Here is a 115343-nt window from a genome sequence, read left to right as displayed (position 1 = left end):
AGATTGCAGCTACAGAAGTTGGTCCTCCAACGATGTTTGAAATCTCGACTGCACTGGCGATTCTTTACTTTGGGAAAGTGGCTTATCCTGATTATGTAGTATGGGAAACCGGACTCGGGGGAAGGCTGGATAGCACGAATATCGTGAATCCAATTGTTACCGTGATTACGAATGTGGGTCACGATCACATGGATATCCTGGGGGATACACTGGAGCTCGTAGCAGCTGAAAAAGCGGGGATTATTAAAGCAGGTGTTCCCGTCATAACAGCCGTCGAGCCTGAGGCGATTTGGAGCGTTATCGAACAAACGGCGAAGGCGAAGAAAGCTACACTATATTCCCTTGGCGATCAATTTCATTTGACCGAAGTGAACAGTGAACTAGATCGTCAAAGCTTCCAGTTTAACGGACCTTTTCGACCGATCCCGGATCTGGCTATCACATTAAACGGTGAGCATCAGTTGAAGAACGCGGCAGCAGCGGTCATGACACTTGAGGTGCTTCGTCAATATTACGCCACGATCGTGGAAGACGTCGATTTGCAGAAGGGGCTTGCAGGTACGAAATGGCCGGGCAGGCTGGAAATGGTTTCACAGGAGCCACGTATCCTTATCGATGGAGCTCATAACCCTGAAGGGGCTGCAACATTGGCTGCAGCGCTTCAAAACGTGTATAGTTATAAGAAGCTTCATATGATGATTGGAATGCTAGCTACGAAGAATCATACAGGCTACTTAAGGCATATACTACCATTGGTGGATACGCTCATTATTACAGAAGCAAATTTTCATAAAAAAGGGGATGCTTTCCTTCTCGCCGAAATTGCTAGTGGTCTGCTTCGAGAGATGAATCGTGAGGTAGACATTGTAGTAGAACGCGATTGGAAGCAAGCTCTAACTTTATTAACAAATAGAACTGAGCAGGATGATCTGGCGGTCGTATCCGGCACGCTGTATTTAATCTCTGATGTTCGTTCTTGGATAACCTATCAAACCGATTCTGAAAAAGGATGGTGAGAACGGCGTGAGTCAAGCAGAACACGTACATTTTATAGGAATCGGCGGATACGGCATGAGTGCCATTGCCAAAGTCATGCTCGAAATGGGATACCGCATTTCGGGATCAGATCTAGCACAGCAAGAGCTTACAGATAAACTGAAAGCCAAAGGTGCTCAAGTTTTTATTGGTCATGAGGCAACTAACGTATCAGGAGCCGATTTGGTCGTATATTCAACGGCGTTAGCCAAAGATAATGTGGAAATGCAAGCAGCCGAGCAAATGAATATTCCGATTATTCATCGTTCACAAATGCTGGGAAGGCTGATGAACGAACGCAAAGGGATTGCCGTAGCAGGCGCTCACGGTAAGACAACAACGTCCTCCATGATTGCTCTGGTGATGGAGATTTGCGGTATTGATCCAACGTATATCATCGGTGGAGAAATCATGAATGTAGGCAGCAATGCCAAAGCTGGCAAAGGAGATTATGTGGTTGCGGAAGCCGATGAAAGCGATGGAACCTTCCTCCAATACCACCCAACTCTGGCGTTAGTGAACAATATCGAAGCCGACCATTTGGAAAATTATAATGGCGATTTCGAAAACTTGAAAAAAGCATACAAACAATTCTTAAGCCAAGTAAGACCTGGCGGAAAAGCGATTGTATCTCAGGATGATGAATTCCTGCGTGAAATGATACCAGAAATTCAAAGCCAAGTGATTACGTATGGGATTGAGACGGAAGCGGATTATATCGCAAGTGACATTTCGCTTGGTGATCGCAAGGTAACCTTTACGGTAGCGTTCAAAGGAACGTCCTTAGGTCAAATAAGCTTATCAGTACCAGGTAAACATAATGTTTACAATGCGCTAGCTACTTTGATAACTTGCCTAGAAGCAGGTCTTCCATTCGAGCAAATAGCGGAAGCTATTCAGGAGTTTCGGGGAGCAAAGCGTAGATTCCAAGTGCTTGGTGAAGTTGAAAACATCTTGGTCATCGATGACTATGCACATCACCCAACGGAAATTCAAGCAACGATTTCCGCTGCAAAAGCTACGAGAAAGCGTATTATCGCTGTATTTCAGCCGCAACGGTATACAAGAACTTACTACCTGTTCGAGCAGTTTAGCCGTTCCTTCTTGGAAGCGGATGAAGTGATCATAACAGATATTTATTCACCAGCAGGTGAACAACGGATTGAAGGCGTTGACTCTGTAAAGCTAGTTGAGCTGATACGCAGCAACAGCAACCCTAACGTTCAGCATATCGCGACACGTGAAGAAGTGCTGACGTATTTGGTTGACCACGTTCAACCAGGTGACCTCGTCCTCACGATGGGCGCTGGAGACATCTGGAAAGCAGCGGATGGATTAGCTAAATCGCTGCGCAAGAAATACGAATCACATACGTAGAGAAAAGATCGCTGGAGCCACTGGGCTGGAGGCGGTCTTTTTTTCTTGAAAGAATCATAATAAAGTTCTCTCTCTCATACTCTAGTAACAGAAGATTGGGACAAGATGATACGGCATTGTGCCCGTTTCCAACATACATTTGATGAGGAGTGTGGGAAGAGAATGAAAAAAGCTAGAATTACATATCGCTTCGACCCCAAGGAAGGGGCAGAATCAACACGTAGAGCATCAAGGGTTCATGAACAAGAGGAGAAAGTAATTCCACTCTATCAAGAAGAGTACCAAGTGATAGAGGCGAAGATAGATCGCAGTTCGAAGGACGTAACGCCATATGAGCAAGCAGAACGAGAGCAAGTGGAGTCCATTTTTGAACCACATGCACTGAATACGTTTACTACGGATTTCGGAAACTGGCAAAGTCAGATCGAATCAGAGGGAGAACGGGTAGAACGTATCATTCGTGAAACTCAAATATCTCGCGAGCAGCAGAATTCTCCGATACCCCCTGTAGTCCGAACAGATCGAGAGTCTGAACCTGTGCATCCTCGGGATGAATGGTCGAGTTGGACAGCCAAAGAGCCATACCTGGATCCGGGGCCTAAAACTCGATATGCGAAATCGTCCAGCACACCATGGTTTCGAATTGCGACATCTGTTGCTGGTGCAGTTGTTACTGGCATCGCGTTCGGTTTCTTCGTGCTTTCCATGTTCTCTTCGGACCGAGATACGAATACGAGTATAGCGACATCGAATCCTACCAAAATAACTGTACCTTCACCTAATTCACAGGTCGCCACGAATACCACCAAAACGCAAAATGGCGAAGGGAATGCTGCTTTACCTGCAACAACAGCAGCTGTCACGCCTGTGCAAATTCCTGCAAAATCCTATACTTTCTTGCAAAACGGGGTGTTTAGCTCACTGCAGGGCGCCCAAGCTGTTCAGGACTCACTTAGTAAGAAAGGTCTTGCATCTGCGATGGATAGCTCGGATAAGCTTACGGTGTTCGTTGGTTTTGCTAAAACGAGAGATGATGCCATAGCTTTGAGACAAGGTGTGCAGGCGGCAGATAAAACGATTGAGGTTTTTATGAAAAATGTGGATTTCCCAGCGGTAACGGGTATTCGGTGGTCTGGCGCGAAGGCAGAATCACTGCCTAATTACATTGCAGAGGGCGATAAACTCGTGAATACGATGAGCGGGTTGACACTCATCCATTTGGCTGAGACGAAGCCAACGGCACTTACGGATGCTTCTTTACAGACGATTCGTACTTCGCATCAGGCCCTCATCACGCTTGGTACAGGACTGACTGACGGAGCGGGTGATGATGTGAAGCAATCGTTGGCTAAGATGACAACAGCGATCAATCGTGCTGTTCAATCGATGGAGGAGTACAAGAAAACACCATCCCAAGCTTTGATGTGGCAAGCGCAATCCGCCTTGATGCAGTACATTATTGCACAGAAAGAACTGCTTAAGACAATTAGCGTAGCTTAACAGAAAAGCCGTGTACCCTGAACTCATTTCTGAGTTGGGTTACACGGCTTTTTGTTATTTGGTGATATAGCGATCAAGCAGGGCGGCAATCTCCGCTCTTGTCATCGTTTGATCTGGCTTAAAGGAAGTGTCCGATATGCCGTTGATAATGCCCTTATCCTTCAATGTAATAATGGCAGCTGCACTCCACAGTGACTTGGGTACATCATCGAATGCTGCTGTATACGTTGATTGTGTCGTAGGTGAAGTCATTTGCAGAAGCTGATTAAATAAGAAAGCAACTTCCCCGCGTGTAATCGCCTGATTAGGACGTATCGTCCCATCGGCATAGCCTTGCAGCAAGTTTAATTTCGCGGCCTTGGCAAAAACAGCACTCGCCCAATGTGAAGCAGATAAATCCGAATAGCTTTTTGTTTGTCCAGTGCCGCAGCCATAAACATTGGAAGTCACACTTCCGTTCGTGCTACAGACAGCCGGCAGCTTGCTGAATGTAAATACGCGGTCCATCAGCGTGAGGAACTCTGCCCGTGTCAGCGCGCGGTCTGGTTCATAGTTGTTTCCCATGCCTTCGACAATGCCTTTATTCTTCATGCGAAGAACGGCGGCTCTAGACCAGTGGACAAGCACATCGGTAAATAAGGGCGGTTCATAGCTACTAATCCCATTGGCGATACCGATCGCCATCTTGGATCGCATGGCGTCGCTAGCTAGCAAGGCTGCATCGCTTTTGTTCGTGACAAAGGCCGTCTCTACGAGAATGCTCGGAATCGTTCCCATGCGGGCTACATAGACAGCACTTGGTGTTAGTCCTAAGTCTTTGGTGCCAGATTGCGCAAGTAAAGCATCCTGCACACGCTGCGCTAAATCTTTACTGTAGGGCGTTAATTGCGTCATCGTGCTGCTTGCAGGGTAATCTTCTTGAGGGTACGCGTTGTCATAATAGAGCACCATGGTTCCGTTAGCTTTGCTGCTTGAATGTGCATTGGCATGAATGGATACGAATAAGTCAGCCTGCTGTTCGTTCGTGAAGGCAACCCGCTGTGGGAGCGACAGGAAGGTGTCGTTGGTGCGTGTTAAGACGACCTCGTAACCGCGATCAAGCAGCGCTTGCCGTACCTTTAATGTGATGTCCAGATTGACATCTGTTTCACGGAGACCACCAACGCCAATGGCGCCAGGATCACTTCCACCATGCCCAGGATCAAGCACGACCTTGTAAGCGAATGCATGATAGGGGAACGCGATTGTAAGTAATAAAGTGAACAAAATAAGTCTTTTAAGTAGAGTCATAGTTGATTTTACCTCCGGTAACTATCTTACTAGGATTGGTCTAAGCTGTAAGCAGGTAAGAATCACCATTGATGATTTTCCGCGTCAGCTGTTTATTTTACATGGAAAAAAGAGGTGAATCCTCGTATAATAGGCTTGTACATACTTAGAGAGGATGACAGGAATGAAAAAAAATACATTTACATTAATCATTTTTCTAATCGTCGGGTTAATAACTGGGATAATTATCGGCCAGCTGCTGGCGCCCGTTCCTGCTCTCGCATTTCTAACCAAATCAGTTCAAATTTCTTGGGAACCCAAAGCAGATTTACAAGTAGTGAAATATGAATTCAACCTTTTGGTGAAGCTAAACCTATGCAGTATTATTGGATTAGTAGGAGCATATCTCCTTTATCGGAAATTGTAGTGAGTTTTTGAACTTTAACGCGTAGGACTATTATTTTAGGAGTTGTTGATGATCGTGCAATCGAAAGAATATCAAAGACTTATTCTTGCTTCTTCGTCACCTCGGAGGCAGGAGCTTATCCAATCGTTCGGACTACCTTATATAATTCGCGTGAGTGACGCGGATGAGACCGTCGAACAAAAAATAACACCATCTGAGCTCGTAGAGCTGCTTTCTGTGCGCAAAGCCTCCACAGTCAGAGATATGCTGGAAGTCCAAGATCAGTATGGAGTTATCATCGGATCTGACACGGTTGTTGTGTACAACGAGGAAGTTCTCGGCAAGCCGGTTAATGAACAAGATGCTTTCCGCATGCTGAAAGAACTTCAAGGAAATACGCACCAGGTATATAGTGGTGTTGCCTGCGTGGACGCAGCTACAGGTCGACAAGTTGTCTCACATAGTGTGACTAACGTAAGGATGAAGCCGATGTCTGACGAACAAATCTTGCGCTATATCGCTACCGGAGAGCCCAAAGACAAAGCAGGCTCATACGCGATTCAAGGCATTGGGGCAACGATCATCAGTGGGATTGAAGGGGATTATTTCACGGTTGTAGGACTACCGCTTTCTTTGCTAAGTGATTTATTGCTGACGTTTGATATCCAAGTACTTTAGTCTCATTTCCAAGCATATCCATTCTAGTCCAAAATAGGGTAATTAGATTGACTGACCAATCTGTAACGGTTACAATGACAGTAAGCGACATGACTTCGCATTCTTCTGGGAGGTATCTGCCATGAACAGCGAATTTACAATTGCCGTCCACAGTCTCGTTCTGTTAGCTCATTTACCAGATCATATGGCAACTAGCGAAGAAATTGCAGCTAATGTGTCTACACATTCTGCCCGTATTCGTAAAGTTATGGGCTTTCTTCGAAAAGCCGGGTATGTGTCAACGAAGGAAGGCATCGGTGGCGGTTTTATATTAAGCTGTAAACCTGAGGAAGTCACACTCGGGGAGATTTACCGATTGACCTGCCAAGGTACTTTGAAGCCTAGTTGGTGCTCGGGTGATGAGTCGAAGCCTTGTATGATTTCATCTAAAATGGATAAATTGATGGGTAAAGTTTTCAACGATGCTGAGAAGCAAATGGAAAATTACTTTGAAGGCCATACAATTGGCAGTATGCTTGAACAAATTAGGGCATTTGAATGTCCGAAATCGAATACAGAATCTCTATCCTAGAAGCCCTCGGATCTCATAATCCGGGGGTTTTATGTTGTCTTTAGGGGCTTATACCTGCATGCATGGGATCGCAATAAGTAACATAACCTACACTACGGAAGAGGGGAAAACATGGAAAGCTCTAGCTTGATGCTGCGAGAAGTTCCGATCGAAGAAAGACCGCGGGAGCGAATGCTCCAATTGGGTGCAGGGGCGTTAAGTCACGCCGAGCTGCTTGCTATTTTATTAAGGACAGGTACAGTAGCGGAATCTGCCATCCATTTGGCAAGCCGGATCCTAAGTGAAAGCGGCGGGCTGCGCAGCCTTGTGGATATGAGCAAGGATCAGCTTAAGCAAATCAAAGGTATTGGCGATGCGAAGGCACTTCAAATTCTTGCAGGTATTGAGTTAGGTCGCAGGCTGGCCAAAAGCTCATATGAGGAGCGGATTACGATTCGTTCTCCCAAAGATATCGCCAATCTAATGAGTGAGGAGCTGCGCTATTTACAGAAGGAGCATTTCGTCTGTTTGTTTCTGAATACCAAAAATCATGTCCTTGCACAAGAGACATTATCGATGGGCAGCTTGAATGCTTCTATTGTTCATCCGAGGGAAGTGTTTCGTGCGGCCATTAAACGGAGCAGTGCCTCAATTATTTGTGTACATAACCATCCAAGTGGAGATCCTACACCAAGTCCGGAAGATATTAGTTTGACAGGTCGATTAGTAGAAGCTGGAGCAATAATTGGTATTGAAGTGTTGGATCATGTTATCATTGGAGATCAGAGATTTATAAGTTTGAAGGAACAAGGCTTTATGTAATATAATAGAACACGCAACAGGAAAGGAGCCGTTTGTATGTTTGGTGGTTTTACGAAAGATCTTGGGATTGATTTGGGTACCGCGAATACACTGGTTTATGTGAAAGGCAGAGGAATTATCGTTAGGGAGCCTTCGGTGGTCGCCCTTCGTACCGATACAAAAACAATTGAAGCAGTAGGTGAATCGGCCAAAAAGATGATTGGTCGTACACCTGGGAATATCCGCGCAGTTCGTCCGATGAAAGATGGCGTAATTGCCGATTTCGACACGACCGCAACGATGATTCGCTACTTTATTCGACAAGCGCAGAAGCAGCGATGGTTATTCCCGCGTCATCCGAATGTTATGGTGTGTGTGCCATCTGGGATTACAGCTGTTGAAAAGCGTGCCGTTGAAGATGCGACCAAGCAAGCGGGAGCAAGAGAGGCCTATACGATCGAGGAGCCCTTTGCTGCTGCGATTGGTGCAGATCTTCCTGTATGGGAGCCAACTGGAAGTATGGTTGTTGATATTGGCGGAGGCACAACGGAAGTTGCTGTTATTTCGCTTGGCGGTATTGTCACTAGCCGATCTATTCGTATCGCCGGTGACGAGATGGATGAAGCTATTATTCAATATATTAAACGTACGTACAATCTCATGATCGGGGAACGTACCGCAGAAACGCTGAAGATCGAAATTGGTTCAGCGCTAAACACGGATAAGGCGGAATCGCTGGAAATTCGTGGTCGTGATCTTGTTAGTGGTTTACCAAAAACCATGAGTGTAACATCTGTCGAGATAACTGAATCGTTGTCTGATACGGTAAGTGCGATTGTGGATGCGGTGAAGGTCACACTGGAGAAATGTCCGCCTGAGCTATCTGCGGATATTATGGATCGTGGTATTGTGTTGACTGGTGGCGGCGGATTACTTCGTAATCTGGACCGACTTCTGGCTAAAGAAACAGGGATGCCCGTCATGGTTGCCGAAAATCCGTTGGATTGCGTAGCGATTGGAACTGGACGTGCATTAGAGAATATTCATTTATTCAAAAACAAATCAGGATCTGGTTCGAGGTATAAGGGTTAATATTCGTTAGAAGGTGCTAATTTGTTTAAATTCATGGGAAATAAACGACTCATTTTTCTTATGTCCGGTTTAGTCTGTTTCTTTATACTAATGGGACTAACGCTAGGAAATCGAGGGCCGATGACTTGGCCCGAGAAATTTGTCAAAGACTCCGTATCATGGACGCAAGGACTCTTGTACAAGCCCGCTGCGCAGGTAGCGGGCTTCTTCGAAGATATCAGACAGCTGCGAGTCATTTATGAAGAAAACAAAACATTAAAGCTGACGCTCACGCAATATGCGCGAGATACACAGCGATTGAATGAGCTTGAATCGCAAAACAAACGACTTATGGAAGCGCTTGGCTTCACAGAACGCCAGCGAGAAGCCAACAATTATACATATCGTATCGCAGAGGTCGTCACCATTGATCCAGACCCGTACAACAGCACCGTAACGATTAATTTGGGTGATAAAGATGGGATTAAGGAGAATATGGCGGTCATGACGGTTGATGGTTTAGTAGGAAGAGTGAGTAAAGTATTTGGATTCCACTCCAATGTGCAGCTGCTGTCAGAGACGAATGATACCGATAACAACTCAAAAGCAATCGCCGTTACGGTCAAAGGGAATGAATCACAGCCATTTGGGATGATTGAATCGTATGATCCCAAAGTAGGGGAACTAGTGATGAATAAGGTTGAACATGCGGATGACATGAAGGTTGGCGATACGATTATTACTTCTGGCTTGGGGCAGGTGTTTCCTAAGGGAATCGAAGTAGGAACAATCTCATCGATTGGACCCGGGGAGTTCGGCATTACTTACAAAGTAATGGTGAAGCCAAGAGCATCCTTTAACCGAATCCGTGAAGTGTTCGTTGTAGAAGTTCCGGAAGTGAAATGAGGTGAGCCAACAAATGAATAGACAAGTGTTATGGCTCATCCTGTTCGCTCTATTTATCCTTCAAGGTAGTTTAGTTGTATGGCTGCTGCCGGCCTCGTGGCAATCGATTGTCTTTGTAACTCCGCACTTAACCTTGGTATTCATCATGTTTATTGGACTTTTTCATCATCGTCATGCGGCTTTAGTTTACGGATTGCTGTTTGGACTATTACACGATTTTACCTACTATGGTGCGATGTTAGGCGTTTATTCGTTCAGCATGGGGCTCGTAGGCTATTTGGCAGGGCTTGCACAGCGTAAGCAGCCTAATCTGATTTTTTACAACTTGCTAATCACGAGCTTAGGATTGTTAATATTTGAGTTTCTCAACTATGGGATCAACCGCTTATTCAAACTGATAGCCATTGATTTGAATTTTGCTCTCACCCATTACATGCTCCCAAGTGTTCTATTTAATTTACTTGTGGCCTTGATTTGCTACGTTCCCATTCGCAAACTGCTTGAAGGCAAGCGACTTGCAGCTTCAGCGAAGGAAGATTAATTTTCCAGGCGATAAGCAGGAGAATTTAGAACAGGGGCCGAAATGTATAGGTTGGGAGGTCGTCATGCCATTATGTCTGTAGCGAAGCACCATGTGATGATAAAAGGGGTCAAAGATGGCCTTGTATTTTTACTAAATGACGCATGCGATTGGCAAGAGCTGTTGCACGAGCTGCAACATAAGCTCGAGAAAACGCATCAACAAATATTAACGGGTCCTATTATTCATGTGAATGTCAAATTGGGCAACCGAGAGGCCACGGATGAGCAGAAAGAAGAGATTCGAGCTGTCATTAAGCAGAAAGGAAATCTCTTGATTCAATCGATCGAAAGTGAACCGCCTAAGGTAGAGGCTCCGCCCGAGCCCAAGGTCTCAATGACAACGCTAAGAGGGATGATTCGTTCTGGACAAACCCTTCACAACGAAGGTGATTTGCTTTATTTAGGTGATGTTAACCCTGGTGGAATTATTACCTCCACAGGGAACATTTACATAATGGGTTCGCTTCGCGGTATGGCTCACGCGGGGTCAGATGGGGATGAGAAGGCAATCATTGCTGCATCTCATATGCGTCCTACACAATTACGTATTGCCGGAGTCATTAGCCGTTCACCAGATGAGTGGGGAATCGAAGAGGCTTTTATGGAATTTGCTTATGTCAAAGATGGTAAAATGGAAATAGATAAGCTGCATCAGCTGCATCGGATTTGGCCGGATGCTCCTGTCAAATAACGATTTCAACATGTAGAAAAAAACTGTGTCTGGGGTGAGGAATATGGGAGAGGCTATCGTTGTCACCTCTGGTAAAGGTGGCGTTGGTAAAACGACGACTTCCGCTAATCTGGGAACTGCACTTGCACTTCTTGGGAAGAAAGTATGCATGGTAGATACGGATATTGGTTTGCGTAATCTGGATGTTGTGATGGGATTGGAAAATCGAATTATCTACGATCTTGTGGACGTTGCGGAAGGACGTTGCCGATTACCGCAGGCGTTAATTAAAGATAAGCGATTTGACGAGCTGTATTTATTGCCAGCTGCTCAAACGAAAGACAAGCATGCCGTATCTCCGGAACAGGTACGGACCATTATATTAGAGCTCAAAAACGATTTCGAATATGTCATCATTGACTGTCCAGCAGGGATTGAGCAGGGCTTTAAGAATGCGGTTGCTGGCGCAGATAAGGCAATTGTTGTAACGACACCTGAAAATGCTGCTGTTCGGGATGCTGATCGCATTATAGGCCTATTGGAGAATGAGAAAATATCTTCACCGAAGCTTGTCATTAATCGTATACGTCCTCAAATGGTGAAAAAAGGCGAAATGCTGGATATTGATGAAATTTGCTCTGTGCTTGCTATAGATTTGTTAGGGATTGTACCGGATGATGAGCATGTCATTAAGGCAGCTAATTTAGGCGAGCCAACGGTGATGAATCCTTCATCACGCGCAGCCATCGCCTATCGGAATATTGCTAGGCGTATTGTTGGCGATACAGTGCCGCTTATGCAGCTAGAGGACAAAACCGGTTGGGTAAAACGAATGAAAAAGTTTATTGGAATAGGATGATTGTTCTGTGTTTGCCAAGCTGAAAAACATTGATATTCCAATAGTTGTCATTCTGTTTGCTTTTATGGTGATAAGTACGATGATGGTCTACAGTTCATCGGTCGATCATCCAACCATTAACATCAGCATTACGAAAATTTTGGTCTTGTACGCGGTAGGCTTAGTCGCTTTTCTAGCATGTAGTTTATTCGATTACCGAGTTCTTATACGAATCGCCCCGTACTTGTATGGGATTGGGATTGTTTCCTTGATTGCCGTTTATTTCTTCGGTAAAAAAATCCACGGTGCGCGCGGCTGGTTTGAGCTGCCAGGTGGTTTGACTTTCCAACCAGCAGAGCTCGTTAAGCTGATCTTGATTATTTGCATTACAGCGCTTCTTGCCAAGCGCGGCGGTGACCTGCTTCTTGTTAAGAATGATATTATCCCAGTAGGGTTAGCAGTTCTACTGCCATTCGTTCTTGTACTCATTCAGCCAGATCTAGGAAATGCGATTATTTTTATTATTATTTTGCTCGGGATGCTATGGATAGGGAATATCAAATATTCGCAGGTCTTGATAAGTATCCTAGTGGTGGTCGGTGTAGGATTCCTGACGTTAACGCTATATAAACATTTCCATGATACCTTGTTTGAGATGCTCAAGGGCTACGGCTTCAGCCACTGGATGGATCGGATTGATACGTTCCTTTATCCGCAAGATGTGTCGGATGATGATAACTATCAGGTCCGTAACGCGGTTAGAGCTATTGGTTCTGGTGGTTTGGAAGGTGAAGGCTTCTTGAAGGGGACTTCGGTGCATAGTAACTTTATTCCCTTCGCCTATTCGGATTCGATCTTCGTAGTTGTAGGAGAAGAGTTCGGTTTCCGCGGATCAGCGGTACTTTTGCTTATTTATTTCTTGCTAATCTACCGTATGATTCTGATCTCTATCCAAAGTTCTCAACTAGGTGGAGCCTATATTGTTGTTGGCGTAGTGTCCATGTTCGTATTTCAAATATTTGAAAACGTCGGTATGATGATTGGTATTATGCCGTTGACTGGTATTACACTTCCTTTTGTTAGTTACGGAGGAACTTCGCTCCTTATCAACATGCTCTCATTGGGCCTTGTCATGAGTGTGAAGTTGCATCAAGAGCGTGCACCCGAATTGTTTTAAAAGTTTATATGGCTGTAAGCTTGCTAAGTCCGTGACCCTATTGGGGCCGCGGGCTTTTTTCTTATCACATAATCTTGTCCATCTGCTCATAGGCTGTACTAATGAAAGTCTATAAGGAGGGGATTCTATGGTTATAAAAGATAAAGTAAAGCAGCGCCGACTAGAACGACTTCGCCATTTGCGAGAATCGTCAGAAGGAACAAGTGGGAATGGCAGTTCACTAAGATCCTCTCCGTCGGCTGACTTCCTGTTGCCTTCACATCAGAGAGACGATGTACTGGATTATGTGGATTCGGACTGGAGACGGCGGATGGAGGATCCAGAATTTGCGTGGAGACAGAAGCTTATGATGGATAGAAATCATGATGATCCAGAAACAGGATTGTTCACGCCGCCGTCTGCTCGGAAGATTGCAGTAAAACTGCTTATCAGCGGTGTGATATTTGTTTCTGTTTACGGTATGTTTCAAATAGACAAGCCATGGGCTATCCGAGGAAAGCTATATGTAACGGCAGCACTTACGCAGTCTTATGACTTTACAGCTTTTTCCGCATGGTATGCCGATAAGTTCGGAGGAACGCCTTCTTTTATTCCGAGTTTTAACCGAGCAGGTAATGAAGCTGTTATCGTAAGCACCTCGAAACGCACCTTGTTTGCACCAGCCAAAGGTACCGTGTTGATTAGATACGATGGGACCATCCATAAAGGAGTCAATTTAAACACAGCTGAGTTTGCACCGGTGTATGCGATGGACACGGGACAGGTCATTTTCGCAGGTAATACTACGGATACGGGGCTGACAATCATGATTCGTCATCCAGGGGGACTGGAGTCATTATACGGTGGACTTAGTGAGTCTACAGTAGCTGTAGGCGATTGGATGAAGGTTGGAGAGCCGATAGGCAAGGCATCTGCCAAAGATCCAGCGAAGGGGACGCTGTATTTTTCAGTCATGAAAGAGGGCGGGACGATTAATCCGGCGGAGTTGATCACCTTTGATTAAATGGGCGGGGACGAAATATCGATTTCATCCATTATTTACGTTAATTATGATTGGCTGTGCGATCACAGGATATTTTCTAGAAGCAATCACCTTATTCGGCATCGTCCTCATCCATGAGCTAGGGCATTTAACCGCGGCGAAAGGGTTCGGTTGGAGGGTCCAAGAAGTGCAACTTCTTCCCTTTGGTGGTGTCTTGATCGTTGATGAACTAGGAAGTACGTCAACCCGCGAGGAATTAATCGTAGCTTTAGCTGGCCCCCTACAGCACGTGTGGATGATTTTGGTAGCTTTACTGATGAAGTCATTTGATATTGGAAGTGGTAATTGGTGGGACTACTTCATTGAAGCGAACCTCATGATCGGTTTGTTCAATCTGATACCTGTGATGCCACTCGATGGCGGGAAAGTAATGCAAAGCTTGTTAGGCTACATCATGTCGTACCATAACACAATAGTTTATTCTGTTTGGATCAGTATGATTATTAGCTTTTCGATCATTGTTATGGCCATTATTCAGCTCATACAAGGCCAGTTACCGATTAATATTCTAGTAATTGGCTTGTTTCTTCTCGTGTCAAATTGGTACGCTTACCGCCAAATACCGTATCATTTTCTCCGCTTTCTCATGGGGCGCGGACTCCGAGTAGGACAGTTGCTGAGCCGTGGTACAAGAGCGCAGCCTATTGTGATTACGAAGCAGCTTACGATGGCAGAGACGTTGAAGCTTTTTATGCGAGAACGATATCACTTAATTTATGTAATGAACGAAGCGGGGCGCATCCAAGCTGTGTTGCCCGAGCAGCAAATCGTCGGCGGTTATTTAGATGGGAAAAAACCGGGGAGTGCAGTTTCCGATCTTTTCATGTAAAATAACTGGTGAGGTGAACGTGTATGAAGCAACTGATAATTCACTGCGCACCCGAGCTTACACAAGCGGCATTGCTAGAGGATGGACGTCTTGTGGAGTATGATACGCAGTATCCGCTTGAAACTCAACGGGCAGGCAGCATCTACATGGGCCGCATCGTTAACGTACTTCCTGGTATGCAAGCGGCATTCGTCGATATTGGACTTGCGAAGAATGCCTTTCTTTATATAGACGATCTCCTCCCCGTGCATTTGGACAAGCAGCCTAAGATTAAGCCATCCATTACGGATATTGCTGAAGTTGGGCAAATGCTAATGGTCCAAGTGAGCAAGGATCCGCAAGGCACCAAAGGGGCAAGAGTGACTACGCACGTTTCCATTCCGGGTCGTTGGATTGTTTATATGCCAGATGCTGATTATATAGCGATTTCACGTAAAATTGACATTGAAGCCGAGCGACAGCGTCTGAAGCAGCTTGCTGAGGGTAATCTCATGCCTGGTGAAGGTGTTATTATTCGTACAGGTGCGATTGGTCAAAGTGAAGAAGCCATTCGAGACGATCTACAAAACTTACGAGATGTTTGGAGTACCATTCTAGCGAAGCGAGAAGAGACGCATGTCCCTGCTCAGCTTTATCAGGATTTGGATCTCCTGCCCAAATTGGCGCGAGATGTGATTTCCGATGAGGTTCAAGAAGTATGGATGAGCAATAACAAGATCTTTGAAGAGATGAGAAGCTTACTGCGCAAGCAGCAACCGAGCTGGCGAGGCCGCGTTGCTTTCTATGATCGTAGAACACCGATGTTTGATCATTTCGGGGTTACGGAAGAGTTGAATCAGAGCTTCCGTCGTAAAATTTGGCTGCCTAGCGGCGGGTATTTAATTATAGATCAAACAGAGGCACTAACGGTCATTGATGTCAACACGGGACGATACACGGGTTCTATTGATTTAGAGCAAACTGTGACCGATATTAATCGGGAAGCAGCTGTTGAAATTCCTAGACTTTTGCGGCTTCGTAATTTAAGAGGCATCATTATTGTTGATTTTATTGATATGCATGCGGAAGACAACCGTGCAAAGGTCATGGCCAACATGGCGGAAGCGGTGCGAAAGGACCGTTCTAAGACGACAATTGTGGGTTGGACCAAATTAGGATTGCTCGAGATGACCCGGAAACGCAAATAAAAGGTTTGCATATGAAATTATAACTGTGATATAATATTCGAAGTGTGTTGTTTAGGCATGCTGTAACCGCACGAAACAGGTCGAAGTACGCGATTGGTTTACTCCATTCCGTCACCTGAACAAGGCGAGTCTGAGACATGAGGAGGTAATGAAAATGTACGCAATTATTGAAACAGGTGGTAAACAGTACAAAGTTCAAGAGGGCGATGTTCTTTACATCGAAAAATTGAACGCTGCTGAGGGTGAGGTTGTTTCTTTTGATCGTGTGTTCTTGGTTTCCAAAGAGGATGGCCTAGTAGTAGGTGCTCCATTGGTTGCAGGTGCTTCAGTTTCCGCGAAAGTGGAGAAACACGGCAAAGGCGCAAAAGTCATCGTTTATAAGTACAAGCCGAAAAAGAACTATCACAAAAAGCAAGGTCATCGTCAACCGTACACAAGAGTAGTAGTTGAGAAAATCCAAGCGTAAGAGACAAGCCTATGATCTACGTGACCATAGAACGTCTTTCACCAGATTCATCTCACATTCTTTCTTTTGTAGTGGAAGGCCATGCTGAATATGACGTGCCAGGCAAAGACTTGGTCTGCGCCGCGGTATCAGCGATTTCCGTTGGTACATGTAACTCGATAGAATCCTTAACCGGCGTGATTCCAATTCACGAAATGGAGCCTGGACTGCTGGATGTAACCATCCCGGATAGTGCGCGCGACGTGCCTGAAATTTGGAGTCAAGTGCAGTTAATTATAGAATCGATGGTCGTTATGTTACAAACGATTGAACAAACTTACGGTGATTATATAACGATTGAAACAATCTATCACAAAGGAGGATAACACCATGTTTTTGAAATTGGATCTCCAATTATTCGCTTCCAAAAAAGGGGTAGGTTCCACAAAGAACGGTCGTGACTCGCACTCTAAGCGCCTTGGCGCTAAACGTGCTGACGGTCAAACTGTTACTGCTGGAAGCATTCTTTACCGTCAACGCGGTACGAAAATTCACCCAGGAACGAACGTAGGCATCGGTTCGGATGATACACTTTTCGCTTTGGTACAAGGCGTAGTGAAATTCGAGCGTTTGGGCCGCGATCGCAAAAAAGTGAGCGTATACCCAGTTGATGTAGCTCCAGTAGCTGCAGCTCTAGAAGCGTAATTAGAATCCCTGGTGAGCGAGAGTTCATCCAGGGATTTTTTCTCAATATGCATGAAAAAACCTCTAACCGTGATCACTCATTTCGGATGGTCGAGGGCGGGGGTTTTCTCGTTTGTTTGGTGAAGTTTTCCAGCCAGCATGATATACTGGATGAACGGTTACAAAGCAGGGAGAACGGGGCGGACGGATAATGAAGCAATTGGGCAGCGCACAGGTCTATTTATTAGCACTTGTGCTCATAGGATTGACTGGCATGTTGGTTACAGAACCCTGGATCATCAGAGTGGCATTTCTACTAATCATTCTCGTAAGTGGTTACACCGCATGGAGACTTGAAGCGAGCAGAATGGAAGAAAAGTGGCGTTTGGCGCATAGGCAGCAAGAACAAGATGATCATCTGAAGCTGATTGGCGTCGTAAATCGCTTGCGGCATGATTGGATGAATGATACCCAGATTTTATTTGGTTACATTCAAATGAAGAAGTTTGATAATTTGCGGCCTTATATGGAAAAAATAAAAATGACTATGCAGCAGGAAAGCAATCTCTCCAAGCTCGGGATCCCATCTTTCATTGCTTACTTGCTTCAATTCCGCGTGCAGTCGAAGACATTAGAGCTGAAAGTGGAAGTCGAACAAGAAATTAATCTTGGACAACTCCCGATTCAGCACGGACTGATTGAACGATTGGTTCGGCAAATGGTGGCGTGTATCCAAGAGCATACGGCATTCGAAGATGGGGAAAGTGGCACACTCAGCTTGGAGTTTGATGTTCAAGAAGATTGCCTACTGCTTGATTTTGTATATCAAGGCCCCTATAATCGGGAGCAACTTGAGCAATCGGTTTTAGCACGTTTTTCATCGAAGGGTTCCCAGTATTCGTTTGAGAATGATGATTGGCATGAAGAAGAAGCAGGTGTCACACTACGATTGCCGTTTCATATATAAAGTTGAGGTGTAGGAAATGTTTGTTGATAAGGCGAAGGTTTTTGTAAAAGGCGGCGACGGTGGTGATGGATTAGTTGCTTTCCGTCGTGAGAAGTATGTGCCAGAAGGCGGTCCTGCCGGTGGTGACGGTGGCAACGGCGGTGATGTTGTTTTCCGCGTAGATGAAGGCTTACGGACATTGATGGATTTCCGTTATCAGAAGCACTTTAAAGCGGAACGCGGCGAGAAGGGTCGCAACAAATCGATGCATGGCGCCAACTCAGAGGATATGATTGTTCGTATTCCGCCTGGGACAACCATTATTGATGATGATACCCAAGAAGTAATTGCTGACTTAACCCGTCATGGGCAAGAAGTAGTCGTTGCCAAGGGTGGTCGAGGCGGAAGAGGAAATACTCGCTTCGCAACTGCACGTGTGACGGCTCCTGAGATTGCGGAGAACGGTGAAGAAGGCGTAGAGCGTTGGGTTATCTTAGAAATGAAAGTGATGGCTGACGTAGGGCTTGTCGGTTTCCCGAGTGTGGGTAAATCCACGTTATTGTCTGTCGTTTCTGCCGCGAAGCCTAAGATTGCTGCTTACCATTTCACGACGTTAACCCCGAACTTAGGTGTAGTTGATGTTGGGGATGGCAGAAGCTTCGTTATGGCAGATTTGCCAGGCTTGATCGAAGGTGCTCATGAAGGTGTAGGTCTGGGTCACGAGTTCCTGCGTCACGTAGAACGTACACGTGTTATTGTGCATGTCGTGGATATGTCGGCTGCGGACGGACGCGATCCTTATGAGGATTTCATCAAAATCAATGAAGAAATTAAACTATATAACGCGAAGCTAGAGCAACGTCCACAAATCGTTGTAGCTAACAAAATGGATATGCCGGAGTCCGAAGATAACTTGGCATTATTCAAAGAGCAGTTAGCGGCTGACGGTAAAGAATTTGAGGTTTATCCGATTTCAGCATTAACACGTGGTGGCGTTCAAGAGTTGCTATACAAGATTTCTGACATCGTGGAAAGCATCCCGAATGCTCCTGAGGTAGAGGGCGTTGCTGAGGCGGAAGAGCGTAAAGTATATCGCTTTGAGAAACGCGAAGAAAATGACTTCACCATCCGTCGTGATAATGATGTCTTCGTAATTGAGAGCCCATCGATCGAGAAATTGATCAAACGGACGAATTTTACGACCCAAGATGGGATCGCGCGATTTGCTCGTATTTTGCGTAACATGGGCATTGATGATGAGTTGCGTAAACGCGGCGCTGTTCATGGACAGACGATTCAAATTGGTGATTTTGATTTCGAGTTCGACGAGAACAATTTATAATACAAGGCACTTATCCTAACAAGATAGGTGCTTTTTTTTGTCACGCCTCAATTAATGTTACAATACTTGACATGTAGTTTTAAAAGCATTACCATTTTAGATATATCACTTAATTAATGTTAGTAAATATAACACGAAAAAAATGCCGATAAGCGAGAAAGGAGGGCAACGATGAAGAGATGGATTCAAGCGATGGGTTCAGATCAAACGCGTATGCGAAATTTAACCTATGATGAAGCGCTGGAAGCTGCCAATGAAATGGCAAAGGGAGATTCAACCGACGCGCAGTGCGCAGCATTCCTAATGGCGTTATGTATGAAAGGGGAAGCAGATGACGAGTTGATGGCCTTTATTGATGTATATCGCGGCTACGCCTTGAATTACCATGCTCAGCCTAACTCGCTTAATTCAATAGGACCTACAGAGGGGAGAAAACGATTCCCTATTACGCTGCCTGTCAGCCTCCTGCTTGCCTCAGTTGGCTTCACGCAGGTGCTGCAAGGTGGTGACGCACTTCCTTCGAGGCAAGGGACGGCACTGAAGGAAATCGTAGAAAGCTTTGGTGTAGCTTTGCAACTTTCTATGAAGGATTGGCAATCCATGTTACTTCATTTGCATATCGGATTTCTCCCTACCGAGCAACTGTGTCCGCCAATTGGGCGACTGAAGCAGGTCAGGGAACAACTAGGCATACGAACGGTCATAGATACGATAGAAAGAGTATTGAATCCTGTACTTTCAACGAATTTAATTATTGGTGTGCAGCAGCGTAAAGCGATGGAGTCCCTGATTCCCATTTCGATGCGATCCGGATTTCAACAAGCTTATATTATCAGTGGGATTGATGGCTCTGAGGATTTACCCCTCTATGAGAACAGCATGATCCGCATTGTGACACCCTGGGGAGATGAGTCCCGCAGTGTCGAGCCACAGAAGTTTGGCTTCACTAGTACACCTTTACCATTGCTTGCGAAAGAAGATCAGATCACCATGGTGAAACGAATTATTACAGGTGAGGATGGGACGGAAGTTAAACGTGAACGCGATCACGTTATTTTCAATACGGGGCTGCGATTGAAATGGTTTGATAGAGTGGATAGTTACGAAGAGGGCTTTCAGCTAGCTGAAGCTTTACTACAGCGGAAAGAAGCCCAAAAAATCATGCAGCGCTGGATCGATCAGAGTCAGTATTTGAAGCTGCAGGATCTAGGGGATAGCGACGATTCCTCATCGAAAATAGGTTGAAGACCTTACCATGAAGCTGGCTCTTAGACAGCGAATGAGGGGGTCTTTTTTTATGGGGGTCGGCGAATTGGTAGATGTTACAGCTAAAACTTAATCAATGGATATGTTACCATTTACTAGTGTCATTGTCATTCGTAAGTACAAATCGCTAGGAGGCCTACAACATGAAGAAACAATTACTTGCTTTTGCACTTATCCCATCTCTTATATTTGGGGCTGTTACAGTCCCATTACCTAAAGCAGCATCTGCTGCAACCACTGGTGAAGTTGTTAGTAGTGTGAGCTTCCGCCAAAGTCCTAATGAGAATTCACCTCGTATTCGCTATTTAAAAGCAGGTGAGCCTGTCTCGATTATTGAAAAAGTGAATGCCTATTGGTATAGAGTTCAAGTTACGAACGGTCAAATCGGTTATGTCTCAACAAGTTCGAAGTACATAAAAGCAAACGGTCAAACCACAACACCAGCATCTGGAACAGGGCGCATCGTCGCGAGCGTGAGCTTCCGTACCGCTGCCAATCAGAATGCAACTCGCATTCGTTATCTGAAGGCGGGAGAGACGGTGCAGATCTTGCAGAAAGTGAATGCATACTGGTATAAAGTTAAAGCTTCAGATGGTCGTGAAGGATACATAAGCACAAGCCCTACATACATTACAACTTCTGGTGTTGTAACATCCCCTGGGAACAGCGGTGGAGGAACAACCAGTGAAAAGGTTCAAAAGGTGATTGCCGCAGGAAAGAAATACATGGGAACGCCTTATGAATATGGTTCCAGTCGTGATAACACGTCAACGTTCGATTGTTCAGACTTTGTACATCAGGCTTTCCTAGATGGAATTGGACTGAAACTACCGACGGACTCTAGAGGTCAAGGCGCGTTTGTGAAGTCACTCGGACACAATGTCACGGATTGGCATAACCTCAAGGTTGGCGACCTCATGTTCTTTATGTCTTATAAAGGGACAGCGCAGTCCAATTATTCAGGAATCAATAAGGCAACACAAACGATTACGCATGTTGCTATCTATCTAGGCAATGGTCAGATCCTTTCGACCTATTCCAAAGAAAGTGGCGGGGTGCGAATTGATTCCATCGCCAATCGACACTGGGAATATCGCTTTCTATTCGGAGGCAGCGCGCTATAAGCACGACAAACAAAGAGCAGATAACGAGAAATCGTTGTCTGCTCTTTGCGCAATCCTTAGATTTGCATCGGATCCAACAAAGGGTTCCAATGAATAGTTGGTGTATCGGTCTCGGAATGAATCCCTGCTGAGCCTATCCACGGATGAGAAGTTGGACCTACGCTGAAATAATGTTCGAGCAAACAGCGGAAAATATAAGGCATCGGACGGTCTAGGACAGATGCTTTAGGAATCCAATGCAGATCACCTTCAGACGTTACGATCCGTGGATCCACATCCGTCTTGCCCACATAGAAGAACTGTTGGCGTATTTCTTGGCCATTAAGCCGAATTAAGACATACTGCAGTCGTAAGTCTTGAATTTCGTCCTGCTCAATGCCCGTTTCTTCCCATACTTCACGAAAGCAGGCCGTTCTAGGTTGGCTAATTTCATTCGGTTCGAGATGACCGCCAATTGCGGCCCATAAGCCAGGGGAGAGTGTGCGCGTTAATGCGCGCTTCATCATAAGGAGCTCGTCATGCTTATTCCATAAAAGTGCGGTAGACATCATGCGTAATGTAATCATGGAGAGGTCCCCTCCCGTCTTTGGTTCCATTTCAGCTTATCATAGAAAGGGAAGGGGCTGCAAAGGCGAATGCTTGGATGCATTTTGCCTATTGCTTCACAAGGCATGTTTCGATATAATGTCCTCTATAGGGAAACATTAGTCTTTTTGGAGAGGACGGTAGTTAGGTGCCGGAGAGCAAAGAGTTTCTTCCAACCATGAAGCACATCGGACCTGAGAGGTACTACTTAGTCCGCGAGGACATTCTTCCAGAAGGTGTTCTGAAGACAGCGCAGGCCAAAGAGTTACTTGCAAGAGGTGAAGTGAAGACGATTCACGACGCCGTAGAGCAAGTTGGGCTGAGCAGAAGCGCCTTCTATAAGTATAAAGATGGCATTCATCCACTTAGCAAGCTAGAACGCGAGCGAATTATTACGATTTCAATGGATTTAGAGCATAAGGCCGGGATATTATCCCGCGTACTCGCACTTATCGCAAATTTGGATGGCAATGTATTAACCATTCACCAAACGATTCCATTACAAGGCATGGCGAACGTCGTTATATCACTAGAAATTTCATCCATGGGTGAAGAGATCCGAGAAATTGTGGATCGCCTAGGAGCGCAAGATGGAGTTAAGCGTGCCATGGTCATCGGTCAAGGCAGTTAAGATAGCATACAATTCAGGAGGTAATGAAATGAAACCCATCAAGGTTGGTTTACTAGGATTAGGTACTGTAGGTACAGGTGTAGTACGTATTGTTGAAGGACATCAAGAGGATTTGCAGCGTCAAACAGGTTCATCGATTGAAATCGCGAAAATTCTTGTACAAGATAAATCCAAGCTTCGTAACATCTCTGTGGATGCAGATAAGCTAACGGAGAATGTGTGGGATGTAATTGGCGATAGTGAAATCGATATCGTCGTAGAAGTTATGGGTGGCGTTGAAGCAACGAAGGCACATATTCTCACAGCACTTGGAAATGGGAAGCACATCATTACGGCTAATAAGGATCTTATGGCGATGCATGGTGCTGAGATTTTGGCGAAAGCAGCTGAGAATAATTGCGATGTCTTTTATGAAGCGAGCGTTGCAGGCGGAATTCCAATTATTCGTGCGCTTGTAGAAGGTTTCTCTTCGGATCGCATCACAAAAATCATGGGCATTGTGAACGGGACAACGAACTACATTTTGACTAAAATGAGTCAAGAAGGCGCGGCCTATGCGGATGTGCTGAAAGAAGCACAGGAATTGGGCTATGCGGAAGCGGACCCGACTTCGGACGTTGAAGGCTTAGATGCTGCTCGTAAAATGACGATCTTATCGACGCTTGGTTTTCATGCGAATGTTGCATTGAGTGATGTTGAGGCGAAGGGAATTTCCAAGGTAACGAAGGAAGATATCCAATACGGGAAGAAATTAGGCTACGAAGTGAAGCTGCTGGGTATCGCTGAAAATCATGATGGCCATATCTCTGTCAGCGTTCAACCGACAATGGTTAAAAATACACATCCACTAGCATCTGTTAACGGCGTATTCAATGCTGTATACGTAACTGGTGAAGCGGTTGGTGAAACGATGTTCTATGGTGCAGGTGCCGGTGAGCTTCCAACAGCAACATCCGTTGTAGCTGACTTAGTAGCCGTAGTACGTAATCTGAAATTAGGTATCAATGGACGTACTGTACAAGCTCCTTACAAAGAGAAGAAGCTTAAAACAGACGAACAAATCGCGTCCAAAAACTTCATCTTACTTCATGTTGAGGATAAAGCAGGCGTGCTCGCTCAAATTACACAAATTTTCGCAGAGCATGAAGTTAGCTTGGAATCCGTCTTCCAGCACCCGAATAAATCCAATCCGAAGGCTGAAATCATCATTATTACACATGATGCGAATCAAGCTAGCATGAAGAATGTATTGAATCAATTCGGATCCATGGACGTTATTCATGCGATTAAGAGCGTGTACCGCGTAGAAGGCTAGGAATTGGGCTGTAAACAGCGTAGTTACGGATAATTCAAATTATCCAATTGATATGTTTCAAATATAACTTGGCTAAATTTCTGGATACGCTCACGTCCTGAAAGGACGGCGTATCCGTTTATTTTGACTGAAGAGAGGCGCAATTTCGAAATGAGCTACAAGATAGAACAAAAGGTAAGGGTGAAAGTACCGGCAAGCACGGCGAATCTAGGTCCCGGCTTTGACTCTCTGGGGATGGCCTTGAACTTATATGCTTGGATTGATATGGCGATCTCTGATCAGACAAGAATACAATTGATTGGCGATCAGATGAGTGGCATTCCTACGGATAAATCGAATTTAATCTATAAGGTCGCTCAAATGGTTTTTGATAAAGCAGGTGTTTCACATCCTGAGCTTGAGATTACCATGTATAGTGAGATTCCACTCACGCGTGGTTTAGGAAGCAGTGCTTCGGCGATTGTAGGGGCACTTGCAGGAGCGAATGCGCTTATTGGGAATCGATTCTCAACCTATGAGCTGTTTCAAATCGCTTCTCGTCTGGAGAAGCACCCTGATAACGTGGGCGCAAGCATATACGGCGGGATTGTTGTTGCGTTCTGGGACGAGGTGAAGGCTGAATCGATCCGGATTGAGCCTGATCCCAATTTGGAGGTGCTGGTGGCGATACCGGCCTTCCAGCTTTCAACTGAAAAGGCGAGAGGTGTGATGCCGCAGCATGTAACGATGAAAGATGCGGTGTTCAATCTTAGCCACTCCTCATTGCTCGTTGCTGCGCTAAGCACAGGAAATCTCGGCATGATTCGCTATGCGATGAAAGATCGCTTGCATCAGCCCTACCGCGCGGCACTCATTCCTGGTATGAGAACATTATTGGATCAATGTGAACATCATGGCGCCCTTGGTGTTGCTTTAAGCGGAGCGGGACCAACGATGTTAGCGCTGGTTGATGCACGCAGTGAGAAGAAAACGGAACTAGAGGCGTTCCTTCAAGGCACGTTGGCTAAGGAAGGCATTGAAGCGCAGCTTCTATGGCTGAAGCCTAGCCAAGAGGGTGTGACTACAACAGAACTTCAAAGCAGTGATGAGGGGCTTCTTTCCCTAGTGGAAAAGGAAGTGCTAGCATGAAACGAGTTGCTATACTTGGACCAAGCACCTTTTCAGAGGAAGCTACACGTCACTTTCTCGGTGAAAATTTTACGTATGTGTCGTATAAGTTGATTTCTGAGGTATTTAATGCAACTGCTTCAGGAGAAACGGACCTAAGTGTTATCCCGATTGAGAATACGCTAGAGGGTTCTGTTCACTTGCACGTAGATTGGCTTGTTCATGAAGTTGATCTTCCGATTCGAGCGGAGTGGGTATTCCCGATTGATATGAATTTAATTGGTTACCCGAATCCTGATACGGACGTTGATGCCTCGAATCCCTACCGTCACATTCGCAAAGTTCTGTCTCATCAAGTTGTCCCTGCACAGTGCAACCAATTTATGAAGCAATATTTGCGTGAGGCGGAATTTGAACAAGTGAGCTCTACTGCTGAGGGAGTTCGCATTGTATCAACGCTTAAGGATCCAACGGTTGCTGCGATTGGGACGGCCATCGCCTCGACGAACTATGACGTGCCCATGCTGCAACGTGAAATTCAAGATCATAAGGATAATATGACACGCTTCTTGCTTGTTGGTAAAGAAGCATCGGAGCTGAAGGCTTCGGAGGACATGAAGACGACGATTCTTGTCACTCTGCCCGAGGATTATCCGGGGGCTTTGCACCAGGTGCTATCGGCATTTGCTTGGCGGAGAATCAACCTTTCGAAGATTGAATCGAAGCCGACGAAGAAGAAGCTTGGCAATTATTATTTCTATATCGATATTGTTGGCAATATGGACTCTGTTCTTCTGCCTTCAGCTATTCAAGAGATCGAAGCGATTGGATGTCAGGTCCGAATTCTGGGTTGTTATCCAAGCTATTCGTATATAGGTTCTTAGGACAAATCCCTTGCGTTTATGACGCGAGGGATTTTTTTTGTGCGACAGGGGCAAAAGCCTAGGAACGCGCATAAACTGTAATATCATTATTGTGAATAAGCGAATCCTGACGCGGCCAAGTACATGGCGATTGAAAGAGAAACGCGAAGGAGAGGCTTACGAAACCAGTTTTTCTAACGAAAAACGCTAAGTTGATGCTTACGAAGTGAGTTTTCTGAAGAAAACTTGAAGGAGGTAGGGTTTTGAAAATCCATATTGTCAAAAAAGGCGATACCCTGTACGAGCTCGCAAAAAAATACCACACCACCCTAGACCAGATTATTGCGCTCAATCCGCAAATAGCTGACCCGAATCAGATTGAGATTGGCATGAAAGTGAAGATTCCATCTTCACCTAAACCGGTAGATCCACCTGCATCTGACTTTGTTTATAAGCATGTCATTCAGCAAGGTGACAGTTTGTGGAAGCTTGGGAAAGCTTGGGATGTGCCATTGCAAGCAATGATTAAGGCTAATGCACACCTAAAGAATCCGAATGTACTTATGACAGGGGATATCGTTTATGTCCCTAAAATGCAGCATGGACATACGCATAGTAACCAGCATGGAATGCATCACACTTCCAAGCTATCCACCGAGCCATTTGCTCCCATGCCTATGATGCCGTCAATGCCGCCAGCAGATGCCTATCAACAGCCCGTGATCCCGAGTCCGCAACAACCTGTCGTTGAAGCGCCACCGTTATCTAAGGGGGAAACGGTACCAGCCGCGCCGCAAGTGACTCAGCATGTGCCGGTTATTCCAGCTCCAGTCATGGAAGGACATGGACTGCATGAGCCTTATGGGCAAGCGGTACATCCGTTTCAACAATTTCATATTACCGCTACGGAGGTATTTGCTTATCCTGAACAGCAACATGAGGCAATGACATACCCGTCCTATTCGCCTTATCAGGAAGAGCCTTGTGAGCCGCTTCCGACGATGGTAGCTCCGGTGACTGTAGTCGATGAAGGCTGCGGGTGTGGCGGACCTGCGGTGAATGAACACCCATGGATGAATTATCCAGCCCATCTCGCCAATGTACCTATGGGTAATCCTTGGGACAATATGCCGCAAGAGATGCATGCTATGCCTGCCTTTTATCCGCCTCCGATGCCGTATGACCATCCTATGGCGCAACACTATGCCTATCAGCATAATCCGTATGGTATCCCTTATGTAGGAGCTGATCAGCACGCACCCTTTGAAGAGTCATCCTTGTTGCCTCAAGTTCATACCCATGAGCTGAAAAAGGTTTCTGATACCTTAACTGAAGTTGAGATTGATATTCGCGATAAGCAAAAAGCAGATAAAACCAAGTCAAGCGGAAGTCGCTCAACGCGAAAAGTAAAGCTATCAGGAACATCTGCATTGAGTGCTTTCTTGCAGCAACAAGAACGAGCTACGGAGAAGCGGGAAACGAGTAAACCCAATAGTCCATGGATTAACTCTAAGTGATAGACAAAGAAGCCTCAAATCACGAATGACATCGTGGTTTGAGGCTTCTTTCTATGTTGAAATGGCGTTAGGCGATCATGCCCAATGTGAAAAATGTCATTAAACCAATAACGAAATTCATGCCCCACTTTTTGCGAAGGAGCTCACGCCCCCGGTGCAACCGTGTTTTCACCGTCGTGATCGGCAGGTTCAGTCGCTCACTAATTTCTTGAAGAGAAAGCTCCTCTAAATAGTAGAGTGTAATGATACCTTTATATTTGTCCGCCAATTTATTAATGGATGCGTGCATATGCTCTTGAATTTCGGTTTGAAGCACAGCATGTTCCGGCGATTGATCTTGACTGGCAAGCTTACTGTAGTAGCTGTAATCATCATCAAGATCATTCAGCTCCGCATCTAGGGATTGTACAGGCCTTTTTTTGCGAAGCAAATCAATGGCAACATTTTTTCCGATCCGATAAATCCAAGTTGAGAAATTCTGGCTTTCATCAAAGTGGTTTAAATTCAAATAGACGCGGATAAAGGTTTCTTGGACAATATCCTCCGAATCAGGACGGTTATGCAGCATCCGAAACGCTAACTTTTGTATTTTACTACGGTAGAGCTCGACTAACTCCACGAAAGCGTTGCGATCGCCCCGTCTGGATAATTGAATTAATTGAAGTTCTGCCACATTCATGATGTTTCCCTCCTTAGAGTTGTCGTTTAGAAAAAGGTGAAGACCAGTCTCATTTGCTTATTTCATATATATCGTCATTCGTGAATGCCTATGAGAGTTTTCATATATCTTTGACTATATCATTTCTGTGGCTACAGTCAAATTCAAATGAGAGGAAGAGTCCGATTATAACCAATTGTTACCGAAATCATGTAAGTTTCGTGACGATTAGGTATGGGGACTTGGATTTGAGTGGGAGACAGAGGTGGTATTCGTACTCGTGGTGTCTGATCCAACTTTATGAATTTCGTTCCATAAAGCCACACTTCCCCAGAATATAACGACGCCGATAATAAGGAGAGTTGTGCGTTTAATTGGTTTTCTTCCGTTCATGGTTACGTTCACCATCCGTCTTGATTGGTTTCATTCTCTTCTATGGTAAATGATGTATAGTGCTTCTTGCAAATGGAAACAATACGAAAAAACAAGAAGAAGGGGATAACGTGAATGTACATCGGTTCTTGAAGCAATTGAAGAAAAGACTACGCTGGAAGCGCAGTTGGTTAACCTTAGGGATGTTCGTTCTGGTTGTTACGATTACCTGGATCGCATGGGGGGAACATGACCGCCCGAACCCGAATGTTGCCACGCGAGCGACCATCGCTGGTTTAACGCCTGAGGATGATGTACGTCTTCAGGAAGCGACAAAGCTGTTGCAAACCATTTCGGATCGCAGAGAAAGCTATTTGCTCAAGTCCTATGTTTGTGGAGAAGAAACCAGCCTACTGGGTTCGCTTACGTCACAAGAATTACTCTCGCTTCAGAAACAACATCCAAGCTGGTTATTAAGCATCAAGGAGGCCGGCGAGGTTGTCTTTACGGAAAACATTGATGATTTATCTCCAGACTGTAAAGAAAAAGCCGTATTTGGGATTGATGGGAGCAGCAACTTGTCGTTATTCAATGGTACACCTGCAAATAATCAAATTATTCGAACCTTTTTCCAACTCAATATCCAGCAGTTAGAAAGCAGCTTGCCAAGAGATACGGTTGCGCAGCTGCACGAAGGAATCCGAGTCACTGATATAGAGGAGTATAATAGCGTATTATCTACATTCAGCGATTATGCCATAGAAGTCACAGAAGGTGCAATGTCGCGTCCCTAGTTCAAACAATACCATAGATAAATTCGAAGAGATAGTTTCGGGAATTCCCGAGTCTATCTCTTTTTTTTGTTATCTGCTATAATGGAAATGACTACATATGTTCGCTTTTTTTTAGATGGGAGAGAAATGTTTTGCGTATTCTAGGGATTGATCCAGGGATCGCGATCGTAGGCTTTGGCTTTATTGATAAAATCGGCAGTAAACTAGTTCCGGTACAATATGGTTCGATTCAAACGGAAGCACACACGGATCCTGGTATCCGATTGAAAGATGTCTATGACGCTACAGTGCAATTGATAGAGAAATATAAACCAGATGTGATGTCTATTGAGAAATTATTCTTTAATCGAAATGTAACGACGGCATTCACGGTCGGCCAAGCGCGAGGTGTGATGATACTTGCGGGCGTTCAGGCTGGGTTGCCGATTGCTGAATATACGCCGCTTCAAGTAAAGCAAGCTGTTGTTGGATATGGGAAAGCAGAGAAGAAGCAAGTGCAAGAGATGGTCAAGATTCTGCTGAAGCTGTCACAAGTGCCGAAGCCAGATGATGTCGCAGATGCGCTCGCTATCGCTATTTGTCATGCCCATTCCTCTTCACTTCAATCTAGGATAAATGAGGTCAGGAAACGATGATAGATTTCTTACGAGGTAAGGTTGCTTTACGTGAAAGTGATTATGCAGTACTTGATGTTAATGGGGTGGGCTATCGTGTATTCTGTCCGAATCCTTATGCACTTTCGCATAAGGAGAATGAGGATGTCACGATGTTCATCCATTATCATGTGCGGGAAGATGCGCATCACCTCTTCGGTTTCATCACACGTGATGAGCAGTCCTTATTCCGTTTATTGCTAGATGTGAGTGGCATTGGTCCCAAAGTAGCGCTTGGTATTCTCGCAGCAGGCGGCAGGCCTGAAGCGGTAATTCTGGCGATCAGCCAAGAAAATCTGGCGTTTCTTACTAAGCTGCCTGGTATTGGGAAGAAAACAGCCCAACGGATTATTCTAGACCTGAAAGATAAGCTGGGCTCTGTCAGCTTCTCGAGTCCTGAAGCCGCTGTTGCCTTAAGTATTGTCGGATCAGCACAATTAACAGAGGGCGGGCTGCCTTGGAGCGAAGCGAAGGAAGCCTTAATGACACTTGGCTATACGGAGGCAGAAGTCGATCGTGCGTGGCTGCAAGTGAAGCCTAAAGCTGGGCCATCGGATTCCGTTGATGTACTTGTGAAGCTTGCCTTGCAAGCCCTATTTACCATGTAAGTGAATTGAACGTGCAAAGGAAGGAGGGACACCATGGACAATGACCGGATCATATCGGCTAATTTTATGATGGAGGACAATGTGGTCGAGTATAGTCTACGTCCTCGTTATTTGGCCGAATACATCGGCCAGAAGCAGGCGAAGGAGAACCTCAAGATCTATATTGAAGCTGCGAAGATGCGGAAAGAAGCTTTAGATCATGTGCTTCTATATGGACCGCCTGGACTTGGGAAAACAACGCTATCCAACATCATCGCCAACGAGCTTGGCGTGAATATTCGTACAACATCAGGGCCTGCCATTGAGCGGCCTGGAGATCTTGCTGCTATCCTGACGAACCTGCAGGAAGGGGATGTGCTCTTCATCGATGAGATTCACCGACTCCACCGAACGGTGGAAGAGGTGCTGTACCCTGCGATGGAGGATTTTGCCCTTGATATTATCATCGGCAAGGGGCCTAGTGCACGATCTGTGCGACTCGATCTGCCGCCATTTACATTGATCGGCGCCACGACACGTGTGGGGCTGCTCTCTGCGCCTCTGCGCGACCGTTTCGGGGTCGTTAGTCGCTTGGAGTTTTATACAGTTGATGAGCTTAGCTACATCGTCAGTCGGACAGCCGACATTCTGCAGGTCGGCATCGTGGGGGATGCTGCTCGCGAGATCGGCATGCGTTCGCGCGGAACACCGCGTATTGCCAACCGATTGCTGAAGCGGGTTCGCGATTTTGCACAGGTGAGAGGCGATGGCATTATTACGATGGAGCTCGCCCAAGAATCGCTGCGCCTGCTACAAGTCGATGATTTGGGGCTTGATGAAATCGATCATAAGATGCTGCGCGCGATTATTCAGAGCTTCCAAGGGGGCCCTGTCGGGCTTGAAACGATCGCTGCAACTATTGGTGAGGAAAGCCAAACGATTGAAGATGTATACGAGCCTTATTTGCTTCAAATCGGGTTTATGCAACGTACACCAAGAGGTCGGACTGTGACGCCACAAGCCTATCACCATCTCGGTTTACCAGTACCAGAGCAACGTTAAATCGTTCTCAGTTCCTCTATACGAGTATTGACAATTGTAAGCTTTTGCCGCTGCTGGAAGGGCGGGCATTAGCTTTTTTTGTCATTTTTTCTGCGCACCAACAAAACTTCTGTCTCTTACTAGAGTCTACATTACTAGATGAACGGAGAAAGAAAGGATACGATACCTGTATGTTTGGAAGACGAAAGATGATGCACGCTAAGCGTATTGCCCTCATAACTACAGCAGCAATAACCTTTACAACCATTTCCTACGGGGGAGCTAAGGCTAACGCGGAGGGAAATAAGCATCTGGATCAGATTCGTGTTGCCCTTGTCCTTAACGCTACCAACTATAAAAAGCTAGAGCCGCTAGTTTCACTCTCCTCTCCTGGTGGATTTGATATTGGTGTTCGCAATTCAGCAACCGCAGAGGTTAAGTCATGGGCTTCGATCGCAGATACGTCCATTCGAATGTCATTAGATCAGTATAGTACGATGATGTTGGAAACAACTGATTTCACTGCTGCCAAGACATTGAATGCGAAACTGGCCGTGATGACAGAGGAAAGTTACGTGTTAAGTCGGTCGAAGTTGGGTAAAATGGTGTACCAAGTTTACTACGGGAATCTGCCTACGAAGGCTGAAGCTGATGATGCAGCTGCTCAAGCGATGAAGGACCCAACTGTAGCAGCCTTGACGAAAACGGCTGTTCTTGCCGTTAGTGGGCCGCTCCATTTGAGCGTGGGGACATTTGCTACAGAGGCTGCGGCGCAACAGCAAATCGCTGTATACACCCAGGCAGGAATTATAGCTGATCTGGTCCTACAAGACGATGGTACAGGGAAAGTTGGCTACGGCGTTTGGGTAGGCAGTGAGGCAACAGATGCCAAACTAGAGGCTGTGAAGCAAGCAGCGTTAAAAGCTGCACCTAACCTGCCTCTCCAATCGGCGAACACAAAGGCTGCTTATTTAATCCGCAGGTCGGATGTAACCGTCGCAAACAGTCCCACAGCTGCGGTAGCTCATTATGTAACATCTGCAGGTGAACAGAAAACGTTAATTCATCCCAAGAAGAATGGGATCGCTGTGAAAGAGCGCCTGGATCGCAGCTTCCGCGGGGACATGGAAGTAAGCACTTATCGTGATCGATTAGCCTTAATAAATGTACTTCCAATGGAACAGTACTTATATGGGGTTATTGGTGCCGAGCTTAACTCACAATGGCCAACGGAAGCGTTGAAGGCTCAGGCTGTAGCTGCGCGTACATATGCCATATATCAAGGAAATAAGTATGAAATTGCACAGGTGACGGATACAACGCAGGACCAAGCATATTACGGGTTGGATAAAGAATTTACAGCTGGCAACCAAGCTGTTGATGCCACGAAGGATGAAGTGATTTCAGATAAGCGAGGCTTGATTTCACCAGTATTTGGGTCCAATGCGGGCGGAATAACCGCAGATCCTACGGAAGCATGGGGCAATTCGGTGGATTATCTGCGGAGTGTGGCTAGTCCGGATGAAGGCGCTGAGCTTGGGAAGGCCATTTGGTACCAAATTCAACTGACAGACGGCCGCATAGGTTTTGTACATAGCATGTATGTTAAGGATAGTGGACAGAAGGACAAGTCCGGTAAGGCTATTTATGAAGCTACAGAGCCAGATGTCAATGTGCGGATCTCGCCTTATGTTGATAATAGTACGAACCCTGCCATCGCAAAACTGGCTGCTAAAGAGAAAGTCATCATCCTGGGGCAAGAGAGAGAATCAAATGCGTATTCCTGGATACGAGGCCCTTATACATTAAGTGAAATCAAGAGTAAGCTTGAAGCTGCAAAGATACTTATTAAAGGGGAATTAACTTCGCTGGAAGTGTCCAAAAGAGGACCATCTGGCCGAGCTATCGAGTTAAAAGCGAACGGTGTTGTCGTAAATGTAAAGAACCCAGATGCGATTCGAACTGTACTTGGCGGTTTACCAAGCACGCTGTTTGAAATAGAAGGAGCAGGCAGTTATACTGGTACTAGTCCAAATGTTCCAAGCATTGCTGTCCTGAGCAGTACAGGGGTAGTCTCGAGCACATCTGACAACATCTATGTGTTAGCTGGCAAACAAGCGCAACCAACAACGGTGAAGACAACGGATATAGTGACATTAAGCAGTAAGGGGATAAGTAAGCCTGCGGTGTCAGGAACCGGGACTCCTGGACTCCCATCCAAGGGATCGACTACCCTGCAAGGCAATCAAATTATTTTCCGTGGAAAAGGGTTTGGACACGGTGTGGGCATGTCGCAATGGGGCGCAAAAGGCTTTGCGGAAAAGGGCTATGATTACAAAAAAATACTTCAGACGTACTTTACTGGGGTCAACATAACGAAGGAATGAATATATCTGATGGAAGTACAAGCTTTCGATTTTGAATTACCTGAATCATTAATCGCCCAGACGCCGCTGCTGCAACGCACGGCGTCTAGGTTGCTTACGCTGAATAAAGAAACAGGCGAAACCGCTCACCGCACATTTGAAGATCTGATTGACTATTTAGAAGCCGGGGATTTACTCGTGATGAATGACACACGAGTCATTCCAGCGCGGCTTTTTGGTATGAAGAAAGACACCGGCGCGAAAGTGGAATTATTATTGCTGAAGCCACTCGGCGAGGACCGATGGGAGGCGCTAGTCAAGCCAGGGAAGCGCATGCAGCTTGGCGCTGTTGCGGTATTCGGCACAACGGCTGACGAGGGCAGTGAACCTCTTTTAACTGCGGAAGTCGTAGAAGTTGGCGACATGGGTGCTCGCATTCTGCAATTCCGGTACACCGGAATTTTCAATGAGATCCTCGATCGATTAGGCGAGATGCCGCTCCCGCCTTATATCAAGGAGCAGCTATCGGAGCGGGAACGATATCAAACCGTCTATGCGAAGCATGAAGGGTCATCCGCCGCGCCAACCGCTGGCTTGCACTTTACGGAGGACTATTTGGAGAGACTTAAGGCCAAAGGTATCCGTCTTGCTTTCGTAACCCTGCATGTAGGCCTAGGCACATTCCGCCCTGTATCCGTGGACAAGATCGAAGATCATCAAATGCATGCCGAATATTACATCCTTTCAGAAGAAACAGCTTCACTGATTAATGAAACCAAATTAGCGGGTAAACGCGTCATCGCGGTCGGAACGACATCTGCACGGACGTTGGAGACAGCCGCTGGATTACGTCGAGAACAGCCTGACTACCAAGAGGGTGAGCTATTGCTCGTTCAGCCTTCACAAGGATGGACGTCCATTTTCATTTATCCTGGCTACACGTTTGGTGTCGTAGATGTGTTGTTGACGAATTTTCACCTGCCCAAATCAACGTTACTCATGCTGATTAGTGCACTAGCTGGGAAAACAAATGTAATGCGAGCTTATGAAGAAGCTGTGAAAGAGGAGTATCGCTTTTTCAGTTTTGGCGATGCGATGTTAATTTATTAAGGCGATATAAACGAACGAGAGAGTAAGCTTAGAATAGGAAGTGGATATCATGACAGCAGCAGTAACCTATGAACCGATTAAAACCTGTAAACAATCCGGCGCACGCTTAGGCCGCGTTCACACTCCACATGGTGTAATTGAAACGCCAGCGTTCATGCCGGTGGGCACACAGGCAACTGTGAAAACGATGAGTCCGGAAGAATTGAAAACGATGGACACTCAGATCATTTTAAGTAATACCTACCACCTGTTCATTCGTCCAGGACATGAGATTGTGAAAGAAGCTGGTGGATTGCATAAGTTCATGAATTGGGATCGTCCCATTCTGACGGACAGCGGCGGATTTCAAGTTTTCAGCTTAAGCAATATGCGTAAAATTACCGAGGAAGGCGTCCAATTCAAATCACATTTGAATGGTGACAAGCTATTCTTATCTCCAGAAAAGGCAATGGAGATTCAGAACGCGCTAGGTTCGGATATCATGATGGCCTTCGATGAATGTCCACCATTTCCAGCTGAATATGAATATGTGAAGAAATCTCTTGAACGTACGACGCGGTGGGCAGAGCGTTGTCTACAAAGCCATGCTAGACCACAGGATCAAGGCTTGTTTGCCATCATACAGGGCGGTATGCATGAGGATCTACGCAAGCTAAGCGCGGAGCAGTTGACTTCCATGGATTTCCCGGGGTATGCTATTGGTGGACTGAGTGTGGGTGAGCCCAAGCACTTGATGTATGAAGTGCTAGATTACACGACACCGCTCATGCCTGCGAACAAGCCACGTTATTTAATGGGGGTTGGCTCGCCGGATGCACTGATTGAAGGCGCTATCCGAGGCATTGATATGTTCGATTGTGTATTACCAACGCGGATTGCTAGAAATGGGACTTGTATGACAAGCTCAGGACGTCTTGTCATTCGCAATGCGAAATATGCAACTGATTTCGGCCCGCTAGATGCCAAATGCTCCTGTTATACTTGTACGAATTATAGTCGTGCTTATATTCGACATCTCATCAAAGCGGATGAAACGTTCGGTATTCGCTTGACAACGATTCATAATCTTCACTTTCTACTACAGCTTATGCGTGAAGTACGGGAAGCTATTAAGGAAGATCGTTTGCTCGATTTCCGCGATACTTTCTTTGCCGCTTACGGGCTGAATGATAATGAAAGAGGATTCTAAGAGAGGAGGATACCTATGTTTCTATTGGCTGACGATACGACAAGCACTGGTGCAGTAGGATATTTGTATACATACGGGCCTTTAGTGCTCATGTTCGTAGTATTGTACTTCTTACTTATTCGTCCACAGCAAAAAAGACAGAAAACACGTAGTCAAATGCTCGGAGGATTGAAAAAAGGGGATAAAGTAGTAACCATTGGCGGACTTCATGGCACGATTGTAGAAATCACAGATGACATTTGCGTACTTCGTGTCAACGATGCGACGAAGATGACATTTGATCGCTCTGCGGTTAATGCGGTTGCACAAACACCTGCTACTAAGGAATGAGAAAATTAAAAAAGCGAGGTCCTATAATAGGCTCTCGCTTTTTGTTTGCTTAATCATATGAAATTTTCAATACTCGTTATTCTTTACTCGACGCTTGAGGAGTGCGCGCTCACCAAGGATGAGACGGCCTTCGGCAATGCGAAGTCCCATTCGGGCAGCTACGACACCAAGTACAACGCCGGCACACATATCAGATAACCAGTGAATGCCTAGATAGAAGATTGTGAAAATAATAAAGGCTGCGGAGCAAGGAACGAAAATTTTCCAAAACATATTTCGGCTTTTTACAGCGATAACTGCCATTGAAATGGAAATGGATGTGTGCAAACTTGGAAAGCAGTTGTCGAGCCCTGATAACGGTCTGTAATCTTGCTCAAACGTTGGGAATACATCTAGAATAAGAAGATCTACCTTTGGATGGAAAAACCATACTTCATTAACTGGGAAAAAGAGATAAAACGGAATGGCAATCATATAATTGAACATGAGTGCATAACAGACCGCATAGAAGAGCTTATGATTCTTCTGGTACGTGTAGAGAGCGACAGAAGTAATCATGATGGATGGAAAAATAATAACATAGAAATAGCTGCAGATAACCGTAAGAACATCATTATGGAAAAAGTTCTGAATCGATGCTACAAAGTCGCCTTCAATGCCGTAGATCGACTTCGTAAAATCGGCTTTGTATTGCATGCCTTTTTCAATCGCCATCTCCATCTTGTTGAACATGAGGATCATAAGTAACGCAATGAAATGAAAAAGGTATTTGCGTGAAGTAAATATTTCTTGAACAAAGCTACTCGCAATGGTGTATGGACTCTTTCGCGTTGCGATAATTACAAAAGCGAAAATAGTTAGTACAATATAAACTGTCGCATGCGTCATAGATTGAAAAGGGCTCATGTTGTATCCCCCCTATATATTGGAAGTTTTGTGCGGCAATAACTATGACATTATACCACATTCAACGGGGGGGAAGTGCAATCTTCACGGAAAAGACTTATTTTTGTGTATTTACACCAAGTATGCCTCCGAGCGCCCCAGCTGCGAATAAAATGCCAAGTAATTGGAGGGATTGAAGATTCAACCCTGCGTCAAAAGCTAGGAAACCGACTAAGAAAATAAGAATGAAATAGAAGATGCCGACCATGCCCCCATGGTACCAGCCGCGGCTACCGGCTCGTTTGCCTGAAACCCATCCTCCAATAAATAAGGAGACTGCGTGGATGATGGTTGTTAATGTGTGTAAGGAGCTTTCTTGTGTGCTTGTTAATAGCAAAAACAAGGAGGTCACGATGGTACCAATGGTCATCATCGTAAATGAATAGACAAGTCCTGAAAATAATGGCGATGTTATTCGAACCTGACTGACCGTTTTCATAGGGTTCACAGGCATCATTCCTTTCCTATATTCGAACGCTTCATTAACATCATTGTATGGGCAAGTACATAGAATTAGTACAAACTGTAGATCAAAGGAGTGTGATTATTTATGACTGAATTCTCTCAGGGTCCAGCTATGTGGCAAGCAGTAGCAGCGTTGCTTATTTTCGCGGCTGCTTACGTTTGTATATTGATTGAAAAGTGGGATCGTATGTATACCGCGTTAGGTGGAGCATGTTTGATGCTGATTTTGGGCATTGTACCACTCCAGAAAGCACTAACAAGCTACGCGAACTGGTCCATTTTGATTTATCTCGTGAGCCTATTTATCATATCTATCCTTTTTCAGAAAACCGGTATTCTTTCTTATATCGTTAGTTCGATCGTTCGAAAATACCGAATGCGTGCACTAACACTTATCATATGCCTTTCACTTCTAGCGGCGATACTTTCTGCACTCTTGGATAGCTTAATGGCTGTCGTAGTTATTGTTCCCTTTATCATTATCGCTTCTAAGAAAATGAGATTATTGCCAGCTCCATTTTTAATTTCTATGCTATTATCCGTACATATCGGCGGCGCAGCAACTATCATGGGGAATCTACCTAGCCGTATGCTGGGGGCCTCAGGACATATCTCAGCAGGGCAGATGTTCATCAAGCTTTTTCCATTGATCTGCTTGCTGTTAGCGGTTGTTTATCTCATTATGTGGTTGATTTATCGAAAACGTTTGGTTGCCGCTGAAGCACATATGCGTGAATTACTCAGCTTGAAGCCAAATTCGTATATCTCAACAAATCGAGTATTCGTATTGGGAAGCAGCCTCATAACGGGGGTGACCATGCTAGCACTGTGCCTTCATGGTGTACTAGCTTGGAGCCCGGCTTACATTGCAGCCTGCGGTGCTATTGCTTCTCTAGCAATCAATTACAAAGACATTTTTGAAACTGTGAAAAACAGAGACTATGGTGCGGTTTGGTATCATTTGAAAGAAACGCAATGGCTCTTTTTCTTAGGACTGTTCATCATGGTTGGTGGCTTAACGTATGCAGGCTTTTCGGGTTTCATTGCAAGCAGAGGGCTTGAGTTAAGTCAAGGGAGTATCCCTTTCTTGACTGTACTGTTGTTATGGTTAAATAGCTTTGGCGCTGCGATGATGGACAACATCCCATTCATTGCTGCGATGATTCCGATTGTAGATCAGATGGAGCAGCTCTTAGAGACTTCCACACAGCCAATTTGGTGGGCATTAATCGTCGGGAGCGGGATCGGAAGTGGCGTGACGCTAATTAGCTCCATCGCAAGCTTATACGCAGCATCATTTACCTATCATGATGGTGTTAAGTTAAAACAAAGTGAATATGTCGTAGTAGCGGCACCGATTTGTTTGGTCTTATTGTTGATTTCTACGTTATATTTCAAATTATTCTTGTTGTAATTGCCAACAATTGAATACGTAATATCTGCATGATGAAGTGCATGGGCGGTCAGAATACCAGTGAACTCCGAGAACGAGCTAGAGCTTAGATCAGGGAGGTTGCGATGGATATTCTGACCATTTTTTTGCGTACAGTGCTTATCTATTTTGTCGTTTTTCTCATGCTGCGAATTATGGGGAAACGTGAAATTGGCAAACTTTCGCTTTTCGATCTCGTCATTTCGATCATGATTGCGGAAATTGCTGTGTTCGTGCTTGAGGATGCGAAAAAGCCCCTTATGTCCGGCCTTTTACCTATGGGGACTTTGGTGCTCATTCAAGTTGTCATTGCCTTTATTACGTTAAAAAGTCGCACAATTCGTGTACTTTTCGACGGGAAGCCGAGTGTTCTAATTAATCGGGGAATGATCAATCGGGATGAAATGAAGAAGCATCGTTATAATCTAGATGATCTGATGCTGCAATTAAGACAAAATAAAATTATGAACGTGGCTGATGTGGAATTTGCGATTTTGGAGCCTTCGGGGAAATTAAGCGTAGTTGAGAAAGATAAGAATGAAAAAGAAACAGGGGCTGGCGTTTCGAAGTTAAAGGAAACGATTCGTTACGAAGGCCTGCCGCTGCCTCTTATTATGGACGGTAAAGTTCAAGACGATAATTTAGAGAAAATAGGGCAAACGAGGTTTTGGTTAAAAAACCAGCTCCAAGAGAAGGGAGCAAGGGATTTTAAAGAAATATTCTATTGCTCGATTGATCATCGCGGCAGGATGTTTCTTGATCGGAAGAGGTAAGCCGCCGCGATTTAGCGTATTATCTTTTTGCCCATGTTCATAACACGCCCGATATCTTTAAGACTAATGAGTCTGAAAAGTGTGATGAAAAAGATATAGGAGAATAGCCCCAGGAGTAAAGAGGAGACGAAACGGATCCAAGTCAGGGAGACCCAAGGCGTATACATGATGAAATAGCATACAATACCAGAGAGAAGCATGGCCGCACCAATTTTCCCGAAGTTACTGCCTTCCATTTTGAATTTGAGTAGTCGAACTACACTATTCCAATGAAGCAGTGTAACCAAAACGATATTAACATTAATGGCGAAAACCGCACCCTGGATACCCATTTCTGGCTTGCTGGCTAACCAGTAGATTAATAACAGCTTGACCGTAGAACCAATTAAAGTGTTGACGAGCGCTGCACCTGGCTTATTCAATGCTTGTAAAGCAGATTGCAGCGGGGCTTGAAAATATATGAAAATTGCGATCGGTGCCATCATTTTGAGCATGACACTGACATCAGGTTGATTGTACATATACGTACAAATCGGTTTAGCTAGTACAAACATTAAGACTGAGAAAGGGGCGCCAGTCACTAAAGCGAGCTTCAGCGATTGATGCAAACGCATATGGATGGTTTTGAGATCTTTACGTGCGGCAGCCTCACTTAACGAAGGAACCAGAGAGACAGACAAGGACATGGTGAGCGCACTCGGGAGAAGGATAATGGGAATGATCATGCCTTGTAATGCCCCGTATTGTGCGGTTGCAAGGGAAGTGGTAATGCCTGCGATGGCTAAGCTCTGAGCAATTAAGATTGACTCCAGTAAATAGGAGCTGGCGCCGATCAGTTTACTTCCTGTAATCGGAATAGAAATACGTAAGATTCTACGTAGATTCGTAAGACGACCTGTTGTTTTCTTCGTGCCAATTTGGGCGAGTGGAGACTTGGGGGAAGCTTGCTTATCCCATCTAAAATGAATAGCCAAGACAGCTAGTCCGCCTATTTCACCTGCCAAGACGCCAATCATCGCACCTGCCGCCGCATATTCAATTCCATAAGGGATCATCATATAAGAACAGACGAGCACCATGACAATCCGAATCAACGTCTCCATAATTTGCGATGTCGCAGTGGGGATCATATTTTGTCTGCCCTGAAAATAGCCGCGATACACAGCAGAGACGCCAATAATAGGGATCATGGGACTCATACATAGAAATGTGTAGTAAACACGGGAATCTGTCAGCAAATGAGAAGTGATCCAAGATGCTCCTGCAATACAGATGACTGTAAAAATTAAGCTTAGCGATATGGTGATTGCTAACGATATGCGCAAAATGCTGCGAATCCGATTCTCATTCTTCTCTGCTTCCGCTTCCGCGATCAGCTTGGCAATAGCAACAGGAATGCCTCCGGTAATGATGGTTAAAATCACAGACAGGAAGGGCCAGCCCATTTGATAAATACCAATGCCTTCAGCTCCGATCACGCGGGGTAAAGTCATTCGGGGTATGAAGCCAAGTATGCGATTCAAAATGCCTGCGGCGAGCAGGATCATTGTACCTCTAATAAACGACTGCTTGGTCACTGCCATACCCTCTTCCGATAATGTCATACCTATGACTATGCGCGAGCTGGCCAAGCTCATGCTAAGATTTTATGGACGAGGGGCTATTTGGCAGGAAATCACGAAGTGAATCTCGAATGATATAACATACAGGTAAAACCAATGCCTTAGGAGGATCCCCCATGAATGACGCACAGGATAACGGAAGTGAAGAAGAGAGTCCGGGGCTTTCGGATCACGAGCTGAATGAAATCATCGAAAACTTATGTTTGAGTAAGGTTGAAGAGTTTATTCTTCTCGGATACGAGCATGTTACCGGCAAGGATATATGGGATTGTGTAAGCGACAAGTACCGCAAGACTGGGTTGCCCTCTCTCCATCAAATCGTAAATGATATTTTGTCCCTCAAATCTACAGCGTTTATGAACTGGATGACGATTAGTATGTATAGAGGAGCCCAATTCTAAGAATGGGCTTATTTTTCATGAAACGACTTAAATTGACTCGTTTTTCAGACCTGAGTATAATAGGCATATTGAGTATTGAAGGGAGACTAGCAACAGATGCTGGATTGGAAAAGAATTTCGTTCTTTTTTCTAACGGTTATCATTGTTCTTGGCGCAATTGGAGCAACGAGCCCTAGACTAGTAGATCGTATTAAGCTTGGATTGGATTTAAAAGGCGGTTTCGAAATATTATACACCGCAGAGCCGTTAACGGCTGGACAGCCTCTAACGAAGGAAACGCTTACGGAAGCAGCGCAAAGCCTTGCTAAACGTGCGGATTCACTTGGTGTTGCTGAGCCTGAGGTGTACCCAGAAGGTTCCGATCGTATTCGCGTACGTCTTGCGGGTGTGGAGAACGAAGAAGAAGTACGTACCTTGATGTCCAAGCCATCCGTACTTACATTCAGAGGACCTGATGGAACGGTTTACATGAATGGAACTGACTTCGTCGAGAACGCAGCGAAATTAAGCTATGATCCGAATACGAAGCAACCGATCGTTGAGATCAAAATGAAAAGCAGAGAGAAATTCAAAGAAGTAACAACGAAGCTGGTAGGCAGCACGTTGTCTATTTATTTGGATGATGTCGTGCAGTCCACGGCGTCTGTCAATTTCCCAATTGATAGCGACTCCGCAATCATTACACAAACTAACGTAGCCGAGGCTACCAAAGTAGCGAAGATGATTAACTTGGGCGCTATGCCGCTCAAATTAACGGAAAAATACATACAACGTGTTGATGCTACTTTAGGAAAAGCTTCCTTGCATGAGACAGCTAGAGCGGGGTTAATCGCTTCGATCTTAATCTTCTTGTTCATGGTCCTTTATTATCGTGTACCAGGACTTGTAGCTGCGTTTACATTGATTACGTATGTGTGGGTATTATTAGCGATCTTCGACTTTATGAATGCCACGTTGACGTTGCCTGGTATTGCTGCCCTTGTCTTAGGCGCAGGGATGGCCGTTGATGCGAACATTATCACATATGAAAGAATTCGCGAAGAAATCCGTGCAGGCAAGAGTATCCTTTCATCCCTGAAAGCAGGGACGAAGCATTCCTTCCGTACGATTATGGATGCGAACGTAACGAATTTAATCGCGGGTATCGTGCTTTATTATGTTGGTAATGGCGCTATTCGCGGATTCGCAGTTATTACGATGATGAGTATTATTATCAGTATCTTAACGAACGTCTTGTTCTCCAGATGGCTGCTACATCTTATTATCCGGGGTAATTTGCTGAAAAAGCCAAGTTATTTCGGTGTGAAGGAGGCAGACATCCGTGGACTCTAAGCAAAAGTTCGATTTTGTAAAAAATCGCAATAAATTTTTCATCATATCGGCTGCAATTCTGATCATCGGGTTAGTTGTTATTTTAACCTCAGGCATGAATTTCGGTGTCGATTTTAAAGCAGGAACGAATATCGACCTTGTTGTCGGTAAACAAATGGATAGTGCCAAAGTTGAGGAAATTCTGCATGGCTTGAACACCAGCGGTGACGTTAAGTCGAAATATGCAGATCCTACAATTGGCGGGAATAACAGTGACCGCGTGTCGATCCGTTTCGATGATGTACTGGATGATGCGACGGTGAACAAGATACAGAAAGCATTTGCAACAGCCTATAGTGCAGAGGTTTCGAAGGAAATCAATACCGTTGATCCACAGCTAGCCAAAGAGTTATTGATGAAAGCGGTGTACGCTGTTGCCATTTCTAGCGTATTGATTTGTTTGTATGTTAGTATCCGTTTTGAATGGCGTTTTGCTCTAGCAGCGATTATCGCTATCTTGCACGATGCGTTCATCGTAATTGCAATGTTTGCGATTTTCCGTTTCGAAGTGAACCTTCCGTTCCTTGCGGCTGTCTTGACCACGATCGGTTATTCCATTAATGATAAGATCGTTATCTTTGACCGGATTCGTGAAAATTTACGTTTCGCTAAACTTAAAACAGATGCAGACCTTGTTGCTCTAGTCAACGACAGTATCTGGCAAACCATGGCGCGTAACATCAATACGGTTCTCGTTGTGTTAATCGCAGCAGGTTGTTTATATCTATTCGGAAGCGAGTCCATTAAGCTGTTCGCATTAGCTAAGTTAATTGGTTTAACAAGCGGTGCTTACTCTTCCATCTTCATTGCGTGTTCCTTGTGGTATTTGTTCAAAAGAAACTCCTTATCACGTTCTAAAAAGAAAGCTGCAGCGTAATAACCATAATAACCGGCCGCGTGATTGTTGCGCGGCCTTTGTATCCGTTCAGGGGGAATGTCCACGTGAATGATGAGGGTTTTCAAAAGACAGAATACGCACTCTGGGGAGGTATGATCGTCCTTGCTGTGCTGGCTTGTCTGAAGGGCATTGTTGGCTTCCAGGCACATAGTATTTCACTGATCGCAGCGGCGGCACAGTCAGCGGCAGGGGTTTGCATATTAGCTGCTGCTAGCACCAGAGTAAGGTCGATGAGAGTGCAGTTGGCCGGTGCTTCCTTCCGAGGATTGGATCAAAAAATTTCAGTCGGTTCGATTCTGCTCATTGTACTGGTTATGGTGATTGGCACTGAATTAGGCATCGTATCTGTCAAATCAATGTTCAACCATGCCGATTATGATTTCACCATAATGCCCCTTGCTGTTCTCGTTTTCTCGCTTCTAACGAAGGAAGTCATGTTCCGATTATTGAGCAGGCTCGGCAATCAGGTTGGAGCAGAGGAATTTATTGCCAATGCACGAAGACGCGGTTCCGATATATACTCTTCTTTTGTGGTTGTGGTTGGCATTGGTTCGACGATGCTAGCACATGCAATTGGATTTACTGCACTTTCCTATGTGGATGCATTATCTGGACTCATTGTTGCACTTTTTATAGGTAAAATGGGATTCTCCTTAGTTAGCAAAACCATATCTACCTCAACCGAAAAAGTTCTTCACCAGGAAGAGGCAGCTGATTTTGTGCAAACTGTTCAAAAGATTCATGGTGTGATTACGGTTGATGATTTGAATGCGAGAGAACATGGGCATTATGTTGTCATCGAAATGACAATCAGTGTAAATCCCAGACTTTCTGTGTGGGAGGGGCATGAGGTGTCAAAGAAAATTAAACAACAGCTGTTGAAGCAGTACCATCATGTCACACATGTGTTCATTCATGTGAATCCTTATGATGCAGGTTATCCCTACAAACAACAAGCAGATGTGGAAGCTAGTGAGCTGCCGTCTGTTTTACACTAATTTATTGTTTTCGAAGTCTAAGTATCACGAGATTTACTTAGGAAAACCCCAAGGAGGACCCCCCAAGTGCTAGCACCGAAGGCAAGATGGAACATTGGAAATGCGGATGAAGCGCTTGTTGAAGAATTTGTTCGTGAGCTGCAGCTGGATCCCTTGGTTGCCCGTATTCTAGTTCTGCGAGATATTCGCAACGTGTCTGAGGCCAAACAATTTATGCAGGGCGGCGTTGGTGATTACCATGATCCCTACTTGTTGGACGGGATGCTGCCCGCTGTGGAGCGAATTCGCAAAGCACTGCAAAACAACGAGTTAATTCGTGTTTATGGCGATTATGATGCAGATGGTGTCAGTAGTACTTCTTTAATGGCGCATTTGTTAAAAGGCTTAGGAGCACGTTTCGATACCTATATTCCCCATCGGATTCGCGAAGGATATGGTTTGAACCGTGCTGCAATGGCCTTGGCGAAGGAGCAAGGTGTTCAGCTGCTTATTACGGTGGATACGGGAATAAGCGCCGTTCAAGAAATTGCCTATTGCCATGAAATCGGCTTGGATGTCATTGTCACGGATCATCATGAACCGCCAGAAGTACTGCCTGATGCCTTAGCTGTGATAAACCCTAAGAAGCCTGGCTGTCCATATCCCTATAAGCTATTAGCAGGTGTAGGCGTTGCATTTAAGCTCGCGCATGCGCTGCTGGAGCGGTTTCCGGAAGAGCTTCTTGAATTCGCTGCGCTTGGTACAGTAGCTGATCTTATGCCACTTACAGGTGAGAATAGGTTGCTTGTGAAGATGGGCCTTGTACGCATGCAGGATTCCAGTTATGTCGGATTTCGTTCCCTTATCGGTGTGTCAGGCATAGAACGAAAAGAGATTACCGCAGGGCATATTGGTTTCTCACTGGCTCCCAAAATTAATGCGAGCGGTCGGTTAGAAGCAGCTGATATTGCTGTAAGGCTGCTTACCACGACGGATGAAAAAGAAGCGGAGCAAATTGCCTTCGAATTGGATATGCTGAATAAGGAACGTCAACAAATCGTCGAGGATATGGTCCAAGAAGCGTTCGCAATGGCGGAGGAGCAGCGAGCAAAAGGCTTGGATAAAGTTATCGTTGTAGCCAAAGAGAACTGGAATGTTGGTGTTGTTGGGATTGTTGCCTCAAAGATTGTGGAGAAATTCTATCGGCCTACGCTCGTACTGAGCATTGACCCAGAGAAGGGCATGGCCAAAGGTTCTGCACGTTCGATTGCAGGCTTTGATTTGCACAAGGCGTTGACAGCTTGTAAGGATCTGCTTGACCACTACGGCGGGCATCAAGCAGCCGCAGGGATGAGCTTGGATAGTGGTCATCTGGAAGCTTTCGCACTTCGATTGAATGAGCTCGCAGCGGCAACTTTGACGGAACAAGACTTCGTTCCCGTGTTACGAGTAGATAATGCGTGCAGCCTAGTCGATGTGCCTATTGCAAGCATTGAGGGGCTTGAACTGCTAGCACCATTCGGAATGGGGAATCCATCACCGAAGTTTATGTTTACGGAATTGGGACTTGAAGATATTCGAACCATGGGTAAGGAAAAGCAGCATCTGAAGCTGGGACTCTCACAAGCGAAGGATGAAGTCAGCTGTACGGTTGAAGCAGTAGGCTTTGGCAAAGGGAGTTTAGCAGCGCTTATTGCACCATCGGCCAAGGTGGATGTCTTGGGAGAGCTCTCGATTAATGAGTGGAATGGCGTTCGAAAGCCGCAAATCATCATGCAGGATCTGCGTATCCCGCATACGCAGGTATTCGATTGGCGAGGTACGGGGCAATTGCACATGAAGCTTGCAGCGCTTGCGAGCAATCTCTCAGGAGGACCTGCGGCGCCACTGAGGTCACCGGGAATTGTGCTTTTTGACGAGGCAGACGTAGCTTTGTATCAGGCAACTGCGACTCAGGTCGGAGATCAAGTGCCTTATTGGATCGTGCAAGATACCGGCTCTCTAAGGTCGGGTAATGAGGCAGCAAACGCGATCGCGTTCGGGGAGCTCCAAGATGTCATTTTGTACACCTTACCGCGTCAGATTGACAGCTTGAAAGGGGTACTCCAACAGGCGATAGGTATGATGCGATGCTATCCAGTATTTGCAGAACTTGGGCAAGATAGTGGGAATACCTTACCTTCCAGGGACATGTTCAAGATGCTCTATGCGACCTTGCAGAAGGAGAAATCACTCCAACTCCAAGATACCAGAATGATGGCGTCTTTCAGTAAACGCTCAGGACTCTCACTCGGCATGATTCATTTTATTATATCTGTCTTCGAAGAATTAGAATTTGTCGTAAAACATGATAATATGGTTACATTGAGTGCCACTCCGGCCAAAAGAGATTTAACGACATCACGATTGTACCAGCATCGATTGCATCGTCAAGAAGTTGAAGCCATTGTCATGTATTCTTCAGCGAAAGAGCTGGAGCAGTGGATCGCTGATCACATAAAATAAAAAAGAGTTCACATTGGAGGAAATCATATGAATTTCAAAGATTATATTCGCGTTATCCCGGACTTCCCACAGCCAGGTATCCGTTTCAAAGATATTACAACGCTGTTGCAGAATGGTCCTGTTTACAAAGAAGCGATCGAGCAAATGAAACAACTTATTCAAGACAAAGAAATAGACTTGATTGCAGGTCCAGAAGCTCGTGGATTTGTAATTGGAGCTCCTCTAGCTACAGCATTAGGCGTAGGCTTTATTCCCATTCGTAAAAGCGGCAAATTGCCTGGCGAAACGATCGAAGCTGATTATGCGCTTGAGTACGGCAAAGATAAGCTTGCCATGCACAAGGACGCCATTAAGCCTGGACAGAAAGTACTTATTGCGGATGACTTGCTTGCAACAGGCGGAACGATTCAAACATCTGTTGATTTGATTAAACAGCTTGGCGGAGAAATTGTTGGAGCTGCATTCTTAATCGAGCTTACGTACCTAGACGGCCGTAGCAAATTTGATGGTATTGATGTCGTATCTCTTGTTCAATATTAAGATAGGGTTGGAGAATCGAAGGTTCGTTATTCGATTCTCTTTTTCATAGCATTCTACGGAGTGAATAGTGTATGTTTTCGGCATCTATGATGCTTTTTGTCGAAAGCATGTACGCGAATAGTTGACGAGGGGCCTGACTTGCAGGCATAATGAATAAAAATCGACTAAAGGGAATGGGTAGATGCATGGGTATAGAGCAGCTGCTGGAAAAGGCCGCCACCTATCTGAAAGAGAATGATTTGCAGAGGATTCGGGAGGCCTATGAATTCGCGGATGAAGCCCATCATGGCCAAGTGCGCAAATCAGGTGAGCCCTATATTCTGCATCCACTCGCTGTTGCAGATATATTGGTGAACATGCAGATGGATGTCACTTCGGTGATCGCTGCGCTTCTGCATGATGTGGTTGAAGACACGACAGTTTCATTGGAAACTGTTCTAGATAAATTCGGGAAAACTTGTGCGATGCTTGTTGATGGTTTGACGAAATTGGAGCGCATTAAGTTCAAATCCAAAGAAGAGCAGCAGAACGAGAATTATCGCAAAATGTTCGTTGCTATGGCGCAGGATATTCGCGTTATTTTGATTAAGCTTGCAGATCGTCTGCACAATATGCGGACACTCAAGTATCAATCAGAAGAAAGCCAGCGCCGCATTGCGGAAGAAACATTGGAGATTTTCTGTCCGATTGCCCATCGTCTTGGTATTTCCACGATCAAATGGGAGATGGAGGACATTGCCCTCCGTTATTTGAATCCGCAGCAATACTATCGGATCGTTAATCTGATGCAGAAGAAACGGACTGAGCGTGAGCAATACATTGAAGATGTGATTCATAGCATCAAAGAAAAATTGGATGAGATGGGAATTCAGGGAGATATTTCTGGAAGACCTAAGCATCTGTATAGCATTTACAAAAAAATGAGCTCCCGCGGCAAGCAATTTAACGAAATTTACGATCTTATGGCCCTGCGTGTCATTGTTGACGGCATTAAGGACTGCTATGCCTCTTTGGGAATCATTCATACGTTATGGAAACCGATGCCTGGCCGCTTCAAGGATTATATTGCGATGCCGAAGCCGAATATGTATCAATCCTTGCATACAACCGTGATTGGTCCGAAGGGTGAGCCGCTTGAGGTTCAGATTCGGACGTGGGAAATGCATCGCACATCAGAGTTCGGGATCGCAGCGCATTGGGCTTACAAAGAAGGCGGCTCTGTTGTTCCATCTGGCACATTCGAGGATAAAATGAGTTGGTTCCGCGAAATTCTTGAGCTTCAGCATGAAACGAATGATGCCTCAGAATTCATGGAATCCATGAAGATGGATTTCTTCTCTGACCTTGTTTTCGTATTTACGCCAAAAGGGGAAGTCATCGAGCTTCCAGCGGGCTCCGTTCCGTTAGATTTTGCTTATCGCATTCATACGGAAGTCGGCAACCGTACCATAGGTGCCAAAGTCAATTCGCGGATCGTTCCGCTCGATCATAAGCTCAAAACCGGCGATATTATTGAAATTCTAACTTCTAAGCATTCCTATGGTCCAAGTCAAGATTGGATCAAGATCGCGCAATCCTCTCACGCTCGCAGTAAAATTAAGCAATGGTTTAAGAAAGAGAAGCGTGAAGAGAATGTTGAAAAAGGTAAGGATATGATTGAACGTGAGCTTAAACGCTTAGCGATTGATCCTCCAACCTTAATGAGCGATGATAAAATGCTGGAAGCAGCGAAGAAGTTTAATTTTAGCGATATTGAAGACATGCTCTCTGCTGTTGGCTTTGGCGGTATTACGGCAGCTCAAATCTGTACGAAACTAACAGAGAAGCTGCGTAAGGAAGCGGAAGAAGCCCAGATTATTAAGCTGAGCAGCGAAGTGAAAGAGGTCAAAGCACCCGCATCTACAGAGCGCAAAGGCCGTCCTACGAATGGCGTTCGCGTCAAGGGTGTGGATAATCTGCTTGTACGATTTGCTCGATGCTGCAATCCGGTACCAGGGGATTTCATTATAGGCTATATCACACGTGGACGAGGGGTTTCTGTGCATCGCGCAGATTGTACCAACATTCCGACGAGCATGGGAGAAGAAGAACGGGTTATTGAAGTGGATTGGGCAGAGGCTGTTGAATCCAATTTCAATGTGGAGATTGAGATAACAGGCCATGATCGCCGCGGCTTCCTAAACGAAGTGCTTCAAGCTGTTTCCGAGAGCAAGACGATGATTTCAGCTGTTTCTGGCCGTTCGGATAAGAACAAAATGGCAACGATCCATATGACCATTTTAATTAAAAATATCGATCATCTACAGTCCGTTGTAGAAAAAATAAAACGTGTCAAAGATATCTATTCTGTTCAACGGATTATGCAGACCTAGCAAGAATAAGGGGATTTAGGAACGATGAGAGTAGTCGTACAGCGTTGTAAACGTGCGGAAGTAACCGTGGATCATCAAATCATCGGTCGTATTGAGCAGGGGTTAATGTTGTTGGTTGGCATTACTCATGAGGATACGGAACAGGATGTGAAGTATCTTGCGGATAAAGTGGCTGGCCTCCGTATTTTCGAAGATGAAACTGGGAAAATGAATCTTTCTGTCATGGATACAGGGGGAGCCATCTTATCGGTGTCACAATTTACGCTGTACGGGGATTGTCGCAAAGGTAAGCGCCCGAATTTCATGGCAGCGGCACGACCTGAACAGGCAGAGCCGTTGTATGATCAATTCAATGGCTTGCTCAGGGAGCAGGGCTTACAGGTTGAAACCGGTGCATTCGGTGAAATGATGGATGTTTCCTTAACCAATTGGGGACCTGTTACGTTAGTCATTGATAGCAAATAAGCTTTTATGGTACAGGTTTCGGGATAGGCAGTTCGGCCGGTGGTTATACTAATAAAGTATAAACTAGCGGTTAGGAGCCTACAGATGCATCAATCCATCAAAGAAAAAATGATCACTGCTCCCGTTCAGCAATTGTTCCATACCTCGATGGCAGAACGGATGAGTCAAGCTTCGGCGTTTGCGGATGTTGAAATAAGTGCAGAATTCACGTCTGATCATGAAAAAATGAAGAGTATTCCTAAGAAATCCTACCGGTAATTCATAAAACCACGTGTGTGCTGTACGTCAGCCCTGCGTGGTTTTATTTGTGAAACGGGTATAATTTCTCTACTACTACAAATTGTGGTAAACTAGCCTATGGAATTATTGTAAGACAAGCAGGAGATAAGGTGGGTGCTTACGTCGTAATGGCAAATTCAAATCGCAACAAATCCACATCCAAAGGATGGCTATGGTTGATGGGGTTATTGATTGTACTTACGCTGCTGGCTGCAACGGCCGCCATGTACTATCAATATGATCACCATAAGGGCGCCAAAGGACATAGTGGGCAGCAACAAGCCCTTGAAGAAGTGAAATCGGTAAAAAAGGCGAAAGACGCCTATGATGTGATTGTCGTTGGTACGGACCCGGAAGGCGTTGCCGCTGCGGTTTCGTCGGCGCGGAATGGATTGAGCACATTGCTTATCGACGGTCGGAATCGTGAGATTCTAGGCGGTTTGATGACGCTTGGCTGGATTAATTCCCTAGATATGAATTATTCCACAAGTAAGACCTTGCTGGGCAAGGATGACGTGTGGAACAAGGGGTATTTCTCTGAATGGTACGCGAAAACCGAAGGGGACTCCTTCGATGTACATACAGCTGCAAATGCCTTCTACGATGCTGTGAAGAATGAGAAGAATATCGATGTTTTGATGAAAACGAAGAAGATTGAACCTGTAATTTCGCAAAATAAAAATGCGGTGCAAGGCGCGACGATCACTCTTGAAAATGGTACCACCCAAGTAGTTAAAGCCTCATCGGTCATTGATGCGACACAAGATGGTGATTTCGCAGCAGCAGCAGGCGTACCTTTTACAATGGGACATGAGGATATTGGGGATCCGAAATCCAAGATGGCTGTCACGCTTGCCTTTCGTTTGAAGAATGTCACACCTGAAGTCTGGAAGCTGATGGCTAATCGCTTGAATGGGGATGACAATTCAGGTACTGGTGTAACGGATGTGAGTGTATTCGGATACAGCGAAATGAGCAATTATCCTGCAATTAACAAGGATAGAGCCAAAATGAGAGGCCTCAACATGGGGCGGCAAAATGACAATACGGTGCTTATTAATGCTTTGCAAATTTTTGGTGTAGACACCTTTGATCCGAAGTCGGTTCAAGAGGCATTTGATATTGGGAAAAAAGAACTGCCGAATATTGTCGCTTACATGCAGAAAACCTTTCCAGAGTTTTCTTCGATTGAGCTGGATGGCTCCGCTCCCGAGCTTTATGTGAGGGAGACCCGTCACATGCAAGGCGAATACCGATTGAGTATCGTCGATGTTTGTACAAATGCAGATCAGTGGGATCGCATCGGCTTCGGATCCTATCCTGTCGATATTCAGCGTATCGCACCAACGGATTCAGGCAATGTTGTGTGTAAACCCAAACAATATGCGATTCCTTTCCGCAGTATCGTTCCGCAGAAGATTGATGGCTTACTCGTCGTAGGCAGAGCGGCAAGCTACGATACACTTCCACACGGAAGCGCACGTGTCATGCCGACGGGCATGGCAGAAGGAGAGGCAGCAGGAGCTGCAGTGAGCTTAGCGAAAGCAGAGAATATGACGTTCCGTCAGCTTTCAGCATCCAAGGAAATGATAGCGAAGCTTCAAGCGCAGCTTAATAAGCAGGGCATGGAAGTTCAGCCGATGAGCATTAAGCCACAACCTTTCATGGAGCATAAGGCATTCGATGGTCTGAAAACGGCAATGATGCTTGGCTTGGCATCGGGTGCTTATGATAATAACTTCCGTCTAGATGACGCGGCTAATCCGAAGCGAATGGTCAACGTGGTTGGCGGGGCTAGGAAGATGAAGCCGGATGCGTTTGCTGGGGATGTTAATCAAGCTATCGCTAAGGTGGAAAATGCGGATAAAATCCCGCTGACCCTTGAGCAAGCGAGCTATACGTTTACACAAGCACTTGGTATAAAAGTTACAGCTGCTGAAGCGCAAGCGAAGCTCGTAGAGGGCAAACTGCTAACTGCAGCAACGATTAACGGTATTGCTGATAAACAAAAATTAACCAACGCCGATACGTATATGATGATTCGTGACGTTAAGCTGGGTTTGACAGGTAAACCATAAATTAAATCAATAAAGAGCCTTATTGCCGCAATGGATGTGGCTGTAAGGCTCTTAGTTTGTAGTTGGCGATGAGTGTTAGGATGGTGACGGTTACATTTGTTAGTCTTCGTCTGTAACTTCTTCGTCTGCTTCTGCGGATTCCTCTGCTTCTTCCTCGTCGGCAGCTTCTGGCTCCTCGTCCGCGGATTCTTCACTTTCAGCTTCTTCTGCTTCGGCTTCTTCCTCATCAGCGGCTTCTTCTTCCGCTTCTTCTGCATCAGCATCCGTCTCTTCAATGGCCTCTTCTTCGGCTGCTTCTTCGTCAGCAGTTTCTTCTTCTACTTCGGCTTCGGTTTCGGATTCTTCAGAGAAAAGCACCACGAGATCTTGACGTTCCTCTTGAAACTCGTTTTGTAGTGTCATTGTTACAGCCTCCAGATGTAATATTCAAGGCCATCTGCCTTGTTGTACATGTATATGTGAAAATAGAATGAATATACGAGTGAAACGAAATGAAAATGCTTGAAATTAAACGAGATTTTGGCGTAATCAAATTGTAACAAGAGCTTCATGTTCTTTTAATCTAGGCGGGATATACTAATAATCGACCCCCTTTAAAATATAAACTTTTGAAAGCCTGCCGCCCCGTGCTGCAGGCTATTTTCTTTGTGCACAAAGAAAAACCGTCTCAGCGTTAGCTGGACGGTTTGGAATTCAATTTATAACTTACATAAGAGCATCAATAGCGTAATCACCAGCTCCGATTAAAGCAACCCCAAGAGCGGTAACGAGTAGAATGAGATTATATTCAAATCCATTGGAGGTTACCCAGTACCCGTTTTTGCCATGAACTTTAATAATAGCCATGATCATTGTAATAATAATAAGAGCCGCGCCAACTTCTGTCCATAAACCAGCGGCGAAGAGCAGGCCACCACCTAATTCTGCTAAACCAGCAACTACCGCCATCATGACACCAGGTTTGATACCGATGGATTCGAAGAATCCGCCTGTACCTTTAGGTCCATAACCACCAAACCAACCAAACAATTTCTGTGTACCATGTGCCGCCATCGTTAACCCAATCACCAAACGAATAATAAGAAGTCCTAAAGCCATTACTAACATCTCCCCTGTAGATATATTTTGTTTAACAACTTACTTTATGTTAGTATATTATTACGAAGCACTTACTTTTGTCAAGCGACTATGCTAAAATAGTTTATACAGAAGTGTGTGAAGCCGTATTCAGCAAGAACTCGAAGGAGATGATTAAGATGGAAAACTATCAACTATGTCCCAAATTCGAGCATGCATTCGAACTTCTGGGAAAACGTTGGACAGGACTTATCGTAAATGTGTTGCTATCTGGGCCAAAGCGGTTTAAAGATATCTCCGTACTAATCCCAAGTATGAGCGATCGGATGCTCTCCGAAAGATTCAAGGAATTAGAAGCAGCGGAGATTATTATTCGACATGTTTATCCAGAAACGCCGGTTCGAATCGAATATGAGTTAACGCCAAAAGGAAAAGGACTTCGTCCTGTTATGGATGAAGTACAAAAATGGGCGGACTCTTTTAACTAAAATACAAGTTGAGGACGCATAGTAAGTATGGTTATCTCTTGACTTTGCCCTTACCAATGTTTACAATAACCATAATGTAATTCCATAAGATTGTGATCCGTTGAAGGGACACAGTAGTTCGCCCCCACATGTACAGAGAAGGAAGCCTAGGCTGCAAGCTTCCGATGATGAGCGAATGAACAGACCTCCCCGAGGACCAACTGGGAACAGCGCATGGTAGAGGCGCTAAGTAGTAGTTGTGCGAGTAGCGGGCGTTAACCGCAAAGAGCAGAATTGTTTTTGCTCGCGTATGCGAGGAAGCAAGGTATGCTGAATGTGGGTGGTACCACGGGTGAATTTGATAAATCAAATCTCTCGTCCCTGACGTAAGTCGGGGGTGGGGGATTTTTTTGTTTTTCGAAAAAGCATGTAGTAGAGAAAAAGGGAGGTTACTTAGATGAGTATTCAGAAGCCAAAAGGAACACAGGATCTTCTTCCTGGCGAGGTAGAGAAATGGCAGTACCTCGAGATGAAAGCGAGAGACTTGTGTCAACGTTTTAACTACAAAGAAATTCGTTCGCCAATTTTCGAGAGTACAGAGCTTTTTTCGCGAGGGGTCGGAGAAACGACGGATATTGTCGAAAAAGAAATGTACACATTTCTGGATAAAGGCGACCGCAGCATGACGCTTCGTCCAGAAGGTACGGCTGGAGTTGTTAGAGCTTATGTAGAAAATAAGCTGTACGGGATCCCAGATCTAACGAAGCTGTTTTATGTGGGACCTATGTTCCGTTATGAACAGCCGCAAGCGGGGCGTTATCGTCAGTTTCACCAGTTCGGAATTGAAGCCTTCGGATCGGTAGATCCAAGTATTGATGCAGAAGTCATTGCGCTTGGCTACACCTTCTATAAAGAAATTGGTCTCAAAGAAGTTACTGTGGAAGTTAACTCGGTGGGTACACCAGCAGTTAGAACGGCTTACCGCGAGCAGCTTCAGACTTTCTTTGCTCCAGTGAAGGATCAGTTGTGTAAGGATTGTCAGTCTCGCTATGACCGTAATCCAATGCGAATTCTGGACTGCAAAATCGATCAAAAGCATGGTGTAGGTGCGCCTGACATTCTAGAGTTCCTGGACGAGGAATGCCGTACACACTTTGCGCAGGTACAAGAGCACTTAACGGCGATGGAAATTCCATACCGAATCAATCCTCGCCTTGTGCGCGGACTAGATTACTACACGCACACTGCTTTTGAATATAAAGCAGCTGGTATCGGTGCGATTGACACGATTGGCGGAGGCGGACGTTACAATGGTCTTGTCGAGCAAATAGGTGGACATGGAACTGATCAACCAGGAGTAGGCTTGGGTCTTGGTCTTGAGCGCATTTTGCTCGTATTGCAAGCGCAAGGTGTTGAAATTCCGAAGCCTGAACCGCTTGATGTGTACTTGATCGGGCTTGGGGAAGCAGCCGAGAAGGAAGTAACAAAGCTTCTACATCAGCTGCGCGTTCAAGGCTTGAAGGCAGAGAAGGACTATCAGGGTCGTAAGATGAAGGCTCAAATGAAATCGGCGGATCGTTTCCAAGCAACCTATGTGGCGATTCTTGGTGACGATGAGTTGGCACGCGGCGAAATTACGCTGAAGAAGATGGAAACAGGAAATCAAATCACGCTAAGTTTAGTGGATCTTGCCTCAAACGCTGCAAAGACACTATTCGAATAGACAGCTACACCAATTTGAACACTACCGAGGAGGAAATAACAATTATGATGCTCAAAACACATCATTGCGGGCAGCTTACGAAAGCCCAGGTTGGCGAAACAGTAATACTTAACGGGTGGGTGCAAAGAAGACGCGATTTAGGCGGCGTTCTATTCATTGATTTGCGCGATCGCAGTGGACTTGTACAGACCGTATTTAACCCGGACTTCTCAGGGGATGCATTGGCTATTGCGGATCGTGCTCGTAATGAGTATGTTCTTGCCGTAAAAGGGAAAGTTGTTGTACGTGATGCTGAGACCATCAACAAAAATATCCCAACAGGTGAAATCGAAATTCAAGTAACAGAAATCGAAATCATGAACGCAGCGAAAACGCCTCCGTTCTTCATCGAAGATGGCGTGGAAGTGGATGAAGCCGTTCGTTTGAAATATCGTTACCTAGACCTTCGTCGCCCAGAAATGCAACGTACCTTGATGCTGCGTTCCAAAGCATCCAATGTATTCCGTAATTTCTTAGACTCACAAGGCTTCATTGATGTAGAAACACCGATCTTGACGAAAAGCACACCAGAAGGAGCACGTGATTACTTGGTACCAAGCCGCGTGCATCCAGGCGAGTTCTTCGCGCTTCCACAATCTCCACAAATCTTCAAACAATTATTGATGGTTAGTGGTCTTGAGCGTTACTACCAAATCGCTCGCTGTTTCCGTGACGAAGATCTTCGTGCAGATCGCCAGCCTGAATTTACACAAGTCGACATCGAGACTTCTTTCTTGTCGCAAGATCAGCTTCTAGACATTTTGGAAGAGCTTGTTGTTAAATTGATGAAGGAAACAGCTAACGTTGAAATTCCTCGTCCGTTCCAACGGATTACACATGCAGATGCAATGGCAAAATACGGATCTGATAAGCCAGATCTTCGTTTTGACCTTGAGTTGAAAGATGTATCCGATATCGTTTCCACTTCAGGCGTTCAAGTATTCGCAAGTGTAGTTAACGGCGGCGGCCAAGTGAAAGCTCTGAACGCAAAAGGCTGTGGCACATGGAGCCGTAAAGAAATCGACGATCTATTGCCATTCGCAGCACGTTATGGAGCGAAAGGTCTTGCTTGGATTCAAGTGAAAGACGGCGAGTTCAAAGGGCCTATCGTGAAGTTCTTTAACGAAGCTGAAATCGCAGCGTTGACAGAGCGTTTGGGCGCGGAAGATGGAGATTTGTTGTTGTTCTCCGCTGACAAGAAAAAAGTAGTTGCTGATGTGCTTGGTAACCTTCGTTTGAAAATTGGTCGTCAACTTGGTCTTATCGATGACTCCGTCTTCAAATATGCGTGGGTTGTAGACTTCCCACTTCTTGGGTATGACGAAGAAGCGAAACGCTATGTAGCGGAACATCACCCGTTCACACGTCCGAATGAAGACGACATTCATTTCTTTGACACAGATCCAGGACAAATTCGTGCGCAAGCTTACGATCTTGTCTTGAACGGTTACGAAGTTGGCGGCGGCTCCATGCGGATTTACCAACGTGATGTACAAGAGAAAATGTTCGCAGCACTTGGTTTCTCCAAAGAGGAAGCGTATGAACAATTCGGCTTCTTGCTGGAAGCATTTGAATACGGTACGCCTCCACACGGTGGCTTTGCCTTCGGATTTGACCGCTTGGTGATGTTAATCACAGGCCGTACGAACCTAAGAGAAACGATCGCATTCCCGAAAACAGCTAGCGCAACAGACTTGTTGATGGACGCTCCGGGAACTGTTGATGATAAACAACTAGAACAACTATCGATTCGCTTAGCGCTTAAGCAGCCTGCTGCGAAAGCCTAAGAACTTTGAAGAGGAAGTGTTCCCATGCTTCACCAATTTTCGAGAACTGAATTAGCGATAGGCCCTGAGGGCCTTGAAATTATGAAAAATAGTACCGTTGTTGTACTCGGTATTGGCGGTGTCGGCTCCATCGCGGCTGAAGCTTTAGCACGATCTGGCGTTGGACGCTTAATTCTGATCGACAAAGATGTTGTCGATATCACGAATATCAACCGTCAGATCCATGCCCTTACGACAACAGTAGGTCAGCCTAAGGCTGATCTGATGCGGGACCGTATCCTTTTGATAAACCCCGAGTGTGAAGTTATTTCTCTCCGGATGTTTTATACAGAAGAAACGTATGAGCAAGTATTCGCTTATCCAATCGATTATGTGCTAGACGCAAGTGATACGATCTCGTACAAGATCCATCTGATTAAACAATGTCTTGAACGCAAAATCCCGATGATTTCTTGTATGGGTGCTGCGAACAAAATGGATCCTACGCAATTTAGAATTGCTGATATTTCGAAGACAAGTATGGATCCGATCGCACGTGTCATTCGCCAAAGATTACGTAAGGAAGGCATCAAGAAGGGCGTGAAGGTCGTATTCTCGATGGAAGAACCCATGAAGCCACGGGAAGACGTTACTGAGCAAATCGTGCCTGCGGATGCACCAGATAGACGTAAGGCGCAACAACCGCCTGCGAGTAATTCTTTTGTACCTCCTGTAGCGGGACTTATCATGGTGAGTGCGGCTGTGAAGGATTTGCTGGAGATTGGTGCGAAGAAGAAATAATAGACTTAGGGATGCCCGTGAAAATGGGTGTCTCTTTTTTTCTCTTTTACATATATCAGTTAAGTATATATTGACTCGATATAGGTATTCTGATAAATTGAAAATAGATCGAGACGGTTACAAAAATGGAGGCTTCACAACATGAATAGTCAAGATGTGATTTTGGGTTTACTAATGCACCATAGCTTATCTGGATATGACATCAAGCATAAGATGGAGACGATTTTATCCTACTTTAATAACGCGAGCTTCGGCACGATTTATCCCACGCTTAGCAAAATGGAGAAGGATGGCTTGATTACCAAGGAAAGCGTCATTCAAGAAGGCAGACCGAATAAGAATCTCTATTCCATCACCGAGGAGGGGGAACATCAATTTAAAAAGTACATGTATAGTCCAGTTGAAGACAATGAGTTCAAGTCGGATGCGATGACAAGGTTGTTTTTTGGCGAGTTTGTAGAAGCGGATATTATGGTTGGTGTGTTAGAAGAGTACCTTAAGCGAACGAAAGTAAATTTGGAGCGTTTACGTAAGCTGTACGTGGATTGCCAGCCTGAGATGTCGCCTACACAGGAAATTTGCATTCAAATTGGCATCAACAATTCAGAAAGTCAAATCCTTACCCTGACACAAGGAATAACTCGTTTGAAAAATGTAGAACAAAAGTGAGGTAGATTTAGAAATGGCGAATAAGAAAACAGGACTGATTATTTTAGCGATGGCCCTTGGACTTCTCATGTCTGCACTAGACAACACTGTGACATCTGCGGCGATTTCGCACATTATTAGCGATATTAATGGGTTTGATAAAATAAGCTGGGTATTCACCGCCTATATGCTTGCCTCAACAAGTACGATGCTTGTTTTCGGTAAGTTGTCGGATATGTTCGGTAGAAAATTGTTTTATATGATTGGGATTTCGATCTTCCTGATTGGGTCGGCCTTATGCGGTATGGCCCAGGATATGACACAGCTTATTGTATTCCGTGCCATTCAGGGTATCGGATCTGGAGCGATTTTCCCGATTTCATTTACGATCATATATACGATATTTGCCGACCCCAAGCAGGCGGCGAAGCTATCAGGCGTATTTGCAGGTATATTTGGGCTATCTTCCGTTGCAGGGCCTCAAATTGGAACGCTGTTGGCTGAATCATGGGGCTGGCGCTGGTGTTTCTACGTGAATTTGCCACTGGGAGTATTATCGTTCATTGTTTTATTTTTTGCGCTAAAAGAATCTCGCTCCGATCGTCGTCCGAAAATCGACTATTTGGGTACGCTGTTCCTCATTGTAACAACCGTTTCACTCATGCTGGCGCTTGAGTTCGGTGGTAAAGATTATTCCTGGGGCTCATGGCAAATTATTAGCATGCTAGCCGTTGCGATTGTCGTTGGTTTCTTGTTTATTCAAGTGGAGCGCCGAGCGCATGAACCCATTCTTCCGTTACCTTTATTCAAAAATCGGATGGTTCTGGCTACTGTCTTAGCTTGTCTGTGTCAAGGTGCTATTATGTTTTCGGCGATTGCTTATTTGCCTATTTTTTCAACAGCGGTTCTGGGCAATGCGAATTCCAATAGTTTGCTGACTCCTATGATGTTCTCCTTAATGGTTGGTGCTGTTGGCTTTGGGTTCTTGCAACGCTACTTCAGTTTTCGTGCTGTTTTCGCTTTCAGTATGACAGCGGGTATTGTTGTAAGTTACCTGCTCAGCGTAGTAAGTCATGATGCAAGTAAGTTCTATATGATCGTGCTTATGGTCATTCTTGGCGTTGGTGCGATCGGACCCTTAATGAGTGTTGCTCAAAATGCCGTTGCGCAAAGTGTAGACCGCAAATATATCGGTGTCAGCTCGTCGATCGTTGGGTTCTGGCGGAATATTGGCGGCGTTCTTGGGGCGTCAATTATGGCGACTATCGTGAACAATAACTACAGCAGCCTTATTCAGGATGGTGCTGCCGCTCATAATATGCCACTAGATAAGCTTGCTACGCTTGGGAACCCCGAGCAATTGATACGTGCAGGTTCAGAGCTGTCTCCAGCTACAATGAACTTCCTGCGTGACTCGCTAGGAACAGCGATCAATCATGGCTTTATTCTAAGTATTGCCTTTGGTGTTGTTGGGTTAGGTGCTGCATTTATAGCGGGACCTCTGCGTTTCGCAGTCCCAGCACCTCGTCAGGATGCCCAGCCGGAGCCTGTTGTTTCTCACTAATTATGGCTCCTCCATGCGAATTCCAAGCATTGGAGGAGTTTTTCTTTGGATAGACATGACATGCCAATCCAGGCAAGGTATAATGGACAGACTAACTTTTAACACCAAGTAAAGGAAACTAATCATGGATTTGTTTACATATGCGTCATCACAAGATCCAGTGGGCAAGCTGCTTGCCGATCGGATGCGGCCAACCACATTGGACGAATATATAGGCCAAGAACAAATCGTTGGCAAAGGCAAGCTCCTGCGACGGGCAATTGAGGCTGATCAAGTGACCTCGATTCTTCTCTATGGACCTCCTGGGACAGGTAAGACGACGCTAGCGAACATTATTGCTAATCGGACCCAAGGCGAATTTATGAAGCTTAACGCTGTTGATGCTTCCGTTAAGGACGTTCGTGAGATCATCGAGCTGGCCAAAAGCACGAAAGCGATGTACGGGCGTAAAACGACCTTGTTTCTGGACGAAGTCCATCGCTTCAACACCTCGCGGCAGGATGCGCTGCTTCCTGCTGTGGAGCAGGGCATCCTCATCTTCATCGGTGCGACCACAGAGAACCCCTTTCACCATGTGAACGGGGCCCTCTTGTCGCGCTCGACGCTGTTTCAACTCGAGCCTCTCACGGCGGAGCATGCGCTCATCGCCATGCGAAGAGCGATCGCCGACCCCGTGAAGGGGCTCGGCTTCATGCGCCTCCACGTGGACGAGGAGGCGTTAGAACACATCGGGCAGATGGCCAATGGCGACATCCGCCGATCCTTGAACGCGCTGGAGCTCGCAGCGCTGACGACCTCCCCTGAACCGGACGGCACGGTTCATATCACGCGCGAGGTGGCGGAAGAGTCGATCCGCCGCCCGATCGTGAAAGCGGACGAGTCGACGCAGTATGACGTCTTGTCCGCCTTTCACAAGAGCGTGCGCGGCTCTAGCGATGCCGCGCTGTTCTGGTTCCTCTATGCCGTCGAGAAGCTCGGCATGGATCCTATGACCTTCCTGCGGCGTCTGATCGTCGCTTGCAGTGAAGATATCGGACTCGCCAATCCGCAGGCGATGGTCCAGTCTGTCACCGCGATGGACGCCTACCATAAGATCGGCTGGCCGGAATCGAAGTACATCATTTCCCAGGCAATTTTATTCGCGGTGGAGAGTCCAAAGTCCAATTCGATACCGCTCGCGATCATGCGGGCACAAGAGTTGATGGAGCGAGTGAAATCAGCGGAGGTTCCGCTTCATTTGCGCGACACACATTACAAAGGTGCGGAAAAACTTGGTCACAAAGGTTATATGTATCCGCATAATTATCCAGGGCATTTCGTTCGACAACAATACTTGCCGGATGAGATTCAGCATGAAGTGATTTTTGCAGCAACCAATCAAGGGACAGAAGAGAAGATGAAACTGAACCAACACAAAAGAAGAGGGACACCTACAGATTCATAGAATCCGTAGAGTCCCTCTATTTTCTTGCTCCATGAGGATCGTGAACACTTTTTCGGTAACGGGATCATAACGAATGGAGACGATGAGTGGAAACTCAGCACCATTCTTTTTGACCCAGAATCGGAACTGCTGCTGAACGACGCCCGGCGCTACAGTTGATTTTCCAATGTATTTGTAATCCAGCAACGTATACACCTTACCGGCCTCGTGAAAGGCAAGGCGGCTCCATTTGGCATAAGAGGGATCTTGAACAGGCACTCTTTTCGTATGGCCGCCGTAGCCTAGTTGGATCGTTTCTGCAAGCACAGGGGAAGATCCAATCCAGCTCAGGCCGAATATGAGTAAAATAGCTATAATTTTGCTCAGTTTCGCTCACACCTTTCGCTAATAGACTGCGCGACGTGGGGAGCTTGCATGCGCAATGTGCGAGCGGTAAATAACAGCAAAACGTGGTCTAAAAGCATGATCCCTCGTGGTAACCTCGAAATCTGAGCCTATAGTGAGGCTCTCCGAAATGAAGTTCCTAGAGTTTTTCGCTACATGCTACTACTTGCGGCGAAATAGATGTATTTTGTACAGCTAATTCTTCGGAGTTTCCCTCGAAAATCTGAATAACTGGATTTCCTCCAGTTAATTTCAACTATTTATGCCAATATAGCCAAATAGGGCAGAATGAACTACATATAATCCATCTAAATCGATTTTCCAAGTGGATTTCCACGAATTAGCTGTACTCTTTCCAGTTATCCTATATTTCTAGCACACCCACCAAGAAGCTGCTTCAGCAAACAAGTCTGTCTCGCCACCTTAGTTGCTTAAGCAAACAAGCCAAACAAAAAAGGAGCACCAAAGTGCTCCTTTCCACTTTACAATTTAAAAATCTTCCCTAAGTACTTAGCAGCAGCTTCGCTATACTTGTCCTGCAACAGCGTTCGCAACTGAGCTTTAGCTTCAGGTGTTGGAAGGGTATTCTTCTCGATCCCATGCAGCTCCATCCAATGCGAAGCAGTCATGTAACAGGTGCCGTTCCATCCGTTTTTCGTGCCATTAGCGTTCAATCGTTCACTAATCCCTGCAATCACGATATCAGCTTTACTCTGCAAGTCGATCAGTGCACGATCAAATTCATTTTTAGATTCTTTGGATTTCAAATCGGTCGCAGCACGCAAAGCTTTCACATCAATGCCTTCATTACCTGCAATAGCGTGATACACATCGACGGCCGCTTTGGACAGCTCTCCATCGGAATACCGCTCGTCCACCGTGTAGGGGTCTTCAAGTAAGTTTTTTATGAGTGGGAAGAGATCAGAAGAGATCAACAGTGGTTTCTTGGCAAAAAATCGCCCATAAGCAGCAAGCCCATCACCCGGTAGGCGATCGCGCCAAAGCCAAGGATCTGTCTCTAAACCTGTATGCCACTGTTCCTGGACCGTTAGGGAATCCAGAGAAGGATGCTCAGGCATGAACGAAGAAAGGGGAAGAATACCAATCTCCTTAACGAGCCTCGTTACATCTTCATACGTATCAGCTTTCATCGTTACCTCGTTCATAGCCATACCCATTCTCCTCTGCATTAGCTTCTATTCATTTATCTCTAGTCTTTTTTATCTCTAATTTTTGCTTCTATCCCTAAACCTGTGTACATATCTCTTATTTTCGCTTTATCTCTACCTTGCATTTTTCGCTCTCACTCGCGCTAACTCTTACTTATGAACCTTATCAATCACACCGCCACCTAGACATATCTCCCCATCGTAAAAGACAACGGATTGGCCTGGTGTGACTGCTTTTTGCGGCTTATCAAAAACAACTTCGCAGCTGCCATCAGGCTGCAAGGTAATCACAACCCCTTGATCCGCTTGGCGATAACGGAATTTGGCTGTACACGTGTATGGACCTTCTGGTTTCTTGGAAGAAATCCAATTCAGATCAGTCGCTGTCAGTCCCTTGGAGTAAAGCCCTGGATGCTGTTCACCTTGAACGACGAGCAACTCATTCGTCTCCAAGTTTTTATCCACTACGAACCATGGCTCACCTGAGCCTGATCCACCAATTCCGAGACCTTGTCTTTGTCCTAACGTATAGTACATCAACCCGTCATGGCGGCCCTTGATCTCACCGTTACGAATATCAACCATATTGCCTGGTCGAGCAGGGAGGTATTGGCTGAGGAATGTTTTGAAATCGCGCTCGCCAATGAAACAAATCCCCGTACTATCTTTCTTCTTCGCCGTTGCTAGTCCAGCTGCTTCAGCAATTTCACGAACCTTAGACTTAGGCAGGTGACCGATCGGGAACATGGCTCTAGCAAGTTGCTGTTGATTAAGCACGTTAAGGAAGTAAGTTTGATCCTTGTTCGAATCATTTCCGCGCATCAGCACGAATTCACCATCTTGTTCCTTCACTTGCGCATAATGACCAGTTGCGATGTAATCGCCGCCTAAATCAAGCACTTTTTGAAGCAATTCCCCAAATTTGATTTCACGGTTACACATAACGTCGGGGTTGGGGGTACGTCCCTTGGTGTACTCGTCCAAGAAGTAGGCAAAAACCTTGTCGTAATACTGCTTCTCGAAATTTACTGTATAGAAAGGGATGTCGAGCTGGTCACAGACCCGTCTGACATCCTCTGCGTCTTCTTCTGCGGTGCAATGACCAAATTCGTCAGTATCGTCCCAATTTTTCATGAAAATGCCAATTACTTCATATCCTTGCTCCTTAAGCAGCAGCGCGGCAACGGAAGAATCGACACCTCCAGACATCCCCAGGATGATACGTTTTTTTGTTTGCATAGCGTAAACCTCTTTTCCATCTTGCTTGACTTTGTGGAGCTGTTTTATTTTGAACACTACTATTATACATGCCAATTGCTCAAAATTAAAATATTTCATGAGAATGTCATTGTTTTTCCCCCACAATACAAGGGTTTTGTGATAACATAGATACGATATACGGATGTTTTGGAATGTTTTTGCGAAAAATGGAAACGCTGTTTACCTAGATAGGGACGACCCTGGTGTTAAAGCGTGGGTAGCAAGGTTGGTAAGCATCTCAAGTTTTAGCGATATATACAGACTCCTTGATGGCATATCATGTTGAATGAGGTGTTAATTTTGAAAATTTCCACAAAAGGTCGTTATGGTCTAACGATCATGATGGAATTAGCTAACCGAGTGGGTGAAGGACCAACTTCACTGAAGAGTATTGCTGAGAGACATCAGCTTTCTGAACATTATCTTGAACAACTTGTAGCTCCTTTGCGCAATGCGGGTTTAGTCAAAAGTATTCGCGGAGCTTACGGTGGCTATATTCTTTCTAAATCTGCCGAGCAGGTAACTGCAGGAGAAGTAATTCGTGTACTTGAAGGACCGATCAGCCCCGTAGATTTTACGGAAGAGGATGATCCTGCCAAACGGGACTTGTGGATTCGCATACGCGATAGCATTGCGGAAGTGCTGGACTCCACAACATTGGCGAACCTGATTTCTTTTGAGGATAAAGGCAAAAACGATAATTACATGTTTTACATTTAAGGTGACTCATGGAACCCATTTATCTAGATCATGCTGCAACAACGCCTGTACATGCTGATGTATGGGAGGCTATGTTGCCTTTCTATACAGCAAATTATGGTAATCCTTCCAGCACGCATAGCTTTGGTCGAGCAGCAAGAACAGCGCTGAATCGCTTCCGCGATGGCATGGCGAAATCACTAGGCTGTTTGCCTAGTGAGCTGATCTTCACAAGCGGTGGAACAGAAAGTAATAACATGGCGATCTTTGGGATCATGCAGGGGGAGCAAGCCGGCAAGAAGCATATCGTGACTACAACGATTGAGCATCATGCCGTGCTGCATCCCTGCGAACACTTGGAAAGTCTTGGATTTGAAGTCACATACCTCCCAGTAGGTTCGGATGGACTTATTCAAATAGAAGATGTTAAAGCAGCTATTCGTCCCGATACGGCTTTAATCTCTATGATGTATGTGAATAATGAAGTGGGTACGATTCAACCAATTGAGCAAGTTGGCCTGCTCGCAAGAACGCATGGCATTCCCTTTCATGTCGATGCGGTGCAAGCTTTAGGAAAGATTCCCTTGAATCTTACTGAGCTGCCGGTCGATCTCTTGAGTCTGTCCGCTCACAAAATTTATGGCCCCAAAGGTGCTGGAGCCCTCTACGTCTCCAAACATACGAAGTTGCTTCCTCACGTATTCGGTGGCTCGCAAGAACGCAAGCGCCGTGCAGGTACTGAAAATGTCCCCGCTATCGCCGGCTTCTCGAAAGCAGTTGAAACCATTCTTCCGCTCCAAGAACGCAACTACACCCAAGCCAGTGAGCTTCGCGAACACATGATTTCCATCTTAGAACAGCAATTGGGCTGTGATGCGTTTACGATTAACGGGCATATGGAACAGAGTGTCCCGCACATTCTAAACATTTCTTTTCCAGGGATCTCAACTGAAACACTTTTAATGAACCTTGATTTAGATCAGGTAGCTGCTGCAAGCGGCTCCGCATGCACATCTGGCTCACTGGAAATCTCACATGTCTTACAAGCCATGAAACTTCCAGAAAATGTGACACATTCCGCGGTACGATTTAGCTTTGGAATGGGGAATTCTAAAGAACAAATCGAAACGGCTGCCCATAAAGTTGCAACCATTATCCATCGGTTGCGTAATAAGTAGTACTGGGTGGTTCTAGGAGGCGTTGCGTTTGCGCAGAGCGCATGAATTAATAGGACTTCCCGTGTTAACCGTTGAGTCGGGTAAGCAAGTAGGCGAAGTAAAGGATTTATTGATTGACCCAACGTGGAACATAAGCGGCATTGTGCTCGAAGCGAAGACATGGTTCTCGTCCTTACGTTACATCTCATGGGAGGGAATCGTCTCAGCCGGAGAGGATGCTATAACCATACCGAACGAAAGTGTCATTTGCGAATTTGGGCAGAAGAATGAGTGCCATGCTTTTCTTGAGGGAAGCGACAAGATTAAAGGACTCCCAGTCGTCACGGTGGGAGGGCACGAATTAGGCGTGGTAGAAGATGTTTATTTAAACCAGAATTGGGGAAAACAAATAGTAGGTTATGAATTGTCCGAAGGGTTTATTTCTGATTTAAAAGAAGGGCGAAAGTGGCTTCCCATGCCAGAATCGGCAACCATGGGGGAAGATGCGATCATCGTGCCTGGACATTGCGCTCAGGAAGTAGAAGAACTCTTCGTATCCAAAGAAGAATAGGGTGAGCATGATGCGTTGTCCAAACTGTAATTCCAAAGATATTGGAAAGATCGGTTCCCATCAATTTTACTGCTGGGGTTGTTTTATCGAACTCAGCGTAAACGGAGATAAAATGTCCGTTTATCAAGTCGAGGAAGATGGTACGTTAAGTTCTCTGGATGATTTGTTTTTTGAGGAAGAAGTTTCTCATATCCACGAGCACGTGAACTAAAGTTAACATGTTGAAACGTTAGTGTTCGAGCGAGAATTCGCTTGAGCCCTAGCGTTTTTTTGTCATTCGGTGCCAACCAAGGGTTAATTTGGGCGAGTTGTACACATACTGTATGAGCGCGAGCTTGAATTCAAATGACAGAGGTGGAGGCAGCATGGAAAGCTTCTCGAGTAATAAATGGTTTAAAGGACTGATTTATGCCTTATTAATCTTAGTCGGTTTATATTTGCTTATTCTCATAAAACCTATCTTATTTCACCTTTTCACATTCATCAAAGCCATAGTCATGCCGTTTTTCATAGCGGTCATTATCTCGTATATTTTAAATCCAGTTGTCACGATATTGAATAAACGGAAAGTGCCAAGAACGATTGCCGTCCTGTTGATTTATAGTGTTTTTATCACATCGGTGACGGTCATTATCATGAATATGACCCCCATGTTTGTAGAGCAGGCTGCTGAATTAAATGAACATATGCCACAAATGGCGATGAAAGCTCAGTCCCTTGTTGACGGCTTTAATCAAAATCAACTACTGCCGGACAGTGTGCGAAATGGGTTTAATCACTCGATAGGGAAACTGGAGTCGAAGATTTCTATGGCGGTCGCCAATTACATGAATCAGATTGGGACGACGATCAATATGCTGTTTATTGCTTTTATCGTGCCATTCCTTGCTTTCTACATCTTGAAGGATTTCCAAATTATTGAGAAAACGGCATTAGCCATCGTACCTGTGAAGCATCGCAAAAAAACCGTCTCCCTGCTTATGGACATTGATACGGCGCTTGGCAACTATATTCGGGGACAGCTTCTCGTGTGCTTCATTATTGGCGTTCTTGCTTATCTTGGCTATTGGTTGATTGGCATGCCATATCCGTTGCTGCTTGCTAGCGTGGTCGCAATCTTCAATATCATCCCTTACATGGGGCCCTTCTTTGGTGCGGCGCCTGCCATTATTATGGCTTCAACTGTCTCGTTGAAAATGGTGCTGTTCGTCGCACTGGTCAATTTGACCGTGCAGATTCTCGAGGGGAATGTGATTTCTCCCCAAGTGGTTGGCAAAACCTTGCACATGCATCCGTTGTTTATCATTTTCGCCTTGCTGGTTGGGGGAGAAGTAGCGGGAGTTGTAGGATTAATCTTGGCAGTACCCTTCTTCGCGGTGATGAAAGTCATCATTCAGCATGTGTTTATCCACTTTGTTCATAAGCCAACGACCTAGCCAGTCCATGCCTAACAAGTAGAAAAACGCACAAAACCCCCTGAGCATGACTTGCGGGATCATGGTCCAAGGGGTTTTGCACGAGGGTTGAGGAGTTTTGAAAGGTTGTGGCCCATACGTAAACCATAAAATGGACTACGGAATAAGTGAGTAATAAACAAGCTGTTAGTTGATGTCTTCGATAATGAAAATCATTATCATTAAAATTAGTATACTTCTATTGAGAATCATTGTCAATGGTGATTTTTAATCTGATATAACGGAAGAAGAACCTTATTTTAGATGCTTGTTTTTATCATCGCCTTGGCTGTCGTCCTCTTCTTTTTGTTCTTTTTGTTCTTGAAACTCCACATGGGATTGACCTGTTATGTAGTCAAAGGGGTTGTACCGACTGTCCGGTATTTGTTTCTTAATGATTGTTTTCGCCATAATATAAATGATCAAAACGAAGATGGGGAAGATGAGGCCGAGCAAGGTAAGCGTTGAAATGTCCATTAGAAGCACCTCCATAACCTATATTCTACTCTATAATGCCTTCATATTGACAGGCAACCCCCATAAAGTTATAATTTGCCTTATCTATATGTGAATTAAAGCGTTGATGAAACTTAGTAAGCCATAGCCCATCGTCAGAGAGAAGGTTCCGCTTGGCAGTGATAGCTGCGAAGATCGGCTGGAAGAACCTTTCGGTGTTAGGATGGCCCAAAGCTCGTTTCGGAGTGTGGATGAACTCCACCGGTTGGACCCGTTACAAATCCGCACAAGGAGATTGGATTCGCCCTATGCCTCTAAGGCAGTGGGAGCACGGATACAATAACCAGGGTGGTACCGCGATGATTCGTCCCTGTTAGCTGCAGGGGCGTTTTTTGTTTGTTTGTAAACTTATCCTAAATATGGAGGCTTGACTTCGATGAAAGCAAGTGAAATTCGTTCGAAATGGTTACAATTTTTCGCAAGTAAAGGGCATAAGGTCGAGCCGAGCTCATCATTAGTTCCGCATAACGATCCATCCTTACTGTGGATTAATGCCGGTATTGCTCCGTTGAAGCCTTACTTGGATGGACGTGAAATTCCTGAGAATCCGCGGATTACGAATGCTCAGAAATGTATCCGTACAAATGATATTGAAAACGTAGGTAAAACACGTCGTCACCATACATTTTTTGAAATGCTAGGGAACTTCTCGATCGGCGATTATTTCAAAAAGGAAGTTATTCCTTGGGCATGGGAGTTCCTAACGGATCCGCAATGGATTGGCTTTGATCCGAATCGGATCTCGGTTACGGTACATGAAGATGACGAGGAAGCTTTCGAAATCTGGAATAAGCAAATCGGCATTCCAGAGGAACGTATTTATAAGCTCAAAGAAGATAACTTCTGGGATATTGGTGAAGGCCCATGCGGTCCTTGTACAGAAATTTTCTACGATCGCGGCGACAAATACGGTGATTTGTCTGATCCGGAGTGCTGGCCAGGCGGAGAGAATGAGCGCTTCCTCGAAGTGTGGAACTTGGTGTTCACACAATTCAACCATAATTCTGACGGCAGCTACACGCCTCTTCCGAATAAGAACATTGATACGGGCGCAGGCTTGGAGCGTTTTGCTTCCATTCTGCAAGATGTGGATTCCAACTTCGACACGGACCTGTTCTTGCCGATTATTGAGAAAACGTGCGAGCTAACAGGTGTTGCTTATCACGTTAATGAAGAGCACGATGTTGCGCTTAAAGTGATTGCTGACCATATCCGTACCGTTGCATTCTCAGTAGGTGATGGCGTTCTTCCTTCCAATGAAGGTCGCGGTTATATCATTCGCCGTTTGCTTCGTCGCGCAGTACGCTATGGGAAAGTGCTAGGCTTAGATAAACCGTTCTTGTTCAAGCTAGTGCCAACGGTTGGAGACATCATGGGGGTTTATTATCCTGAGGTCGTCGATAAACGCGAGTTCATTGAGAAGGTAATCCGTACCGAAGAAGAGCGTTTCCATGAGACGCTAAGCGATGGCTTGATCATTCTTGCCGAAATGGTACAGAAAACCCAGCAAGCCGGCACGAATCAAATCAGCGGACCTGATGCATTCAAGCTTTATGATACGTATGGCTTCCCTTTCGATTTGACGGAGGACTTCGCGTCAGAGAAAGGGCTGACTGTGGATCGTGCAGGTTTCGATGCTTCGATGCAAGAGCAGCGTGATCGTGCACGCGCAGCAAGTAACAAAGAGGGCGGCATGAAGGTTCAAGGCGGACCGCTGTCGGAATTAACGATTAAAAGCGAATTTGTTGGATATAATGAATTGGTAGTTACTGCTAATATCACAGCTATCGTGCACGAGAATGAGCTCGTGGAGCTTGTTGGTGTTGGTGAGACTTGCCAAGTCGTTCTAGATCGTACGCCTTTCTATGCAGAGAGCGGTGGTCAAGTTAGCGATCATGGCACAATTCGCAACGAGCAGGTAACTTTGCAAGTTGTTGATGTGATGAAAGCTCCACATGGTCAGCATGTACACAAAGTCATCGTAGAGTCGGGTGTGCTGCGTCAAGGTGAGGCCGTTGTGGCAACGGTAGCTTCTGCACCACGTACCGACATTATTAAGAACCATACGGCAACACACTTGCTGCACAAAGCACTTAAGGAAGTGCTGGGGACGCATGTAAATCAAGCGGGTTCACTTGTTGAGCCAGATCGCTTGCGTTTTGACTTCTCCCATTTCGGCTCCATCACAAGTGAAGAGCTGCAAGATGTGGAACAACGTGTGAATCAACAAATTTGGAATAGCACGAATGTGGATATTTCCCTCAAAGCGATCGCGGATGCGAAAGCAATGGGCGCAATGGCGTTGTTCGGTGAGAAGTACGGCGATATCGTTCGCGTTGTACAAGTCGGGGACTATTCGTTAGAGCTTTGTGGTGGCTGTCACGTTCAAAATACAAGCCAAATCGGTTTGTTCAAAATCGTAAGTGAGTCGGGGATTGGCTCCGGCGTACGTCGTATTGAAGCTGTTTCTGGACGCAGCGCGTATGAGTATTTAGATGGTCAACTGCAATTGTTGAAAGAAGCGGCTGGCTTGCTGAAGTCGAACATCACGGATGTTCCTAAACGTGTTGATGCTACCTTACAGCAAATGAAAGAACTGGCGCGTGAGAATGAATCGCTTCGTGGTAAGCTCGGTCGTATTGAAGCAGGTTCGCTCACGGATCAAGTGAAACAAGCAGCAGGTGTTTCTGTTCTGGCTGCGCAAGTCAATGCTGCGGATATGGATTCTCTTCGTAACATCGTTGATGAGATGAAAGGGAAGCTAGGTTCGGCTGTCATCGTTCTTGGCGCTGCTACAGAAGATAAAGTCAATCTGGTAGCTGCTGTAACACCTGATCTCGTTTCTAAAGGCTTCCATGCGGGTAAAATTATTAAAGAAGTCGCACAGGCGGTTGGCGGAAGCGGTGGCGGTCGTCCGGATATGGCACAGGCTGGCGGCAAGGATGCATCCAAATTGCAGGCAGCATTAGCTAGTGTCGAGGGGCTCCTTTCCCAATTCGTATAATTATTTTTCTAATGGACAGGAATTTTTAAAACCATAGAGAATATATCACATGTATAACGTAAGTTTTTTCAAATATTTTACAAGGTCACAAGGAAGTGGGGTGCTCCTGATGAGTTCCATGGACAAAACAATGAAGTTCAATGTGAAGGCGGAAGAGATCGAGACTTCGCCGAAGGATGTGTTGCTGGCGGTGTATGATGCTCTTCAGGAAAAAGGGTATAATCCGATTAACCAAATTGTTGGTTACTTGCTTTCGGGGGATCCTGCCTACATTCCGCGTCATAATAATGCGAGAAGCCTCATTCGTAAACGGGAACGGGATGAACTGATTGAAGAATTAGTTCGTGCTTATCTGGGCCAACACAAATAGAAGAAAAGAGAACCAGCATGAGATGGATGGGCTTGGATTATGGGGATAAAACCATCGGTGTCGCATTAAGCGATGAGCTCGGATGGACGGCTCAAGGACTTGAAGTCATTCGCCGTAATAAGCCGGGAGAAGACTTTGAACGGCTTATCCAGATTGTTAATGAATATGGCGTATCGCAAGTTGTTGTCGGGTTGCCTAAGAATATGAACAATACGATTGGGCCTCGCGGCGAGATTGCGATTGCTTTTTCAGAAGAATTAAAACAAAAGATCAGTGTACCAGTACACCTATGGGATGAGCGATTAACAACCGTAGCCGCCACACGGACGCTTCTTGAAGCAGATGTAAGCCGGAAGAAACGGAAGCTAGTCATTGATAAGATGGCCGCACAGCTTATTCTACAAGGGTATATGGATGCCAATATGAAGAGGTGAATGAACATGTCCAAAGAAGAATTGCGTGAAGAAGAACCAGAAATCATTTACATCCCGGACGATGAAGGCAACGAAGAAGAGTTCGAGGTTATCATGAAATTCGAAGTGGACGGTTCAGATAAGAAATATATGATGGTCGTGCCTACAGACGGTGGAGACGAAGAATCCGACGAAGTGTATGCTTTCCGTTATGAAGAAGACGACGACGGCGAGGACTTGAAGCTTTTCACCATTGATGATGAAGAAGAGTGGAACATTGTGGAAGAAACGTTCAACACCTTAATGGCGGAGTTCGATGAGGAAGAAGAAGCATGAGTTTGACAACACCTTCTGATGTATTGCGCAAAACTTACGGGGATGATATCCTGTTGTCTGACGACCAAAGTGAGTCGACGGTGTATCATCTTCTGAAAGAATTCGTCTATGAGAACCAAACGTATGCCGTTATGCAATCCGATGCACTGAAGAAGGAAGAGGAAGTTGCCCTTTTTCGTGTCATCTCGAATGATGACGGTGAATACGAACTAGTTACCATTGACGATGACGATGAGTGGGAAACGGTTTCGGAGTTATATGACGAGATGGTTTTTCCTGAGCAGGACGACTTGTAAGAAGAAGATAACCGAGCGGAGATTATCCGCTCGGTTTTGTTGTGCATATGGTTAATGATACTAAGGTAACCTACAGCCAAAGGCTTGACGATTGACATTCTTAGGAGGAATCGAAGCGTTGTGAATATGGATGATGAACTAGAAGAATCACAGAAGCCTAAGCGTGGAGTGCTGAAATGGATATTGCTTAGCTTTAGTATTGTTATATTGCTTGTTCTCGGCACAGCAGGTGGCATTGGCTTGTTTGTAGCGAGTGCGCTGCAACCAGTCGAGGCCTCGGATCAGGAGGTCCGCGTATCCATTCCGCAAGGCTCCAGTTCGATACAGATCGCAGAGGAATTGAAAACCAAGGGACTCATTAAGAATTCATCTATTTTCACGTATTATTTAAAATGGAAAAAGCAGGGCTCCAAATTTCAAGCTGGCGAATACGCGATGAAGCCAGGTATGACATTTGTAGAAATGATTGATAAGCTGAACAAGGGAGATGTCGTGAAGGAAGAAATGGTTCGTATCACGATTCCTGAAGGCTTTACAATCGACCAGATTGCCGCTAAAGTGGGCGAACAGAGCACGTGGAAGAAAGAAACGTTTCTGGGGCTTGTCGATGATCCTGCGGGCTTTAAAGAGGAGACAACAGCGTCGATTCCGGACAGCAAAAATTTAAGACATCGATTAGAGGGGTATATCTTCCCTGAAACCTATGAATTCAAGAAAGGCTCTACGGAGAAGGAATTCGTCGAGCGTTCTTTAGATCAACTAGACAAGAAACTTGCGACACTTCCACCTGATTGGAAGGACAAGTTAAAAGCGCGTAATCTCACCATTCATCAAATGCTGACAATTGCTTCGTTGATCGAACGGGAGGTTGTTGTCGATACGGAACGTGCACTCGTTTCTGGAGTCATTGTGAACCGATTGAAAATGAACATGCCGCTTCAAATCGATGCGACAGTCCAGTATTTATTCGATAAGTCGAAGGAGCGATTATTGGAAAAGGACCTTCAAATACAAAGTCCTTACAATACGTATTTGAATACAGGATTGCCTCCAGGTCCAATCGCGAGTCCTAGTCTAGCCTCCATTAAGGCGGCGATCTATCCGGAAGAAACGAAGTATGTCTTCTATGTGACCAAGAAGGATGGAACCATGGGTCATTTGTTTGCGGAAACCTTTGAAGAACACAAGAAGAATATTGCCAATAGTAAGAAGGCCACGAATTAGAAGGACGTGCGAATTAAGCTGACAGAAGGTAGGTAAGCATGACGTGAAAAGACCAGAATTAGTCATCAGCTGCAGTTCTATTGCTGAGTTGAAACAAATGATACTTGCAGGTGCAGATGCCGTTATTATAGGGGAAGATCGCTACGGGCTTAGGCTCCCAGGCGAAGTGATGCTGAACGAGATCGGAGAAGCGGTCACATGGGCACATGAACGTAATGCGAAAGTCTATGTGGCGGTCAACAATATTTTAGATAATCAAACGCTTGAAGGGTTAAAAGAATACTTAGCCTCCCTACAGTCACATGGGGTAGATGCTATTATTTTTGGAGATCCTGCTGTTGTCATGACGGTGCGCCAGTTACCTGAACCATTGCCGCTGCATTGGAATGCTGAGATGACCTCTACGAATTATGCCACAGCGAATTATTGGGGGAAGCAAGGTGCAGTACGAGTAGTACTTGCGAGAGAACTGAACATGGAGCAGGTGCTTGATTTTAAAACGAAGTCAGAGATTGCTGTAGAAGTACAAGTTCATGGGATTACGAATATTTACCACTCCAAGCGCGAGCTGGTCAAAAATTATATGGCACATCAAGGGAATAAGGTGGAAGAGGACCGTTCGAAGGAGCGGGGATTATTCCTTATCGAGCACGAGCGTCGCGATCAACGATATCCCGTTTATGAGGACCGCAATGGTACACACATTATGAGCTCCGAAGATTTCTGTATGCTGGAAAATTTGCCAGAGCTCATTGATGGGAATATCGACAGTTTGAAAATTGAAGGCTTGCTCAAATCCTCACAGTACAATGAAACGGTCGTAAAAAGCTATCGCGCCGCGATTGATGCTTATCTTGCGAATCCTGAAGGCTATGAGTTTCAGCAAGAATGGCTGGATGCGATTGTGGAGCTTCAGGATCCTGAGCGCGAGTTGAGTTTCGGGTTTTTCTATAAAGAACAGGTATATTGAGTAAAGAAAGAAGGTGCTCTCCCAGATGACGACAGCCGTAGAAGCACGAGCCAGGGGTAAGCGTGTAAGACTTGATAAGCCGGAGCTGCTAGCTCCAGCTGGTAACTTAGAGAAGCTGAAATTTGCGATCCATTATGGCGCAGATGCCGTATATATTGGTGGACAGAAGTATGGTTTACGCTCTAACGCGGATAATTTCTCCAAAGAGGAAATGCGCGAAGGGGTCGAATTTGCAAAGCGATATGGCGCTAAGGTATTCGTAGCAACGAACATCTACGCACATAATGAAGATATTGAAGGATTAGACGAGTACTTACGAGGTCTGCAGGAGGTTGGAATTTCGGCGATCATCGCTGCGGATCCCATCATCATGGAAACGTGCAGACGCGTTGCTCCTGAATTGGAAGTCCATGTAAGCACGCAGCAGTCGGTGATGAACTGGCAAACGGTTCAGTTCTGGAAAGATCAAGGCATCGAGCGTGTCGTATTGGCGCGTGAGGTCAGCATGCAGGAAATCGATGAAATTAAGGCGCATGTGGAAGTCGAAATTGAGGCCTTTATTCATGGGGCCATGTGCAGTTCTTACTCAGGACGGTGTGTCTTATCCAATCACTTTACGGATCGCGATTCGAACCGCGGTGGCTGCTCGCAATCGTGCCGTTGGAAATATGATCTATTCACCAAGGATCAGCCGCTGGATGCCCCTTTGGCGACCGATTTCCCTATGTTTGCTGAGGATGACGATGCATTTACCATGGGGTCCAAAGATTTGAGCATGATTGACCATATTGCGGATATGATCGAATCGGGTGTAGACAGCTTTAAAATCGAAGGCCGAATGAAGAGTATTCATTATGTGGCTACGGTCGTGAACGCATATCGTCAGGCGATTGATGCCTATTTCGAGGACCCAGAGCATTTCGAGCTCAATCCTCTATGGCAGGATGAAATCCACAAAGCAGCGAATCGACCATTGAATGATGGATTCTTTTATGAAGCACCTGGTCATGAGGATCATATTTTTGAACCGGAAGATAAGGTTATCGGCTTCGATTTTGTAGGCTTGGTCATGGACTACAACTCAGAAACCGGAGTTGCTCTTATTCAGCAACGGAATCATTTCAAGCCCGGCCAACAGATTGAATTCTTTGGACCTGATGGCACGCATTTTAAGCAAACAGTTGGCGTTATTCAAGATGAAGCGGGTCAAGAATTAACGGCAGCAAGACATCCTTTACAATTGGTTCAACTAAAAACCGAGAAACCTGTAAGAAAATGGGATATGATGCGGAAGAAAACAGGAAAATAGTACCATGGAAGCTTTCTCCAGTGTGGGTTATATTGGAGAAAGCTTCCTTTTTTATTCGCATGAAATTGAAAAGTTTGTTGGTTTTTGTCGACAGTTGTCTCATTGACGATGAAAATTACCTCTATAAGCGGTCGCCCATCCACGAGTAGACGCAATAAAAGTTTTCTCATACTTTTGGATCGTTTTATAGAGGATATTGGAAATACATGTCGAAATTATTTTATGACTACGCATGTAAACCTTTTCATTTTGGCTGAAAGAAGAAAAAGGGTAATTAGAAACTAATGGTGGTGAACGAAATGACAAAAAAACTTCAAGGTATCCGCGCTATTTTAAACAAAGTAGTTCAAGCAACTGGTCAAGTTCGAAGGGGTCGAACTGTTGAGACTACGAATGGTGGCTCAGCTTCACCGAATGGTACATATGCATTCAAAGGTCCGAGCAACATTAAGCTCGAAAATCCAGTGAAATCAGTTGGTATGAAGTTATTTCTGATGTTTTTTGTAAGTATTCTGTTTTTCGTACTTACGGTAGGGATGATTTCCTATTCAGTTTCCAAAAGTGTTATTAAGAACAAGGTATCTGAATCTAGTTTACAAACGGTGACACAAGCAGGACAGAAGTTGGATTTCCTTTATCAAACTTTTGATGATGTTTCGCTGCAGATTATGCTTAATAAAGAGTTGCAAGAACTACTGGATAAGGTTCCAAAATTGGAAGCATCCTCCTATGAAGCACTGGATGTTACGCGTCAATTAACTGAGAAATTAAACGTAGTTACTTTCTCTAACAAATCAATTAAAACGCTTCATTTGTACCGTCCGGATGGTAAATTGATCGTTATTACAGGAGCTGGCGGCGCTCCAGCGACTGAGAATTCAGCAACAACGGAGTGGTTTAAACAAACTGTTGAAAACGCTGGTAAAGTAACATGGCTGGATAGTCAAGCCAAAGGTTACTCCAGCAGCTCTTCAAATACGTTTGCGATCAGCCGTCTGATGCGCAATACGTTAACGAATTCGTCAACAGCTGTTCTAGTCATAGAGCTTAGCACAGACATTTTGACGAAAGAGTTAGCCGGCATGTCTTTAGGGGATGACAGTAATGTCATCATTACGAATGCGGCGAATAAAAACATTGCGGTCAAAGATATGAGTAATGTTGGCAAAGAATCATCCGTTCAACTCACGAAAGAACAGATTGCAGAAGAACATGGTTCATTCATCACGAAAGATGATCACTTGGTAGCTTTCTACAAATCAGCTGTGTCGGGCTGGAACTTGGTTGGTGATATTCCGGTCAGCGCACTTGTAAAAGATGCAAAGAAAATTTACAATTACACGCTGCTTATCGCATTGTTTGCGGCTATCGCAGCGGTTATTATCGGTATTATCGTAGCTAGAATGATTGGAACTCCACTCATTAATCTGCGTAACTTGATGCAGCAAGGTGCCAAAGGGAAGCTGACGGTTCGTGCCAATTACAAGTCTCAGGATGAAATTGGGCAATTGGGCGCAAGCTTCGATGTGATGATGCAGCAGATTACGACACTTGTTCAACAAACGAGTACGTCTGCACAAGCGGTATTTGAAACAGCGCAAGAATTGACGAATTCCTCCAAGGTGACTGCTACAGCGGCAAGAGAAATTGCGGTAGCAACAGATGAGATTTCCAATGGTGCAGGCGGTTTGGCGACAGAGTCTGAGAAAGGCAATGAGCTAACTCACCATATTGGCATTCAAATGAAGCAAGTGATCGAGGCCAACCTTGAGATGGGAACTGCAGCAGCGGATGTACAAACTTCCAGTGAGCTTGGAACGAAGTATATGTCGGAGCTCATTTCCAAAACGAATCTGACGGAAGAAATGATTCGTTCCATGGTTGATAAAGTTGATCGCTTGAAAGATAGCACACGTTCGATCCGTAAGATCCTAGATGTACTGAACAACATGACGAAGCAAACGAACATCCTCTCCTTGAATGCGACGATTGAAGCAGCACGTGCTGGCGCAGCTGGCAAAGGCTTCATGGTCGTAGCAGATGAGATTCGTAAGCTAGCTGATCAATCGAAACAATCGATTGACGTAGTAGGACAAATTACCGAGACGATTCAACGAGAAATCGATGAAACGGTAAAGGTGCTTTCAACAGCAACACCAATTTTCCAAGAGCAAATTATGGCGGTGAAAGAAGCCGATACGATTTTCAAACAAGTAACGAATCATATGGGCGGCTTTATTGTTCAGTTGAGCACGGTTAGTGACTCCATTTCTACGCTGGAACAATCACAAGTAGTTCTGTCAGATGCAATGACAAACGTCAGTGCAGTTGCTGAGGAATCCTTGGCTACTTCCGAGGAAGTTGCTTCCTTAAGCTCCGAACAGCTAAGCATTAGTGATGGATTGGTGAAATTGTCGGACAAGCTGGATCTTCTGTCTCAATCACTTACCGATACATTATCCAAATTCGAAGTATAATAGCGAAGACGAGTCCACTCTCCATGAGGAGGGTGGATTTTTTTGTGTTTTCGCAGAGTAGAAGCGGTTTGATGTGTTGCTAGAATGCCGATACTGGAAGAAGCGACGGTTATTTTGGAAGTTCAAAGGGGTTCGTACAATGAGAGAAAGTAAATTATCTTCGATGGAAAAAAGGCGTATGTTTCTGATGCTTTTTTTGATTTTGCTCTTATTTCTTGGTATTTTTGGCAAGCTGTTCTGGATCCAAATTGTTGCAGCGGAAAGTTACTCATCTCGGGGAATCAATTTGGTGAAAAATTCTGTGATTCAGCGCCAACGCGCACTTGTTTTAGAAAGTGGGCGAGGTGAGATTCTAGATCGGAATCTCCAACCGCTGACTGGAAAAATTGTGAAAGCGTTAGTCGCCTTCCCAATCAATAGCGAATATGCGATGAATCAGCAGGAAGTGAGTCAACTCGCACGTATTTTGCAGACGAATAAAGACAGTTGGGTTGCTTTTGCTCGTAATTTGAAAGAGCCTCAAGTATGGGGAACGCAGGATGGGGGGAAGGCACTCTCCCTAAGCGCGCAACAAGTGAAAGAGATAGATGGGTTAGGTTTATCCAATGTGAAGGTTGTTGAAACGGAGGACCGTTATCCCACTGGCATGACGGCGCGGCAGCTAGTTGGCTTTATTGGACAAAATCCGGATCGTGTGATGCAAATCTACAGCTCGGATCTGGAAAAAGGGAGAGTTGCGCTGACTTCGAAAATTGGTGGGGCTGGCTTGGAGAAGTCGTTCGATGCATGGCTTCGCGGTGTAGGTGAAACTTCGATTTCATACTTCACAGATGCGGGGAAGAGACCGCTCGCGGGATTGGACGCACGGATGATTGCTCCGGATAATTCCTTTTACCCTGTGAAGTTAGTTACGACCTTGGATAGCCGCGTACAGCAGCAAATAGAAGGCTTAATGGATAAGCTGGGCATTCGTGAAGGTGCGGCAGTTGTGCAAGAAGTATCGCATGGCGATGTAATTGCTATGGCTAGTCGGCCAAACTATAATCCATTGCAAGTGGATCTTGCTAGTAAGAATTGGAGTAATTATGCACTCAAAGCGACGGCACCTGGTTCGATTTTCAAAACGATTGTAGCAGCAGCTGCGTTGGATGAGAAGGTAGTTACGCCAACGGAAACGTTTGATTGTGAAGGTGCGCTTGGGAAGTATGGCTTCACATGCTGGAGGAAAGACGGGCACGGGCCTTTAACCTTAGAAGAGGGCTTTGCGCAATCGTGTAATATTGTGTTTGCCAACGTCATGCAGCGTTTATCGCCCTCTCAATTAGAGGAGTATGCGAATAAATTAGGTGTTTTGAATGAAGTAGGTTGGACTGGGAAAACCGATACGAGGGATGTGTTTGCACAATTTGATTCCGAGGAGACAGGGCAATTATTTGCTGCACATACCCCTGAGAATGATGAAGGTGTTCTGATGCAAACGGCCATTGGACAACGGGACGTCCGTATGACCCCTCTACAAGCGTCGAATATGGTCGTGACCTTAATAAATGACGGGAAGGGTTTCTCGCCTCGTGTTGTGCAAGAAATTCGCTATCAAACGGGGCGTGAGATGGAGGCGTTTCCTGTTAAGTCTTTAGCTTCAAAGGATGGCAAAATATCAGCAGCAACCAGTCGTACACTCCTAAGTTGGATGCGGGAGGTTGTTACGGAAGGAACAGGTCAAGGCTTGCTAAATGCTAAGTGGAAGCTGGCGGGCAAGTCAGGGACAGCCCAGATTCAAAATGGCAACCAAGAGAAAGTGAATCAATGGTTTATTGGCTACGGCCCGGTGGAAAGTCCTAAGTATGCGGTTTCCGTTGTGATAAAAAATACGGACCCAACGGAAAGTAATAAGGCGATTCCTTTATTTAAAGGGATCATGGACATTTTGGCGAGCCAAGGGTTGTCAAACAGCAAATAACAGGTATGATGGAGGTTAAGCCTATTTGGCTGCCCATGCTGTTGATACAGACTAAACTCAGGAGACCTAACATTATGGCGACCCAACTGCCTTCATCCTTACGAATTCTTGACCGTTCAAATGACACGGAACCTAAACCCATTTTATATGCGTTTGCCTTAGAAGAGCTCCTATGCCGTGCGATTGGTCAATCAACACCACCCATCTTACATATTTGGCGGCACCCGAGGGCCTTCGTCATGGGGCTAAGAGATAGCAGATTGCCCAGCGCTGCGGAAGCAGACGAATGGCTGCGAAACCAAGGCTATGATACAGCCGTTCGCAACTCTGGAGGAGCAGCTGTGCCTTTAGATGCGGGAGTCGTTAATATTTCCTTACTGCTTCCAAAGGAAGCCGGAGATATGGAGCATCGCAAAGATTTTGATCTTATGGTCGAATTGATTCGAGAGGTGATGGCTTCCATTACGGATCGTATTGACCAAGGGGAAATTATTGGTTCATTTTGCCCAGGAGAATTCGATCTGAGCATTGGAGGACGTAAATTTTGCGGAATTGCACAACGCAGGCAACAGCTTGCCATTTCCGTACAAGCTTTCTTAATCGTTGAGGGCCGCGGCGAGGAGAAGGCTGCATTAGCTCGTGGTTTTTATGAGAGGGCTGCAGTATCAGCAACAAAGCACGATTATCCAATAGTCGTGCAGGAAAGCATGTCGAGCTTAGCAGAGTGTTTGCACCTTCCGTTGACAGCAGAGCAGTTTGTTGAGCAGTTACGGCAAGTGATGATCAGCCGAGGTATACAGCTTGCTCAAGCTGAGGAAATCGCCGGTTATCCCGACGAATCCCAGATTGAAGAGATGATTACGCTAATGAAGGACCGCTATGCCATCTCATCCTAAAAAATAATGCAGCGCCTCTGGTAATTCAACTTGCCAGAAGCCCCAAATATGCTTGCCAGGCTTCTCTATATAGTGAAGCGTGGCTTTTTTGTCTTGCAAAAATGTGTGCGTCAGTCTATTTTCTCGGACGAAATCGAAAGTTCCGCGCTCCGTAGTAACATCTGTTTCATCTGTTCCAATCAACATATAAATCTCTAGCCAGGATAAGTCGTCCTCTTGCTTGATTCGTTCGCGTGTAATGTCGAAAAATGCACCAGACAAGGATATAACTCGGCAAAAAAGGCTAGGATAATCTAAGGCGAGATGCAAGGAAACTGTTCCTCCAAGTGAATCTCCTGCAAGGATACGTTCGGCTCGCTCTGTTCGGACCGGATAACGACTCTCTACATAAGGGAGGAGCTCATCAGCGAAGAATTGACAGTAAGTATCGTGACGCTCTCCTTCAGGCGCATATTCGGATGTTCGATTCGTGTTATTCACGTCGACACCTACTACAATGGCAGGTTCCAAATCCTCATCTAGGATTAGCCGGGTCAGCGTTGTAGCAATCCGACCGAAATTGAAGAACTGTTCACCATCTTGACAATAAATCACTGGATAGGAGAGCAGCTCGTTATAGCCAGGGGGGAGATAGATCCGCAGGGGACGATTTTCTCCGAGCAGGCTCGAGGTTACTTCATCTTTTACAATAGTACGCTTATACAAACGGGAGTCGTCTAGCATCGTGGATCTCCTTCTCAATGGGGGTAGGTGTATTATAGCAGTTGTTGTTTCCCTTTAAACTGTATTATATATTTTGTTAAACTGTACTATTCACTGACAGTAAAAAAGGTGAGATACCCCGTCGTTGCTGGTGTACAATTCACCAAAACAGGATTATAATAATACTATAACAGAAGTCCAGATAGTAGGCACCAAAATCATATAAGAGGTGAAATGGTATGAGTAAGCCACTTGTCAGCCAAGCAAATTATGAAGTGACCACAGAAAAGGTTGAGCCATTGCAGGTTCTTGCTCCAGACGGCACGGTCGTAAATCCCGATAAAATGCCTAAGCTTAGCGATGAACAATTAAAAGAGTTAATGAGAAGAATGGTATTCACACGTGTATGGGATGAAAGAGCAGTTAATCTAGGTCGTCAAGGCCGTCTTGGTTTCTATGCACCTGTATCAGGTCAAGAAGCATCCATGATTGGCAGCGAATTTGCTTTGAATAAAGATGATTTCATTTGCCCAGGATACCGTGATATGCCGCAATTGGTATGGCACGGTCTTCCGCTTTATCAAGCATTCTTGTATTCCCGCGGACATCAGCATGGCGGACAAATTCCGCAAGACGTACATGTACTTATGCCGCAAATTATTATCGGCGCGCAAATTCTTCACGCAACTGGTGTAGCTATGGCATTCAAAAAGCGCAACCAACCGCGTGTAGCGATTACTTACACAGGTGACGGCGGAAGCTCTGAAGGTGACTTCTACGAAGGCATGAACTTTGCTGGAGCATTCAAGCTGCCTGTCATTTATTTTGTACAAAACAATGGTTACGCGATTACAACTCCTTATTCGAAACAAACAGGAGCACTTTCTGTTGCACATAAATCCGTTGCTGCGGGTATTAAAGGCGTGCAAGTAGACGGCATGGACGTTCTAGCTGTTGTTCAAGCTGTTACGGAAGCTGCTGAAAGAGGACGCAGAGGCGAAGGCGCTACATTGATCGAAGCGTTGACTTACCGTTTCCGCCCACATTCCTTAGCCGATGATACTACGAAATACCGTACCAAAGACGAAGAGTCCGATTGGGAGCCAAGAGATCCGCTTACACGTATGCGTTTGTTCTTGACGAAAAAAGGTCTTTGGAGCGAAGAAGAAGAAGCTGCAGTGAAAGAAGAAGCGAAAGCTACTGTTGCTGAGCACATCAAAAAAGCAGAAGAAACTGAGAAAATGACAGTCGCTGGTTTGATCGACTCCATGTTCGAAGTAACTCCATCTCACTTGGAAGAACAAAAAGAATCTTATAAATAGAGTAAACGTACGAAACAAGTTTTAACTTTAGGAGGCACAGAGTAGTCATGGCACAAATGACAATGATTCAAGCGATAAAAGACGCGATGCGCGTAGAATTAGAAAGAGATCCTAATGTTATTTTGTTCGGTGAAGACGTTGGTAACGTTGGTGGCGTATTCCGTGCGACAGAAGGTTTGCAAAAAGAATTCGGCGAAGAGCGCGTATTCGATACGCCTCTTGCTGAGTCCGCAATCGGCGGACTTGCGGTTGGTTTAGGCGTACAAGGCTTCCGCCCAATCGCTGAGATCCAATTCGTAGGTTTCATTTACGAAGCACTTGACCAAATTTGCGTGCAAGCGGCTCGTATGCGTTACCGTTCCGGTGGTCGTTATAACTCCCCAATCGTATTCCGTACGCCATTCGGTGGCGGTGTGAAAGCGGCTGAGCTTCATACAGATGCACTTGAAGGTCTACTTGTTCAAACGCCAGGGATTAAAGTAGTTGTTCCTTCAAACCCTTACGACGCGAAAGGGCTTCTAATTGCCGCTATTCGCGATAATGACCCTGTATTCTTCATGGAGCATTTGAACTTATACCGTGCTTTCCGCGGTGAAGTACCAGAAGGCGAATACACAGTCGAGCTTGGTAAAGCGAATGTTGTCAAAGAAGGATCAGATGTAACGATCATTACTTACGGCGCCATGGTTCATACATCCATGAAAGCTGCTGAAGAAATCGAAAAAACAGAAGGCGTGAAAGTCGAAGTTATCGACCTTCGTACACTTCTTCCATTGGATATCGATACAATTGTAACTTCCATCAAGAAAACGAATCGCGCGATTATCGTTCAAGAAGCGCAAAAAACATCTGGAGTAGCTGCAGAGGTTATTGCTCAAATTAACGAGAAAGCAATTCTTCATTTGGAAGCTCCGGTTCTGCGTGTTTCACCACCAGATACGGTTTATCCATTCGCACAAATCGAAGATGCTTGGTTGCCAAGTCCAGCAAGTGTTATTGCTGGAATTAAGAAAGTACTTGAATTTTAATTCACCCAGTCGAAGGTAACAGGAGGTCGTACACGTGGCATTGTTTGAATACAAGTTCCCAGAGCTTGGTGAAGGCATACATGAAGGCGAGATCGTGAAAATGTTAGTTAAAGCGGGTGACACCGTAACTGACGAAACGATTCTTATGGAAGTACAGAATGATAAAGCAGTCGTTGAGGTTCCTTGTCCTGTTGAAGGTAAAATCGTCAGCGTTGCAGTCAAAGACGGACAAGTCTGCACCATCGGTGAGCTTGTGATGACGATTGAAGTGACAGGCGAGATGCCTGCAGCTTCGATGCATCACGGTTCCAGCCACGCGGCACCAGCCGTGGCTGTAGCAACACCACCTGCAGCTGCGCCTGCTCCAGCAGCAGTAGCGGTAGCTGCAGCGCCTGTAGCCGCTGCTCCAGCACCGGTACCGCCAACGGGTGGCGCGGGCCGTGAAGTACTTGCGACGCCTAGCGTGCGCAAGCTGGCAAGAGAGAAAGGCATCACACTCGCAGAGGTGACGCCTACAGGGAAGCACGGCCGCGTAACACGCGAGGACGTGCTAGGCTTTACAGGAGCTGGCACAGCCGCTCCGGCAGCAACAGAAGAAGCTGCTCCAGCAGCAGCAGCTGAAACAACTGCACCTGCAGCTTCAGCACAGCAGGTAGTCGTTGGTGATCGCGTTGAAGAACGGATTCCATTCAAAGGCATCCGTAAAATTATCGCGAACGCGATGGTTAAATCCGTGTACACGGCTCCGCACGTGACATTAATGGATGAGATCGATGTGTCGGCACTTGTCGTTCTTCGTGAGCGTACGAAGCCGCTTGCTGAGAAAAAAGGCGTGAAATTGACGTACCTTCCGTTCATCGTGAAGGCGTTGGTAGCAGCTTGCCGTCAATTCCCGGTCATGAACGCAATGATCGACGAAGAGAAGCAAGAAATCGTCTACAAAAAATACTACAACATCGGGATCGCAACAGATACAGAAAACGGCTTGCTCGTTCCTGTTATCCATGATGCTGACCGTAAAAACGTATGGTCGATCGCTTCTTCGATCAAAGATTTGGCTACTCGCGGACGCGATGGCAAATTGGCGGCGAATGAGTTGAAAGGCAGCACCATCTCCATCACGAACATTGGTTCCGTTGGCGGTATGTTCTTCACACCGGTTATCAACTTCCCTGAAGTTGCGATCCTAGGTGCAGGCCGTATCACAGAGAAACCAGTTGTGAAAAACGGACAAATCGTTGCCGCACACGTTATGGCGCTTTCCTTGAGTTTCGATCACCGTATCGTAGACGGAGCGACAGCACAAAGCTTCTTGAACTACATCAAACAGCTTCTGGCTGATCCAGAGCTTCTTGTCTTGGAGGTGTAACACATGGTAGTGGGAGATGCTTCTTTAGATATAGATTTGTTAGTCATCGGTGCAGGCCCTGGCGGTTACGTAGCCGCCATTCGGGCTGCTCAGCTAGGCCAAAGTGTTCTTATTGTTGATAAAGACGCTTGGGGCGGCGTGTGTTTGAACCGTGGTTGTATCCCATCCAAAGCTTTGATCTCAGCAGCGCATACGTATGAGCACGCTCAGCATGCGGACAGCATTGGGATCTCCGTAGAGAATGTGAAAGTGGACTTTGCGAAGGTACAAGCATGGAAAAACAGCATCGTTGCTAAGCAAACTGGCGGCGTAAGCGCACTGCTGAAAGGCAACAAGATCCAAACGTTCCAAGGTGAAGCGATGTTTATCAACGAGCACGAAGCACGTGTGTTCAATGATGCAGAAGCACCGCGTTACCGCTTCAAAAACTGTATTATTGCAACAGGCTCCCGTCCGATTGAGTTGAAGGCTTTCCCTTACGGTGGAAGAATCATCTCTTCAACAGAAGCTTTGAACTTGCCTGAGATTCCAAAAAGCATGATCGTTATCGGCGGTGGCTATATCGGGATCGAGCTTGGTCAAACGTATGCGAAATTCGGTACAAAAGTTACTGTGTTGGAAGGCTCTGATCACGTGCTTCCAGGCTTCGAGAAAGAATTGACGAAGCTTGTTGCTAAGAACCTAGAGAAAGTTGGCGTAGAGGTTCATACCGAAGCGCTAGCGCAATCCTGCACGAAAACCGACAACGATGTTACTGTAACATTTACAGTTAAAGGCGAAGAAAAACAAGTGACTGCAGATTACGTTCTTGTAACTGTAGGTCGTCGTCCGAACACAGATGGCGAGCTTGGTCTAGACCTAATTAACTTGAAAATGACAGATCGCGGTCTAATCGAAGTTGATAACCAAGGTCGTACAAGCATTCCTCACATTTTCGCTATTGGTGATGTTGTTCCTGGTCTATCCTTGGCACACAAAGCTTCCTATGAAGCGAAAGTGGCTGCTGAAGCGATTGCTGGGCACGCAAGCATCGTAGATTACAAAGCTATGCCAGCTGTAGTCTTCTCCGATCCGGAAATTGCTGGTGTAGGTCTAAGCGAAACCGAAGCTAAAGCGCAAGGTATCAATGTTACTATTGGTAAATTCCCTTACGCGGCTAACGGACGCGCGAACTCTTTGAACGCATCTCAAGGCTTTGTGAAGCTTGTCGGCGACAAAGAAACGGGCCAATTGCTTGGTGGTCAAATCGTAGGTCCAGAAGCTTCAAACTTGATCGGTGAGCTTGCGCTTGCGGTTGAGATGGGCGCTAATCTGGAGGACATCGCACTTACGATTCATGCACATCCAACATTGACTGAAATGATCATGGATGCTGCTGAAGGTGCGCTTGGACACCCGATTCACCAGCTTGGCAAATAATTTGTAACTAGATTCATACGGTTTCTACACCTTTAGATAAAAGTCCCGGGAGCTTGGCTGCAAAGCCGCTCTACGGGACTCTTTTCATTAGTTAGGAAATATATGGATGCACGGATTGACGTCCCGAATCGGCTGCTTATATAATTTGAAGGAGTAAGTCATGTAAGTTAAAACGTTGGGAGCGTTGAACATGCATACACCGAAACCGATTGTCATCGGCCACCGCGGCGCGGCGGGGGAAGCCCCGGAGAATACGCTAGCTTCTTTTGCATTGGCCTTGGAGCAAGGCGCACAGGCGATTGAACTGGATGTTCATATCACGAAGGATGGCGAGATCGTTGTTTGCCATGACGGAACATTAGATCGAACAACGAATGGTACAGGACCTATTTGCAGTCAACTATGGGAAAACATTCAAAAGCTAGACGCGGGAACTTGGTTTTCGGAAAAGTTCAAGGGGGAACGCATTCCGCTTTTAAGCGAGGTATTTGATTTAGTGCCGCGTGGTACGCTGATCAATGTGGAAGTGAAGCATGCCTATGAAGGGCAAATGGAGAAGGCGCTTTTGGCTTTTCTGCAAGAGGCTAATCGCTATGAGGACGTCATTGTTTCTTCTTTTGACCATAAAGTTATTCAGCGCTTAAAGCGGGCAGAACCCGAGTTGAAGGTGGGCTTGCTGTATGCAGCGAATCTCATTAATCACGCGGAATATGCAAAACTGCTTGACGTCGATGTCTACTCTCTGCATCCCCATTATCATTTGATTGATGAAGCGGATACTGCTTTGGCCACGACAGATGGGTTGGCGGTCTACCCCTATACGGTGAATGAGGTTGCGGACTACAAAAAGATGATCGATGCAGGTGTCACTGGCATTATTACAGATTTCCCTAGCCGGTTGAGGGCGTATTTGAATACATAGCTAATAATAAATGGACCGAGGCATACACATGCTGAGGTCTTATTTCTTTTTCCTGCATACAATGACTATTGACAGACTCGAAAGAGATACCAATAGGGGGAATTCCCATGATCAAATGGATGTTCGTTGCGCTAGTAAGGCTTTTACTACCGAGCTTGCGTCTGTTTGTGCTGTTCGCCTTTAAGGTGAAAGTGACAGGCATGGAGAATCTCGTTATGACAGGAAAAACGGTACTTATCCCAAATCACGTATCGTTGTTGGATGCCGTGCTGCTCGCTTTGATTTTGCCTAAAGATGCGGCATTCGTTGTGAATACGATCATTGCGAAGCGATTTGCGTGGGTACTCCTCTTCAGGGCGCATATGACCGTGGATACTTCGAATCCATATGCCGTTCGTAAAATGCTGAAAACCATAGTAAGTGGAACACCGCTCGTTATTTTTCCAGAAGGACGTATCACGACGACAGGCGGGATGATGAAAATATACGGCGGCATTGGGTATCTTGCGCTCCGTTCTCAGGCGCGTATTGTGCCGATTGCAATCCAAGGTTTGGAGTATTCGAAGTTCTCTTATCTGAAAGGAAAAATAAAGCAACGATGGTTCCCTCGGGTGAATATTGCTTTTGGCGAAGCTTTTCAAATCCCAGCAGGGGATGAGCGGTACACACGAAAAGTTCAGAAGGAGCAAGCGACGGAAGCTATTCGCAATAAGTTGCTGCATCATTTGCTCCAAAGTCGACTCCAGCCAGAAATTAACTTATTCAACGAATTGCTATTGGCCGCTCAAAGGAACGGTCAAACTAAGGTTATTTGTGAAGATGTCCTAAGTAATACTGCATTGACCTATCGGAAACTGCAATTGTCTAGCTATACGTTGGCAGTTCCATTGGGGAAGCTTCTCCAGGGGCAGAAGCGAGTAGCTCTGTTGCTTCCCAATGCCGCGGGGCATGTGGTGACGTTATTTGCGCTATTTCGATTAGGCCTTACACCGGCGATATTGAATTACTCTGCCGGCAGGCAGGCTATGTTGGATGCTTGTGAAACAGCCGAAGTGAACTTTGTGCTGACGTCCAAGGTATTTATCGAGAAGGCGGGACTTTCGGAATTTATCCAAACAGCTAGTAGTTCCTTCAAGCTTATTTATCTCGAAGATGTGAAGGAAGCGCTAACTTTACAAGAGAAGCTAAGTGGTTTGTTCAACTTTTTGCAGCGGAAGAAAGGGCCTGTGGGTGCTGGTCAGAATGAAGTCGTTCTATTCACCTCAGGCAGTGAAAGTAAACCGAAGGGTGTCGTCCTGACGCACCGAAATATATGCGCGAATTTACAGCAAGCGAGGCTTGTTATAGCCTTTAATTGTTCAGATAGCGTGCTTGGCAGCATGCCAATGTTTCACTCGTTCGGGTTGACAGCGGGGACGATGCTCCCGATTCTTTCGGGAGTGAAGCTGGTTTTATATCCCAATCCTTTGCATTACAAAGTGATTCCAGAGCTCGTGTATGACCGGAATATTACGATCCTATTCGGTACGTCAACGTTTCTAGGCGCTTATGCGAGAACGGCACATCCTTATGATTTTGCCCATTCGTTGCGATATGTCGTAGCGGGTGCGGAAAGGCTGAAAGAAGAGGTCCGTCAAATTTGGCAGGATAAATTCGGGATTCGAATTCTGGAGGGCTATGGTACGACGGAGACAACACCTGTTATTTCATTAAACACACCGATGTACACGAAGAAAGGCTCCGTCGGCAAATTGCTGCCAGGGATTGAAGCCGTGGTGGAAGAAGTGGAAGGGATTGCAACAGGTGGACATTTGCTCGTTAAAGGTCCGAATGTGATGAAAGGGTATTTGATTCATAGCCAGGGCTTCGTTCCTGCTTCGGAGTGGTATAGCACCGGGGATATTGTTACCTTGGACGAACAAGGGTACCTGTTCATTCAGGCACGTTTGCAGTCTTTTGCTAAAATAGGTGGAGAAAAAGTATCGCTTCTTATGGTGGAAGAGCTCGTATCCAAGAATTTAGCGGCACCTGCGGTCTGCGCTGCGGTACATGTGCCTGATCGGCGAAAAGGCGAGCGAATCATTGTTTTTCACACCAGCAAGGTGAGTCCTCTTGAAGCGCTTCGCGAGTCGATGAGACAGGAGGGGCAGCCCGCGATTTATATGCCTTCTGAGCTTCGGTTTATTGAGAAGCTGCCGCTATTGGGGAGCGGGAAGATTGACTATGTGACATTGAAACAATGGGCACTGATGACGAGTGGTGTCGCGCAGATAGATGAAGATAATGAAGATAAACCCACAGCTTAAGCTGTGGGTTTTGAACGGATGACGGAAATGGCAGCAGGGATGAGTTCGATTTGCAGGGGCGTGGAGCCAGCGAACTCCCCATCTGCTTGGACAAGCAAGGGCTTCTCTGTTCGAATGGAGATGGATTTTCCTTTATAGAAGGATACAGCGGGATGCTGGGTGTGCTTCCCTTGGTACACCGTGAGAAGAACCGGCAGGAGGCGAATGCGGCCTTTACTTTGAATAACAACAACATCAGCCATACCGTCGGTTGGACTTGCTGTCGGACAAATTTGAATCGAACCTCCGTAAAATGGAATATTCGCTACGGCTGCCAGCCACATGTCAGGTAGCTCAGTTACGCTGCCGTCTACTTCTAACCATGCAGTCGAAGGCTGATAGGTTGCGAACACACGGAGTATAGAAATAAAATAGGATAGTCTGCCTAGTCCTAGTCGGTTTAAAAGCTTTTTGTAGCTGGCTTCGTTCGTAAGTTTGGCAACCATCCCATCAAAGCCTGCACCAATGCTATTCACAGCCACTTGGTTTTGAATTGCATGAAGAAGATCAATTTGCACCATGCTGGGAGCGGTTAGTGCGATTTGCAGGGCTTCAAGCGGATGACTAGGTATGCCATAGGCTTTGGCAAAATCATTGCCTGTCCCTGCTGGAATAACCGCAATGGGGCAAGTTACTCCCTTCTTTTGAAGCTGCCAAACCCCGCCTACCGCTTCATGAATGGTACCATCACCACCAATGACAATAATACGCTGAACGTGATGCTCTTGGATCAGCGTTATGGCATGTTGCGTCGCTTCACCTGCTTGCGTTGTTAATTTTGCTAGATAAGAGATTTGTTTCGCTTGGAGGTAGGATTGAATTTCTCCCCAGATGTTAGCTCCTCTGCCATTGCCTGAAAGCGGGTTCACGATGACTCCGATTGATTCCATGTGTATATGCCCCTTATCTTTTTATTGAAGTGGTAGTATTTGGTAGGAGGAATGATAGTTGTAATAAGGTTTTAGATGAATTTTTCTTTACATAAGGGGCACTGTTTTGTAAAATAAACCATAGGTAAATTAAATTATTCTTATGTTAGGTTTCATGCCATGAGAAAGACTGCTTTGTGATTTACACTCGGGGGGGAGAATGGGTAACATTGAAATTCGAATCAAAAGTGAACAGCATGCATAGCACAGGAAAGCTCAACGTCAACCTGTCCATCCTTCGTAATCTGAAACTTCGTTTTAAATTGCTGTTCATGAATGCGATAGCCATCTTATTCTTATTAATTGTTGGGATTACTGGCTATCATTATATGGACAAGATGTCTAGTAATTCTACTAGAATGTACGAGGAAAGTCTGCTATCTGTCAAATGGATTAATCAATTAAAAACAAATTTCAATGAAACCGAATCTAATTTGCTTGAAATGATGTTGTCTACGGATGTGAAATATAAGGCCAAGCTCAAAGCAAAGTTAGATGAGAACTCCGGTACAAATAAAGATTTAGTAACGAAAATCGCGGGGATTGCACTGAATGCGGAAGAATCAGGAGCCTTCAAAAGCTTTGAGGAGCTGAATCTGAAATATCGTGAAGTCGTCACCAAAACCATTGATCAAGCGACGCAAAATAATCAAGTGGCTTATCAGGTTTACAACAATGAAGTATCCCCACAAGGGGATAAGACGGTAGAAGCGTTGGATAAGCTCGTCGGGCTCAAGGAATCCGCGGCTGAACAATTCCAGAAATCGAGTAGCTCGGATTCGGCGACTTCTCATTGGGTCATCATTTTAACGATTATCATCGCGATTGTTGTGATGACTTTGGGTGCTCTAACGTTGAACATGATCATCTCTACGCCAATTCGCAAGCTCCAAGAAAGCATGGAGAAAGCAGCCGGTGGTGATTTGTCGGTTACAATGGACTACCCTTATGAGGATGAGGTAGGTAAATTAACCAATTCTTTTAATGTGATGACGGGGAGCTTACGCAGCTTAGTTATGCAGATCTCAGATAATGCGTTAACCCTATCTGCGAGCTCAGAAGAGCTTCTGGCAAGCTCGGAGCAAAGCTCGATGGCAGCGAAACAGGTTGCTAGTTCGAGTCAGCAGTTGTCGGAAGATTTCGATAAGCAATTTGCTGGTGTTACGCAAGCGAATGAGGCCGTTGGTCTGATGCTAACAAGCACGAAGCAAATTGATGAGTCCGCGCAAGTAGTAGCCAATCTTGTGAATCAGGCGACGAGAGCCGCTAAGAATGGTAAGCAGTCCGTCGTATCAATTGCGGGTCAGATGTCTGAGATCTCAGAAGCCGTTCGCGACGTTAATGTGGTTATTGAAGCACTGGGCAAAAATGCACATAAAATCGGTGAAATCGTCAATGTCATTAATGAGATTTCGACGCAGACGAACCTGCTTTCATTGAACGCAGCGATTGAAGCGGCACGCGCGGGGGAAGCTGGACGTGGCTTCGCGGTCGTTGCTGGGGAAGTACGTAAACTTGCGGAGCAGTCGTCCACTTCCGCGCGTAACATTACGGATCTGGTGTCGACGATCCAAAGACAGATCAATCAAGCCGTAAGTTCCATGCATACGGGTGCAGGGAAAGTGCAAGAGGGATTGACGATATCGGAGGAAGCGCAAGAATCGTTCGTACATATCGAGACTTCGGTCGAGAAGGTAAATACGAAAGTGGGAGATGTGAATCAGAGCATTCACCAACTCGTGGAAGCGAACTTGCGCATCGAGCAAGTGATGCGCATTGTGAGCTCCGTTTCGGAGACGGGGATTTCCGTCAGCCAAGAGACATCGGCTGCGAGTCAGCAGCAAATGTCGACCACGGAGGAAATCGAGAATTCCGCGAAGTCCCTAGCAGGACTGGCGGAGGAATTGCAAATTTCGTTGCAGAAATTTAAGGTGTAGATGAGGACCCGCGGGCATTGTGCCTGCGGGTTTTTGGTTTGTCGCTGTAGAGCTTTGAAAAACACGCTTACAGCGGGAGAGCGGCGGGAAATCCGCCGCAAGTCATGCTGGTAGTGATGAAAAACATCACTACCAGCAGCGGCAGAGGGTGAACTTGACACTATAGTGATGCAAAACATCACTATAGAAGGTGTAGCGGGTCGAATGCGCCGCAAGTCATGCTGGTAGTGATGAAAAACATCACTACAGCAGCGGCAGAGGGTGAACTTGACACTATAGTGATGAAAAACATCACTATAGAAGGTATAGCGGGTCGAATGCGCCGCAAGTCATGCTGGTAGTGATGAAAAACATCACTACAGCAGCGGCAGAGGGTGAACTTGACACTATAGTGATGCAAAACATCACTATAGAAGGTGTAGCGGGTCGAATCCGCCGAAGTCATGCGCACTAACCCATCATTTGCTGAAGTATTTCAGCTGTAAGGCGGTAGCATCTGATCCGTTGAGTCCCTTTTCCTGAGGGTTCAAGCATGTTTTTCTCATGCATGACCTTGAGCAGTTGTCGTGCTTTTTGAGCTTCGATAGAGAGTACTTGGCATACATCTTGAGTTGTAAGGGAGCCTTCACTTTTTAACGCATAACGCAAGACTTCCTTCTCCACGTAGCTCATCGATTCGATTGAACCATCGTTCATGCCCAGATAGCGGCCCATGAATTGTTGTAGGACCTGTTGGCACATGCGGGGGCGATCTTTGATATCATCGTAGGAGAAACGGAGTATTCGCCATCCATCGATGATAAGGTGGTTCTGACGAAGCAGCTGATCTGAGAATTGGGAGCGGCTAATTTGCGAGGCGTGTGTTACGAATCCATCAATTTCTATAGCAAGTTTGAGGGTATGTTTGATAAAAGCAAAATCAATGAATCTGGTTCCATCTCGGAAGTCTTTCACTTCATATTCGGGATGAAGATCATTAAAATGTTTAAAGGCAAGCCACCACACCTGCAAAAGAAATAATTTCTCGGCATGACTGTGGCCCTCCAGCAGCCTGCGAAGAGAGTCACCTTTTCGAGTAGATGCGTGGTAAGCGATAAATCCATCATGTGCCACTTCAAATTCTATTTTCACAGGGATACCTCCTTGAAATAAATAAAGCCGCTTCTCTAATTCAGACTAGGCTGAATTAAGAAAAGCGGCGTATTCTTTACGACCAACTATTTCTATATAGTAGCACACACGCACCGTATATCACCACCGTATTGACACGCATGTACAATTATTATATAATATTAAAGTTGATTGAAATGAAACCATATAAACACTTCATATTTAGCCTCATTTACCCCACACGAACGATTAGCGAGAAGAAAGTAACCCCCTCTCCTTGTTTGTTTTTCTCCCAATGCGCAGTCCATCAGCTCATTTATGGTAAACCCGAGGCAACGTAAGTGTTTCGGCAGTAAGTGTTTGTAACGCAATTCGCACTGGCGCGGTCATTGGAGCCGCAAGGATGAAAGAGAGGTAGGGCTTTCATTGTTTTGATTCCAACACATGAATTACGCAATTTCATAGAGATCAATTGATTTTAGATAAATCGTTTTCGTGCTGATTCGGTGCGGGAACGATTTTTTATGTTGTTCGTTTTATCTTGCAGTTTTCTGATAGAAAGCGTCAAATTGCTGGTGAATTTTGCTATGTTCCTTTACAATAAAATCAAATCAACCAAAGGTTTGTTAATGATAGCAGCAAGTATTTTTGATTACGATATCTAGTCTCAATTACCGTGCAACTATATATAGAAAGAGGCGTAGAACCGATGGTCGAACAAGCCTTTGAACTAAGAACAACCTGGTCAGGCGGCCTTGATGGCACAGGTCATATACAAGCGGAGGGCTTCCAAACGCCCATTTCCGTCCCTAGACAATTTGACGGGCCCGGAGTGGGAACGAATCCGGAAGAAATGCTCCTCGGTGCCGCGGCAACCTGTTATATCATTACACTGGGCACGCTGCTCAAACGAGAAGGAATCGTATCCCTAGAGCTCAACTCCCACATCTATGTCCAGAATCGACCGACTATGAAAGTGAATGCGATTATACACCGTCCCCTCATCTCAGTGCCATCTGATACAACTGAAGCGCAATTGGATAAAATAAGCAAAGCTGCATTCCGCGCTGAACAAACTTGTATGATTAGCAAAGCTTTGAGAGGCAATGTGCAAATTAGCGTTGAGCCTGAGATTCGTATCTTGGAAGCATAGATGAAGTAGTCGGATTAACTGATTCTATCCAGAAGGAGAGCCGTGCAGCGATGAATTTGAACAAAAAAGTATTTATCGGTTTTTTGCTTTTCATTATCATCCCTTTATTCGTCCTAGGGTCAGCGGTATACACAGTCTCTCAGCAGCTTATTGAGAAAAAATATGGGGATCTAACAGAAGTAACGCTGCAAGCGATCTCTCGCAATATTTATTACATGTTCAAGGAAGCGAACTATTTCTCCGATTTCTGGATGGTGAAAGATAGTATTCAAGGGATTTATCGAACGATAGATACCGCAAAACCGGACGCAGACACACTCTCCTCTTATGATTTGAATACGTTTGATACACTGCTTCGCGGCTCGATCCTTACGTATTCGCCTGTTCAGTCTGTCGTTATTTACAACAATGGGGGCAAATCCTTCAGTGCTGGGCGTACGAGCGGAAATGCGATTCCATGGCAAACGATTCAGCAAAGCATGGCCTTCCAACATATTCAAGAGTTGAACGGCAGCCCACTTTGGATAGGACCCTCCGAATTCAAGGAGTTCGGTTCAGGCCGCGGAGAGTTTTATCAAGCAAGGATGGTCAAGGATTTTTGGACGATGGATAATCTCGGCTATATGCTGCTGAAATTTAAATTTAATGAGCTGGATCAAATCTTTAAGTCCTTCAATACGAATGAACAAAGCTCCAAGCGTTATCTGTTGATTAACAAAAATGGACTCATTTTTTATGATAATAAGCAAAGTTTAGAAGGGGCGAATGTCCTGCAATTAACTCAGGGTAAATTGGATCTTGGACTTAATAATTACAGCTTCCAGGCCAATTTTCAAAATGAAAAAAGCCTTATTTCCTTGTACCATTTGAATATAAATCAGATGGGTGTTCAGGACTGGAGTGTTGTGTCAGTAACCTCGTGGAAATATGTCGCTGGGGAAATTGAGACGATTATGAAGCTAGTAGCAGGAATTACGTTTATTTGTTTGTTCTTTGCACTCGTGTATAACCTCGTCTTCGTAAGACGGATTATTCAATTGATTCTCCGCATGCTGAATTCTATGAAGAAAGTAGAGCGGGGTGATCTGACCACACGCTTGGAAGTGAGCGGGAAGGACGAAACGACAGCGCTGGCAAGAGGATTTAACAGTCTGGTTGTGCGGGTCGAGGATCTACTCGAAGAAGTGAAGCGGCAGCAGGACCGGAAAAATAAGGCCGAGCTTATGCTGCTGCAAGCGCAGATTAAACCTCATTTTCTGTTTAACACACTCGAGTCGATCAATGTGCTAGCCATCCAAAATCAGGGGAAGAAAGTCAGTCAAATGGTCATTCGTCTGGGGAATCTGCTGCGGATCGGGATGGAAAATCGAGAAGAAATTACCTTGAAGCAGGAGATTGAGCACTTGCGCAGTTATTTGGAAATCCAGGAGTTCCGCTTTGAGGATCAGTTCCAATATACCATTGAGGCGCCTCCGGAACTGCTCCATGAGGACATTTTGAAGCTAACGCTTCAGCCGCTTGTTGAGAACAGCTTGCAGCATGGTTTTGAACCGATTAATTATATGGGCTTGATCACGATAAGGGTCGTGGACGAAGGAGATCGCATTGGGCTGTATGTGACGGATAACGGCGTTGGCATTAGTAACGAAAAGCTAGCGAAATTCCATTATAAAACAGAGCTGGAGACCCCATTTCATGAAATTCTGGAATCGAATGAAGAGCGAAGAGGCCTTGGCGTCAGCAATGTAGCGGATCGAGTCCGTATTCAATATGGGGAGCATTATGGCATGTTTATTTGTTCGCAAGAAGGACAAGGAACGACGATGAAAGTTGTAATTCCGAAGAGAAAGAGGGATGTAGGGTGAGGTTGAAGGCTATATTGGCAGATGATGAGCCTAATATTTTACGTAATTTACAGGCGGTCATCCCCTGGGAAGAACTCGGAATCGATATTGTGGGCAAAGCCAAAAATGGGCTTGAGGCCTTGGAGCTCTGTGTTCAACATATCCCAGATATCGTGATGAGTGATATTCGGATGCCGCAAATGGACGGAATTACGTTTATCCATAAGCTTCGGGAAATCAATGAGGACTGCACTGTGCTCATGGTGACGGGGTATCAGGATTTTGAATATGTGCGTTCGCTTCTGAGAGTTGGCGTCAGTGATTATATTTTAAAGCCGATCAATTACGAAGAGCTTGAGAACTCGATTCGTAGACTCGCTGTCGAAATTCGTGCCAAAAAACAGAATGAGCAAGAGGAACTCCTCAAGTGGGGGAAACTTAGAAGCTTGGCCTACGAGAAGATTTTGCAGGATATTCTGTTGGACTATACTGATATTACAGCAAGTACAAGGCTCCCCATTGATCAAGGTGATTTGGACACACTGAGATATGTATTCGCCATGATTGATGTCGATAATTACTCTCAGAAATCACTGCTGTGGTCAGAGCAAGAACGTAAACTGTGGAACTTCGCAGTGCGGAATGTCCTGCAGGATTCCTTGGCAGATGAGACATCACAGTTCACCGTTCTGCAAATGCGAGAAGGGGAATGGTCGCTGCTCATGGCGTGGGAGGATGCTGAGCATGAATCTGTCGAATCGAAGCTGAGCGAAGTAGCAGCGAAGCTGCAACACAATGTCCTTCAGTCCGTGAAGCTAGGGATCAACGTGGGCTACTTTCCAGGGCCTGTAGGGTTGCAACAGCTTGCAGACACCTATCGAAAGCTGCAACGATTCATGCAGTTGAATTTAGATAAGCATCAATCTGTACTTCCTTACAAAGAGGTGAAAGAATCTGCTGATGCCAGTAGCTCGCTTTGGTTTTTGGTGGAGGAAATTGTAACGGGACTGAAGCAGTTGAACCGTCTCAAGACCGAAGATGCGCTGTATCGTCTTAAGTTGCTGTTAGAAGGCCTATCGGAAGGGTCAATAGCCAGAGCCTACCAGATGCTGCACTATCTCATCCTGCATGTCCTGCGAGAACTGCGTGAAATGAATGCCCTTGATAGCGGAGAGGAAGAACAGATTTGGCGTGAGCTGGATAAAAGCGAAAGCATCCCGCATCTGCTGCAGGTTATGGTACAGCTTGTATCGATCGGGCTGGAGGGTACGAACAAGAAGAAGAATAGTGAGCTGCTGATGGCTGCAGCCAAGGAGTATATACGTACGAATTATTCGACGGATTTTGGTATCGAGGACATTGCAAGCAGCTTAGGGATTAGCTCGAGTTATTTCAGTTTGTTATTTAAACAGCATTTTGGGGAAACCTTTGTGGAGCATGTAACGAAGCATCGGATGGAGCAGGCGAAATCCTTGTTGCTTCACAGTGACAAAAGCATTACGGATATTGGGAAATGTGTAGGGTACATTGAACGACGCTATTTTACCAAAGTATTTCAGAAGTTTACCGGCGAAATTCCTTCTGAGTATCGTGATAAACGGAAGGAAGGGAACTAGAGGAATTTGCCCCTAGATAAGGAATTTATCTGTCTTTAGTACATACAAGGGTTCAATTATACTTAAATGGTAAGCGTAAAGGAGAACCTAGTTGATGAGAAAACGAACACTTTTGTTAGGCGCAGGTGCCGTGGCTCTCACTCTCACCCTGTCGGCTTGCAGTATATTTAAGGACCAATCGGATTCACAGGGTGATGCGGCTGGCGGTAAAGGGGTACAGAATACGCCCATTCTGCTGACAATTCGGCATACACAGGTGAAGGATACACAGAAGAAGCGATTGGCTATGCTGCAGGATGTTGTGAAAGCGACCGAGGCGAAGGTTCCCGGCTTGACGATTACGCTCGATGGTGTTGAGGATAAGGTTAATCGTTTTGAAAAGCTGCGAGCAGAAATGGCTGCTGGCAATCCGCCAGAAATCTTTGATCTGTTCGGAGGCACGGATACGAAGGATTATGTGAAGGCGAATCGGCTGCTCGACCTTACACCCATTCTGCAGGAGCTTGGCTTAACGGATAAGTTTTATAGTTTTGAAGAATTCACAGTCAATGGCAAAATCTATGGGATTCCCATGGCTGGTTATGTGGAAGGCTTGTACTATAACAAAAAGATTTTGGCAGAGCAGGGGATCAAATTGCCCCAAACGTGGGACGAGCTTGTAGCTGCTGCGGCGAAGCTGAAAGCTGCCAAAATTACTCCTTTTGCCATGGCAGCCAAGGATTCATGGGTTATTAATATGATGATTAATACGATGTGGGTACGTACAGCAGGAGCGGATTCGATCGAGGGCTTCTTAAATGGAAGTCAGCATTGGACGGACCCTGAAGTATTGAAAGCTTTTGAACAGTATCAATCGCTCATTCAGAAGGACTATTTCCAGGATGGCAGTCTAGCGCTTGCATATGCGGAACAGCAAAATACATTCAGCAGCGGAGGCGCGGCTTTCATGTTTGATGGCAGCTGGGCGAATACGCCGCTCCTTGATCCTGAGAAATCCGTGATAGCTCAGCATGTCGGCTTCATGAATTTCCCTTCCATGGGTGGGCCTGGTGACGGGTATATCAATGGAGGCTGGTCTAATGCCTATGGCTTCTCTCGTAAGGTCACGCCAGAGCAACTGATCGCGATCAAAGAATTTATAAAGCAAATGTACACGGAATCGATGCAGAAAAGACAACTCGTTGAAGAAGGCATGCCTCCTGCAATGAAACTGCAAGATACGAATCAAGTGAATCCATTGATCACTGAAATTTTGAATGTGTTTGCGAATAGTAAAGGGACCTTTCCTGCCTTCGATTCTCGTATTCAGACGAAAGTTCGAGAAAAGCTTGAGCGCGGGATGCAGGAGTTGCTAGGCGGGAGAACAGATCCAGCCTCGCTGATGGCGGATTTACAAAAGCAGCAGGAGGCTTCGAATAAAGAAGAAACCCATACCAAATAGTAGTAGGATGACATATGAACAAAATGGGAAGAAATGCATGGGCCTATACGCTCTTTACTTTGCCAACAATGCTCATATTCGCGATTTTTTTCATCTATCCGATGGCAATGTCGCTGCGTTACGGTTTTACAGAGTGGAATGGCATCTCCCCAGCGAGATTTAATGGGCTGGACAATTTCATAACTGCCTTTGGAGATCCATACTTTTGGATTGCTGTGCGAAATAATTTGTATTTCATTGGCTTCTCCATTGGAATTCAAATTCCCATTATTCTTGCCATTGCGCTGCTGGTGAGTCAAATAAAACGTTGGATCGGGTTTTATAAAACGTTGATTTTTCTCCCCACGATTCTGTCCACTGCGGTCGTAGGTGTGCTCTGGGAATTCATTTATCATCCCCAGGCTGGTCTCCTTAACCAAGCTTTGGAAGCTGTTGGTTTAACCAAGTGGCAGCATGCGTGGCTGGCAGATGGAGCGACGGCGATGCTTTCGATTTTGATTACAAATGCTTGGCAATGGATGGGGTTCTATGTGGTGCTCGTAGTATCCGCGATTTATGCCATTCCGAAGCATTTGGTCGAAGCCGCTCAACTCGATGGAGCAGGCAGCCTCAGACAAGCATGGTTCGTCATTTTGCCTCTGCTAAGGCCGGTTATATTCGTTATGATGCTCTTATCCATTACAGGTGGCATGAAAGCGATGGACATTGTTGTAGTCATGACGGGTGGTAATCCTTATGGAATTACGGAAGTTATGGCATCCTATATGATAAAAAAAGCTTATCGTATCGGCGAGTATGGCTACGCAAACAGCATTGCGGTGTTGATCCTTCTCTTTACAGCTGTCTTAACATCCTTATTCGGCTGGCTCACAAGAAAACAGGAGGAGGTGCGATTTTGAGAGGAAGCCTCCTTCGTCGTATATTTCCACATGCGGTATTAATGATCTACATAGGGTTGATTTTATTCCCACTCGGCTGGACGTTGAATTCATCTTTTAAAACAAATAAAGAAATCATTACGGCTCCATGGTCCTTTCCAGCAGACTTCTTAATATCGAATTACTGGAATGCTTGGACTGGTGCTCATGTGGGTCAATATTTTATGAATAGTGTGATCAATTCGACGGTTTCAGCTGTTGTCTCCCTCGCTTTAGGGACGGCGACCGCCTATGCATTAACACGGATGTCATTTCCAAGATTAAGTCTTGTTCTGAAAAGGATTCTGATCCTGGCCTTGCTTGTGCCTGCAGCTTCCTTACTTGTTCCCCTGTATATGCTGATACGGAATTTACACTTATACAATACCCCGCTTGCGCTCATTCTGCCCTATGTGACGCTAGGGTTGCCTTGGACCGTGTTCATGGTGAGCAGCTTCCTTACGTCGATACCGAATGAACTGGAAGAAGCCGGCATCATAGATGGGCTTTCTATTTATGGGCTGTTGTGGCGGCTCATCGTCCCAATTTCCATTCCATCATTGTTCACTGTATTTATGCTTAACTTTCTGACGAGCTGGAATGAATTCATTATGGCTAATTTGTTTCTGACCAAAGAGAAGTTACGCACGCTCCCAGTAAGTATGGTAGCCTTCTATGACCAATTGAATATGAACTATGGCTCGCTATGCGCGGCGATTATGATCAGCATGATTCCTGTTGTCGTGATGTATCTCATCTTACAAAAAGGCATCATGGAAAATATAAAAGCATAATTATTCACTCGAGGAGCGTGTACATACATGTCAACTGATGGAACTACGAACTATAAGCCGCTTACTTTACGTCAAAAGGTAGGACAACTCTTCGCTTGTGGGTTCGATGCCCTAGCACCTAACCCGCACATTACGCAATTAATCGAGGAATATGGAATTGGCGGTGTTATCTATTTCCGTCGCAATGTGAAGGACGCGCATCAACTTGCTCAACTGTCAGCCGATTTACAAGACATAAGCTTGAGAAGCGGCGGCCAACCGTTATTTATCACTGTGGATCAAGAAGGCGGCATGGTGTCGCGAGTCGAAAAAGGAGCAACGTTACTGCCGGGTAATATGGCATTAGGTGCTGCCTTTGCACCATCTGGCGTCTACGCCAGCGCGAAGGTGATGGGGAAAGAGCTTCGCCAAATGGGTGTGAACATGAACTTGGCGCCTTGCTTAGACATTAACAATAATCCTCTAAACCCTGTTATTGGGGTTCGTTCTTATGGTGAAACAGCGGCGATTGTAAGTGATATGGGTACGCACGCTGTTAAGGGCTTGCAAGACATGGGCGTTATCGCAACGGTGAAGCATTTCCCTGGTCATGGGGATACAACAGCGGATTCCCATCATGATCTGCCGGTTGTTCCACATAGCATGGAGCGGTTGATGGAGCTGGAGCTGGCGCCGTTCATCAAGGCGATAGAAGGCGGCGTAGATGCAATCATGTCCGCGCATGTGGTTTTCGAAGCCTTGGAAGACAGCAGTGTACCTTCGACGTTGTCGTATAAGATACTGACGGAATTGCTGCGCGGTGAACTTGGATTTAAAGGACTTATCGTGACGGATTGCTTAGAGATGAAAGCAATCTCCGAAGGTGTCGGCGTAGCTGAAGGTGCTGTTCGTGCATTAGAAGCGGGAGCGGATATTTTGCTGGTTAGTCATGAGTTGGAGCGTCAGATCGCGGCCATGGAAGCTGTCGTTGCGGCAGTGGAAAGCGGTCGAATTTCTGAAGCGCGCATTGATGAGTCTGTGCTGCGTATAATGACGTATAAATATAAGCGGGAGATTCGCTTCGATACGCTAACTCCACTTCCGGAAGGGCCTATCTCGACACCTGAACATCAACTGCTGGCTAAAGAGCTAAGTCGTAAGAGCATCACCAAAGTCAAAGACGAGGTTGGTAAGGTGCTTCAGATCAACGATAAAACGTTAGTGATTTGGACAGAAGTTCAATCGGGTACGGAGATCGACGAGGTTGTAGACCGTGAGGGAACTCTTGGCAGCGTGCTGTCCGAGTTGACGGGAGAGTCCGTTCGTGAGGTTTATTTAGGGCTCCAACCAACATATGAGGAAATTGCGGAGATGATCAAGGTTTGTGAAAACGTAGAGCAAGTCGTTATCGTTACATACAATGCGACCTTCTCCTTTGGTCAAACCGCGTTGGTCAAAGCTTTAACGCAATTAGATGGGGTGCATCTTATCGTTGCGGCAGGACGTAATCCGTATGATTTGCTTGAATTCCCTGAAGTGAAGACGTACTATGCTTGCTACGAGAATCGTCCGCTGGCGATGGTTTCTCTAGCTAATGTGTTGCTTGGTCGTGAAGCAGCCGTTGGGCGGTTACCTGTGACTTTATCTGAGCAATATCCGATTGGATGGAGACAGGATTAGGGGAAAATAAATATACATAATTTTTAACTAGAAACTTTCAACATCTCTTAGTAAAATCAGATAGGCTTGTGAAACTTTTTGCTTCCGTTTACGTAGGAAGAATGCGCACAATTCACGCATTTCACAAGTGATCTAATTTCAAAGGGGTGTTTTCTTTTCTTATGAGCCAATCAAATGCTCAAGCTGAGCCAACGATGAAATCGTTTTTTGCCAGTCGATTCGTGCAAACGATTATGCTTTCTGGCCTTTTGCTTCAAGTCGGGATATGGATTCGCAATTTTGCGATACTTCTCTATGTGACGGATATGACGAATAACGATCCTTACTCGGTATCCTTAATTTCCGTTGCAGAGTTCGCACCGATATTCCTCTTCTCCTTCATTGGCGGAGCCTTCGCGGATCGTTGGAGGCCGAAGTTGACGATGGTTTGGTGCGATATTTTGAGCGCAGCCTCCGTGTTCGTTATTTTGATTACGTTGTATATGGGATCTTGGAAAGCCATCTTCTTTGCCACCTTGGTGTCATCCATCTTATCCCAATTCTCGCAACCTTCCGGGATGAAGCTGTTCAAAGTACATGTTCATGAATCCCAAATGCAAATGGGAATGTCGATGTTTCAGTCCATGATGGCGATTTTTATGATCTTGGGACCGATTCTAGGAACCTTCGTTTACTACCATTTTGGGATTGAAACGGCCGTTGCGATTATGGGAGGATGCTTCATACTATCAGCATTGGTCCTTACATTCCTGCCCGCAGATCGCAAAGAAGAGAAGTCTTCAGAGCCGCGGACAACGCATATATTTGCCGAAATGGGTCAAGGCTTTCGTTATGTGTTAAGAAACAAAATGCTAGTTATCCTTGGCGGATGTTTCGCTGTTGCGGGTCTGGCCATTGGTTTAATTAGCCCGCTTGGTATTTTTCTTGTTACGGAGCAACTGGGCTTGCCCAAGGAAAATCTGCAGTGGTTTATGGTTGCCAATGGGCTGGCGATGATTGTAGGCGGGGGAGTAACGATGGCGTTCTCCAAAAAAATATCCCCACAGGCAATGCTTACCATTGGTATGGCTGTTAGTGCTGTTACCTTTGCCTTGCTAGGGATGACGCACTTGTTCTGGCTAGCGCTTGCCATGCAGTTCATTTCAGGACTTGTCATGCCGGCTATCCAGATTGGGATTAGTACGTTAATTCTTGGAAATACCGAAGAATCTTTCGTCGGTCGTGTAAATGGTATATTAACTCCGCTCTTTATGGGGGCGATGGTGATCATGATGAGTTTGGCCGGGACGATTAAAGCACAGTTCTCCCTAGAATCGATCTACCTAACGTCGGCGTTATTGTTTGTGATCGGCGTATGTATTATGGTGCCGTCTTTGAAAATGAAGTCAGGGCAAATTCCACTGCCGAGCAGTGAACTAAAATAGGCTTTAAGAGCGAAAAAGCGATATCCCTGGGAGTGAACCCTGAGATATCGCTTTTTGATGTACATAGGTATTAAAGGAAGGGCGTGCCGGATTCCTTAAAGGCTAGCTTCATTTCGGGTGTGATCGAGGAATCACTAATGATGCCGACGGCTTCTTGTACTTCACCAATCACAAATAAGGAGCTTCGGCTGAACTTGGAGTGATCAGCCACGAGATACGTTTCCATGGATTGCTTCATCATGCGGCGATTCGTCTCAGCTTCAAGTTCATTGTAGATCATCATTCCGCGAGAGAGGGAAATGCCGTCGCAGCCCATGAAAGTTTTGCGGATGCTGAGATTCTCGAGTGTGGCATTCGCCAGCGGACCTGATAGTTCAAAGGTTTGTGTGCGAATCACACCACCAGTCAAAATCAGTTGCAGCCCCGGCGTACCGATGAGCTCGTAGGCAATGTTCACGGCGTTCGTAATGACAGTCAAATTTTTGAATTGGTTCAGCTTTTTGGCAATAAAGGTCGTAGTCGTTCCGCCCGTTAGTCCGATAATATCGCCATCTTCGATGTAACGAAGGGCTTTGTCAGCGATTTCTTTTTTTTCTTCTGTGTAGAGCTCCATTTTATTAAAGAACGGGACTTCCACTTTCAAGCTTTCGAGTACAGCTCCGCCAAAAGTGCGGATACAGCGCTTCTCTTGCTCAAGAATTTCTAGATCTCGACGTGCTGTTGCTTCGGAGACATTGAATTGCTTCACAATATCCGTCAAGGCAATGGAGCCTTTATCTTTGATCGCATGCATGATGGCATCTCGGCGAACATCGGTCTTTCCCATGGTACCTCCTAACAGCTTCCTGTCTGGAAAGCTAAGTAACGATTCTATGTAAAACATGCTTATTTTGCCAAAATTAACGCTTCTTTATATCTTATCATGGGAACGGATGGTCGTCCATTAGATCATGCGTGTAACAGCCGTTTATGCCTTCGTTTTTGCTTGAAGCGTGCATTTCTTGAAATAAAAAGCAGGCATCCTTATTGAAAGGTATGCCTGCTTTTGTTCTTAAGCTTATGCTCATTTTTTGGCTGCGAGCCAATTCGCTAATGCTTCGATATCTTCTGCGTTCAACTTGTCTTTGAAAGGCGGCATTTCGACCTTACCGTTCATGATTTGCGCTACGATTTGATCTTTCGTTCTGCGTGAACCGACTTTCGTCAGGTTCGGGCCGTAATCACCCGTTAGGCCTGCGCCATGGCAGACTAGGCAGTTGTCCTTGTACAGCAGCTCGGCCTTCGCGCTGGTGCTAGGCGTAGTGCTTACCGTCGCCTCCGGCTTGACGGTAGGTGATGGGGAAGGCGATGGCGTCGCGCTTGCAGGCGCCGGCGTTGGGGTTGACTTCACCGGCGCGGGCGTAGGCGAAGGTGATGGTGAAGGTGTCGCCGCAGCTTGCGGTTGCGGCGAAGTGCTCGCTGCAGGCGCCGGGGTTGGCGTCGCCGCAGTTACTGCTGGAGCCGACACCTGTGGAGTCGGCGTTGCGGATGCGACCGCCGTCGTCGTGACGGGTGTCGGCGCGGTGGTGACAGCGGCTGGCGAGCTGGTCGCTGGTACGGCAGCTTTCTCGCTGCACCCCGTGGCAGCGAGTAGGATCATTCCACAGATGCTCATATGTATCCATTTGTTCAAGACAATCCAACTCCTTTTTGTATATTCTACTTAAGGTAACGGAGGATAACTGATTTCGGTTTTATCACCGATGAATGTGATAGGAAAATAGGGGAAGGACTGGTATCCCTGAACAAATGGATGATCTACAGGTAATTTGCGAGTTTTGGAATGAAAATCGTGATTAGATGGATTTCCTGTAGTTAAATTTCTGGTATTAGGTCATATAGCGTGTTTGGTAGGAAATTAGCTGTAGGTTTTCCATTTAGATTGTTTTGAAGCAGGAAATGGGAGCAATTAGCTGTAGGTTATACAGTTAGTTGCGTGAATGTGTAGGGGGAGTAGCTGCAGAAGGAGCAGCAAGTCATCGAAAGAAGCGAGTTTGGGGGAGCAGGAAAGTAGCTCCGCAAAAAGCCCAGCAAAGCCTTGTTACAAAGGGCTTTGCTGGGCTGTAAATTGATGCGCGAGCGTGAGTCGCAAAGGATGAACCTCCGAGAGCTACACGGCAGCTCCTGTCAAATCAAGCCAGGCCAGCTCCTGCGCCGTAAGCACAAGCTCTGCGCCGTCGCGGCAGGAGACCATCTCGGCCTCCGTGCGCGGGCCGATCAGCGCGCACGCCGGGAATGGCTGGCTCAGCACGTAAGCGAGCGCAATCTGGATCGCGCTGACGCCCTTCTCCTGCGCGAGCTCCTGTGCCCGCTGCAGCCGCGTCCAGTTCTCGTCGCTGTAGAATACGCGAACGAGATCAGCGTTATCGCGGATCTCCGGCGAGAACCGGCCGGTGAAGAAACCGCGCGCTTGTGAAGACCATGACAACAGTGGAAACTGTTGTGCTTCGTACCAGCGCAAGGATTCCTCGTCTGCAGATACACAGCCAGCCCAGAACGGCTCATTCGGCTTAGCGAGACTAAGGTTAGGCGAGCTGAAGCTGAAGCCAACGAGTCCATGCTTAGCGGCGTAATCATTCGCTTCTTGCAAACGCTGATGCGTCCAGTTGGAGCCGCCGAAGGCACGAATACGGCCAGCTTCCAGATGCTCATTCAGCGCTTCAACAATGACGCCAACAGGAATTGCTGGGTCATCCCGATGTAAACCGTACAAATCGATGTAGTCTGTACGCATCCGTTCGAGACTTGTCATGAGGTCTTGGCGAATAGCCTCTGGATTCACGCGCGGACCATTTTTATCGTGGTGAGAACCTTTGGTGAAGAGCACCATTTCTTCCCTTTTCCCCGTTTCATCCAACCAAATACCAATCGCTTGCTCGCTTTCCCCGCCGCAATAAATGTGAGCGGAATCAATGGTGTTTCCGCCAATAGCGAGATAATGATGAAGGATGTCACTTACCTCTTGCTTGTTGTCCAATCTAAAAAAGTCAGAGCCCATCACCAGCTTGGATACCGGTTTATCTAACCCTTTAATTTGAATATGTTTCATGTAAGTTCCCCAGCCTCTCGATAAAATTATTAAAGCTGCACGCGTGTACGTTCTGATGCCGATTGCAAGCAAGCGTCAATGATTTTCATATTAGAAATAGCGTCTTGTGCAGGGAAGCGTTGAGCTCTCTCCCCCCATGCTGCGTACGCCAAATCGTCGACTTGAAGGGCGTATTGGTTCAGGAAAGGAACTTTTTCTTCGCGCTGCTCGTTGCCAACATAGACTTGGAAATGACCAGACTCTTCGGTTGGCGTTATAAAAGCTGAAGGAATTACAATACGTCCCTTAGATCCGAGAATCTCGAGCGTGTTTCGGAACGATGCCCACATCCCACAATCGAACGTGAGGGCGACATTGCCGCTGAATTCAACGAGTCCAGACATCATCATATCGACGTTATCGTGCTCAGGAGAGAAGAAGGCATGGGTAGTGACAGCCTCAGGCTCTCGTTCTAGTAAAAATCTAGCTGCACTGAGCGGATAACAGCCAACGTCATAGACGGAGCCGCCGCCCCAGGCGCGGACGTAACGAACATTTTTGCTATCATTTGGATTGCTGAATGTAAATGTGCCGTGAATACCACGAATATCTCCGATTTCGCCGGATTGCATGATTTCTTTTACACGCTGATAGCGAGGGTGATGGCGGTACATGAATGCCTCGGCAAACAGCACGCCGGCTTCTTCACTGGCTGTAACCATTTCTTGAACCTCGGCTGTCGTCAAAGCTGCAGGCTTCTCACACAGCACATGCTTGCCAGCCTTCGCTGCACGGATTGTCCACTCTTTATGTAGATGGTTCGGAAGCGGGATGTAGATGGCATCAATATTGGGATCCTCAATTAATTCTTCATAGCTTCCATAAGCTTTCGGGATATCAAGTCGAACGGCTACTTCTTGTGATTTTTCCAAGTTGCGGCTTGCAATTGCACTTACAACACCTGTCTGGGATTGTTGAATCCCTGGGATACAGGCCCGAATGGCAATGTTTGCGCAGCCTAGAATTCCCCAACGAAGTTTAGTCATGACAGCATTTCTCCTTTGTCTTGCGGAATATGTAACGTTATATTGCTATTATAAAATGAGTTATTTAAAATGAATATAACAATATATTGAATCGACTATCGTAATATTGTCATTAGAGATGAGGTCTGATCTAGATGCGCCGTCAGGTTATGTTACCTACCTTACAGCAATCCACTTTCTTCATATTCCCAGAATCCGTAGGCTGGTATCGAGAAGAGATCAATCATGAAGTTGAGCGGCCAGAGGGCTTGTGGTCGACGTATAGCTTGCATTTTGTGATATCAGGGAAGGGCTATGTGGAGCTCGAGGGGCAGCAGTACACATTGCAGAAGGGGGATGCTTTCTTATTTCCGCCCTATCAAGAGCAGCGTTATTACAGTTCGAAAGATGACCCGTGGGATATTCGTTGGGTGCATTTTTATGGGGATCAGATCAAGGAGTTTCTGTTGGAGAAAGGGTTTCTGCGCAATCTGTGGACGTTAAAAAGAAGTGCTGAGCTTGAGAAAGCTTTCAATGAGATGCTAGTAGAAGCTGAAAGTTATCAAATTCTTCGCCCCACACAATTGAGCACATTGAATTATATGATTTTGTGTGAATTCATGAGTTATGCCACGCCGTTAACGGTCAATCGAGGGACAGAATCGGTGGATCGGATACTAGCCTTGCTTCCAGACATGCAGAGAAGAGCATGCGAGCCCTTCAATCTGGAGGAGTGGGCGGAGCTCACAGGCGTGAGTACGTACTACTTTTGCAAAATATTCCGCAAAGCGACGTCGATGACACCACTCTCGTTCATTACGCTTTGCCGGATTCAATTTGCTAAGCAGCGCTTAATTGAGAAAGAAAATTGGCCAATCAAGGACATCGCGATTGAGGCGGGCTATACCTCTGCGAGCTATTTCAATCAGCGATTTCATGAGCATGAAGGCATAACACCGAGTGAGTTCCGCAGCTTATATATGAAAGGCTTATTTAGTTGAAAGAATGGGTTTGAGGCGCAGTACTAGAAAAAGTTAGTACTTTTGGAAGGCACGCCTGCACGGTACTCTTAGTCTGAAGAGATGATAAGGGGGCTGTGCAGATGCCAAGTAAAGCGAATAAAAAACCTTTCCGAACAAATTGGATTTTGCATGTGATGATGGTGATTTGGCTTGGTGTATGGGGATGGTTAGCGTTTAGTCCGCATAGCCGAGGTGATTGGGTGCTGGAAAACTTATTGATTTGGGCAGCTTTGATTGGGATTGTGGCTACTTATAGGGTGTTTACATTTTCGAATTTATCTTATGGATTACTTGCTAGCTTTCTGTTGCTGCATAGCATAGGAGCCCATTTTTCTTACAATGGCACGTGGTTCGATCCTTGGTTGCGCAGCCTGTTTGGGTCTGAACGTGATCATTTCGATCGGCTTGTTCATCTGAGCTTTGGGTTATTATGTGCCTATCCGATTCATGAAGGCATGAGGGCCTGGACTAAGCTTGGGAGAAGATGGATTTATGTAATGACGTGTGTTATCGTTTTGGCTACGGGTGCTTTCTATGAGCTTATCGAAATGTGGGTTGCGAAGATCGTAGCTCCAGAAATAGGTACTTTATTTGTTGGTGCACAGGGAGATCCTTGGGATGCCCATCATGATATGGAGCTTGCGTTATATGGGGCAATTATTGCGATGTGTGTGACGGCATTGGGGAGTCGATGGCAAGTGAAAACCAATCATAGAGACGTTGGGGAGGCAGAATTGTAAAATGGCAAAATGGGTTTATATCGGATCATACACGAATGAACAGCATCCGGTGGGCATTTCTTTATATAGCTTTAATGGGCAAAATGGTGAGTTAACGCTGGTTGAAACGTACAGCGACTTACCGAATGCTTCGTTCCTAGAGGTGAACAAAGAAGGCACAGTTCTATATGCTGTGAGTGAAACAGAAACATACGAGGGACGTTTCGGAGGCTCAGCAGCAGCATATGCGATTGAAGCGGGCACAGGGAGATTGAGCCGAATCAACCAACAACCGGCAGATGGTTCTGCACCATGCTACATTAGCTTGGATGCGAAGAACCGCAGGGTGTATGTGGCCAATTATTTAAGCGGCTATGTGACTGTTTTTCCCGTAGAAGCGGGCGGCGGTCTGGGTGAACATACGCAGCTGATCAAGCATGAGGGCGAACTTGGACCGCAAGCGGATCGCCAAGAAGCGTCGCATGCGCACTCGATTGTCCCGTCTCCGGACAATCGGTTTGCGGTTGCAGCCGATCTCGGCCTGGATCGGTTGGTCGTTAGCCGCATTGACGCGGAGAGCGGCGATCTGCTGCCGCATGGCACAGCGGCTTTGAAGCCGGGCGCGGGCCCGCGGCATCTGGTGTTTAACGCGAACAGTACGTACGTGTACGCGATCAATGAGCTGGACAGCACTGTAACGGTGCTGTCTTATGAGGCGGCCGCGGGAAGCTTGGCCGCGGTCCAGACCTTGTCGACGCTGCCGGAGGATTTCGGCGGCGTTAGCTACTGCGCGGACATCCACCTCGCAGAGGATGGCCGCTTCTTGTATGCATCAAACCGCGGACACGATAGTATCGCGGTTTATAGGGTCGACCGAGACAGCGGCACGCTGTCGGTCGTGGGTTGGCAGTCGACGCGGGGGCGGACGCCGCGGAACTTCGCGCTTTCGCCGCAGGACGAGTTCCTGCTCGCGGCGAATCAGGATTCGAACAGCGTCGTTGTTTTCCGCAGGGATGCGGAGACAGGGATGCTGGAAGAAACAGGGCAAACGGCAGCGGTATCGCGACCGGTTTGCGTGAGATTTTTATAGAAAGCGTCAAGCGCTAATTCCGAAAATGAAGGGCAAGTTTCCATTTGCTCCTTCATTTTTTTGTATTGGCGTGCGGCGGGAGCTTTTAGGCCCTAGTGGGGCCTAAAAGCTGGGCTCGCAGACGGGGGAAGACCTTTATTGCCCAAACTTATGGGCACTATCCCATTGGCTCAGAATGTGGATCGACGCTTGCTCCTGAGCGAAGGGGATAGTGGCTAGAGGTAGCTTAATGAGAATGTCGGTCGATTAATGAAGAGTAATAGTGAGTAATCAGTACGGCTGGTTCATTAGCTGTAGTGATGAAAAACATGACTACAGCCGCGCCAAATTGCTCACTGGTGTCTATAGTGATGAAAAACATAACTACCAAACGTGGAACTGGCAGAATACGCCGAATCCATCGCTGTAGTGATGATAATGCTCTTCTGTCAAGAAAGTGGACGTCACTAAGTTAAGCTAACCGCTGGTAGTAGAGCTGCTCGAATTGTGCGGGGGACATGTAACCAATTGTGCTATTCGACCTTGTACG

109 protein-coding genes and 1 other annotated feature (1 of these 110 running past the window's edge) are annotated in these 115343 nt (G+C 45.8%); of the genes, 90 read left to right on the top strand and 19 right to left on the bottom strand.

Features of this window, described 5'->3' with window-relative positions; genetic code table 11:
* From AC58QG_RS29550 to AC58QG_RS29540, 3 genes are all read left to right on the top strand, one after another.
* On the top strand, positions 1-1016 hold the 3' portion of the coding sequence (locus AC58QG_RS29550; RefSeq protein WP_497365646.1) for a bifunctional folylpolyglutamate synthase/dihydrofolate synthase. The gene continues 358 nt to the left of window position 1, outside the view; the window shows 1016 of its 1374 coding nt (coding positions 359-1374); its start codon lies beyond the left edge, outside the window; it ends in the stop codon at positions 1014-1016.
* Positions 1017-1023: 7 nt separating this feature from the next.
* On the top strand, positions 1024-2412 hold the full coding sequence (gene murC / locus AC58QG_RS29545; RefSeq protein ID WP_497365645.1) for a UDP-N-acetylmuramate--L-alanine ligase: 1389 nt from the start codon (positions 1024-1026) through the stop codon (positions 2410-2412).
* A gap of 162 nt (positions 2413-2574) precedes the next feature.
* Positions 2575-3912, top strand: coding sequence for a hypothetical protein (locus AC58QG_RS29540; protein ID WP_497365644.1), 1338 nt, complete (start codon positions 2575-2577; stop codon positions 3910-3912).
* Positions 3913-3966: 54 nt separating this feature from the next.
* Here AC58QG_RS29540 and AC58QG_RS29535 read toward each other — a convergent pair whose 3' ends face one another.
* The gene (locus AC58QG_RS29535) at positions 3967-5202 is read right to left on the bottom strand and encodes an N-acetylmuramoyl-L-alanine amidase (protein WP_497365643.1); all 1236 of its coding nucleotides are present in this window, start codon (positions 5200-5202) and stop codon (positions 3967-3969) included.
* 163 nt (positions 5203-5365) lie between these two features.
* On the opposite strand from AC58QG_RS29535, the gene AC58QG_RS29530 reads away from it, so the two are divergent.
* The 20 genes from AC58QG_RS29530 to AC58QG_RS29435 all read left to right on the top strand — a co-directional run bounded on the left by AC58QG_RS29530 (position 5366) and on the right by AC58QG_RS29435 (position 21725).
* Complete coding sequence (locus AC58QG_RS29530; RefSeq protein WP_497365642.1) at positions 5366-5608, top strand: DUF4321 domain-containing protein; 243 nt, start codon at positions 5366-5368, stop codon at positions 5606-5608.
* A 48-nt stretch (positions 5609-5656) separates the two neighbouring features.
* Complete coding sequence (locus tag AC58QG_RS29525) at positions 5657-6265, top strand: Maf family protein (RefSeq protein ID WP_497365641.1); 609 nt, start codon at positions 5657-5659, stop codon at positions 6263-6265.
* 121 nt (positions 6266-6386) lie between these two features.
* Positions 6387-6836, top strand: a complete 450-nt coding sequence (locus AC58QG_RS29520) for an RrF2 family transcriptional regulator (protein ID WP_497365640.1) — start codon at positions 6387-6389, stop codon at positions 6834-6836.
* Between the two features lie 111 nt (positions 6837-6947).
* Positions 6948-7637, top strand: coding sequence for a RadC family protein (gene radC, locus AC58QG_RS29515; protein ID WP_497365639.1), 690 nt, complete (start codon positions 6948-6950; stop codon positions 7635-7637).
* Positions 7638-7673: 36 nt separating this feature from the next.
* The gene (locus AC58QG_RS29510) at positions 7674-8708 is read left to right on the top strand and encodes a rod shape-determining protein (protein ID WP_497365638.1); all 1035 of its coding nucleotides are present in this window, start codon (positions 7674-7676) and stop codon (positions 8706-8708) included.
* 33 nt (positions 8709-8741) lie between these two features.
* A complete protein-coding gene (mreC, locus tag AC58QG_RS29505) occupies positions 8742-9593 on the top strand; it encodes a rod shape-determining protein MreC (RefSeq protein ID WP_497365637.1) in 852 nt (283 codons plus the stop codon).
* Between the two features lie 13 nt (positions 9594-9606).
* Positions 9607-10134, top strand: coding sequence for a rod shape-determining protein MreD (gene mreD / locus AC58QG_RS29500; RefSeq protein ID WP_497365636.1), 528 nt, complete (start codon positions 9607-9609; stop codon positions 10132-10134).
* 72 nt (positions 10135-10206) lie between these two features.
* Positions 10207-10866: a septum site-determining protein MinC gene (gene minC, locus AC58QG_RS29495; protein ID WP_497365635.1), complete on the top strand. Its 660-nt coding sequence runs from the start codon at positions 10207-10209 to the stop codon at positions 10864-10866.
* Positions 10867-10909: 43 nt separating this feature from the next.
* Positions 10910-11704 (top strand): septum site-determining protein MinD, encoded by a 795-nt coding sequence (minD, locus tag AC58QG_RS29490; protein ID WP_057311629.1) that lies wholly within the window; start codon positions 10910-10912, stop codon positions 11702-11704.
* 7 nt (positions 11705-11711) lie between these two features.
* A complete protein-coding gene (locus tag AC58QG_RS29485) occupies positions 11712-12860 on the top strand; it encodes an FtsW/RodA/SpoVE family cell cycle protein (protein ID WP_497365634.1) in 1149 nt (382 codons plus the stop codon).
* A gap of 127 nt (positions 12861-12987) precedes the next feature.
* The gene (locus AC58QG_RS29480; protein WP_497365633.1) at positions 12988-13863 is read left to right on the top strand and encodes a peptidoglycan DD-metalloendopeptidase family protein; all 876 of its coding nucleotides are present in this window, start codon (positions 12988-12990) and stop codon (positions 13861-13863) included.
* Positions 13856-14731 (top strand): M50 family metallopeptidase, encoded by an 876-nt coding sequence (locus AC58QG_RS29475; protein ID WP_497365632.1) that lies wholly within the window; start codon positions 13856-13858, stop codon positions 14729-14731. The genes AC58QG_RS29480 and AC58QG_RS29475 overlap by 8 nt, the downstream gene beginning before the upstream one ends.
* Before the next feature lie 23 nt (positions 14732-14754).
* A complete protein-coding gene (locus AC58QG_RS29470) occupies positions 14755-15918 on the top strand; it encodes an Rne/Rng family ribonuclease (RefSeq protein ID WP_497365631.1) in 1164 nt (387 codons plus the stop codon).
* Between the two features lie 54 nt (positions 15919-15972).
* Positions 15973-16060, top strand: a sequence feature (ribosomal protein L21 leader region).
* 12 nt (positions 16061-16072) lie between these two features.
* Positions 16073-16384: a 50S ribosomal protein L21 gene (gene rplU / locus AC58QG_RS29465; protein WP_028555793.1), complete on the top strand. Its 312-nt coding sequence runs from the start codon at positions 16073-16075 to the stop codon at positions 16382-16384.
* A gap of 11 nt (positions 16385-16395) precedes the next feature.
* On the top strand, positions 16396-16749 hold the full coding sequence (locus AC58QG_RS29460) for a ribosomal-processing cysteine protease Prp (RefSeq protein WP_497365630.1): 354 nt from the start codon (positions 16396-16398) through the stop codon (positions 16747-16749).
* 4 nt (positions 16750-16753) lie between these two features.
* The gene (rpmA, locus tag AC58QG_RS29455) at positions 16754-17068 is read left to right on the top strand and encodes a 50S ribosomal protein L27 (protein ID WP_036742986.1); all 315 of its coding nucleotides are present in this window, start codon (positions 16754-16756) and stop codon (positions 17066-17068) included.
* 190 nt (positions 17069-17258) lie between these two features.
* On the top strand, positions 17259-18014 hold the full coding sequence (locus tag AC58QG_RS29450) for a Spo0B domain-containing protein (protein WP_497365629.1): 756 nt from the start codon (positions 17259-17261) through the stop codon (positions 18012-18014).
* Between the two features lie 16 nt (positions 18015-18030).
* A complete protein-coding gene (obgE, locus tag AC58QG_RS29445) occupies positions 18031-19335 on the top strand; it encodes a GTPase ObgE (RefSeq protein WP_497365628.1) in 1305 nt (434 codons plus the stop codon).
* 171 nt (positions 19336-19506) lie between these two features.
* Complete coding sequence (locus AC58QG_RS29440) at positions 19507-20580, top strand: anthranilate phosphoribosyltransferase (protein WP_497365627.1); 1074 nt, start codon at positions 19507-19509, stop codon at positions 20578-20580.
* Positions 20581-20744: 164 nt separating this feature from the next.
* On the top strand, positions 20745-21725 hold the full coding sequence (locus AC58QG_RS29435; protein ID WP_497365626.1) for a C40 family peptidase: 981 nt from the start codon (positions 20745-20747) through the stop codon (positions 21723-21725).
* A 56-nt stretch (positions 21726-21781) separates the two neighbouring features.
* On the opposite strand, the gene AC58QG_RS29430 is transcribed toward AC58QG_RS29435, so the two are convergent.
* On the bottom strand, positions 21782-22291 hold the full coding sequence (locus tag AC58QG_RS29430; RefSeq protein ID WP_497365625.1) for an NUDIX domain-containing protein: 510 nt from the start codon (positions 22289-22291) through the stop codon (positions 21782-21784).
* A gap of 197 nt (positions 22292-22488) precedes the next feature.
* On the opposite strand from AC58QG_RS29430, the gene AC58QG_RS29425 reads away from it, so the two are divergent.
* The 5 genes from AC58QG_RS29425 (at position 22489) to AC58QG_RS29405 (ending at position 27743) form a co-directional block, all read left to right on the top strand.
* Positions 22489-22941, top strand: coding sequence for an ACT domain-containing protein (locus tag AC58QG_RS29425; protein WP_310502878.1), 453 nt, complete (start codon positions 22489-22491; stop codon positions 22939-22941).
* 28 nt (positions 22942-22969) lie between these two features.
* On the top strand, positions 22970-24256 hold the full coding sequence (locus AC58QG_RS29420) for a homoserine dehydrogenase (protein WP_497365624.1): 1287 nt from the start codon (positions 22970-22972) through the stop codon (positions 24254-24256).
* A 150-nt stretch (positions 24257-24406) separates the two neighbouring features.
* Positions 24407-25384 carry a homoserine kinase gene (gene thrB / locus AC58QG_RS29415; protein ID WP_497365623.1) on the top strand — a complete coding sequence of 326 codons (978 nt, stop codon included), beginning with the start codon at positions 24407-24409 and terminating at the stop codon, positions 25382-25384.
* The gene (pheA, locus tag AC58QG_RS29410) at positions 25381-26247 is read left to right on the top strand and encodes a prephenate dehydratase (RefSeq protein ID WP_497365622.1); all 867 of its coding nucleotides are present in this window, start codon (positions 25381-25383) and stop codon (positions 26245-26247) included. The genes thrB and pheA overlap by 4 nt, the downstream gene beginning before the upstream one ends.
* A 242-nt stretch (positions 26248-26489) precedes the next feature.
* Positions 26490-27743: a LysM peptidoglycan-binding domain-containing protein gene (locus AC58QG_RS29405; protein ID WP_497365621.1), complete on the top strand. Its 1254-nt coding sequence runs from the start codon at positions 26490-26492 to the stop codon at positions 27741-27743.
* A gap of 67 nt (positions 27744-27810) precedes the next feature.
* Here AC58QG_RS29405 and sigW read toward each other — a convergent pair whose 3' ends face one another.
* Positions 27811-28422: an RNA polymerase sigma factor SigW gene (gene sigW, locus AC58QG_RS29400; RefSeq protein ID WP_436234945.1), complete on the bottom strand. Its 612-nt coding sequence runs from the start codon at positions 28420-28422 to the stop codon at positions 27811-27813.
* A gap of 482 nt (positions 28423-28904) precedes the next feature.
* Between sigW and AC58QG_RS29395 the strand changes: the two genes are divergently transcribed.
* The 8 genes from AC58QG_RS29395 (at position 28905) to yajC (ending at position 36843) form a co-directional block, all read left to right on the top strand.
* Positions 28905-29567: a BofC C-terminal domain-containing protein gene (locus AC58QG_RS29395; protein ID WP_497365620.1), complete on the top strand. Its 663-nt coding sequence runs from the start codon at positions 28905-28907 to the stop codon at positions 29565-29567.
* Positions 29568-29698: 131 nt separating this feature from the next.
* On the top strand, positions 29699-30202 hold the full coding sequence (gene ruvC / locus AC58QG_RS29390; protein ID WP_497365619.1) for a crossover junction endodeoxyribonuclease RuvC: 504 nt from the start codon (positions 29699-29701) through the stop codon (positions 30200-30202).
* Positions 30199-30828, top strand: a complete 630-nt coding sequence (gene ruvA / locus AC58QG_RS29385) for a Holliday junction branch migration protein RuvA (protein WP_497365618.1) — start codon at positions 30199-30201, stop codon at positions 30826-30828. Before ruvC ends, ruvA begins: the two co-directional genes overlap by 4 nt.
* Before the next feature lie 33 nt (positions 30829-30861).
* A complete protein-coding gene (ruvB, locus tag AC58QG_RS29380; protein ID WP_497268972.1) occupies positions 30862-31869 on the top strand; it encodes a Holliday junction branch migration DNA helicase RuvB in 1008 nt (335 codons plus the stop codon).
* Positions 31870-32039: 170 nt separating this feature from the next.
* Positions 32040-34235 (top strand): SpoIID/LytB domain-containing protein, encoded by a 2196-nt coding sequence (locus AC58QG_RS29375; protein WP_497365617.1) that lies wholly within the window; start codon positions 32040-32042, stop codon positions 34233-34235.
* 9 nt (positions 34236-34244) lie between these two features.
* A complete protein-coding gene (gene queA, locus AC58QG_RS29370; RefSeq protein WP_497365616.1) occupies positions 34245-35324 on the top strand; it encodes a tRNA preQ1(34) S-adenosylmethionine ribosyltransferase-isomerase QueA in 1080 nt (359 codons plus the stop codon).
* A gap of 49 nt (positions 35325-35373) precedes the next feature.
* Positions 35374-36513 carry a tRNA guanosine(34) transglycosylase Tgt gene (tgt, locus tag AC58QG_RS29365; protein WP_497365615.1) on the top strand — a complete coding sequence of 380 codons (1140 nt, stop codon included), beginning with the start codon at positions 35374-35376 and terminating at the stop codon, positions 36511-36513.
* 15 nt (positions 36514-36528) lie between these two features.
* Positions 36529-36843: a preprotein translocase subunit YajC gene (gene yajC, locus AC58QG_RS29360; RefSeq protein ID WP_497365614.1), complete on the top strand. Its 315-nt coding sequence runs from the start codon at positions 36529-36531 to the stop codon at positions 36841-36843.
* 66 nt (positions 36844-36909) lie between these two features.
* Here the strand turns inward: yajC and AC58QG_RS29355 are convergent, their stop codons facing one another.
* The gene (locus tag AC58QG_RS29355; RefSeq protein WP_497365613.1) at positions 36910-37749 is read right to left on the bottom strand and encodes a phosphatase PAP2 family protein; all 840 of its coding nucleotides are present in this window, start codon (positions 37747-37749) and stop codon (positions 36910-36912) included.
* Positions 37750-37846: 97 nt separating this feature from the next.
* A complete protein-coding gene (locus AC58QG_RS29350; protein WP_497365612.1) occupies positions 37847-38227 on the bottom strand; it encodes a TIGR04086 family membrane protein in 381 nt (126 codons plus the stop codon).
* A 111-nt stretch (positions 38228-38338) separates the two neighbouring features.
* Between AC58QG_RS29350 and AC58QG_RS29345 the strand changes: the two genes are divergently transcribed.
* Positions 38339-39667 carry an ArsB/NhaD family transporter gene (locus AC58QG_RS29345; RefSeq protein WP_497365611.1) on the top strand — a complete coding sequence of 443 codons (1329 nt, stop codon included), beginning with the start codon at positions 38339-38341 and terminating at the stop codon, positions 39665-39667.
* A gap of 104 nt (positions 39668-39771) precedes the next feature.
* Positions 39772-40458 carry a DUF421 domain-containing protein gene (locus tag AC58QG_RS29340; RefSeq protein WP_497365610.1) on the top strand — a complete coding sequence of 229 codons (687 nt, stop codon included), beginning with the start codon at positions 39772-39774 and terminating at the stop codon, positions 40456-40458.
* A gap of 11 nt (positions 40459-40469) precedes the next feature.
* Here the strand turns inward: AC58QG_RS29340 and spoVB are convergent, their stop codons facing one another.
* Entirely contained in the window at positions 40470-42035 is a 1566-nt protein-coding gene (spoVB, locus tag AC58QG_RS29335) for a stage V sporulation protein B (RefSeq protein ID WP_497365731.1), read from the bottom strand.
* Positions 42036-42196: 161 nt separating this feature from the next.
* On the opposite strand from spoVB, the gene AC58QG_RS29330 reads away from it, so the two are divergent.
* The 10 genes from AC58QG_RS29330 to AC58QG_RS29285 all read left to right on the top strand — a co-directional run bounded on the left by AC58QG_RS29330 (position 42197) and on the right by AC58QG_RS29285 (position 53966).
* On the top strand, positions 42197-42481 hold the full coding sequence (locus tag AC58QG_RS29330; RefSeq protein ID WP_497365609.1) for a post-transcriptional regulator: 285 nt from the start codon (positions 42197-42199) through the stop codon (positions 42479-42481).
* A 99-nt stretch (positions 42482-42580) separates the two neighbouring features.
* Positions 42581-43813 carry a protein translocase subunit SecD gene (gene secD / locus AC58QG_RS29325; RefSeq protein WP_497365730.1) on the top strand — a complete coding sequence of 411 codons (1233 nt, stop codon included), beginning with the start codon at positions 42581-42583 and terminating at the stop codon, positions 43811-43813.
* Complete coding sequence (gene secF / locus AC58QG_RS29320; RefSeq protein WP_497365608.1) at positions 43803-44729, top strand: protein translocase subunit SecF; 927 nt, start codon at positions 43803-43805, stop codon at positions 44727-44729. Before secD ends, secF begins: the two co-directional genes overlap by 11 nt.
* A 65-nt stretch (positions 44730-44794) precedes the next feature.
* The gene (locus AC58QG_RS29315; protein WP_497365607.1) at positions 44795-45748 is read left to right on the top strand and encodes a cation diffusion facilitator family transporter; all 954 of its coding nucleotides are present in this window, start codon (positions 44795-44797) and stop codon (positions 45746-45748) included.
* Between the two features lie 66 nt (positions 45749-45814).
* On the top strand, positions 45815-48232 hold the full coding sequence (gene recJ, locus AC58QG_RS29310; RefSeq protein WP_497365606.1) for a single-stranded-DNA-specific exonuclease RecJ: 2418 nt from the start codon (positions 45815-45817) through the stop codon (positions 48230-48232).
* Between the two features lie 27 nt (positions 48233-48259).
* Positions 48260-48772, top strand: coding sequence for an adenine phosphoribosyltransferase (locus AC58QG_RS29305; protein ID WP_497365605.1), 513 nt, complete (start codon positions 48260-48262; stop codon positions 48770-48772).
* A gap of 185 nt (positions 48773-48957) precedes the next feature.
* A complete protein-coding gene (locus AC58QG_RS29300; protein WP_497365729.1) occupies positions 48958-51144 on the top strand; it encodes a RelA/SpoT family protein in 2187 nt (728 codons plus the stop codon).
* Between the two features lie 24 nt (positions 51145-51168).
* Positions 51169-51609 (top strand): D-aminoacyl-tRNA deacylase, encoded by a 441-nt coding sequence (gene dtd / locus AC58QG_RS29295; protein ID WP_497365604.1) that lies wholly within the window; start codon positions 51169-51171, stop codon positions 51607-51609.
* Positions 51610-51693: 84 nt separating this feature from the next.
* On the top strand, positions 51694-51867 hold the full coding sequence (locus tag AC58QG_RS29290) for a hypothetical protein (protein WP_497365603.1): 174 nt from the start codon (positions 51694-51696) through the stop codon (positions 51865-51867).
* 149 nt (positions 51868-52016) lie between these two features.
* On the top strand, positions 52017-53966 hold the full coding sequence (locus AC58QG_RS29285) for an FAD-dependent oxidoreductase (RefSeq protein ID WP_497365602.1): 1950 nt from the start codon (positions 52017-52019) through the stop codon (positions 53964-53966).
* A gap of 99 nt (positions 53967-54065) precedes the next feature.
* On the opposite strand, the gene AC58QG_RS29280 is transcribed toward AC58QG_RS29285, so the two are convergent.
* On the bottom strand, positions 54066-54368 hold the full coding sequence (locus AC58QG_RS29280) for a hypothetical protein (protein ID WP_497365601.1): 303 nt from the start codon (positions 54366-54368) through the stop codon (positions 54066-54068).
* Positions 54369-54671: 303 nt separating this feature from the next.
* A complete protein-coding gene (locus AC58QG_RS29275; protein WP_497365600.1) occupies positions 54672-55073 on the bottom strand; it encodes a DoxX family protein in 402 nt (133 codons plus the stop codon).
* 149 nt (positions 55074-55222) lie between these two features.
* On the opposite strand from AC58QG_RS29275, the gene AC58QG_RS29270 reads away from it, so the two are divergent.
* From AC58QG_RS29270 to AC58QG_RS29240, 7 genes are all read left to right on the top strand, one after another.
* On the top strand, positions 55223-55531 hold the full coding sequence (locus tag AC58QG_RS29270) for a winged helix-turn-helix transcriptional regulator (RefSeq protein WP_497365599.1): 309 nt from the start codon (positions 55223-55225) through the stop codon (positions 55529-55531).
* Positions 55532-55967: 436 nt separating this feature from the next.
* The gene (gene hisS, locus AC58QG_RS29265; protein WP_497365598.1) at positions 55968-57233 is read left to right on the top strand and encodes a histidine--tRNA ligase; all 1266 of its coding nucleotides are present in this window, start codon (positions 55968-55970) and stop codon (positions 57231-57233) included.
* Positions 57234-57277: 44 nt separating this feature from the next.
* Complete coding sequence (gene aspS / locus AC58QG_RS29260) at positions 57278-59059, top strand: aspartate--tRNA ligase (protein WP_497365597.1); 1782 nt, start codon at positions 57278-57280, stop codon at positions 59057-59059.
* Between the two features lie 24 nt (positions 59060-59083).
* Positions 59084-59839 (top strand): tRNA threonylcarbamoyladenosine dehydratase, encoded by a 756-nt coding sequence (locus AC58QG_RS29255; protein WP_497365596.1) that lies wholly within the window; start codon positions 59084-59086, stop codon positions 59837-59839.
* A 141-nt stretch (positions 59840-59980) separates the two neighbouring features.
* A complete protein-coding gene (locus AC58QG_RS29250) occupies positions 59981-60508 on the top strand; it encodes a PadR family transcriptional regulator (protein WP_497365595.1) in 528 nt (175 codons plus the stop codon).
* Between the two features lie 13 nt (positions 60509-60521).
* The gene (locus AC58QG_RS29245; protein WP_497365594.1) at positions 60522-62051 is read left to right on the top strand and encodes an MFS transporter; all 1530 of its coding nucleotides are present in this window, start codon (positions 60522-60524) and stop codon (positions 62049-62051) included.
* A gap of 124 nt (positions 62052-62175) precedes the next feature.
* Positions 62176-63495 carry a replication-associated recombination protein A gene (locus tag AC58QG_RS29240; protein ID WP_497365593.1) on the top strand — a complete coding sequence of 440 codons (1320 nt, stop codon included), beginning with the start codon at positions 62176-62178 and terminating at the stop codon, positions 63493-63495.
* Here the strand turns inward: AC58QG_RS29240 and AC58QG_RS29235 are convergent.
* The 3 genes from AC58QG_RS29235 to mnmA form a co-directional block, all read right to left on the bottom strand.
* The gene (locus AC58QG_RS29235) at positions 63490-63801 is read right to left on the bottom strand and encodes a DUF3889 domain-containing protein (RefSeq protein ID WP_497365592.1); all 312 of its coding nucleotides are present in this window, start codon (positions 63799-63801) and stop codon (positions 63490-63492) included. The genes AC58QG_RS29240 and AC58QG_RS29235 overlap by 6 nt on opposite strands.
* Positions 63802-64361: 560 nt before the next feature.
* Complete coding sequence (locus AC58QG_RS29230; protein WP_497365591.1) at positions 64362-65051, bottom strand: AlkZ-related protein; 690 nt, start codon at positions 65049-65051, stop codon at positions 64362-64364.
* Positions 65052-65198: 147 nt separating this feature from the next.
* Positions 65199-66287, bottom strand: coding sequence for a tRNA 2-thiouridine(34) synthase MnmA (gene mnmA, locus AC58QG_RS29225; RefSeq protein ID WP_497365590.1), 1089 nt, complete (start codon positions 66285-66287; stop codon positions 65199-65201).
* Between the two features lie 321 nt (positions 66288-66608).
* Here mnmA and cymR point away from each other — a divergent pair, with 321 nt between their 5' ends.
* The 5 genes from cymR (at position 66609) to AC58QG_RS29200 (ending at position 70171) form a co-directional block, all read left to right on the top strand.
* Positions 66609-67028, top strand: a complete 420-nt coding sequence (gene cymR / locus AC58QG_RS29220; RefSeq protein ID WP_057311968.1) for a cysteine metabolism transcriptional regulator CymR — start codon at positions 66609-66611, stop codon at positions 67026-67028.
* Between the two features lie 8 nt (positions 67029-67036).
* The gene (locus AC58QG_RS29215) at positions 67037-68185 is read left to right on the top strand and encodes a cysteine desulfurase family protein (RefSeq protein ID WP_497365589.1); all 1149 of its coding nucleotides are present in this window, start codon (positions 67037-67039) and stop codon (positions 68183-68185) included.
* 28 nt (positions 68186-68213) lie between these two features.
* Positions 68214-68735 carry a PRC-barrel domain-containing protein gene (locus AC58QG_RS29210; RefSeq protein ID WP_497365588.1) on the top strand — a complete coding sequence of 174 codons (522 nt, stop codon included), beginning with the start codon at positions 68214-68216 and terminating at the stop codon, positions 68733-68735.
* Between the two features lie 7 nt (positions 68736-68742).
* On the top strand, positions 68743-68946 hold the full coding sequence (locus tag AC58QG_RS29205) for a YrzR-like zinc ribbon domain (protein WP_028555750.1): 204 nt from the start codon (positions 68743-68745) through the stop codon (positions 68944-68946).
* 154 nt (positions 68947-69100) lie between these two features.
* Complete coding sequence (locus AC58QG_RS29200; protein ID WP_497365587.1) at positions 69101-70171, top strand: AI-2E family transporter; 1071 nt, start codon at positions 69101-69103, stop codon at positions 70169-70171.
* A 273-nt stretch (positions 70172-70444) separates the two neighbouring features.
* Here the strand turns inward: AC58QG_RS29200 and AC58QG_RS29195 are convergent, their stop codons facing one another.
* Positions 70445-70666, bottom strand: a complete 222-nt coding sequence (locus AC58QG_RS29195; protein WP_497365586.1) for a DUF3951 domain-containing protein — start codon at positions 70664-70666, stop codon at positions 70445-70447.
* A 152-nt stretch (positions 70667-70818) separates the two neighbouring features.
* On the opposite strand from AC58QG_RS29195, the gene AC58QG_RS29190 reads away from it, so the two are divergent.
* The 12 genes from AC58QG_RS29190 to AC58QG_RS29135 all read left to right on the top strand — a co-directional run bounded on the left by AC58QG_RS29190 (position 70819) and on the right by AC58QG_RS29135 (position 83960).
* Positions 70819-71022, top strand: a complete 204-nt coding sequence (locus AC58QG_RS29190; protein WP_497365585.1) for a hypothetical protein — start codon at positions 70819-70821, stop codon at positions 71020-71022.
* Positions 71023-71081: 59 nt separating this feature from the next.
* Positions 71082-73709 (top strand): alanine--tRNA ligase, encoded by a 2628-nt coding sequence (gene alaS / locus AC58QG_RS29185; RefSeq protein WP_497365584.1) that lies wholly within the window; start codon positions 71082-71084, stop codon positions 73707-73709.
* A 109-nt stretch (positions 73710-73818) separates the two neighbouring features.
* Positions 73819-74079, top strand: coding sequence for an IreB family regulatory phosphoprotein (locus AC58QG_RS29180; RefSeq protein WP_028555746.1), 261 nt, complete (start codon positions 73819-73821; stop codon positions 74077-74079).
* Between the two features lie 17 nt (positions 74080-74096).
* On the top strand, positions 74097-74513 hold the full coding sequence (gene ruvX, locus AC58QG_RS29175) for a Holliday junction resolvase RuvX (protein ID WP_497365583.1): 417 nt from the start codon (positions 74097-74099) through the stop codon (positions 74511-74513).
* A gap of 6 nt (positions 74514-74519) precedes the next feature.
* Complete coding sequence (locus AC58QG_RS29170; protein WP_056610485.1) at positions 74520-74828, top strand: DUF1292 domain-containing protein; 309 nt, start codon at positions 74520-74522, stop codon at positions 74826-74828.
* Positions 74825-75124, top strand: coding sequence for a DUF1292 domain-containing protein (locus AC58QG_RS29165; protein ID WP_497268912.1), 300 nt, complete (start codon positions 74825-74827; stop codon positions 75122-75124). The genes AC58QG_RS29170 and AC58QG_RS29165 overlap by 4 nt, the downstream gene beginning before the upstream one ends.
* 126 nt (positions 75125-75250) lie before the next feature.
* The gene (gene mltG, locus AC58QG_RS29160) at positions 75251-76348 is read left to right on the top strand and encodes an endolytic transglycosylase MltG (RefSeq protein WP_497365728.1); all 1098 of its coding nucleotides are present in this window, start codon (positions 75251-75253) and stop codon (positions 76346-76348) included.
* Positions 76349-76391: 43 nt separating this feature from the next.
* Positions 76392-77318, top strand: a complete 927-nt coding sequence (locus AC58QG_RS29155) for a peptidase U32 family protein (protein ID WP_497365582.1) — start codon at positions 76392-76394, stop codon at positions 77316-77318.
* Between the two features lie 25 nt (positions 77319-77343).
* The gene (locus AC58QG_RS29150) at positions 77344-78627 is read left to right on the top strand and encodes a peptidase U32 family protein (RefSeq protein ID WP_497365581.1); all 1284 of its coding nucleotides are present in this window, start codon (positions 77344-77346) and stop codon (positions 78625-78627) included.
* Between the two features lie 299 nt (positions 78628-78926).
* A complete protein-coding gene (locus AC58QG_RS29145) occupies positions 78927-81104 on the top strand; it encodes a methyl-accepting chemotaxis protein (RefSeq protein WP_497365580.1) in 2178 nt (725 codons plus the stop codon).
* A gap of 139 nt (positions 81105-81243) precedes the next feature.
* Positions 81244-83064, top strand: coding sequence for a peptidoglycan D,D-transpeptidase FtsI family protein (locus tag AC58QG_RS29140; RefSeq protein WP_497365579.1), 1821 nt, complete (start codon positions 81244-81246; stop codon positions 83062-83064).
* A 74-nt stretch (positions 83065-83138) separates the two neighbouring features.
* Positions 83139-83960, top strand: coding sequence for a lipoate--protein ligase family protein (locus AC58QG_RS29135; RefSeq protein WP_497365578.1), 822 nt, complete (start codon positions 83139-83141; stop codon positions 83958-83960).
* Here the strand turns inward: AC58QG_RS29135 and AC58QG_RS29130 are convergent.
* Positions 83952-84683, bottom strand: coding sequence for an alpha/beta hydrolase (locus tag AC58QG_RS29130; RefSeq protein ID WP_497365577.1), 732 nt, complete (start codon positions 84681-84683; stop codon positions 83952-83954). The genes AC58QG_RS29135 and AC58QG_RS29130 overlap by 9 nt on opposite strands.
* A gap of 218 nt (positions 84684-84901) precedes the next feature.
* Here AC58QG_RS29130 and pdhA point away from each other — a divergent pair, with 218 nt between their 5' ends.
* The 6 genes from pdhA to AC58QG_RS29100 all read left to right on the top strand — a co-directional run bounded on the left by pdhA (position 84902) and on the right by AC58QG_RS29100 (position 93028).
* Positions 84902-85984, top strand: coding sequence for a pyruvate dehydrogenase (acetyl-transferring) E1 component subunit alpha (gene pdhA, locus AC58QG_RS29125; RefSeq protein ID WP_497365576.1), 1083 nt, complete (start codon positions 84902-84904; stop codon positions 85982-85984).
* 47 nt (positions 85985-86031) lie between these two features.
* Positions 86032-87012, top strand: coding sequence for an alpha-ketoacid dehydrogenase subunit beta (locus AC58QG_RS29120; protein ID WP_497365575.1), 981 nt, complete (start codon positions 86032-86034; stop codon positions 87010-87012).
* A gap of 34 nt (positions 87013-87046) precedes the next feature.
* Positions 87047-88381 carry a dihydrolipoamide acetyltransferase family protein gene (locus AC58QG_RS29115; protein ID WP_497365574.1) on the top strand — a complete coding sequence of 445 codons (1335 nt, stop codon included), beginning with the start codon at positions 87047-87049 and terminating at the stop codon, positions 88379-88381.
* A 3-nt stretch (positions 88382-88384) separates the two neighbouring features.
* Positions 88385-89800 carry a dihydrolipoyl dehydrogenase gene (gene lpdA / locus AC58QG_RS29110; RefSeq protein WP_497365573.1) on the top strand — a complete coding sequence of 472 codons (1416 nt, stop codon included), beginning with the start codon at positions 88385-88387 and terminating at the stop codon, positions 89798-89800.
* Between the two features lie 190 nt (positions 89801-89990).
* A complete protein-coding gene (locus AC58QG_RS29105; RefSeq protein WP_497365572.1) occupies positions 89991-90722 on the top strand; it encodes a glycerophosphodiester phosphodiesterase in 732 nt (243 codons plus the stop codon).
* A gap of 107 nt (positions 90723-90829) precedes the next feature.
* A complete protein-coding gene (locus tag AC58QG_RS29100; RefSeq protein ID WP_497365571.1) occupies positions 90830-93028 on the top strand; it encodes an AMP-binding protein in 2199 nt (732 codons plus the stop codon).
* Here AC58QG_RS29100 and AC58QG_RS29095 read toward each other — a convergent pair.
* Positions 93025-93957, bottom strand: a complete 933-nt coding sequence (locus tag AC58QG_RS29095) for a diacylglycerol/lipid kinase family protein (protein ID WP_497365570.1) — start codon at positions 93955-93957, stop codon at positions 93025-93027. The genes AC58QG_RS29100 and AC58QG_RS29095 overlap by 4 nt on opposite strands.
* Before the next feature lie 209 nt (positions 93958-94166).
* On the opposite strand from AC58QG_RS29095, the gene AC58QG_RS29090 reads away from it, so the two are divergent.
* Positions 94167-95933: a methyl-accepting chemotaxis protein gene (locus AC58QG_RS29090; RefSeq protein ID WP_497365569.1), complete on the top strand. Its 1767-nt coding sequence runs from the start codon at positions 94167-94169 to the stop codon at positions 95931-95933.
* Positions 95934-96383: 450 nt separating this feature from the next.
* Here AC58QG_RS29090 and AC58QG_RS29085 read toward each other — a convergent pair whose 3' ends face one another.
* Complete coding sequence (locus tag AC58QG_RS29085) at positions 96384-97064, bottom strand: DUF559 domain-containing protein (protein WP_497365568.1); 681 nt, start codon at positions 97062-97064, stop codon at positions 96384-96386.
* A gap of 688 nt (positions 97065-97752) precedes the next feature.
* Here AC58QG_RS29085 and AC58QG_RS29080 point away from each other — a divergent pair.
* The 8 genes from AC58QG_RS29080 (at position 97753) to AC58QG_RS29045 (ending at position 107891) form a co-directional block, all read left to right on the top strand.
* The gene (locus tag AC58QG_RS29080) at positions 97753-98196 is read left to right on the top strand and encodes an OsmC family protein (protein WP_497365567.1); all 444 of its coding nucleotides are present in this window, start codon (positions 97753-97755) and stop codon (positions 98194-98196) included.
* A 50-nt stretch (positions 98197-98246) separates the two neighbouring features.
* Complete coding sequence (locus AC58QG_RS29075) at positions 98247-100061, top strand: cache domain-containing sensor histidine kinase (protein ID WP_497365566.1); 1815 nt, start codon at positions 98247-98249, stop codon at positions 100059-100061.
* Positions 100058-101656 (top strand): response regulator, encoded by a 1599-nt coding sequence (locus tag AC58QG_RS29070; RefSeq protein WP_497365565.1) that lies wholly within the window; start codon positions 100058-100060, stop codon positions 101654-101656. Before AC58QG_RS29075 ends, AC58QG_RS29070 begins: the two co-directional genes overlap by 4 nt.
* 94 nt (positions 101657-101750) lie before the next feature.
* Positions 101751-103097 (top strand): extracellular solute-binding protein, encoded by a 1347-nt coding sequence (locus tag AC58QG_RS29065; protein WP_497365564.1) that lies wholly within the window; start codon positions 101751-101753, stop codon positions 103095-103097.
* A 14-nt stretch (positions 103098-103111) separates the two neighbouring features.
* The gene (locus AC58QG_RS29060) at positions 103112-103996 is read left to right on the top strand and encodes a carbohydrate ABC transporter permease (protein WP_497365563.1); all 885 of its coding nucleotides are present in this window, start codon (positions 103112-103114) and stop codon (positions 103994-103996) included.
* The gene (locus tag AC58QG_RS29055) at positions 103993-104808 is read left to right on the top strand and encodes a carbohydrate ABC transporter permease (protein WP_497365562.1); all 816 of its coding nucleotides are present in this window, start codon (positions 103993-103995) and stop codon (positions 104806-104808) included. The genes AC58QG_RS29060 and AC58QG_RS29055 overlap by 4 nt, the downstream gene beginning before the upstream one ends.
* A 27-nt stretch (positions 104809-104835) precedes the next feature.
* A complete protein-coding gene (nagZ, locus tag AC58QG_RS29050) occupies positions 104836-106467 on the top strand; it encodes a beta-N-acetylhexosaminidase (RefSeq protein ID WP_497365561.1) in 1632 nt (543 codons plus the stop codon).
* A gap of 161 nt (positions 106468-106628) precedes the next feature.
* The gene (locus tag AC58QG_RS29045; RefSeq protein WP_497365560.1) at positions 106629-107891 is read left to right on the top strand and encodes an MFS transporter; all 1263 of its coding nucleotides are present in this window, start codon (positions 106629-106631) and stop codon (positions 107889-107891) included.
* Between the two features lie 70 nt (positions 107892-107961).
* Here the strand turns inward: AC58QG_RS29045 and AC58QG_RS29040 are convergent, their stop codons facing one another.
* The 4 genes from AC58QG_RS29040 to AC58QG_RS29025 all read right to left on the bottom strand — a co-directional run bounded on the left by AC58QG_RS29040 (position 107962) and on the right by AC58QG_RS29025 (position 112004).
* Positions 107962-108717 carry a DeoR/GlpR family DNA-binding transcription regulator gene (locus tag AC58QG_RS29040; RefSeq protein ID WP_497365559.1) on the bottom strand — a complete coding sequence of 252 codons (756 nt, stop codon included), beginning with the start codon at positions 108715-108717 and terminating at the stop codon, positions 107962-107964.
* A 237-nt stretch (positions 108718-108954) separates the two neighbouring features.
* On the bottom strand, positions 108955-109563 hold the full coding sequence (locus AC58QG_RS29035; RefSeq protein WP_497365558.1) for a c-type cytochrome: 609 nt from the start codon (positions 109561-109563) through the stop codon (positions 108955-108957).
* Positions 109564-110040: 477 nt separating this feature from the next.
* On the bottom strand, positions 110041-110979 hold the full coding sequence (locus AC58QG_RS29030; RefSeq protein ID WP_497365557.1) for an aldo/keto reductase: 939 nt from the start codon (positions 110977-110979) through the stop codon (positions 110041-110043).
* 29 nt (positions 110980-111008) lie between these two features.
* On the bottom strand, positions 111009-112004 hold the full coding sequence (locus tag AC58QG_RS29025; RefSeq protein ID WP_497365556.1) for a Gfo/Idh/MocA family protein: 996 nt from the start codon (positions 112002-112004) through the stop codon (positions 111009-111011).
* Between the two features lie 134 nt (positions 112005-112138).
* Here AC58QG_RS29025 and AC58QG_RS29020 point away from each other — a divergent pair, with 134 nt between their 5' ends.
* The 3 genes from AC58QG_RS29020 to AC58QG_RS29010 all read left to right on the top strand — a co-directional run bounded on the left by AC58QG_RS29020 (position 112139) and on the right by AC58QG_RS29010 (position 114814).
* Positions 112139-112984 (top strand): helix-turn-helix transcriptional regulator, encoded by an 846-nt coding sequence (locus tag AC58QG_RS29020; protein WP_497365555.1) that lies wholly within the window; start codon positions 112139-112141, stop codon positions 112982-112984.
* A 101-nt stretch (positions 112985-113085) separates the two neighbouring features.
* On the top strand, positions 113086-113745 hold the full coding sequence (locus tag AC58QG_RS29015; protein ID WP_497365554.1) for a DUF2238 domain-containing protein: 660 nt from the start codon (positions 113086-113088) through the stop codon (positions 113743-113745).
* A 1-nt stretch (position 113746) separates the two neighbouring features.
* Positions 113747-114814: a lactonase family protein gene (locus AC58QG_RS29010; RefSeq protein ID WP_497365553.1), complete on the top strand. Its 1068-nt coding sequence runs from the start codon at positions 113747-113749 to the stop codon at positions 114812-114814.
* Positions 114815-115343: the final 529 nt, after the last annotated feature.

The organism is Paenibacillus sp. J22P169, assembly GCF_059691995.1.
This window is presented reverse-complemented; position numbering and strand designations above follow the sequence as displayed.

Excerpts from the sequence above, each read along its gene's own strand:
- AC58QG_RS29095 (WP_497365570.1), bottom strand. The coding sequence starts at position 93,957 with ATGGAATCAATCGGAGTCATCGTGAACCCGCTTTCAGGCAATGGCAGA.
- alaS (WP_497365584.1), top strand. The coding sequence starts at position 71,082 with ATGAAAGCAAGTGAAATTCGTTCGAAATGGTTACAATTTTTCGCAAGT.
- AC58QG_RS29180 (WP_028555746.1), top strand. The coding sequence starts at position 73,819 with ATGAGTTCCATGGACAAAACAATGAAGTTCAATGTGAAGGCGGAAGAG.
- AC58QG_RS29245 (WP_497365594.1), top strand. The coding sequence starts at position 60,522 with ATGGCGAATAAGAAAACAGGACTGATTATTTTAGCGATGGCCCTTGGA.
- queA (WP_497365616.1), top strand. The coding sequence starts at position 34,245 with ATGGAAGTACAAGCTTTCGATTTTGAATTACCTGAATCATTAATCGCC.
- AC58QG_RS29075 (WP_497365566.1), top strand. The coding sequence starts at position 98,247 with ATGAATTTGAACAAAAAAGTATTTATCGGTTTTTTGCTTTTCATTATC.
- AC58QG_RS29120 (WP_497365575.1), top strand. The coding sequence starts at position 86,032 with ATGGCACAAATGACAATGATTCAAGCGATAAAAGACGCGATGCGCGTA.
- minD (WP_057311629.1), top strand. The coding sequence starts at position 10,910 with ATGGGAGAGGCTATCGTTGTCACCTCTGGTAAAGGTGGCGTTGGTAAA.
- ruvA (WP_497365618.1), top strand. The coding sequence starts at position 30,199 with ATGATAGATTTCTTACGAGGTAAGGTTGCTTTACGTGAAAGTGATTAT.
- mnmA (WP_497365590.1), bottom strand. The coding sequence starts at position 66,287 with ATGCAAACAAAAAAACGTATCATCCTGGGGATGTCTGGAGGTGTCGAT.
- AC58QG_RS29170 (WP_056610485.1), top strand. The coding sequence starts at position 74,520 with ATGTCCAAAGAAGAATTGCGTGAAGAAGAACCAGAAATCATTTACATC.
- dtd (WP_497365604.1), top strand. The coding sequence starts at position 51,169 with ATGAGAGTAGTCGTACAGCGTTGTAAACGTGCGGAAGTAACCGTGGAT.
- AC58QG_RS29535 (WP_497365643.1), bottom strand. The coding sequence starts at position 5,202 with ATGACTCTACTTAAAAGACTTATTTTGTTCACTTTATTACTTACAATC.
- AC58QG_RS29205 (WP_028555750.1), top strand. The coding sequence starts at position 68,743 with ATGATGCGTTGTCCAAACTGTAATTCCAAAGATATTGGAAAGATCGGT.
- AC58QG_RS29195 (WP_497365586.1), bottom strand. The coding sequence starts at position 70,666 with ATGGACATTTCAACGCTTACCTTGCTCGGCCTCATCTTCCCCATCTTC.
- radC (WP_497365639.1), top strand. The coding sequence starts at position 6,948 with ATGGAAAGCTCTAGCTTGATGCTGCGAGAAGTTCCGATCGAAGAAAGA.
- AC58QG_RS29350 (WP_497365612.1), bottom strand. The coding sequence starts at position 38,227 with ATGAAAACGGTCAGTCAGGTTCGAATAACATCGCCATTATTTTCAGGA.
- mltG (WP_497365728.1), top strand. The coding sequence starts at position 75,251 with ATGGATGATGAACTAGAAGAATCACAGAAGCCTAAGCGTGGAGTGCTG.
- AC58QG_RS29255 (WP_497365596.1), top strand. The coding sequence starts at position 59,084 with ATGCTTCACCAATTTTCGAGAACTGAATTAGCGATAGGCCCTGAGGGC.
- rpmA (WP_036742986.1), top strand. The coding sequence starts at position 16,754 with ATGTTTTTGAAATTGGATCTCCAATTATTCGCTTCCAAAAAAGGGGTA.
- AC58QG_RS29015 (WP_497365554.1), top strand. The coding sequence starts at position 113,086 with ATGCCAAGTAAAGCGAATAAAAAACCTTTCCGAACAAATTGGATTTTG.
- AC58QG_RS29270 (WP_497365599.1), top strand. The coding sequence starts at position 55,223 with ATGGAAAACTATCAACTATGTCCCAAATTCGAGCATGCATTCGAACTT.
- AC58QG_RS29345 (WP_497365611.1), top strand. The coding sequence starts at position 38,339 with ATGACTGAATTCTCTCAGGGTCCAGCTATGTGGCAAGCAGTAGCAGCG.
- AC58QG_RS29140 (WP_497365579.1), top strand. The coding sequence starts at position 81,244 with ATGAGAGAAAGTAAATTATCTTCGATGGAAAAAAGGCGTATGTTTCTG.
- AC58QG_RS29440 (WP_497365627.1), top strand. The coding sequence starts at position 19,507 with ATGAAGAGATGGATTCAAGCGATGGGTTCAGATCAAACGCGTATGCGA.
- obgE (WP_497365628.1), top strand. The coding sequence starts at position 18,031 with ATGTTTGTTGATAAGGCGAAGGTTTTTGTAAAAGGCGGCGACGGTGGT.
- AC58QG_RS29065 (WP_497365564.1), top strand. The coding sequence starts at position 101,751 with ATGAGAAAACGAACACTTTTGTTAGGCGCAGGTGCCGTGGCTCTCACT.
- pheA (WP_497365622.1), top strand. The coding sequence starts at position 25,381 with ATGAAACGAGTTGCTATACTTGGACCAAGCACCTTTTCAGAGGAAGCT.
- AC58QG_RS29165 (WP_497268912.1), top strand. The coding sequence starts at position 74,825 with ATGAGTTTGACAACACCTTCTGATGTATTGCGCAAAACTTACGGGGAT.
- AC58QG_RS29470 (WP_497365631.1), top strand. The coding sequence starts at position 14,755 with ATGAAGCAACTGATAATTCACTGCGCACCCGAGCTTACACAAGCGGCA.
- AC58QG_RS29305 (WP_497365605.1), top strand. The coding sequence starts at position 48,260 with ATGAATTTCAAAGATTATATTCGCGTTATCCCGGACTTCCCACAGCCA.
- thrB (WP_497365623.1), top strand. The coding sequence starts at position 24,407 with ATGAGCTACAAGATAGAACAAAAGGTAAGGGTGAAAGTACCGGCAAGC.
- AC58QG_RS29020 (WP_497365555.1), top strand. The coding sequence starts at position 112,139 with ATGCGCCGTCAGGTTATGTTACCTACCTTACAGCAATCCACTTTCTTC.
- AC58QG_RS29525 (WP_497365641.1), top strand. The coding sequence starts at position 5,657 with ATGATCGTGCAATCGAAAGAATATCAAAGACTTATTCTTGCTTCTTCG.
- ruvB (WP_497268972.1), top strand. The coding sequence starts at position 30,862 with ATGGACAATGACCGGATCATATCGGCTAATTTTATGATGGAGGACAAT.
- nagZ (WP_497365561.1), top strand. The coding sequence starts at position 104,836 with ATGTCAACTGATGGAACTACGAACTATAAGCCGCTTACTTTACGTCAA.
- aspS (WP_497365597.1), top strand. The coding sequence starts at position 57,278 with ATGATGCTCAAAACACATCATTGCGGGCAGCTTACGAAAGCCCAGGTT.
- AC58QG_RS29045 (WP_497365560.1), top strand. The coding sequence starts at position 106,629 with ATGAGCCAATCAAATGCTCAAGCTGAGCCAACGATGAAATCGTTTTTT.
- AC58QG_RS29200 (WP_497365587.1), top strand. The coding sequence starts at position 69,101 with ATGGAAAGCTTCTCGAGTAATAAATGGTTTAAAGGACTGATTTATGCC.
- AC58QG_RS29480 (WP_497365633.1), top strand. The coding sequence starts at position 12,988 with ATGGTTATAAAAGATAAAGTAAAGCAGCGCCGACTAGAACGACTTCGC.
- AC58QG_RS29240 (WP_497365593.1), top strand. The coding sequence starts at position 62,176 with ATGGATTTGTTTACATATGCGTCATCACAAGATCCAGTGGGCAAGCTG.
- AC58QG_RS29520 (WP_497365640.1), top strand. The coding sequence starts at position 6,387 with ATGAACAGCGAATTTACAATTGCCGTCCACAGTCTCGTTCTGTTAGCT.
- pdhA (WP_497365576.1), top strand. The coding sequence starts at position 84,902 with ATGAGTAAGCCACTTGTCAGCCAAGCAAATTATGAAGTGACCACAGAA.
- AC58QG_RS29330 (WP_497365609.1), top strand. The coding sequence starts at position 42,197 with ATGAATGACGCACAGGATAACGGAAGTGAAGAAGAGAGTCCGGGGCTT.
- AC58QG_RS29230 (WP_497365591.1), bottom strand. The coding sequence starts at position 65,051 with ATGGCTATGAACGAGGTAACGATGAAAGCTGATACGTATGAAGATGTA.
- AC58QG_RS29375 (WP_497365617.1), top strand. The coding sequence starts at position 32,040 with ATGTTTGGAAGACGAAAGATGATGCACGCTAAGCGTATTGCCCTCATA.
- AC58QG_RS29145 (WP_497365580.1), top strand. The coding sequence starts at position 78,927 with ATGACAAAAAAACTTCAAGGTATCCGCGCTATTTTAAACAAAGTAGTT.
- AC58QG_RS29040 (WP_497365559.1), bottom strand. The coding sequence starts at position 108,717 with ATGGGAAAGACCGATGTTCGCCGAGATGCCATCATGCATGCGATCAAA.
- tgt (WP_497365615.1), top strand. The coding sequence starts at position 35,374 with ATGACAGCAGCAGTAACCTATGAACCGATTAAAACCTGTAAACAATCC.
- sigW (WP_436234945.1), bottom strand. The coding sequence starts at position 28,422 with ATGAATGTGGCAGAACTTCAATTAATTCAATTATCCAGACGGGGCGAT.
- mreD (WP_497365636.1), top strand. The coding sequence starts at position 9,607 with ATGAATAGACAAGTGTTATGGCTCATCCTGTTCGCTCTATTTATCCTT.
- AC58QG_RS29355 (WP_497365613.1), bottom strand. The coding sequence starts at position 37,749 with ATGAGCCCTTTTCAATCTATGACGCATGCGACAGTTTATATTGTACTA.
- AC58QG_RS29030 (WP_497365557.1), bottom strand. The coding sequence starts at position 110,979 with ATGAAACATATTCAAATTAAAGGGTTAGATAAACCGGTATCCAAGCTG.
- AC58QG_RS29340 (WP_497365610.1), top strand. The coding sequence starts at position 39,772 with ATGGATATTCTGACCATTTTTTTGCGTACAGTGCTTATCTATTTTGTC.
- AC58QG_RS29530 (WP_497365642.1), top strand. The coding sequence starts at position 5,366 with ATGAAAAAAAATACATTTACATTAATCATTTTTCTAATCGTCGGGTTA.
- AC58QG_RS29435 (WP_497365626.1), top strand. The coding sequence starts at position 20,745 with ATGAAGAAACAATTACTTGCTTTTGCACTTATCCCATCTCTTATATTT.
- minC (WP_497365635.1), top strand. The coding sequence starts at position 10,207 with ATGTCTGTAGCGAAGCACCATGTGATGATAAAAGGGGTCAAAGATGGC.
- AC58QG_RS29275 (WP_497365600.1), bottom strand. The coding sequence starts at position 55,073 with ATGTTAGTAATGGCTTTAGGACTTCTTATTATTCGTTTGGTGATTGGG.
- AC58QG_RS29510 (WP_497365638.1), top strand. The coding sequence starts at position 7,674 with ATGTTTGGTGGTTTTACGAAAGATCTTGGGATTGATTTGGGTACCGCG.
- AC58QG_RS29300 (WP_497365729.1), top strand. The coding sequence starts at position 48,958 with ATGGGTATAGAGCAGCTGCTGGAAAAGGCCGCCACCTATCTGAAAGAG.
- AC58QG_RS29430 (WP_497365625.1), bottom strand. The coding sequence starts at position 22,291 with ATGATTACATTACGCATGATGTCTACCGCACTTTTATGGAATAAGCAT.
- AC58QG_RS29150 (WP_497365581.1), top strand. The coding sequence starts at position 77,344 with ATGACGACAGCCGTAGAAGCACGAGCCAGGGGTAAGCGTGTAAGACTT.
- mreC (WP_497365637.1), top strand. The coding sequence starts at position 8,742 with ATGGGAAATAAACGACTCATTTTTCTTATGTCCGGTTTAGTCTGTTTC.
- AC58QG_RS29135 (WP_497365578.1), top strand. The coding sequence starts at position 83,139 with ATGGCGACCCAACTGCCTTCATCCTTACGAATTCTTGACCGTTCAAAT.
- hisS (WP_497365598.1), top strand. The coding sequence starts at position 55,968 with ATGAGTATTCAGAAGCCAAAAGGAACACAGGATCTTCTTCCTGGCGAG.
- yajC (WP_497365614.1), top strand. The coding sequence starts at position 36,529 with ATGTTTCTATTGGCTGACGATACGACAAGCACTGGTGCAGTAGGATAT.
- AC58QG_RS29080 (WP_497365567.1), top strand. The coding sequence starts at position 97,753 with ATGGTCGAACAAGCCTTTGAACTAAGAACAACCTGGTCAGGCGGCCTT.
- AC58QG_RS29290 (WP_497365603.1), top strand. The coding sequence starts at position 51,694 with ATGCATCAATCCATCAAAGAAAAAATGATCACTGCTCCCGTTCAGCAA.
- AC58QG_RS29025 (WP_497365556.1), bottom strand. The coding sequence starts at position 112,004 with ATGACTAAACTTCGTTGGGGAATTCTAGGCTGCGCAAACATTGCCATT.
- ruvX (WP_497365583.1), top strand. The coding sequence starts at position 74,097 with ATGAGATGGATGGGCTTGGATTATGGGGATAAAACCATCGGTGTCGCA.
- AC58QG_RS29100 (WP_497365571.1), top strand. The coding sequence starts at position 90,830 with ATGATCAAATGGATGTTCGTTGCGCTAGTAAGGCTTTTACTACCGAGC.
- AC58QG_RS29010 (WP_497365553.1), top strand. The coding sequence starts at position 113,747 with ATGGCAAAATGGGTTTATATCGGATCATACACGAATGAACAGCATCCG.
- AC58QG_RS29060 (WP_497365563.1), top strand. The coding sequence starts at position 103,112 with ATGAACAAAATGGGAAGAAATGCATGGGCCTATACGCTCTTTACTTTG.
- AC58QG_RS29285 (WP_497365602.1), top strand. The coding sequence starts at position 52,017 with ATGGCAAATTCAAATCGCAACAAATCCACATCCAAAGGATGGCTATGG.
- AC58QG_RS29450 (WP_497365629.1), top strand. The coding sequence starts at position 17,259 with ATGAAGCAATTGGGCAGCGCACAGGTCTATTTATTAGCACTTGTGCTC.
- AC58QG_RS29280 (WP_497365601.1), bottom strand. The coding sequence starts at position 54,368 with ATGACACTACAAAACGAGTTTCAAGAGGAACGTCAAGATCTCGTGGTG.
- AC58QG_RS29460 (WP_497365630.1), top strand. The coding sequence starts at position 16,396 with ATGATCTACGTGACCATAGAACGTCTTTCACCAGATTCATCTCACATT.
- AC58QG_RS29105 (WP_497365572.1), top strand. The coding sequence starts at position 89,991 with ATGCATACACCGAAACCGATTGTCATCGGCCACCGCGGCGCGGCGGGG.
- AC58QG_RS29420 (WP_497365624.1), top strand. The coding sequence starts at position 22,970 with ATGAAACCCATCAAGGTTGGTTTACTAGGATTAGGTACTGTAGGTACA.
- lpdA (WP_497365573.1), top strand. The coding sequence starts at position 88,385 with ATGGTAGTGGGAGATGCTTCTTTAGATATAGATTTGTTAGTCATCGGT.
- AC58QG_RS29250 (WP_497365595.1), top strand. The coding sequence starts at position 59,981 with ATGAATAGTCAAGATGTGATTTTGGGTTTACTAATGCACCATAGCTTA.
- AC58QG_RS29130 (WP_497365577.1), bottom strand. The coding sequence starts at position 84,683 with ATGCTAGACGACTCCCGTTTGTATAAGCGTACTATTGTAAAAGATGAA.
- rplU (WP_028555793.1), top strand. The coding sequence starts at position 16,073 with ATGTACGCAATTATTGAAACAGGTGGTAAACAGTACAAAGTTCAAGAG.
- AC58QG_RS29540 (WP_497365644.1), top strand. The coding sequence starts at position 2,575 with ATGAAAAAAGCTAGAATTACATATCGCTTCGACCCCAAGGAAGGGGCA.
- AC58QG_RS29215 (WP_497365589.1), top strand. The coding sequence starts at position 67,037 with ATGGAACCCATTTATCTAGATCATGCTGCAACAACGCCTGTACATGCT.
- AC58QG_RS29425 (WP_310502878.1), top strand. The coding sequence starts at position 22,489 with ATGAAGCACATCGGACCTGAGAGGTACTACTTAGTCCGCGAGGACATT.